Consider the following 115343-nt stretch of genomic DNA (forward strand, 5'->3'; position numbering starts at 1 on the left):
AAAAAAGATATTCGCTGGTTTCAGTGATGAGCAGGTAAGAAAAGTAGCTGCACTGGCTAAAGATATAGTAGCAAGATATCAGATCCCGGCAACCAATGTGTTAGCCCATTCAGATATTGCGCCTACAAGAAAACAGGATCCGGGACCTATGTTTCCATGGAAGAAACTGTATGACCAATACCAGCTTGGAATGTGGTACGATGAAACGGCAAAACAGAATTTCCTTTCTCTGGCTCAGGAAGAAGTCCCTTTAAAATATAACGATCCGTCGTTTATCTTTGTGGTTCAGACGGCATTGCAGAAATTCGGTTATTATACTGATCTGAGTGGAAAGTGGGATGATGCAACAAAAAGAACCATTGAAGCCTTCCAGTATCATTTCCGTCCGTTGAATTACGATGGAATTATGGACGCCGAAACATGGGCGACTCTTCAGGCTTTAAATCAAAAATATCCAGCGAAATAACAACTAAAACGCATCGGTTCAGATGCGTTTTTGCTATATTTAAACAATAAAAAACAGTTAAAATATCTGTAATGGAAAATTTCAGAAAAGAGAGTGATCTGTTAGGCGAATTAAATGTGCCTGCAGACGCATATTACGGGGTACAGACGCAGAGAGCGATCGATAATTTCAAGATTTCAGGACAGCTTCTGTCTTCATATCCGGATTTTATCAAAGGTTTGGCTTTCGTGAAAAAAGCGGCGGCAAAAACCAATTATGAATTGGGTCTGCTTGATGAAAATCTTTATTTCAAAATTGCGGAAGCATGTGATGAAATTGTAGCAGGGAAGTACCACGAGCAGTTTCCTGTGGACATGATCCAGGGAGGAGCAGGAACTTCAATCAATATGAATGCGAATGAAGTAATTGCCAATATCGTTTTAGAAAAATTAGGAAAAAATAAAGGCGAGTACGAATTCTGTTCACCGAATGACCACATCAACCTATCCCAATCGACCAACGATGCTTATCCTACAGCGATCAAAATGGGATTATTGCACATGAATATCGGACTTGTGGAAAGACTGGAGAAAATCGTTGCCGCTTTCCGTGCCAAAGGAGAAGAGTTTCATGATGTGATCAAAATGGGTCGTACCCAGCTTCAGGATGCTGTTCCCATGACTTTGGGGCAGGAATTTGAAGCCTATGCTGCCACTTTAGAAGAAGATATTTCTAAATTAAATAACAATGCCGATTTATTTGTAGAAGTAAATATGGGCGCTACAGCTATCGGTACAGGACTGAATGCTCCTGTAGGTTACGCTACACTTTGTGCCAAAAATCTGGCTCAGATTACGGGGTTCCCGGTTATTTCCGCACCCAATCTTGTTGAAGCAACACCGGATACAGGTTCTTACGTAATCTATTCTTCCGCTACAAAACGTCTTGCTGTAAAGCTTTCAAAAATCTGTAATGATCTGAGACTTCTTTCTTCAGGACCTAGAGCAGGATTATTTGAAATCAATCTTCCGCCCATGCAGCCGGGATCATCCATTATGCCTGGAAAAGTAAACCCTGTTATTCCGGAAGTAGTGAATCAGGTATGTTTTAAAGTATTTGGAAACGATCTTACCGTGACTTTTGCGGCAGAAGCAGGACAGTTGCAGCTTAACGTAATGGAGCCGGTGCTTTCTCATGCGATCATGGAAAACATCAATTTCCTTTGTAATGCTTTGGATACGCTTCGTGAAAAGTGTGTGGTAGGAATTACAGCCAACAAAGAGATCTGCCTGAACATGGTAAAACACAGCATCGGTATCGTAACGGCTCTTAACCCTTACATTGGGTACAAAAAGTCCACGGAGATCGCTAAAGAAGCTCTGGAGACCGGAAACAGCGTTTACAATCTGGTTCTGCAGAAGGGAGTTCTTTCCCAGGAAAAATTAGATGAAATTCTTGATCCTAAAAACATGTTGAAACCACACAACAAATAAATTACTTAACGGGTAATGATAAGTGATGAATTATGACGTAACTCAATTCATCACTTGTCCTTACTCATCACTCATAACTCATCACTCATAACTAAATACGTGAGGTTTTTAATCATCATTCCTGCCCACAACGAAGAAGAAAATCTTCCTTTCACACTGGATTCTTTACAGCAGCAAAGTTTTAAAGATTTCAGAACGGTGATTGTTAATGACGGTTCTACAGACAGAACGACGGAAGTCATCAGGAAATATACGGATCATGATTCCCGTTTTGAAACCGTAAATCTTCAGAAATCAGCACATCAACCGGGTTCTAAAGTGGTAAACGCTTTTAAAAACGGACTGAAAACTCAAAATACAGACGAATTTGATATCATCTGTAAATTTGATGCAGACATTATTCTTCCTGACAATTATCTTGAAACAGTGGCCAATGCCTTTAAAAATAATCCGGAATACGGACTTGTAGGAGGATTGCTGTATGTAGAAAAAGACGGAAGCTGGGTATATGAGGGGAATTCCAATAAACACCACGTGAGAGGCCCTATGAAAGCTTATCGTAAGGAGTGTTTTGTACAGATCGGAGGCTTGAGAGAAACGCTAGGCTGGGATAATATTGATTCTATTTTGCTGGAAAATCTGGGCTGGAAAGAAGTTGTTCTTCCTGAACTTCAGGTGAAACTGATCAAGGTGAAAGGAGCGGATTATACCATCAGACCGGCAGATTATTACGGCAGGTATTTTTATTTTTTAGGACTGAACCGATTTCTGGCTTATATTGCGTCTTCAAAAGAAGCTGCGAAAAGCAAATCCGTATCTTTTTTCTTTAATATCATCAAAGCTTACGAAGCCTGCAAAACAGCAAAACTGGAACTGAAAATCTCAAAAGATGAGCAGAAAGCCATCAACGACAAACGCTGGAAAACACTCAAGAAAAAATGGCTAAAAATATAATAAAGGCAGACTGAGATCCAGTCAAACACTTTACCTTTGCTAATCCCTAATCCCTAATCCCTAATTGAAAAAAATCGCCTACATAGAAATAGACACCCACGCAGAAATTGCACAGGCCTTCATAAATATCATGAAGGATTCTTCTGATTTTAATGTAGATTATTATTTTTCAAAGAAGATCAAGGATCTGGTGGAGAAGAATGATGAAACGGTATTTTTATCCGACGGTTCTATGATTTTGGAGCAACTGAAGTTAAAAAAATACGATCTTATCATTATTGGAACGGTTCACAGGTATTTCAATACTTTCCATGCATTGGTTCAAAAATATAATGCAGCGGTGATTGTTCATAATATCAATTTTTCAACAGCTTCCAAAGGGGCATTGATGAAGAGTATTTTCAAAGGAGATCTCATTTACAGGCTTAAACTCTGGTGGAAAGAAGGTTTATTTTATACCGGAAAAACGTATCGCAATGCTAAAGGTTTACTGGTACTAGATGAAGAACTTTCATCAGATATCTATGAATTTTTGCCTGTTTTTTACAGCGAAAACTTTGAAAGGCAGGAAAATGAAGCCCTGACTGTTGTGATTCCGGGAGGCGTTTCTCAGAAGAGGAGGGACTATGATCATGTTTTTAAAACCATCCAGAATTTTAAAACCGAAGAAAAATATGCGTTTGTATTTCTAGGAAAAGCTAAAGATGATGAACTGAAAAAGCTTGAAAAATTAGCAAAAAAACTTCCCAAAAATATCTCTATACAATATTTTTCAGACAGAGTTTCCAATCATGATTTCGAAGAAGGGATGCAGAAAGCAGATGTTTTGTGGTGTCCGATTCAGCAGAAAACTGAATTTTTCAGCAGAGAAGAAATTTATGGCCTTACCAAAATGACCGGAAACCTTGGAGATGCCATTAAATATGGCAAAACAGCTGTTTTTCCTAAGGATTATCCTTCGAGACTGGAATTTATCATTCCTGAGGCGGAAAATATTTTAGAGCAGTTTAAAGGGCTTAAAAACGCCCGCTTCGATTTCCAGAAAGAGTACAACAAAAAGTCTGTACTGAAAAGGCTTGAAGATGTTCTTTTGGGCTTGATTTAGAAGATTTCAGACGTCAGATTTCAGACATGAGACTTTAGGTTAAGACTGGGATTGAAAAACGTCAATGGTGAATTTTGCTTCGCAAGTGAATGGTGAGTGGTAGATTTAGGAAACAAGAGCTAGGCAACAAGACTTAATATGTCAGAATTCAGACATGAGACATTACTATCAATCAGCAACTGTCAACTAGCAACCTTCTACACTCATAAACCCTAAAACACTCAAACTCTCCAACCCCGCATCCTGTCCTTATTTAAATTTAAAAATACTCTTGATAAAATTTACATTCAGATAATTCTCGAGTGGGAATACTTTGGTGAAATAATTTCCGATGTAGATCAGGATCAAAACGACAGCCGGTTTGTAAACCAGATTGATGAAATTATTATTGAAAGTAGGCAAAACAATCGCTACTGTAATCGCTAATGTACAAATGATGGAAACAAAAATCATCTCAATGGTTAATGGAGAAACTTTGAAGACAAAGTAATTGAACGCGATCTTGATGACATTATAAGTCGTGAGTGAAATAGCGGTAGATAAAGCGATTCCGATCAGTTTAAGATCTGTATTTTTAATGAAATAATAGTTCAGTCCTATAGTAAGCCCTGCCAGAAGAATCATGACAATGATGTTGAATCTGTAGTATTTTGAAAGTGAAATAATATTTCCGTTAAAGCCTGTTGCCAGATCAATTAAAACAGCAGAACCCCAGATCCATACTACGGGCTCATATTCTCTAAGCAAAGTTCCGTTTTTAGGCATAAATTCCGTCAGATATGGAAAGCCAACCATAATGCATGAAAACAGGACGGCACCTAAAAAATATAAAGATAAAGATGTCTTTTTGTGAAACCTGTCAAGTTCCTCCATATCGCCGTCTGCCAGTGTTTTGCTGATAATCGGAGCTGAGATATTAAAAAGTCCCAGCTGAGGAATAGAAATTAACGAAATCAGAGCGTACAATACAGAGTAAATTCCAACTTCCTCCATTCCCATAAACTCACCAATCATGAAATTGTTGATCGCGAGATAATTACCGAAAGTTCCTAAGAATCCAAAAAAGCTGTAAGCCGCAAATTCTTTATAAAAATTGTCTTTTTTAAAATAGTCTGTACTGAAATCAAGGGTAATTTTTTCCAGCTTATTGGTATAAAAAACATATCCGATAAACATTAGGAAAAACATTCCGAAGAAAAAGAACAATGCCGTTTTCTCGGGTATTGATGAGGCTTCTGTGTATTGGGAAACCAGATAGATGAAGATCAGAAAGGCTCCAAGGTTGGCAATTTTCGGGAAGAGATTGTCGAAAATATTTGAAACAACAATTCTTTTATAATTTGAAATGTATTTATTGAAAATAGCACAAAACGAAAGCATTAAGGTAAGAGGAAGGATGATTTCTTTGATTTTCCAGGCTTTCGTATTCTTAAATCCCGGGAAAAAATAGGGGAGCAGGAAAAAAACACATAAAAATATAATGAAATTGATCAAAACAGCTGCTAATGAAAGCGAAAGCATATTTTGCTTTTTTCCGTCTTTATCTACCTTATTAAAAAATTTTACGTTGGAATAAGAAATCCCGAAAACAACAAAAGGCACGAGTATTTCAGCGGTTGGCATGATGTATCTTAACGTCCCGTAGAACTCAAGATTATTCATGAAAATAAAAATGGAACCGGTACCCAGCAGAAAGCCAATATAACCTATGATGGAATACTTGAACCCCTGTCTCGCTACTACACTCATACTGTTCTTTTAATGGTTTTTTGGCGTAAAAATAATGTTGTTGATATAGCTGGTCTTGTTTTTTTCATCGTTCGTGTTGTGTAGTAAAATCTCTTCCGTCAGGAGTTCCAGCTTAAAACTGTCACGGTTAAGATAGTTGGCTTCATATCCCCAGGTTTTTACTTCAGAAATATCATTCCAGATGGGGTTTTCGTGGTGCCTCTGTTCCATTTCTACCATTAACGTTGGAAGAAACCTTTTGATGATTTCTTTAGCGCCGGATAAGGTCTTCATTTCATTGCCTTCCACATCTATTTTAATGAAATCCAGTCTGTCAAAATGTTCTATAGCAGCCCATTCATCCAGCTTGATTACTTTTACCTTTTCGGTATAGCTTTTCTCTTCGCCTTTTTCTTTGTATGAGGTGTTTAAAGTCCCACGGGAAGCGATTTGCCTGCCATTGATGATCGGAACCTTAAATTCAGCGGTCGTGTTTTCGTCAGAAAGTGCTAAAGGGAATATTCTCATCCTGGGAAAAAGCCTTTTCAGACGTCGGTAAAGCTTTTTGTTGGGTTCAAAACCATAAACATGCTCATGGTTCAGTTTGTTTTCCAGTTGATAAAGAAAAGTTCCAACATTGGCTCCGATGTCCAGTATTACAGCATTTTTGGGAAGGTATTCCTTGATCCATACCAGTTCCGGTTCTACATTCCGCGCCGAAAAATTACTTTTTGTAAGATTGTTTAAATTCTTAAAATATCTTTTCTTGTAAAAACTCGGACTTATATATTGTAGTTTTTCTGCAATTGTTTGGTATAAAGACATCCTTAGTTGTTTGACGAAAAGCAAAGATAAGCAAAAATGTTAAACTGATGTTAAAAAATAATAAATATAACCAATTGATTATCAATTTATAACTTTTAAGTTGTATTTTATAAAAAATTGAATTTTAGAAGATTGACGGTTTGCCGTAAAGACGATTCCTGAATAAGATATTCTGAAATACGATTTCGTGTGATTAATGATAAAATTAAGGCTTGTTTAAATTTATTATCACGATAATGACAGGCTCATAGGTTTACAGAAATGCTTTTTTAACCACAAAAGCCACAAAAGTTTTTAACACTTAAGTTATTTTAAGTTTAAATGCTTTGCGAAAAGAAGCTCACATAAGTTTAATAAAATCAAAGATTTTTATTCAGTATTCTATCCATAAACATCTGTGAAAATCTGTGGAATCTGTGGTTAAAATATCAACCACAAAAGCCACAAAAGTCACAAAAGCTTTACACTTAAGTTACTAGAAGTTTAAATGCTTGCGCATAAAAAGTTCACATAAGTTCTGTAAAAATCAAGATTTTTATACTGAATACTATCCATAAACATCTGTGAAAATCTGTGGAATCAGTGGTTAAAAAATTTAACTGCAAAAGTCGCAAAATCAAAATTCCCACAGCTCACAACTTCAAAAACAACAAATCACTCTTGAAATCCATGTCCCTGCGGGAACTTTAAAAATAAAACTCCTTATTTAATTTTGAGAATATTTAGCATAAGCCTTGGCTAGTTTTTCATCATATTTATTTTGCTTGTAACCGGCTCCGTTATAAAGTTTGGCAAAACCTGCCCAGTTTTTATTTCTGAGATGAACCAGACAATTATTTTTCTCCAGAAACTTTCCAAAAGCTTTCAGATGCTCACCTTCATTGATTTCCATTTGCGAAACGAAATGCTGGACATTCGTGTAGCCTAAGTTTTTAGCATGATAACCCATAATCTGAAAACTTCCCCACGACGCAGAAGATAATGCAGCTTCTTCAAAGCTTGGACTGTTGTCTAGGCTGATCGCCTCATTGAGTCGGTCATATTCTTTCACGCCTCCCTGATAATAGGCTCTCGTCCATTTTGGATAAAGAACATTCTGGCTGTTTGAATTGTAATAGGAATTCGGATCAATGCCTCTTTTCTTGAGTTCGCTCCAGAACACATGGCCTTCAAACAGGATTTTGGGCTTATTGTTGATTAAAAAACCTTTTCCGCTGCTTTCAATTTCATTTACCGCTTTTACGGCAGCTAATTCCAGATCGTATTCTTGAGCAAAATTGATAAGGTCACTTTCTTTTAAGAATTTATCAGTTTGGCTGACTGGTCTTTCATCTTTTTCAAGGAGAACGGCCCAGGTTTTTACCCCAACGATTCCGTCTACGACCAAACCGTTTTTGCTTTGAAAATCCTTTACCGCTTCATCGACTTCCAAAGTGAATGAATCTGAAATCTTAATGCTGTATCCCAGTTGATAAAGAATCTCGCATAGTGTTTGTACTTCCTGTGCTTTTGTGTAATATTTTAAAAGTTTCATGACAATAGTTTTTATTAAATAGTGAATTGTGAATTGTGAATTGTGAATTGTGAATTTTTTTATGATAGGCTTCAATAATTTCATCCTCATCCTTAGTCTTAATCTTAACCTCAGTCTGACATCTGATATCTGAAGTCTGCCATCTAATTAACCGGTATCTTCGGCATCTTCTCACAAATCATCCCGATCAGGAAAAAAGATTTAAATTTCACTTCCTCTCTTTGAAGTTTGTATTCCAAATTGAGAGGCATGGCGCTGGTTACGCTGAAGTTCTGATTTAAAATCGCATAATCATCGATTCTCAGTTCGATACTGTATTCCCCGAGAGGAATCAATTGGTTGATCATCCCTGTTTCATTGCTTTCGATCTCAAAAATCCGGTTGTTATTGGTTCCTTTGATAGAAATGCCACATTTATAGATCGGTTCATTATTGATCTTATCTAAAATCCTGAACTGTACAACAGCTCCGGCAGGCGGTAGCGGAACAGGGATGGGAATTGGTATCGGTGTAGGAATCGGCGTAGGAGTTGGTGTTGGTATTGTTGGGAATTTCGGTCCCCATGAACCCCAGGGTACTTTGATGGGGTTGGCTGGCTGGGGAGTAGGTTGTACCGGACTGGCTCCGTGAGGAACAGGATTGAGGGGGTGTAAGTTTTTAATATTATTGATGATATTTCCCATATTAGTCTTGCCCGCGAAAGATGCATTGACCGTTGTTTTCATGGCTTCTACAGGTTCCGGTTCTACAGCTGTTTTAGCGTTGAAACTATTTATAACTGTTGCTTTTTGGGTTCCTGCAATAGCCGTCTTTCTGGCCATATAATTTAACTGATCAGATTTGATGGTTTTTACATTAGTGATCGCTTTCAGGAACTTCTGATTATTATTTTTATTCACAAAAACCTGCTGCTTCATCACCATCGGCCCGAAATAAACCAGCTGTTCCGAATTGCTTACACTGGCGTTGATTATTGACGGATCTAAAATCACTTTCAGATTTTTAATCAGAATCATGGTTTTTGGATAGGCGGGAAGTTTGAAATCGTTGGAAATGGTCTGCCCGTCTGATATTTTTTTAGGTTCTTTCCATTCAAAATAATCGGAGAGCATGAAATTTTTATTGAACCAGTTTCTTTTTAGATGCACAAAAGAATAGTCTACTTCCACCGCCTGAATCATACTTTCGTCATAATCTATGGATAATATTTCGGAAGGAATATTTTCATTGCTGTTTTTCGCCTCGGAATGAAGTCCCTCCAGTTCAGATTTTTCAATACGCATGCTGTTCCACCCGGATTCATTCTCCATAAAATCATAGGGAATGAAATTAATATCATGAATCGACGAGTTACTGATCACATCTGTCTTCTCAGCAGCTTCAAAGGTATGTTTTGCATTCTGTGCCATGGCGAGATAGAGATCGGCATCAGATGATTTGTTAATTCTTGTCAATTCCTTTTCAATCGTGTCTTTGCTACCTTTTACTTTCCATTCAGAAAAAGCGAGTTCTTTTAAATTGTTCAGGGTTATGAGCCTGTCGTTCCAGTTACTTTTTTCTTCTTCGGTATCAAGTCCATCAAATAGCAGAAGATGATCAGTCACTTTATTAACGGTGTCTTCAAATAATGTTCTGTATTTTTTGTAAGCTTTAAATTCCTTGGTGTCACTGTTTTTAGCATCAAATAAAACGGTGCTCTTGTTGTCGAGAACTTTATCCAGGTTTTCTTCCAGGTTTTTCAGATTGTTTTTGTCCAGAATATCTCTGTAAATATCAAACAGAGAATTGTTCGGGTTCAGATCCCAGAAGTTGGGCGAGATAGGAATGGAATTAAGTTCATAGGCGACATTCTGCTTTTTAATAATCGAAAGCGCTTTTTTCTGTTCATCGTTCAGCAGACTCTGAGGTTTCAGAAGTTCCAGTTCCTCATTATCATAAATTCTAAGTGATGGACAAATCATTGGCAGATCATTCTCCATCGAACTTTGGGACATATAAATGTTCTTAAGCTTCTGGTAGACGGCTACAAAATATTTCATGGTTATAGTTTTTAGTTTAGGTGAATAACCGGCAGAAAAAACTTCTGCCGGCTATTCTTATTGAGAAGGATATATGAAGTTATAAGATAGGAAGAGGGAAAAAGGAGGCTGGAAGTCAGTATTGTACATTCATCCTTTAATGGTTTTTAAAACTAAACCGTGATTGAATCTTGTACTCAATAACTTCCTTCTTCCAGCTTCAGACTTCCTTTCTGCTTATGATTTCCCGTCTGCCCATTTCTTGATCTCCGGATTCGGGTTGGGAGATTTTGGAACGATGTGGCATTTGTAACCGATAATGTAAATTCCTGTAGAAGTAAGCTTTTTGCCTTCCCATTCATAGCTGGATTTTACATTTTGGTTGTCGTAGCTGTAGTTTCCTCCGATCACGAAAGGCCCAATTCCCACAGCGCCACCTGCTGAAACTGATTTTTTAGCTTCCGTATATGCAGAACTGCTGTCCTTGAAGTTGAATGAAACATCTTTTGCGATAATCAGTTCGGTAATGATGGATGGCATTAATCCTTTACCTTTTCCGTCACTGATCATATCGCCGTTCAACGTTTGTGGAGACTGCTCGTGAAGTTTCCAGTATTTGGATTCAATAAACTGTTGATTGAACCAGCCTCTTTCCACTCTTACCTTTCCGATTTTGAAAGAGATATCCATGCTGGTATAATCAGAGTTGATCTGTGTTTTCTCATCTTTCCCTCCGGCTTTTGCCCCGATGGAGAAAAGTCCCATGCTGAAACCGCCTGCAGCTCCCCAGTTGTGAATGGTTTTAGAATAGTCGTAATTGGCTTTCCCTTGTGAGATAGAGATTTCAGGCCATCCTTTTGATTCTCTTAAGGCATTCGCTGCTACGGGAATACATGGAGAATAATTCGTGTAATCTAAAATTCTGGTTCTTTGGCTGTTTCTGAATTCTGCCTGGATTCTTTTCTTAATCACAAGCATATGTTTTTCTTCAATTTCGCTCAGATAATTTTGAATTCTTTCTACAGCTTCCTTGTATCCTAAGGACTGCCATGCTTTTAAAGAGGCGTCTTCACGTTTTTTCATGTTTTTTCCGTCGATGGAAACTTTAGCCATTGCATCAGGATCACCGTTGTCAGCGGCTGTTCTGATTTCGTTGTTGGCATCTACAATATCATAATACTTCATCTGGTACTCTACATATTTAGCATAAGTAGGCGCTACAAAAGTGTGGATCAGTTCTGGCTTGTTAAAGTCGTCTACCGGAGCATTCTCATCAAAATCTGGGTTTTTTACCTTTTTGATTTTGAATAGTTTATCTCTCAGAGAATCCAGTTTTTTTTCTGTTTTTTTGTCAAAATCGGTGTCTACCACGACAGACCATTGTAATAGATCCTCGTATACTTTCGAAACTCTTTTTTGAGAATCATTCATAATGGTAATTGCTCTTCCTTTTCCGTCTGAAGTAAGTGGTGGAAGCTGAGAAGGAATGGCATCGGTCATTGCAGCGAACTGCTCCATCTGAAGATATTTTTTGAATTTGCTGTTGGATAATGCAGTCTGATAAGCTTCCATATCCACTTTCGGATTTCCGTTCGCGTCAAGGATTGGCTTTCCTGTTCCGTCCAGCATGGGTTTCGGTGAAGGTGCATCTCCGAAAAGTCCGTTCAGGGCATAATCGAAAGTATCTTCAGAAAGTGTAATCCCTACCGGATCAAAGGCGATGAAATCATCAGTTCCTAAATGTTCAGGATTTCCTCCGTTGGTTACCGTGTCATAAACCTGCTTTAAAAGCATGCTCATTAATGAATTTGTTTTGGCTTCTTGAGTTAAAGTTGGCATAATTATAAGTTTTTAAATTTTTCTTTGCTTACTCTTTTTGGTTTTCAGCATCCCCTTATTTTCTATGGTACAAATGTATTTCAGTCCTGGAATAAATTCAACAGTGGTTTTCCTGTTTTTTAATGTGGTTTTTACTGTTTTTCAATTTATGTTGTGTATTTTATAAATAACAGTGATTTTTCTGAGGATAATAAAATGTCGGAAGAATAGGTTTTGAATATTTCCCATGAAGAAGAATGTTAAAGTTTACATATTGTTATAATATTTTTTAAAATATTGATGTTTTGATAAAATTTTGGCAGATGTTTTGATATCGAAACAATACTTATCGATAAGAACACCTAAAACTAATAATCACTGATTTTAACAGTTTAAATATTTAATAGTGATGAAACACCTAAACCAAAACCAGGAATTTCGTTTCAACGAAGTTCTGTTCGAGCACCGAAACAAAGAGTACGGTGCCTATGCATTAAGAAATGAATCAGATAGAATATTGACCAAAGCACTTTTTGTGGGGGTAAGTTTATTGGCTGCTATTTCAGTGACTCCTTTTGTAATTTCAGCATTTCAGACTCATGAAGTTGTAAACGATGGAGGGTTTATACTTCCGCCGCCAGTGTACATTGAACCTGATCTACCGAAAGAGCAACCTGCAGAAATTGTAAAACCACAGGTTATACCTGAAAAAGTTAAAACCTATGTTGAAACAGTGCCGGAACCTATAGCAAATGTTACCAATGAACATATTGTAAAAAAAGTAGAAGGAGCCATTGCAGGACCAGTAAACTCTACAGAAGGAGCTATTGCAACAACAAGTTATCATCCTGTGCTTCCTCAAGCTGGAACAGGGCCGGCAGTACCTTATATTCCACCAACTCCACCAGCTCCAAAAGTGGATGACAATCATGTTGCCACTAATGGAGAACTAAGTGCTGAAGCCGTATTTTCAGGAGGGATTGATTCATTCAGAAATAAAGTGATCAATAAATTTGACGGTTCAGGATTTGACGGAACCGGAGAAACAATGAGAACCGTAATTACTTTTATCGTTGAAACAAACGGAACTATTTCCGGAATTAAAGCTGATGGTAAAGATGCTGATTTTAATAAAGAAGCCATCAGAACCATTAAAAGTATTGGAGGAACATGGAAGCCTGCTAAAAATAAGCAAGGAGAAACCGTTAGAAGTTATTTCAAATTTCCGATTTCGATGAACTTTGAATAGTTGATGAAAAACAAATCTTGATAGTTATCCACAAAGAATTTTTTTTGTGGATAATTTTTTTTATCGCTAAAGTGTTTATTAACAATATTTTAACTCAATTTTGAATTTCGCCACTCATCGAGAGCAAAGAAAAAAGTGTATTTTTGAAACCTAAAGTTCTAATAATGGCAAAAATCATAGGTATCGCTAATCAAAAAGGAGGAGTTGGAAAAACTACCACAGCTGTAAACTTGGCGGCAGCATTGGGGGTATTGGAAAAAAGAATATTGATCATTGATGCCGATCCGCAGGCTAATGCAACCTCGGGGCTTGGTGTGGAAGACGTTCAGTATTCTACCTATAATCTTCTGGAGCACAGCGCAGATACAAGAACCTGTATCAAAAGAACCGCAACTCCCAATCTGGATATTATCCCTTCGCATATTGACCTGGTAGCAGCAGAAATTGAGCTCGTGGACAAAGAAAACCGTGAGTACATGCTGAAAAAAGCATTGGCAGAAGTAAGAGATGATTATGACTATATCATCATCGATTGTGCACCGAGTTTAGGACTTATTACAGTAAATGCGCTTACGGCAGCAGATTCTGTGATCATCCCGATTCAGTGTGAGTATTTCGCATTGGAAGGGTTAGGAAAGCTTTTGAACACGATAAAAAATGTACAGAAGATCCACAACAAAGATCTTGGTATCGAAGGACTTCTTCTTACCATGTACGACAGCCGATTGAGATTATCCAATCAGGTAGTGGAAGAAGTGAATTCTCATTTCCCGGACATGGTTTTTGAAACCATTATCAGTAGAAATGTAAGATTAAGTGAGGCACCTAGTTTTGGTGAAAGTATCCTGAACTACGATGCAGAAAGTAAAGGTGCTATCCAGTACATTCAGCTTGCAGAAGAAGTTTTGCTGAAGAACGAAAATTTAGTAAAAAATTAATTTAATAATAAATGGATCCTAAGTGAATGCGCATCATCACTTATTAATTATCATTTATCAATTATATCTATGAAGGACAAAAAAAGAGCTATGGGACGTGGTTTGGGCGCTATTCTAAGTGCTGAATCCAAAGCGAGTATCAACTCCGCTACCGATGAAGGAGCAGATAAGTTTGTAGGAAATATCGTAGAGGTAGCCCTGGAAGATATTTATCCGAATCCGACCCAGCCGAGAACTTATTTTGATGAAAAAGCATTAAACGAACTTGCCCTGTCGATCACAAACTTAGGAGTAATCCAACCGGTTACTTTAAGAAAAGACGGCGAGAAATTCGAGATCATATCAGGGGAAAGACGTTACCGTGCCAGTAAAATTGCCGGACTTCCGACGATTCCTGCTTATATCCGTTTAGTGAATGACCAGGAGCTTCTGGAAATGGCTCTTGTTGAAAATATTCAGAGAGAAGATCTTGATGCTATCGAGATCGCTTTGACTTACCAGAGACTTTTGGATGAGATTGGTCTTACCCAGGAAAACCTGAGCCAGAGAGTAGGGAAGGACAGAAGTACCATTACCAACTCGATCAGACTCTTAAGATTGAATCCGGATATTCAGAACGCGATCAGAAGCGGTGAAATCTCTGCCGGACATGGAAGAGCTATCATCAGTCTCGAAAGTGAAGAACATCAGCAGATTCTATTTGACCTGATCATCAAAGAAAAACTCAATGTACGTCAGGCTGAACAGGCTGCGACCGCATTGAAAAACCCTAAATCACCGGCAGCGAAAAAAATAAATGCTGAGCTTTCCAACAACTTTAAGAGAGCCCAGAAAACAATCGCTGATATTTTAGACGTAAAAGTAGAGATCAAAACCTCCGGAAACGGTAAAAAAGGTAAAATAGTCCTGGACTTCAAAAATGAAGAAGAACTGGAGTATATTTTATCCCATATTAAATAATGAAGAAAATATTTTTCACATTTTTTTTGTGCACTTTTGCTTTCGCTTATTCGCAGGTAGTTCCTGGCGATACAGTTCGTATGGGACCTCTCGCTAAAGACAGTGTTGCGGTGATCACTAAGCCCTCAAAGCCGGCAAAACCTGTGAAAACAGAAGCTAAGATCATAGAAGATCTTGAAAATGCAAACGGACCCACAAAAAAAACAATTAAACTGAACCCAACAAGAGCCGGACTGTATTCTGCAGTGTTTCCGGGGCTTGGGCAGTTTTACAACAAACGATATATTAAAATCCCTATTGTATGGGGTGCTGTAGGTGCGGGAGTAGGTTATGCACTCTGGAGCAACAACCAATACAAAAAATATAGGGAATATTATGTGGCAAAACTTAATGGTACGCCTAATGAATTCGTAGACAGTCATCCGTGGCTGGATAAAAAAGCGTTAGGAAATGCTCAGGACAGATCAAAAAGACAGCGTGATTATGCCATTGCCATCACGGGTCTGATCTATATTCTGAACATTGTAGATGCCGTGGTAGATGCCCATCTTTACGAAAGCCGTCATGATCCGGATCTTAGTTTTACACCTACCGTGATTCAGGATCAGTATGGATTTTCTACTCCGAAAACAGGCTTAAGTTTAAGTTATAGATTTTAAAACAGAATTGTAATAAAATTGATACGAGCCATAAGGTTTGTACCATAATCATAAATAAGATATCACATGAGAATAGCATTAGTTGGATACGGTAAAATGGGGAAGATCATTGATGAAATCGCACAGAAGAGAGGTCACGAAATCGTTGCCCGCCTGAAAGAAACTCCAACCGCTGAAAATCTTAATAATCCGGACGTAGCTATTGAATTTTCATTGCCGGAAGTGGCTTATGATAATATCAAAGCATGTCTTGAACATAAAATTCCGGTAATCTGTGGAACCACAGGTTGGCTGGAGAAAAAAGAAGAAGTTGAAAAAATGGCTGTTGACAACGATAGCGCGTTCTTATATGGTTCCAATTTTAGTTTAGGTGTCAATCTTTTTTTTGCCCTGAATGAAAAAGTAGCGGATATCATGAAAAATGTGGATGAATACTCTTGCCAGCTGGAAGAAATTCACCACGTTCACAAAAAAGATGCTCCCAGCGGAACGGCAATTTCCATTGCTGAAGGTATCATCAAAAATAATCCTAAATTTAACGCCTGGAAACTGGAAGAAACGCAAGGAAAAGAATTGGGAATATTTGCCATTCGTGAAGATGAAGTTCCGGGAACCCACAGCGTTTATTATAAAAGTGAAGTAGACGAAATTGAAATCAAGCATACTGCCTTCAACAGAAACGGGTTTGCACTCGGAGCTGTAGTCGCTGCAGAATGGATTAAAGACAAAAAAGGAAACTTCACCATGAAAGACGTTTTGGGGCTTTAATTTGTAACAAATTCTTTAAATTGCAGACCAATACAAGGGAAATGATGGATAGTAAATTATAAATAGCAGAACGCTGGAATCATTTATTACTCATCATTTATCATTTATATATTTAGAATAGGCACAGAAAAAACTATGAATTATTTTTTAACTTACACAGTATATGTTCTCATTTTGTCTGTACTGATGGGGATTTCCACTTGGAAACTGTTCAAAAAAATGGGGCACAGTCCCTTATTTGCATTTATACCTTTCTATAATTATTTCATTATTTTAAAGGAAACAGAACATCCGAAATGGTGGGCAATCCTGTCTTATCTTCCGATAGTAGGGCCTATTATGATGTCTGTTTTCCATATTTATCTGATGAAAAAATTTGGAAAGACCCTGTTTCAGCACCAGCTTCTTACCGTGATTCTGCCATTTATCTATATGGCTACGGTGAACTATTCCAAAGATGCGGAAGTAGAAGATGAAAATGCTAACGACCTTTTCATTACCGATGAAGAGAAAAGTGCAAAAAAGAAAGATACTTTCATGGGGTCTATTACTTTTGCGGTTGTTTTTGCTACCATTATCCACGTTTTTGTAACGCAGCCGTTTGGAATTCCTACAGGATCCATGGAAAGAACACTTCTTGTAGGTGACTTCCTTTTTGTGAACAAATGGAGCTACGGATACAGAATGCCAATGCGTCCTGTGGCGATACCATTCCTTCAGGGAACCATTATGGATACAGGTCAGAAAGGAAACCCGAAAGATGATCCAAAATCATATGTTGATGGAATAAAACTTCCTTATACAAGAATTTTCGAGTTCGGAAAGCCTCAGAAAAATGATGTGGTTGTTTTTAACTATCCAAGAGACTCTGTGCATACAGCAATCGACAGAAAAGATCCTTACGTTAAAAGATGTGTAGCTGTAGCCGGTGATACGTTTGAAATGAGAGCCGGAAGACTTTTCGTCAACGGAAAACCAGAAACGGTTTTAGGTGATCAGGAAGTACAGCACAGATACATTGTGAATACAGGCAGTCAGCTTGATATTCCAGGACTATATAACACCTACGGATTCTTACCGGTACAGGAGATTCAGGGTGAGAAGGGATATATTTATGCTTTCCAGGGACTGACAGACAAAACGGCTAAAGAAATCAAACAGCTTCCTCAGGTTATTGACATGAAAGAAGATGTTACGCCAAAAGGTGAAGCAGCAGTATATTATAGAGACGAAGCCAAAACAAAAATAGATACCACACAATCTATCTTCCCGATCAACAAAGCCTGGAACCAGGATTGGTACGGACCTTTAAAGATTCCTAAAAAAGGAGATGTTGTCACCCTTAATCAGGAAACTTTACCGGAATACCAATGGATCATTTCCCAGTACGAGCACAACCGTCTGGAAAACAAAAACGGAAAGATTTTCATCAATGGAAAAGAAACTACACAATATACGATCCAACAGGATTATTATATGATGGTAGGGGATAACAGAGACGCTTCCTTGGATGCAAGATTCTTTGGTTTCGTTCCGGAAGAAAACATTGTAGGAAAACCGATGTTTACATGGATGAGTCTTCAGGGAGCTTTCTCAGACAACAGCTCTACGTATCAGGCTCCGTTCAAAGTGCGTTGGGACAGAATGTTTAAAGCAACCAATACAGGAGAGGCTAATAAAACTTCATACTGGTGGATTGCAGCTATGATCCTTATATTGTTCTTCGGATGGGAATATTTCATGAAATTATTCGGAAAGAAGAAAAAGGAAGAAGAGATATAATTGAATCTAAAACTTAAAGATAGAATGAAGTATTTGAAAAAATACTTCATTTTTTAATATGATGAATATGACAAATGTATTATTGCCGGTATTTTATATGCCCCCGATTTCATGGTTTTCAGTGTTTTTAAATCCTGAGAACGAGATTGTATTTGAACAGTTTGAAAATTTTCCGAAGCAGACCTACAGAAACAGAACCAACATCTATGGGGCCAATGGAAAGCTTTCTTTAATAATCCCTATTAATCATAACGGTAAAAGAGAATTCAAAGATACGGAGATCTCTTACAGGGAAGACTGGAGAAACCTGCACTGGAAATCCATCAAAACTGCTTATCAGAGCTCGCCTTACTTTGAATACTATGAAGATAAATTTGGGAAAATATATGATCTGAATGAAAAATTTCTTCTGGATTTCAATTTGAAAGCATTGGAAATTATACAGCAGATCCTTAAAACAGAAAAGGCACAGTCTTTGAATGAAGAATATATCAAAAATCCTGAAAGTATTAATTTCAGAGAAAAGTTCTCGGCTAAACATCCTTCTGAATTTCAGATGGAGGAATATTACCAGACCTTTTCAGATAAATTAGGATTTTTAGAAGATTTGTCAATTTTAGACCTTATTTGTAACAAAGGTCCTGAAACTCTGACTTATATAAAAAATATTAAACAATCATACTAAGATAAAATCGCCGTTAAAAGAATTCTCTGGAAAATAAACCAATGAAAATGGCGATCGTATATAACTTTAAAGTAAATATCAACATATGAAAAAGGTATTATTAGCAGCTGTTTTTCTGACAGGTTTTAGTTTCTCTTATGCTCAGGAAGCTCAGGCTAAAAGCATTGATCCCAAGGAAGATAAAGATCTGATGACTTGGTATCATAAAGATTTCTCAACATCAAAAGTATACGGAGTAAATACAGCAAACGCTTATAAATATTTAGAATCCAAAGGCCTTAAGCCTAAAACTGTGGTAGTAGGAGTTTTAGACAGTGGTGTTCAGGTAGATCACCCGGGTCTTGTGAAAAACGTATGGTCAAATCCTAACGAAGTTCCCGGAAACGGAAAAGATGACGATGGAAACGGATACATCGATGATGTGCACGGCTGGAACTTTATCGGTGGAAAAAACGGTGATATTGATATCGACAATATGGAGGTAACAAGAGTTGTTGCTAAATACAAACCGGTTTTCGAAGGCGATGATTCTGCAAAAAACAAAGCAAACCAGGCAAAAATGCCGGAAGAATTTGCGATGTACATGAAGTCTAAAGAACTTTTCAACAAAAAAAGTATTGAAGCAAAACAGAATCTTCAGACTTATACAATGATCAACAGTTTGATCCCTAATATGGTGAAATTGTTGGGAGGTAAGCCTGTAACTGCTGAAACCTTACAGGGAATTAAACCTCCTACGGACCAGAAAGATGCTATCGCGGTACAAGTTCTGGGGCAGGTTTCTCAAAGTCCTGAATTCAAAGGGAAATCTTCTGCAGATTTCGAAAAACTGATGAAAGAGCAGATGAAAGAAGCAATCGATCATTATGCACCACAATCCAAGCAGTACGATCTGAGCTATGATCCGAGAAAAGAAATTGTAGGTGATAACTATGACGACTATGTTGAAAAAATCTACGGAAACAATGACTACGAAGGACCTGACGCAGAACACGGAACACACGTTGCCGGTATTATTGCTGGTCTTCCTCAAGGCAAAGAAATACAGTATGGAGTAGCTTCTAAAGTAGCTAAAATTATGTCTGTAAGAACCGTTCCAAACGGAGACGAAAGAGATAAAGATGTGGCAAATGCGATCAGATATGCAGTAGATAATGGAGCTAAGGTGTTAAACATGAGCTTCGGAAAACCGGTTTCTCCAGGGAAAAATGTAGTTTGGGATGCTTTTAAATATGCTGAAGACAAAGGAGTTCTTTTGGTGAAAGCAGCAGGTAACGAAAATGAAGATGTTGCAGAACACCTTGCATTCCCTACGAACTTTAAAAATGTTACAGATGAAAAACCTTTCGTAACTAACGTATTGGTTGTAGGAGCCAGCACCAACAGAAATAACGAACTGAGAGCAGATTTCTCCAATTACAACAAGAAAATGGTTAACGTTTTCGCACCAGGAGAAGAAATCTATTCTACAGTACCTAAAAACGAATATAAATATCTTCAGGGAACTTCTATGGCTTCACCTGTAGTAGCAGGAGCAGCAGCCGTATTATTGGCTTATATGCCCAACCTTAAACCTGATCAGATCATTGAAGCACTTGTAAAGAGCAGCAACCTGAGCTCGGAGAACAAATTTCCGGAGTATTCTCAGGCCGGAGGGGTTATTGATCTTCAGAAAGCAGCTGAATATGCTTACACGAATTTCTACAACGGAAAATCTTCACCATCGAAGAAGCCTGCGAAATCCGTAAAAAAGGCTGTTAAAAAATAATATATCTCCCTGTATATAAGGAGAAACCATTTAAAGTCCGAAATTTTCGGACTTTTTTTATTTTTATTTTTCAATTTGGCACGGTTTTTTGTAACTTTATAAATAACAAAATAATAAACAACAAAATGAAAAAGTTACTACTTGCAGGGATGATTGGAACATCACTTTTTGCAGTGTCTTGTTCCTCAGTGAAAAAAGCAGAAACGTCACAAAACCAAAGAGTTGAATACCTTAAATTAAAAGGCGACTGGCAGATTGTCAGCGTTGATTATGAAAAAGGATTCAAAATCAAGCCTTTTGACGAAGGTGCAGATGCTCAGTGTTTTGTAGGAAGCCATTGGAGATTAATCCCAAATAATTACACCGGTGCCTACACTTTAAACGGAGGAGGAGCTTGCCCAAGCATTACTCAGCCAATCAAATTTGAAGTAAAAGACGGCAATACTTTCATGTTTAAAAAAATCGCTGAGGGAACTAAAGCTAAGCAAAATCTTGCAGGATATTCTTTAACGATTACCAACCAGTCTACAGATCAGTTCTCACTTGTACAAAGCGTTCCATTCGACGGAAACACAGTACAGGTGGTTTACAACTTCCAGAGAACAGGAATGAAATAATTTATCAACATAAAAGATCAAAAAAATGAAATTTACTAAAACATATATAGGAGCTCTTTTCTTATCATCAGCATTATTATTAACCAGCTGTGAAGCTGTTCAGAATTCTAACCATCAGCAGAGAGGTACAGCAGTAGGTGTTGCATCAGGAGCTGTGATCGGAGGTATTTTGGGGAATAATGTAGGAAGTGGTAAAAACTCAGCTTTAGGAGCAGTATTGGGAGGTATTATCGGTGGTGTTGCAGGTAACGTTATCGGTAACAAAATGGATAAACAAGCTAAGCAGATTAAGGAAACTTTACCAGGTGCTGAAGTAGAAAGAGTAGGTGACGGTATTAAGATTACCATGAACGAAAGCATCGTAAACTTTGCTTTTGACTCTTCAAATTTAACTTCCGTTGCACAGACCAACCTTAATAAATTAGCTCAGGTCCTTGCTGACAACCCGGATACGAACATCAATATCTACGGTCATACAGACAGCAAAGGTGCAGATTCTTATAACTTATCTCTTTCTCAAAGAAGAGCAGATGCAGTAAAAGCTTACTTATCTGGAAAAGGAATCGCTTCTGCAAGAATGATCACGAAAGGTGAAGGTGAATCTATGCCTGTGGCAAGCAACGATACTGAAGAAGGAAGAGCTAAAAACAGAAGAGTAGAATTCGCTATTACAGCTAATGAGAAAATGATTAATGACGCCAAGCAAGGGCAGTAATTAATTTAATATATAAATATTTTCGTAAAAGACCGCTCCGGCGGTTTTTTTTGTATTTTTATGCTATGAATTTTGAATTTGCTATTTTTGTAACTGAATTAACATAAATGAAGAAATATCTTAAACTCCTCCGGGTGGAGCAATGGGTGAAAAACCTGTTTGTTTTTGTTCCTCTGTTCTTTTCGGGAAACATTACAAACATAGACTTACTAAGCAAAAGTATCTTTGCATTTATTATTTTTTCCCTCGCAGCAAGTGTAGTCTATATTCTCAATGATTATAACGATATAGAGGCCGACAGTAAGCATCCCGAAAAAAGAAGAAGACCTCTTGCAAGCGGTGCTATTTCAAAACCGAAGGCCTTAAGCATTCTTGCAGCACTCGTTATTGTTGATGTGGCTCTGGTAGGTCTTGCTCAACTTTATTTTCACGAACCTTTATGGAAATTTGCCACGATCATAGGACTTTATATTGTGATCAATCTTGCCTATACTTTTAAACTGAAGCACGTTCCGATCATTGATATTTTCATCATCGCTACAGGTTTTGTACTGAGAGTTCTAGCAGGTGGATACATCACCGGAATAGGGATCTCACAGTGGGCGATCCTGCTGACTTTTGTGCTCGCTCTTGTTTTAGCCATCGGAAAAAGAAGAGGAGAGCTGATAAATGCACAGGTTTCAGGAAAGACAAGAAAGGCTTTGGACGGATACAATGTACAGTTTGCAGATATTGCCCTGTCTATTTCAGTAACGTTAGCCATTGTCTGCTATCTGATGTTTACCCTTTCACCTGAAGTTCAGGGAAGATTTCATCAGCGGGTTTTTTATACCGTCATATTTGTAGTCTTTGCTTTTTTAAGATATCTGCAGCAGACTTTAGTATACAACAGAACAGAATCTCCTACAAAAATTGTCTACAGAGACCGGTATATCCAGGTGACTTTGGTACTTTGGGTAGCCGCATTTTTAATCCAGATTTATTTTAAAAAATGAAGCCAAATTTCACACAGAAAGTTACTAACTGGGGCAATTTCCCGGTAGTAGAAAAAGAAATGAGATCTGAGGACAGCTTCAAAAGAATCAAGGAGTTTGTACTTAATCATAACGAAATCATTGCCAGAGGAAACGGAAGATGCTACGGCGACGCTTCCCTGGGAGAAACCATATTTTCTACCAAAAAATTAAATAAATTCATCAGTTTCGATCGTCTCAACGGGGTGATAGAATGTGAATCCGGGGTATTGCTTTCGGATGTACTTGAAATTTCAGTTCCGCAGGGATATTTTCTGTACGTAACACCGGGGACGAAATTTATTTCCGTGGGAGGAGCCATTGCTTCAGATGTTCACGGGAAAAATCATCATGCAGAAGGTTGCTTTTCAGAATATGTGATCGAGTTTAAGCTGATGACCGAAAGAGGAGAAATCATCACATGTTCCAGAGAAGAAAATTCGGATAAATTCTGGGCCACTATTGGCGGAATGGGGCTTACCGGAATTATTCTTACTGTAAAATTTAAGCTTAAAAATATAGAATCTGCCTACATCCGCCAGGAAAGCATTAAAGCAGAGAATCTGGACGAAATTTTCAGGCTCTTTGAAGAAAGTGAAAACTGGACGTACACTGTAGCGTGGATAGACTGTCTGCAAAAAGGAAAAGATCTTGGAAGAAGTATTCTGATGAGAGGAGAACACGCCTTTCAGCATGAGCTTCCTCAAAATCTGACCAAACAACCTTTAAGACTGAAGAAAAAATTTCAGCCTACGGTTCCGTTTTATTTTCCGGGATTTGTTCTGAATGCACTCACCGTAAAAATATTCAATCTGCTGTATTACAAAAAGCAGACTAAGAAAGAAGTGAAGTCTTTTATCGACTATGAAACCTTTTTCTATCCGCTGGATGCCATCACCGACTGGAATAAGATTTATGGAAAATCAGGATTTATCCAATACCAGATGGTGATTCCGAAAGAAGCAGGGAAAGAAGGGATGAAACAGATTCTTGAAACCATTGCAGCAAGCGGAAACGGATCGTTTTTAGCGGTTTTAAAACTCTTCGGGAAAAACAATCCGGAGGCTTACAATTCATTTCCTTTTGAAGGCTATACGCTAGCCCTCGACTTTAAAGTGAATTCAAAACTGAAGAAACTGGTAGAGAAATTAGATGATACCGTTCAGCAGTTCGGAGGTAGGATTTATCTTACCAAGGACAGCATGAGCAGGTCTTCACTCACGAATTACCTTAAAAATATTCAAAGTTCAAAATTTGTGTCTTTACAGCACAAAAGAATCATAAATAACAATTCATAATGATAGTTCTGGGAAGTACGTCTGAAGTGGCGCAGGCTTTTGTGGAAAAGGCTCTTCAGGAAGGAGAACAGTTTGAAAAAATATACCTTTTCACTTCAAATAAAGAGACAACGGAAAGATTTGCGAGACACATTGATGTCAAATTTCTGCAGCAGTCCGAAGTCATCGAAATTGATCTGATGAAAGAAATTGATTACACTACATTTGATCATGTCAGTTCAAATGTATTATTTTGTGCCGTAGGATATTTGGGAGATGGGACTGAGGAAGGTCTTTATGACAACAGGAATACAGAAAGGATTATTAGTATCAATTATTCAAAACTGATTCCTGTGATGAACTATTTTGCACAGAAGTTTGAAAGCAGAAGATCCGGAACCATTATCGGGCTATCATCGGTAGCCGGAGATCGCGGAAGACAGAGCAATTTTATCTATGGTAGTGCAAAAGCGGCTTTTACGGCTTATCTTAGTGGTCTTAGAAATTATCTTTTTGAGAAAAAAGTACATGTTCTTACGATCAAACCGGGCTTTATGGCAACGAAAATGACGGAAGGACTGCCTTTAAATCCTAAACTGACTGCAACTCCCAAACAGGCGGCTGCATGCATTTATAAAGCATTCAAAAAGCAGAAAAATGTGGCATATGTTTTGCCGGTTTGGAGTATTATCATGATGATTATCAGGAATATACCTGAATTTATATTCAAAAAATTAAAGCTTTAATAAAATGAAAAAACTGTATTGTTTTGATTTTGACGGAACCCTGACGTATAAGGATACAATGTTTATGTACCTTAAATTCTACGATTCTACCAAATTCCGGATACAGTTTTTGAGACACGTTCCTCTTTTCATTTTGCTGAAACTAAAACTTGCCGAAACGGAAAAAGTAAAGAAAAGCTTTATCGGTTCTATTCTGAAAGGACAGACCCAGGAAAAGATCGAATTGAAATCTAAGCAGTTTTTTGAACATCATTATCCCAAAATCGTAAGGGAAAACGCCCTCGACTTTATACAAAATATCGATAGGAATAATACACAGAGTTTATTGGTAACCGCGTCGCTGGATATCTGGGTAAAACCTTTTGCAGAAGAACTGAAGATGCAGCTGGTATCCACACGTGCGGAGTTTAAGAATGGTATTTTTACAGGAAACTTCATAGGCAAAAACTGCAACGGAAAAGAGAAACTGGTGAGAATAAAAGCTGAAATTCACGACTCTAAATACGATAAAATAATCGCTTTCGGAGATACTTCCGGAGATCGCCAGATGCTTAAATGGGCAAATGAAGGTCATTACCAATTTTTTCACTAATTTTGGATGGTAAAAATGTAAAAATGAAAAGACTGCTTGTGATAGGTACTGCAATCTTAATGAGCTGTACAGCTACGCCATCTCAAACATCATCAGATATGCAGAAAAATGCAGAACTTCTGGTGTCTGAGTCGCAGGGCGGTAAAGATGAAGCCGGATTTACCATTATTAAGAATGAACAGGAATTCCGTAACGCTATTAAAGGCAGTTTCGGTCTTATCGATTTGAAAAAAGAGCCATCCGTTAACTATCCGAAATTTCCAAAAAACAAAAAAGTGGTTTTGTATCATATGGGACTTTTCAGATCGGGTAGCCACAGAATTACCAGCATTAAAAACACATCCGTAAAAAATAATATCCTGTATGTGGAAGTTCCCGCTACAGCTTCAGGCGGAATGGAAATTCAGGTACTTTCAAATCCCTGGTTTATTTTTGCTGTTCCTTCAGATTATCAGTTTACCTCAGTAGAATTAAAATATTCCAATTAAAAATGAACAAAATATATTTAGATAACGCTGCAACGACGCCTCTTGCGGAAGAAGTCATAGACGCAATGGTGGGGACCATGAAAATGAATTTCGGAAACCCTTCTTCTACCCACAGCTTCGGTCAGGAAGCGAAAATTCTTATCGAAAATGTAAGAAGACAGGTTGCAGACTATCTTCATGTAACTCCTGCGGAGATTATCTTTACTTCGTGCGGAACAGAATCGAACAATATGATCATCAAATCAAGTGTAGAACACCTTGGAGTGGAAAGGATCATCAGCTCTCCTCTGGAACATAAATGTGTTTCTGAGAGCATTTTAGATATGAAAAACAGAAGGGGAGTAGAAGTAGTCTACATTCGCCCTAATGAAAAAGGAGATATTGATCTTAACAAGCTGGAAGAGCTTTTAAAATCTTCAGATAAAAAGACTTTAGTAAGCTTAATGCATGCCAATAATGAAATTGGAAACATTGTAGACATTAAAAAAATTGCAGAATTATGCAAAGCCAACAATGCTCTTTACCATTCTGATACGGTGAAGACCATGGCTCACATGGCATTTGACTTTTCAGAGATTCCTGTAGATTTTGCATCATGCAGTGCACATAAATTTCACGGTCCGAAAGGAATAGGGTTTGCTTTTATCAGAAAGGCTACAGGAATGAAAGGAATTATCACTGGCGGGCCTCAGGAAAGAAGTCTGAGAGCTGGAACTGAAAACGTTTCCGGTATCGTTGGATTAGGTAAGGCTTTGGAGCTGTGTGTTAATAATATGGAGGCGTATGCCGGTCATATCAGAGAAATTAAAGAATACGCGATTGAAAGATTATCTGCAGAGGTTCCGAATATTAAATTCAATGGACGAAGTGGTGAAATGGAAAATAGTGTAGACAGTGTTTTAAGCGCCTTACTTCCATATAAAAATCCATTGATAGGACTTCAGCTGGATATGAAGGGAATTGCGATCTCTCAGGGCAGCGCATGCTCTTCAGGAGCGTCCAAACCTTCGATGGTGATGATGATGGTGCTTTCTGAGGATGAAATGGACCATTGTACGCCATTACGTATCTCATTCAGCCATATGACGACAAAAGCAGATATCGATGCTCTGGCAGATGCTTTGAAGGAAATTTCAAAAGATTTTGCTATAGAAAAAACAAATGTTGAGCATAGATAGTCTTATTGCTTAAAAATCGTAATTTTGAATATCCAATTACGGATTGAAATAAGAATATAAATATTAATTTAAATAAAAGAAACAAAATGGCTTTAGAAATTACGGACAGCTCATTTCAGGAAACGGTTTTAAAATCAGATAAGCCGGTATTGGTAGACTTTTGGGCAGTATGGTGCGGACCATGCAGAACTTTGGGACCAATCATCGAAGAAGTAGCATCAGATTTTGAAGGAAAAGCAGTGGTAGGAAAAGTTGATGTAGACAACAATCAGGAAATTTCAATGCAGTATGGCATCAGAAATATCCCTACAGTTCTGATTTTTAAGAACGGTGAAGTGGTTGATAAATTGGTAGGCGTGACTCCAAAGGAGATCATTGCTGAGAAATTAAGCGCGCACTTGTAAAAAAATAACTTTGATAATGAAGGCCTTCCGTTTTTGGAAGGCTTTTTATTTAGAAATAATTTGCAGGTAATAAAAAAAGTCGTAGTTTTGCAATCACAAAAAAGAAACAACGTTCTTTATAACAACAGAAAATGATCCGGTAGTTCAGCTGGTTAGAATGCCGCCCTGTCACGGCGGAGGTCGCGGGTTCGAGTCCCGTCCGGATCGCAAAAGTTTTTCAATTTACTTTTAAAAAAAATTAGATCCGGTAGTTCAGCTGGTTAGAATGCCGCCCTGTCACGGCGGAGGTCGCGGGTTCGAGTCCCGTCCGGATCGCAAAAGTTTTTATTCAATTTCTTTTAAAAAAATTGATCCGGTAGTTCAGCTGGTTAGAATGCCGCCCTGTCACGGCGGAGGTCGCGGGTTCGAGTCCCGTCCGGATCGCAGAAGTTTTCATCAATTTACTTTAAAAAAATTGATCCGGTAGTTCAGCTGGTTAGAATGCCGCCCTGTCACGGCGGAGGTCGCGGGTTCGAGTCCCGTCCGGATCGCAAGATCTTTAAAACCCCTTTAAGTAATTGAAGGGGTTTTTTGTTTTTATAATATATGAATTTCTTAGAATGAAGGTTTATTGTTTTCAGGAAATAGTATCAGAAATACTTTCTATCATTCATCTTCTTCTTTTATGTTAAGCTTCATATATTTTGCGGGACTTATTCCTTCAAACTGCTTAAATACCCTGTTAAAAGTAGATTGGCTTGTGAACCCTGCTTCCGTGTAAATGTATACTAATGTAAAATGTTTTGATTTCTCTTCTTTCATCAGTTCTTTAACATATTTTATTCTGTACGAGTTGAGATAGTTATTAAAATTAGCGTAGCCCTTAAGTTTGATGGCTTTTGATATATAGGTATTATTTGAATTTATTTGTGTAGCTAAATTGGATATAGTTAAATCACTATTTTTAAAAGGTTTATTAGTCTCCATGAATACTGAAATATCATTAAATAAGTCTTTATACTTTTTCAGGTCTTTTTGGAGAGGTTTATTTATTATCCTATCTCTGTCTTTATTCTGTTTTTCGGCAGGGAAGAATAAAGGTGTTTTCAGTTTATCAAGATAGTAAAGTAATAGTACAAATACAGATATATTACAAATTACTACAAGAATATCAGATGTCAAAAGTTGTTTTCTGGTCATGTACACTTCCTGATAATTTATTTTTTCTGCTAAAACAATAATGATAATGACATATAGAAAAAGACCGATTGTGTATCTAATCATCATTCTTACTGAAAAGAATATATATACAACAAAAGGAATCGGTAATATCCATATGTAGGAAATGAAGGAATAGTGCCAGAAAATAATAAAATAGGGTGAAATATACAAGGGTGCAAGTATAAGCCAACAATGCACTGCAGTTTCTACATTATAATTTCTGCTGGTTATCAGTATACTGTAAAAAATACAAAATAGTCCTGCTGCTATATAACAAATGATAAATTTGTTGAGATTGATTGATAAATAAAAACATGCGAATATCAAACAAAACAGCACTATGAGATATAAGTACTTTCTTATTAGCTCTCTTTTTATCAAATCATGTTCCATATTTTGCGCTTACTGTATAGTAGTTAAATGCAAATATAGTTTACTTAACTAATTTTTTTTTAATAGATGTTTACCATTTTCGATATTTTTTACTAATGTTGAATATGACTAGTTTAAATTACTGATTGTTAGGTTTTTATTAAATGTTAATCATATGTAGGATGTGGCTTATTTTTGAAAATTCTGGATATAGTATTCCTCTACCTTTGACATTATTCAAACAACGCTTAACAGCTATTTAAATGTCAACTTATGAAAAAAAAATTATTTTTCCCATTTTTGATGGTATGTTCGAATTTATTTTTCGGACAGGTGGGTATTAATACCAGTACACCGAAAGCAACTTTAGATATAGTGGCTAATACCAATAATAGCCCTATAGGAGTTCTTCCTCCTCGCTTGTCGGGAGATCAGCTGCAGGGAATGGATTCTTATTACAATGATGATCAAAAAGGAGCTATTGTATTTGTTACTGATGCAGTAAGCTCTCCATCTCCAAAAACTAAAAATATATCCACCGCAGGATACTATTATTATGATGCTATTCTATCCCAGTGGATAGCTTTGGGAAGTGGTTCGGAGCCTTGGAAAAATACGGATGGGCAAGGAGCTGTTTCAAATACAGAGCCTATCTACCATATGGGACAGGTATCTATCGGGTCATCTTTAGCAGATACCAATGCCGTATTGGATATCAGCTCCAATGCAAAAGGTATACTCTTACCAAGGATGTCAAGTTCAAACAGGAATGCTATTTCAACTCCGGCAGCTAACGGGCTGCTAATCTACAATACAACGACTAACTGTCTGAATTATTTTGACGGAAATGCTAGTAAATGGCTCAGTTTATGCGGTTCTTTTGAGCCCGCAACCTTTGGGCTGCTGGATTGTAGTAGTCCGACCGGACCGTCAGGTACCTATACGCAGGGAACGATATTAGACGCCGTAAACAATACCTATACCATAAAAGTAAACGTTACAAGTGTCGGTAATTATCAGATCCTAGCCACCACAGGAAATGGATACTCCTTCAGTAAATCAGGGACCTTTACAGAAACAGGTATTTTTGATGTAGTATTGGCTGGACAAGGGAGCCCTATAACAGGTCCTTCAAATAATAGCCCCTCAATCACCTTTAATGGTGTAAATGTAGCTCCTGCATGTACACTGCCGGTAATACATGTCAATGGTTCGACAACATTATTTTCTATCAACTGTTCAGGTAGCACTGTTCATGGAATCTACAGACAGGGAATCGCCTTGGATGCTACGAATTATATTGATATTCCTGTTACTGGTGTTACAACACCAGGTAATATTATAGTGGAAACCTCCTTAATCAATGGGGTGAAATTTTCATCAGGAACTATTGCAATACGAGCTTCCACAAACAGCATAAGACTTTATGGTCAGGGTACTCCTGCCATTGTAGCGAATAATAGCTCATATAGTTTTACTATCCCAGGATCTGCGACATGTACCTTTACTATCAATGTGATTACAAGTGTGGGAACGTTTGTTAATCCGGCAGACAGATGTTACCAGATTTTACAATTGAATCCGGCAGCAGCAGACGGAGAGTATTTTATTAAAGGTTTGAACGGAACAGCCACCAAGACTTATTGTGACATGACCAATGGAGGCTACACCTTAATTCAATCATATTCTGAAAAAGCAGCCTTTGTAGATGATACCAATTTTCTGATCAATAACTCTCAAAATCTGAATGTTAATGATAACAGAAATTATACTGCAGCAACAGGACTGTCCGGTATTGTAACTTATAAAAATTATTTGTTACCTGTTGCTGTACGACAAAATATAAGAAGTAATGCGACAAAAAATCAATACAGGGTAAGAATTGTGAATGATGTGGCTAATGTAGCTAATAATACAGACTCATGGGCTAATAATAACTATGCAGTAATTGATTTTAATATTCCTACTTCAGGTGCTTATGACATGATTGGGGGAATATTTGCTGATTTTCCTTATGTGAAAGTTTCAGGGAAGATTTTTGGAAAGAATTATAGTATGGATGGAACAATCAATGGTAACTATGTTTCATTTGATGGGCAGGCATGGAATTATGCAAGACTTTATAATGCAGGATATGCTAAAGTGATTAGTCATCAGAATGCCCCTCCAAGTTATGCTTTTTCTTATACAGCAAGTAATGGGGCAACCATCAATACAAATTTAACGGCACTTGATGATATTTGGGGGAACTATGGTGATAGTACTTTCAATCATCATATCGGAAAATGCGGAAATGCCGCATCTGATGATTATGCAGGGGTTACAGAATGTGTAGGAACTGGTAGAGCACCGCATTCGTTTAACAACGGTGAAGGAAGATATGTCCAGTGGTTTGTTAAATAAAAAATAATATTTGACGGCAATGCCTCTCAAGATTGTTCTTGTAACTTTTTCAGAATCATAGACTATTTTTAAGGAACAAAGATGCATTGCCGTTTTTTAATACTTCAATATCAGCCATGAATAATTTAAAATCTATCAATATCAGTCATTTAATAAAACAAAGGTTGGAAGAACTTGATATGGATATGGACAGAATTTGTAACTTTTTTAAATATGAAAGAGAAAAAGTTGAAGAGATTCTTCAGCAGGAGTCAATGGATACTGAGATTCTATTAAAATGGAGCAAACTCTTAGAATATGATTTTTTTCGCATTTATACACAACACCTAATACTTTATGCGCCTCAAAGCAAAATAAGTAGTGGGAAATTGACTAAAAACAGAAAAACTTTACTCCCTACATTCAGGAAAAATATTTATACCAAAGAAATAATAGATTTTATTCTGGAAGAAGTTGATAAAAAAGAAAAAACAAAGCAGCAAATTATTGATGAATACAGAATACCTAAAACGACTTTATTCAAATGGATCGCAAAACACAAAGAAAATTTCTGACCCCAGATTATAAAAAAATTTATAGTGATATGATCACGAAAAAATTTCCGGATAAAAAAAAAAGTTGCGAAAAGATATTAAGTAAGCAAGAATTATCTGTAATGGATGTCATCGTTCTTAACTCTCTGATATTTGGAACTGTAGGTAATCAAAATTATGATTTCAATCAAAAGTGCCGTTCGTACGATAAAAAGACAATATTTTTCATTTTAGATTATCAAAAAAAAAAAAAATTAAACAACACTCAGGTGGCTGCATACTTTAGATTAAGCAGAAATACCATAAGTGCATGGAAAAAATTATTTTATACAAATGAATAGTGTTTAATGTGTTGGTTTTTGAGTTGGATATGAAGATTCTACCATAGAGTAGATTCCAGCTGTATTTCATTTTTTTTAACCCGTTCAACTGTTTGAAGGGGTTTCTTGTTGATGTGAATTTTCTTTAAATTTTACGAAACAATATATTCCACAATAGCCTCGCAATGTATTTTTGTAGTATCAAAAACAGGTACGTTAAAATCACCTTGATTGATAAGCATAGGGATTTCCGTGCAACCCAGAATAATACATTCGGCGCCACGGCTGATCAGTTCTTCTGCAATGGAAATATAATTGGTTTTGGTTTCCGGATTAATGAATCCTACTCCCAGTTCATCCTTTACAGTATGTTGTATATAATCCCTTGTTTCCTGTTTTTCAGGAATCAGTACTTCCAGTCCGTGTTCTTTAAGTTTGTTTTGGTAGAAATCCATTTCCATAGTAAACTTTGTTCCGATTAAGCCGACTTTTGTAAGTCCGGCTTTCTGTATGGCTTTTGCGGTTTCTGTACCTAAATGAATAATCGGAAGTTGTACGGAGGCCTGAAGCTCATCTGCGAAGAGATGGGCGGTATTGGCACAGAGCACAATGCCGTCTGCTCCGGTGTTTTTAAGGTGATTACAGGCGTTTAATAGTAATTCGAAGGAATTGACCCATCCTTTAGCCTGAAGGTCTCCAAAATTCAGGGAATAGATCATGCATTCCGCTGCGTTTAGTCCTCCCAGTCTGGCATTGACCCCTTCATTGATGAATTGATAATAATCCAATGTGGATACCCAGCTTATTCCGCCTACCAGTCCTACTTTTTTCATACATTTTATTATTTGCTGCTAAAGACAAATCTAGATAAAAGTTTCCATTGTATCCCGTATATTTTATCGGAATATTAAAGGGTTCAATTATAGATAAGTGATAGAAACTCTTAAATCGATAAGTCTATAAACTTAGATAGATCCGGTGTCCATATTCATTGAGTAGGAATTTTGGTTAAACACGGGTTCAGTTTTTCACAGGTATATGTTCGTTAAAAGAAGTATATTGTATGGTTATTTTTGTTCAGATAGTTCGGACGAATGATTTATTCAAGGTTTATTGCTACATTAGTGAAATTCATAAACAAGTTCAATGTCACAGAGAAAATTTATTCTGCTTTCCATTCTTAAAACATGGTTTATTGCTACAGTAATTTCGACGGTTATTCTGATTATCTACATGATGATCACCGAAGTTCCACGTGATTATGAGCATCCCAGAAACTGTGATATGAGTGGCATTGCCTATGGTCTTCTGATTATTTGGATTCTGTCTTTGTCGATGGTTTCTTTCAGCAGCCTTTTTTCTTTGTTAAACACATTTCAGGGGAAAATAAAAAGATGGCTGTGCTGGTTTCTGCTTCCGATATTGATCACCGGATACTTTTTCATTGAAATTTCCGGCGGAAAGATTGATGGGCAAGGAGCTGTGTTTTTGTTGATCTCCAATCTTCCCTGGTTTATTCTGTGGGGAGTTTATTATTCCAGGTTTAATTCTCAATTTAAATAATCATTAATAACCTATAAGCCGATAAAGACAGACTATGAAAAAACTTTTTCTACTCTTTGTAATTGCTATTTTCGGGACTTTTCTGCACGCCCAGCCGATCACTTTAAAATATGTTACTGACATGAAAGAACTCAGGCTAAAGCTGTATTATGGGAATGGCGGGAAAGGAGCTTTTATACAGTATGAAGGGAAGAAAGAAATTATTCCGTTGAAAGTCAAGAGTTACAAGCTGGATACCATTTCGCAAGGCCCCGGTCAGCCTGCCCATCATTATTTTGTATGGGATGAAATGGTTAACGGAAAACTTAACGGAACCTATAAAATGATGCAAATGAAGAATGTTATTGTAGATCCTTCTTACGTCAGAATACGCGATTTCACACATTTTGACCTTGAACTTTTAGAAGAAGAGGGAGAACCGGACGGCGAGGATAAATACCTGCTGCATGGCGCCATAATTTCTTTTAATCATTTTTATAATAACAACCTGCTGATCGAATATCCTGACGGGAAAAAGATGACCGCAGAACTTCCTTTTCCGGACAGTCCGGATCCAGCCCAGCAAAGCATTATTGAAGATTATAATTTTGACGGATATGATGATCTAGCGTTCACCATTCCGGATGCAGGAATGGGTGTTTACAGTACGTTTACCATTTATCTTTATAACCCGAAAACGAAGCGTTTTGATCTGTTCAAAGAACCGGATTATTCCAAGTCAGCCTGTTCGTGCCTTTGTGATGTATCGGTAGACAAAAAAAATAAACTGCTGTACACCGGATGCAGAGGAGGAGCTTCGTGGCATCAGGATGCTTACCGTTTTGATAAAAATGGAGCTTTGAAGTGGGTTGGGACGAGGTAGCAGGTACTAGGGATTAGGGATTAGGGATTAGGGATTAGGGATTAGGCCGAAGGTTGAACCTATGGTCTTTAGGTTTTAGTCAAGAGATAAGACGTAAGATTCCAGATATCAGACATACCAACAAACAACTATAACTCTCAAACCCTCAAACTCTCCAACCTATCACTCCAAAAAAAATTACTGCCCAAAAAGACAGTAATAGATGAGGATCAGCTGATATGATGTTTCAAACAGTTTGTGGTTTTTTTTACAGAAAATGAATTCTGTTATAAGGGTAGCTGATCTCTAAGGGCTGCTTTAATTCGGCCGGCGTTATTTATTATTTTCAGTCTGAACAAGCCCTCATGGGCTGAATTATTTACGATAAAAACTTCACGGGCGAAATCTACTCTAACTTTGACCGAATCATTCTTGGGCAGCTCCTTTATTTCATGGTTATTGATTGCATATTGAAGGTTGTCTTTCTGTGAAGGGTTGTATAAAACCACTTCAAGAATCTCTTTCGACGAATTTTTGATTTTCAGATTTTTGTGAGCAGGAATTTTCCACTGATTGCGGTAAAGATGTCTGCCTTTGGTGATCTGGAAAGAGGACAGTAGAATAACAAGTGCTGCAGAAAAAATAAATAGAGGATAAAAACAGATACTTTTCATCTTTGGGCTATTAATTTGTTTTAGGTACAGAACTGAGGTTATTTTCAGCAAAATTAGATCACAGTATTTTGATAAGCACTACACTTTTGTGTAGATTTGTATAAATGATGTAAATACTACACTTTTGGGTAGTAATTGTGCCAATTTATTAAGGGTGTATGGAAGAAATTAATAGATTTTTTAACGAAAAAAATGAGGTCAGCAATAATGCTGAAATAGATCGCAGCCAGGTGGGAAACTATCTGGAAGCTATAAAGGCTTTTTCCAGGCTCACGTATCAGAGTTTATATGTGATCGATTATCAGACCAGAGCTTTTGATTATGTCTCTGAAAATCCGCTGTTCCTGTGTGGAAAATCATCGGAAGAGGTGAAAGCTTTAGGCTATGCTTTTTATTTTCAGAATGTAAAACCTGAAGATGTGGAGCTTTTAATAAAGATCAACGAAGCAGGATTTGAATTCTATGAGAATATTCCTGTAGATGAGCGAAAGCTATATTCTATCTCGTACGATTTTTACCTGATCAATGGCAAAAAGAATAAGGTTCTTGTCAATCATAAGCTCACACCCGTTTTTCTTACCGAAGGAGGACAGATCTGGAAAGCATTGTGTATCGTTTCACTTTCCAATAATACCTCTTCGGGGAATATTGTGATAAGCAAAGAGAGATCGGATGAATTCTGGAAGTATGATATTGTAGCCAAAAAATGGGAGAAAGAAGAAAAAATAAAGCTTTCCCAGAGAGAATATGAAATTCTGAGTTTATACGCCAGTGGACTGACGATCAATGAAATTGGAGAAAAACTGTTTATTTCTGCCGATACTGTAAAATTTCACCGGAAAAAGCTGTTTGATAAAATAGGTGTCAATAACATTGCTGAAGCCCTTGCTTACGCTAAAACGAATAAACTGCTGTAAAACAATAGAGTCCAATACCGTTTTTTTACGGTATTTTTTACAATGTCTTTTATGATTCAAATTTAGGTCTGATATTTGCAATGGGTAACCAAACTAAATGGCCTGTTTTATTTATGAAAAACATATCTGTGAAAAAAATATTTTTATATGCCTGCTTTAGCGCCGCAATGCTGGTTTCATGTAAAAAAGAAATTGAAAAAATAAGCGATACTCTTAAAGATACGGTTTCCTCATCAGAGACTCCTGCCGTAGAAAAAGATTCCATCAAAAAAGATTCTGTAGTACAGAAAGAATCCGTTCCGCCGGCAATGCAGGAAAACGGTTTCTATAATGCTTTTGTCCTTCCCAAGGATAAAAAGATGAGAGATTCTGTATACGCGGAATTCAGTAAAAAATACAGCGAAAAAGAACGTTATGCGATTTTAGCATTAAACAGACTTGATTCTAAAAACAGATTCAATACGGATACCTTGGTGGTTCCTGCTAAAATAGATACGACGCTGATGTCTTATTCACCATTCCCAATGCAGTTGGATGTATTGAGCGGAGTGAAAAAATTCGTCATATTTTCCTATCCGATTCAGGCTTACGGAGTATATTCTAACGGAAGTCTTGTAAAATGGGGACCAACCAGTATGGGAAAAAAAGCTGCACAGACAACGCGTGGACTTACTTTTGCCAACTGGAAAAAGAAACTGTCCATCTCAACGGTGAGTACTGAATGGAAACTTCCTTATAACTTCAATATCCATAATATCGGAGGAATAGGATGGCACCAGTATGATCTTCCGGGTTATCCTGCATCGCATTCGTGTCTTCGTTTGTTGATGAAAGATGCACAGTGGTTATATTCATACGCTGATACCTGGATACTGAATCCCGGAGGTGCCACTACCAAAGCAAAAGGTACGGCAGTAATGGTTTTCGGAGATTATAAATGGGGCGGAAGAAAGCCTTGGAAAAAGCTTTTGGATGATCCCAATGCCAATAATATTTCGGTAGAAGAAATGACCAAACTCCTGGAGCCTAACGTAGACAGAATGATAAAAGAACAGGATAACAGGGAAAAAGTCGCAGATTCCATTAAAACCGCTAAAGCCATGGCTCCGGTTCAAAGTGAAAAACCTGCAGAAGTTCCTGTTAATTAATTTTCTTTTCAAACTGTAAAGTAGATTCTTCAGCAAATCTTCTAAGCTTAAGCATCTCTTCCTTTCCTTTATGCTGCCCGAATCTGGCCGCCGCATAGGTAAGAAGAATACAGAATAACATTATAAATGAAGCGCTCAGTGCCCACGGGAACTCAGCGCTTTTTATCTGCTTTTCCACGTAGTACATCGTAAAGAAAGTCATCCACAGAATTGAAAAGGAAAAATAAAGAAACATAAAGAACGTCCACACTGCAGAACTGGGACCGAATACTCCGCGTATGGCAGTTTCATCGTCTTCAATTTCTATTCTTAAAGATAATCTGGGCTTTGAGTAATTATCATATTTCGTTTCTACCCAGATCGTGGCCACTTCCTTGTTGATGTTTCCGGAGAATTCATCTTTGTGATCGGCGAGGTATTTTTTTAAGTTTTCCGCATATTCTTCCTTGGTAAGATGGGTAAACATCTTAAATCTCGGGCGGGTTCTTATTTTATCTATTGTGCTTTCTTCTGTTTTCATAGGCTACTCCTGGTACGGGATAGGGTCTTCCAGGACAAAGTTAAAGGTCATTTCCATATTCTTTCTCTGGACCACCATGGTGATGTTTTTTCCTTCCTCAGATTTCATCAGCTCCATAATTTTTTCCATGGTCATTTCGGAGGTACGGCTTCCATTGATAATCAGTACACGGTCGTCTTTTTTCAAACCTGCTTTAAATCCGGGTGAGTCTTTTCTTATCCCTGCTATTGAAAATATAGGTTTTAAAGTAAATTTATACTGAAAATTATTAACAACAGAAATTTCAGTACTGGCTTCAGATATTTTTTTGGGTTCAATTTTTACCCGGTCTTCATGCCATTCCAGTCCATCCTGTTTAAAGTCTAATCCGCTCATGTTAAAATGAAAAGGATCGTCGAAGTTTTTATTTTTTTTCAGGTAAATTTTTCCTGCAGTATAATCGAAAATAGTGGTAAACCTTCTGATGATTTCCCCGCCTACAGATCCTTTCCGGTTGGCAACGAGATTCACATGCTGGATAGAGTATTCATCGGGCATTGCGGTAAGAGGCATCTCGAATTTAAAATCTCCCAGATAGAAATTGTGGATTCTGCTTCTTTTCCCATAAATATCTCCATTGAATCCGCGGCCCAGATAATCATCTATATTGGGTCTGTTGTATACAAAATCTTTGATCAGAGTAGGGAAGAGCCAGATAGCATCACTGTTGCCAAGGTCGATCAGAAGCTTTGAACTTTTCTTATCATTCGTCATCTCTACATCGGCATTGATGTAAGGTTTGTCCTTTTCTATGGTCATGGGAAGTTCCGTGAACTTTCTGAGCTTCCTTTTGAAAACATCAATATCCTCATAAACGGTTATTTTTTTAGAAATATAGTCTATCGATATCGGATGGTTTTTGAAAAAATGGGACCCAATCACTCCGTTCACAGGAATTCCGATATGAGATGATATATTGAATTCTTCATCAATAACGATAAAAAGAAGCATGGAGGTATTGATAAGATGATTTCCTATTTTAGCAATATTACGGTCAGATTTAAAACCGTCTATACTGACATTTCCACCCAAGCCTGAAAATTTTATTTTTTCGATATTTTCGAGTTTCACTTCCTTGTTGTCAAGACTGAAAAGAATGGTCTCAGCAACGCCGGTGTCCAGCATAAATGTAAGTTCTGCCCCATTAACATTAACCGGGATAAAGATGAGGTTGTTGATGAGCTTAAAAGGGATCACTGCTTTTTTGGCATTAATGAGCTCGAAAGAGTTCTGGGCACTAAGAAAAATGCTAAAGAATAATGCCAGTAAAAGAAGCTTAAGTTTCATTTACTGAATTTAGTGAAATTATCGTTACTAAGCATAAAAAAACATTCCAAAGACAGGAATGTTTATATAAACTGCATCAGACAGTGCGTATTGTTTAAATGTTTTCAAAATAACCTGAATTCGGGTTACGAAGATTTGGCGTCAGAGAGTTTGAGAGTGGGAGGGTTTTGAAAAGTGATGAGTTATAAATTATGAGTGATGAGTTATTTAAAGCGGGATGCCGGGTTGGAGGCTTTCACTTTACTTAATCTCAATATAGAAATCTGATGTCTAACATCATCTAACATCTTGCTTCTTAGCTCTTAACCAAAATAAAAAGACTATAGCTTCAACATCAGGGACAACCCCTAATCCCTACAACCTAATATCTGCCACCTGCTACCTAATCCCTGCTACCTAAAATCCTATTTTGAGTAAAATTCCATCAGATCCATATAGTTTTTCTGATTGACGCCATGTCCGCTCATATATTCTCTGAACGAAAAATAACAGCTCAGGTCATACAGAAGATCTGCTGCCTTTCTTCCCCATTCAAGAGGGATAACCGCATCATCTGTTCCGTGGGAGATGAAAAAACGAAGTCTTTCCAGTTTCTTTTTGTCCTTAACGATACCGTCCAGAAGTTTTTCTTCAGGGTAACTGCTCAGACAAGCCACATAATTAAATAGTTCCGGATGTTTTAAAGCCAAAGCATAGCATAATATTCCACCCTGGCTGAAGCCGCACAAATGTACCTTCCCTTGAGTAATTCCATAATGATTGACAATCTTCAGGATGTTTTCCAGTACGCTGTCCAGTGATTCCTTCGCTTGGGCAAGATCAATGAAATTTTCAGCATTATTGAAATCTATATCAAACCATGAATACCCTTCAAACTGAGTATCTCTGGGTGCTCTGAAACTTACGATAAGCCAGTCTGCAGGAAGCGTTTCCCTGAAGCTGAAAAGATCCTGTTCATTACTGCCATAACCATGGAGCATGAAAAGTACAGTAGTATCTGGGGTAATATGTTCCGGTTCTCTTACTATATAATCTAAATTCATACGGCAAATATAATTAATAAATCACATTGTCGACTTCAAAACCGGAACGCGTATATCTATATTTAATATTGACCGGATGAAAGGCGCAAATACGGGCCGATCCTGAAATTATGCTTTTTGCTGATTTGATATTATTTGGAAATCTTTATTGGAAATTTTTCATAAAAGTTATTTTTATATTAATAAAAAACTTATATTTGAAACATTAAAAATCTATTTGGAGAAATGAAGCAATTTTACAAATCAAAAAGTTTACTAAGACTTTCTTTTTTATTCGTTTTATTATTTTCTGTAATTACTGTGGTGAATTCTTGTAAAAAGGATAATGATGACGAAGAGTTTGCAGATCACGTTGTTCAGTTTGAAGTGAAAACAACAACCGGTGGTGTTATCAGAGCAATTGTAACACAGGTAGGAACCGTAAAAACTGATATTTTCGACCCTGTAGGGACGACATGGACGAGCGGAGAGTTTTTCGTAAATTCAAGCCAGGCACAGTTGAACCTTGATGCTAAAGCAGATCTTCCTGACGCTACTTCCGAACTGGTCGTTAACCTTTGGATAGACGGGGAAATTGTAAAAACCAAAAAGATGGTTGGAGCAGGTCCTTTGGTAGCTTCTATAGACTACAGCTTCTTAGAATTATAAAATATATTTCTTATATATAATAAAAACCGCTTTTTTAAAGCGGTTTTTTGTTTTTATTCCTCAATCATATGATGTTGGGTAGCCCGGTTGATGAGCTCTGTAGAATTTCTGGCCTGAAATTTTTGCAGCAGATTCTTACGGTGTGTATCTACAGTAAGCGGGCTGAGAAAAAGTTCTTCCGCAATCATAGCACTTGTTTTTCCCTGTGCAACCATTTGCAGAATCTGTTTTTCACGTTTCGTGAGTCTTGGAACCGGTAAGTCGTTTTGAGAAGGCCGGCTGATGATCTGTTTGGTTTCATTACAGAAAACAATATTTCCTGAAAGTGCCCCTTTGATACAGACTACAAGCTCATCTATTGAAATGTTTTTCAGAAGATAACCGCTGGCTCCGTTCTGTATAGACTGCATGATAATGCTTCGCTCCGAACGGTTACTGAACATGATCACAGAAGTCTCCGGTGATATTTTCTTAATTTCCCTGCACAGTTCTGTTCCGTTGGCATCAGGTAATGTGATATCCAGAAGAATAATATCCACCTGATGAGAACGGATAAAACTGATGATTTCCGATCCGGAAGTAAAACTTTCTGAGATATTGAAAAAAGGCTGACTTTTCAGCATCATTTTGAGTCCTTCTATGACGATAGGATGATCGTCTACAATGACAATATTTATTTTTTCATTCACCATGGATATTGAGTTCGATGTTAATTGTTGTGCCCTGGTTATCTGAGCTTACTTCCATTTTTCCTTTAAAATAATTAACCCGGTTTTTCAGATTGTGAAAGCCCATGCTTTTCGATGGTTTTTCGATGTCTTTATCAAATCCTTTCCCGTTGTCTTCTATGGTGATCATGAAGTTTTCGCCGGACTGGGAGCACTGAAGAAGAATATTGCTGGCTCCGGAATGTTTCACCGCATTAGCCAGAAGTTCCTGTACAATCCTGTAAATATTAAGCTGGATCGTAAGCGGAAGATCTTTTTCTATATTGATAGGCTGGAAATAAATATCCAGATCTTTCCGGATATAAAATTCACAGAGGTCATTCAAAGCAGTTTCAAGGCCAAAATTAAGTAAAGATTCCGGCATCAGGTTTCTGGCCACATGTCTGAGTTCAGATATGGAAAGGTCAAGACGATCCAAAATCTTATAAAAATCTTTGTGTTGCTCAACTTCAAGATGCCCTGCAGACCAGGTGGAGAAATTTATTTTAACGCCTGCCAGCATTCCGCCCAGACCATCATGGAGATCTTTTGCAATACGTTCTCTTTCTCTTTCTTCGCCTTCCAGAATGGCTTTCGTTAATGCCAACTCTTCTTTCTGATTAATATCTTCAATTTTCTGCCGGAGGTTGATCTCTTTCTGCTCAGACAGTTTTTTATTGTTCCTGTAAATGATGAATAAAAACACCAGAACGATCATAATAAACAGCAGGAAAAGGCTCAATACCCACAGATAATAATTCTTTTTATTGACCTCCATTTCCTTCTGATTTTTTTCAGCATCGAGGAAAGCGATTCTTCTTTCCTTTTCAGAAGTATTGTATTTGGTTTCCAGTTTATTGATCTCCAGTTTAATGTTTTCCGCATTGATACTGTCGTTCAGTTTTGAATATTTTTTCTCCCAAGCCAGAGCCTGAGTAGGATTTCCCATGATCTCATTGATATTCGATAAATGGCTGTAGAGTGTTTTCTTGTTGTTAAGATCTGTAGCAAGGGTTTTCTCTGCAAGAATTTCCTCCAGAAGATCTTTGGCTTCCACATATTTTTTTTCCTTTTTTAAAATGTCATATTTATGAAAATAGAACATCTGCATCAGCAGCTTCTGATTGAACTTTTTAGTGTAAAACAATCCTTTTTCTATGGCTGCCAATGCCTGATCATGCCCTTGCTTGCTGACATAATACAATGTTTTGCTGTAATAAAATAAAGCGTTGGAAGAGGAATCAGGATAGGGTGATATCATTTTCTCTGCCTTGTCCAGATATTTTTTTCCGATATCGGCTTTGACCTGATAACAATAATTGGTGGAGATATTCAGGTAATTGTAAAATAACTCCGTAGAATGAGGAGCTTTTTTCTCAAGAATATCGAGCGCTTTTGTGTTATAATTACCAGCCTTTTCAAATTCCGCGTTGTAGGTGAGCATTAACCCAAGCTGCGTGTACAAAAATCCTGTAATCTTGCTGTCACCATATTTTTCAGCTGTAGGAATACTCTTTTCAAGTATCACTTTAATTAAATAAGGATAGCCTTCCTTATTCTTTTGGGTAATACCGTAGCCATACCAACATAAAGACTTGTAGAGGTCAGCTTTTCTGTCCTTTAATTTTGAAAAAGCTTCTATGGCTTTATGATAAGATTGCGCTGCTTTATCTTTATCCTGATCCAGAAAATACTGTCCCTCATAATAATGGTATTTGGCCACGGTAAATGCATCTTTTCCACCTAATGCTTTTCCATTATTTAAATACTTACGGCTTGAAATGGTATCGGTATTTCTGTAATAATTGGATAGCAGAAAACAGGCATCAGCCTTTGAAAGGGCATCTTTATTATTTTTAACCACCCATTCTAAGCTGTCTGTGAATTTTTTCTCATTAAGCGGAAACAGCAGTTGAGCCTGCAGTATCAGGCCTATTAGTAAGTAAAAAAAAAGTAATATTCGCTTTGTCATTCAATTTCAGACTAAAGGTTGAATCTAATCAAAAAACCATGGAATAAAAATACCTAAAAACCAGTAGAAAAAATTACTTTTTTTTAAGGATTGTTTTCAGTTCTCCAGGCATATAGTTTTGCAGAAGTCATGTAACAGACAGTAACACTAAACATTGAAATTGATAAATATATAATGAAAAAAAAGATCTTTTTACTGAGCTTAATTTCCTTTTTCGGAAGCATGAATGCCCAGAGAGTACAAAAGGGAGACGCTCAGATCAACGCGGGAATTGGTCTTGCCAATGGATGGGGAATGCCCGTTTACGCAGGAGTTGATTATGGAATCCACAAAGACATCACAGTAGGTGCCGAAGGAAGTTTTGCCACTGAAAAATACTCAGGAGATGTAAAAGGCAGATGGATGTCGATAGGATTGAATGGGAATTACCATTTCAATACGCTGTTGAAAATTCCTAATAAGTTTGATGTATATGCAGGCGTAACCCTGGCTTACAACTCTTTTTCTTACCGTTATAATGGTTCAGACTATGATTATTTCGGAGGAGAGAGTTCAGGAGTAGGTTTTGCAGGACAGGCAGGAGCCCGTTATTATTTTACAGACCATTTTGCGGTGAATGTAGAAGTAGGAGGGGGAAGTATAGCATCAGGCGGAAAAGCCGGAATTTCGTACAAATTTTAAACACAAATTAATACATTAAATCAAATGAAAAAATCAAAAATCCACCAGACCATCCAATATACATTGGTTGTTTTAGTAACGGCAATACTTTTAGGATTTACAGCTTCATGCAAAGGTGATGACGATGATGATACACCGGCAAGAAAATCACATAAAGTGGTTTTTAAGGCAATAGCTTCTGCAGGGAGTAATATTAAAACAGCTGTTTATGGATATGACAGTACCAACACCACTGCAACAAGCCTTAGCGGAACTACATGGACAAGCCCTGAAATCACTTCTCCTGCAGGTGCGATTAACGTAAATGTTGGGGTGAACGCAACAGGTTCGTCTTCAGCATCAACATTAAAAGTACAGATCTTTGTGGATGGAGAGTTGAAAAAAGAGGGAACTTCCAGTGGAGAAATACTTTCTGCTACGGCCAATTATACATTTTAAAAACAGAACTTCAAAAAAGAATTAAAAAAAATCACCAGACACTTAACATATCTTTTTTATAATAGTTTTTTCATGGCTCTTCAGAATTAACAACAAGAGCTTTTTAAAGGTGGTAACTTTCTCTACGAAGGCCGTGAACTCCTTTCACGGCCTTTATTTTTTTATAACTTGTTTTCTTTATATTTAATAAAAAAGAGACTGTCTCAGACGGTCTCTTTTGATTTGTTATATGCTTTTATTTTTATTGAGCTTTTACAATAAAGTAGCTTTTTTTACCCTTTTGAAGCAGTAAGAATGTACCGTCAATAAGGTCGCTTTCATTAGCGGTATAGGTATCGTTTACTTTTTCTTTGTTGACAGAAATAGCATTTCCTTTGATCTCTCTCTGGGCCTCACTTTTAGACTTTAAGAATCCTGATTTTTCAGAAAGAAGATCTATAATATTTACTCCGATCACGTCAGCTTTTGGAAGCTCTTTTTGTGGAACACCATCAAAAACTTCAAGGAAAGTTTCTTCATCAAGACTTACCAGGTCTTCAGCCGTAGAGCGTCCGAAAAGAATTTCTGAAGCCTTCAGAGCTTTTTCATATTCTTCTCTTCCATGTACCCAAACCGTTACTTCCTCAGCCAGTTTCTTTTGAAGTTTTCTTTCGTGAGGAGCCGTTTTATGTTCCTCTACTAAAGCTTCAATTTCCTCTTTTGATAGGAAAGTATAGAATTTAATGAATCTTTCGGCATCATCATCGGTAGCATTCAGCCAGAACTGGTAGAATTTGTAGGGTGAAGTCTTCTTTTTGTCCAGCCAGTAATTTTCTCCGCTTTCAGACTTTCCGAATTTAGCACCGTCAGCTTTCGTGATCAAAGGAACCGTTAATGCAAACGCTTCTCCCTGAGCCTTTCTGCGGATTAGTTCAGTTCCCGTCGTGATATTTCCCCACTGGTCAGAACCTCCCATCTGAAGCTTCACATTATTATTTTGGTACAGGTGAAGGAAATCGTATCCCTGGATCAGCTGGTACGTGAATTCCGTAAAACTCATCCCGTCTGCTCCGCCATCGCCAGAAAATCTCTTTTTTACAGAGTCTTTCGCCATCATATAATTTACGGTGATATTCTTACCGACATTTTTAGCAAAATCAAGGAAAGAGATGTTCTTCATCCAGTCGTAATTGTTCACCAATTCAGCTTTATTGGCACCTTCACCTTCGAAATCTAAAAATCTTGAAAGCTGGTTTTTCAAACAATCTACATAGTGAAGAAGAGTCGCTTCATCCAGCAGATTTCTTTCTGCAGATTTCCCTGACGGATCTCCGATCATTCCTGTAGCACCTCCTACCAAAGCAATTGGCTTGTGCCCATGCTGCTGGAAATGCGCTAAAATTTTGATCTGGATAAGGCTTCCGATATGCAAAGAATCAGCAGTCGGGTCGAAACCAATATATGCAGTAGTTACCTCTTTATTCAGCTGTTCATCGGTTCCTGGCATCATATCGGCAAAAAGACCACGCCATTTTAGTTCTTCTATAAAGGAATTCATCTATACTTTTCTTTAAAATTTTATGGTGCAAAGATAGTAAATTCAGGAGTATAGAGAATAGGTGCCGGAAGGTAAAAAAATCAAAGGATAAAAAGGCTTGTTTGGCCCTTTGCTCTTTCATTTAAAAAAATTATATTTGTTAATAATGAACGACGAACAGCTATTCCTGCTTATTCAAAAGGCCAAAGAAAAGGACCAGAAAGCCCAGACCAAACTCATCAATGTTTTTTGGGTGGATGTTTTCTCTTTTGTCATGAAGAAAGTAAAAGATGAAAATGATGCAGATGAAATCACGGTGAATGTTTTTTCAAAAGTGCTGTCAAAACTGGATATGTACGACCCACATTTTCAGTTTAAAACCTGGATATTAACCATTGCTCAAAATACAGTCATTGATTTCTGGAGAAAAAGAGCCCGTGAAAACCAGGATCCGACTGAGAATCTTGATGAGGTTAAAAACCAGTTCGCAAAATCTCCGGAAGAGCTCATGATTTCTAATGAAGAGCAGAAAAAGATCATCAAAACCATTGAATCGCTGGATGCCAATTATCAGGATATTATCAAATTAAGATTCTTCGAAGAAAAAAGCATCAAAGAAATCGCAGAAGAACTGGGGATTTCCGTTGCCAATACCAAAGTAAGGGTGATGCGTGCCAAAAAAGTCCTGGCAGAACTATTGAAGAATAATGAATTTGATGATAATTAACCTGAATTCGGGATGCGGGTTTCGTGGTTCAAACCGACAACTAGCAACCAGCAACCTATATTAACGGTTCAAAATTTTCACAGATACACTTCCTCCTTCGTTTTTGGAAGAACAATCTTTCTCTGATCCTTTTGATTTCTGTTCTGCAGATCGATTTTTAGTCCCTTTTTGATATAGGTTTCCTGTTTGGATTTTCCATATTCTTTAGTGTTTTCCACATCTTTTTTGTAGTTGAGCTGCCCTGTGGAAAGATTAAAATCTACCTCCGCCCAATAATCTCCGGGTCTGCCGGATTCTGAAGAATAACCGATCAGTTCAAAATGTCCGTTCTGAAACCTGTATTTATCTGTATAGCCCCATTTCCAGCTGCTTCCGCCTGCCTGGGTAATGCTTAGAATTCCTTTTGAAATACTTGTACTCTGATAAGGGTCGCCCATCATGCCACCGCCGGCACTTTCCAGAATCGCATTCCTTGATTTACTTAAGACCATCCATGTTCCGCCGCTCTTTTTCTGAATCTGAATTTCACGGATTTTGCCCAGTTCACCTTCATCTTTAGTATTGTAGATGACCACTCTTTCCGGAATCTGATCTCCGTCCAGATCTCCCTCTACAGTTTCAATAATTTCTGAACCTGCTGGCTGAAGTTCTTTCTGAGCAAAGGAAAATGTACTTGTTAGAATGGATAGGGTAAAAAGGATCTTCTTCATAGTTTAAATTTGGTCATTTAAAATTACAATTATATTCTGAATTAAGATTAATGAGGAGGAAGCCGAAAGATACTGCTTAATCAAACTTGGAAAAACAGTATTAAATTTGATAAAGAAGACTTAAAATATTAATTAAACTGTGCTATAGTTGTGCTTGAGACCTTAATAACCTCCCTCTTCCAGCTTCAAACTTCCTGACCTCATTTAAGATTATCTGTTCCATCAATTTTTCCGGTAGATGGTTTCCATGAAAAATTCCTTAACTTTGAACTTCAATTTTAGAGATGGAAAATTTAGTTCAAGATACTACCGTTCAAAAACCAAAGTGGATCCGTGTAAAACTTCCTACCGGAAAAAACTACAGGGAGCTTAGGACTTTGGTCGACAAATATAAATTAAATACCATATGCCAGAGCGGAAGCTGTCCGAATATGGGTGAATGCTGGGGAGAAGGAACGGCAACGTTCATGATCTTAGGAAATATCTGTACCAGAAGCTGCGGATTTTGTGGGGTAAAAACAGGAAAACCGCTTGATGTGAATTGGGATGAGCCTGAAAAAGTGGCCCGTTCTATCAAATTAATGAAGATCAAGCATGCTGTTCTTACGTCTGTAGACCGCGATGACCTGAAAGATATGGGTTCAATCCTTTGGGGTGAAACTGTAAATGCTGTAAGAAGAATTTCTCCGGGAACCACGATGGAAACACTTATTCCGGACTTTCAGGGGCTTACCAAGCACCTTGACAGGCTGGTAGATGTAGCTCCTGAAGTGATTTCTCATAATATGGAAACCGTAAAACGTTTAACAAGAGAAGTAAGAATTCAGGCTAAATACGAACGAAGCTTAGAAGTATTGAGATACTTGAAAGAAGCAGGCCAGAGAAGAACAAAAACCGGAGTAATGCTAGGTTTGGGCGAAACTAAAGATGAAGTTTTCCAAACCATTGAAGACATCAGAAACGCAAACGTTGATGTCATTACACTTGGGCAGTATCTTCAACCAACCAAAAAACATTTACCGGTGAAAAAATTCATTACGCCGGAAGAGTTTGATGAGTTGGGAGACTTTGCAAGAAGCTTAGGTTTCAGACACGTGGAAAGCTCACCTTTAGTAAGAAGTTCTTACCACGCTGAAAAGCATATTCATTAAAAATAGAGCCGCTTCATTTTTGGAGCGGTTTTTTTGTTTAAAAAAATTAAGGAATTAGGAGATTAAGAAATTTATATAAAATGGTTGTGGAGCTCTCGAAGCCCCCACTTAAATTTTTCAACCACAAAAGCTTTTTAACACTTAAGTTATTTGGAGCTAAAATACTTTGCGAATAAGAAGATCACATAAGTTTAAAAAAATCAAAGACTTTTATTCAGAATATTATCCATAAACATCTGTGAAAATCTGTGTAATCTGTGGTTAAAAAAATAACCACAAAAGTCACAAAAACTTTTTTAACACTTAAGTTATTTGGAGCTAAAATACTTTGCGAATAAGAAGATCACATAAGTTTAAAAAAATCAAAGACTTTTATTCAGAATATTATCCATAAACATCTGTGAAAATCTGTGTAATCTGTGGTTAAAAAAATAACCACAAAAGTCACAAAAACTTTTTTAACACTTAAGTTATTTTAAGTTTAAATACTTTGCGAATAAGAAGATCGCATAAGTTTAAAAAAAATCAAAGACTTTTATTCAGAACACTATGTATAAACATCTGTGAAAATCTGTGTAATCTGTGGTTTAAAAAATAACCACAAAAGTCACAAAAGCTTTTTTAACACTTAAGTTATTTTAAGTTTAATTACTTTGCGAATAAGAAGATCACATTAGTTTTAAGAAAAAATCAAAGACTTTTATTCAGAATATTATCCATAAACATCTGTGAAAATCTGTGTAATCTGTGGTTAAAAAAATAACCACAAAAGTTACAAAAGCTTTTTAACACTTAAGTTATTTTAAGTTTAATTACTTCATAAATAACAAGAACACATTAGTTTTAAGAAAAAATCAAAGATTTTTATTAATGATATTATCCATAAACATCTGTGTCAATCTGTGCAATTTGTGGTGAAAAAATACTAACCAGAAACTAACCTCCCATCTCAATATTCTTCAAATACTTTTTCCGGAATTCCGATGGCGTTTCACCCGTATGCTGTTTGAACAGTTTATTGAAATAGGACAAACTCTCAAAACCCACCTGAAAACAAACCTCCGTCACAGAATAATCCTTCAGCAGAAATATCTTAGCCTGATTGATTCTGTAGTTATTGACAAACTCCGTGAAGGTCATATTCGTCTGCTTTTTAAAATAGCGGCAGAAAGCGGGCGTACTTAGACTGACGATCTTTGCAATTTCGTTGACATTCGGTTTTTTATCATAGTTTTCATGGATATAATCGTAGATGGTTCCCATTCTGATCTTGTCATTCAGGAACCACTTTATTCTCGTATCTTCTTTATTCAGCTCCTTTACTTCGTCTGTGGCGGCGAGGATTTGCAGAATTTCAATCAGCCCTATGAGAGAATCAAATGAGTTTTTCTCTTTCATCTCATTGAGCTTTTCAACAACCATTTTCTTGGTTTCTCCTGAGAACGAAAGTCCCAGATAGGATCTTTCCAGAAGTTTTTTGATGTTGTCAAACTCAGGAACGGGGAAAATGATATCCTGAAGGAAGTTCTCTCTCATTTGCAAAACGAGCTGTCTGCACTCCGTCTGGATGCCATAATCGAAATTAAGATGCGGAACATTGGAACCAATCAGCAACAGATCGCTTTCTGTAAAACCTGAAATATCACGGCCTACATGGCGGATTCCATTGACGGCTTCCACATAGACCAGTTCGATTTCGGGATGATGGTGCCAGAAAAAACAGTTCTTTAAGGACGGCGAAAAAAGCTTAAAAGACTTTCCTTTTTCAAATTCTATCACTTCTTTCTGGATTTTCATTTTGTTCTCATTTGATTGATTCTGATTTTAAAATTACATAAAAAGGTTAATATGGAGCAAATTTTTATCATCTCAGGAGAAGTAAAAGCCAATATTTCTTGCGATTTTTGCACTTTCAAAATAAAGGTGGGAAACTGTTTTTATTTTTCAGAAAAAATCACTTAAAATTTAATTCGAAAAAGAAGTTTACTCACAATGAAGATTGATAAAAGAATAATACCGCTGGCCATAGGCGGACTGGGAATCGGAACTACGGAATTTACCGTCATGGGACTGCTTCCTGATATTGCGAATACCCTCAAAATTTCCATTCCTGAAGCAGGACACCTGATCTCGGCTTATGCGATGGGAGTGGTGATCGGAGCACCCATACTGATTGGATATTCTGTGAAATTTCCCCCTAAAAAGGTGCTGATGGTTTTAATGATCCTCTTCACCTTATTCAACGGACTTTCTGCAGTGATGCCGGATTACACGAGCATGCTGATCATGAGATTCATGTCCGGACTTCCTCACGGAGCATTTTTCGGAGTAGGAACGGTGGTGGCATCGAGGATGGCAGGAAAAGGGAAGGAGGCATTTTATATATCCCTAATGTTTACCGGGCTTACGGTGGCCAACCTGATTATGGTTCCGCTTGTTACCTACATAGGACATGCGTATCACTGGAAACTCTACTTTGCGATTGTAGCACTGATCGGTCTTTTTGCGATATTATTCCTGAAATTATGGCTTCCTGCCATAGAATCGAATCAGGATACGCATTTCCTGGAAGAACTGAAATTCCTTAAAAATAAACAGTCGTGGCTGGTATTGGGAATTACAGCCATTGGATTCGGTGGACTTTTCACCTGGTTCAGTTATATCACACCTTTAATGACCATCGTTGCCGGAATCCAAAGCAATCAGATGGCGTATGTCATGATTCTTGCCGGCGCAGGAATGGTGGTGGGGAACCTTGCCGGAGGATTTATTTCCGACCGTCTCGGACCTGAAAAAACATGTGCATTACTGATCTTCCTGATGATGATCTCTCTGGGAGGGGTATTTTTATTTGCCGAACATCAGAATATAGCATTAATCCTGACATTTATCTGCGGAGCACTGTCAATGTCGGTTGCCGCACCCATTAATATTATGATGATGAAAGCGGCCCCAAAAAGTGAAATGATGGCTGCCGCGTTTATGCAGGCTGCTTTTAATATTGCCAATGCGATGGGTGCCTTTTTAGGAGGAATTCCATTAGAATATGGCTTTTCATTCAAGTACCCTTCATTGGTAGGAGTGGGGATGACGTTCATAGGTCTTGCCATAAGCTTAAGATACAGATACCTGTATGGCAAAGAAACTCCGGATAATGACGACACAGCTGTAGAATGCGTGCCTTGTGATAAATAAAGAAATAAGTGAAAGGAGATACATGGAATAATGGGATCAATTTCAAAAATTGGAAAGCGGATATGTTTTTTTAACGCAAAGAAATTGATTATCCTATTGATAAAGGGAAGCAAAGGCAGAATCAATTTCATTGATTCGATTAAGCAGACGTTATATCTGGAAGCTTCATCAGCGACGAAGTCGAACTCTTTGCCTCCTTCAACTCAAAAGCATTTTTCATAGAACTTTGCGTAAAAAAAACCATCTATCTCCAAGTTTTGTACATGATCCGAATAATGTAGTATTTAACATCACTGACACATACAAAAAGAGACTTTGCACATTCATTTGAGCAAAGTCTCTTTTTTATTATCATATGGCTGAGATGAGAAGACGTCAATGGTGAATTTTGCTTTGCAAGTGAATGGTGAATTTCTGAGTAAATGTAAGACATCAGACATCAGATTTGTATGTTGAGATTAAGGAAAGTGAAAACCTCCAACTCGAAGACCGCTTTAAATAACTCATAATTTATAACTCATCACTTTTCAAAACCCTCATACTCTCAAACACAAATCACACCTCCACTTCATCTCCGTTTTTACACCAATAAAGCGCGTTATATAAATTTTCTTTAGGAAAAGATTTAAATTCTCCCGGCATCAGGACACTGAAAATATCGGTAAAGTTCTGTACAGCTTCTTTGTCTGTAACAATGGCTGCCCGATTCCATTTTGAAAGGTTTTTTAATCCTAAAAGAGCATCCTGAAGCCATGCTCCCATGGTAAACTTATCCAGATCTGTGTCCAGATATAAGAGATAGTTGAGCTCGCCAAACTGGTCTACTTTATCTTTTACATGAGGAATGACAAGGTTTTCAAAATCTTCTCTGGTTATTTCTCCGGTTGCACTGAATGCAGCAACATTTTCCGGAGCTTCTGGAATAATCGTTATCATATAATTTATTTTTAATGTGGTTGGATTTTAAACTGGGTACAATAATTGCACCATAATTTGATAATAAATCGTTAAAATACTTATAAATATTAGTGTTTTTAATACAATATTCAATTATGGATTTAAAATCGAACGAACCTTTCTGGCTGATAAAGAACGGACTTATAGAGTCTTATCCTTCCCTGAAATCAAATGAAAACTGCGATGTTTTAATTATCGGTGGCGGTATTACCGGAAGCCTTATTGCCCATCAGATGATCAGTGACGGATACAAAACAATCCTGATTGATAAACGCGAAATCTGTAATGGAAGCACTTCTGCCACTACATCTATGCTGCAATATGAAATAGACGTTCCTCTTTATGAACTGATTGAAAAGATAGGTGAAAAAGGAGCTGTAGCAAGTTATAAAGCCTGTTCTGATGCAATAGACAACCTTGAAAAGATCACAAAGCAGATCAAGTCTGATGCAGGTTTTAAACGAAAAAAATCGCTGTATTTTGCTTCAAAAAAGAAAGATGTAAAGTGGCTTCAGGAAGAATGTAAAGCCAGAAAAAATGCCGGATTCAATGTCAAATGGCTCGAAGCAGAACAAATTGTAGAACAGTTCGGATTTGAAAATACCTATGGCGGTATTCTTTCAAAACAGGGAGCCAGCATTGATGCGTTTAAATTTGCCCATGAACTACTGGAGCATAATGCAAGAAAAGGCTTAAAAATCTTTGATAAAACCGAAATGAAGAAAGTAGAATATCACAAAGGTTTTAATCTGGTAACTGTTGAAAGCGGCTTTCAAATCAAGGCTAAAAAAGTGATCTACTGCATTGGTTATGAAAGTAAAAATCTATTGAAGGAAAACTTTGTGGATTTAAAAAGTACTTTCGCCATCGTTTCAGAAATTGATGATGATAAATTCAAAAACATCAGCAGTACATTAGTCTGGAATACCGATGATCCTTACATCTACATGAGAACCACGGATGATGGAAGACTTCTGATTGGTGGAGGAGATGAAGATTTCTATGATGCCGAAAAACGGGATGCTCTTCTCGGTAAAAAAGAGAAAGAAATTCTCAAAAACCTCAAAAAAATAAATCCCGATTATCATTTCTATACCGATTTTGTCTGGGCCGGAACTTTCGGGGAAACCAAAGACGGATTGCCCTATATCGGAGAGCATAAAAAATTTAAAAACTCATACTTTGTTCTGGGCTTCGGAGGAAACGGAATCACTTTTTCAGTGACGGGAATGGAGATGGTTTCTCAGTTTATGAAAAACAAAAAGCATCTGTTGTCTGACTATTTTCAATTCGGAAGATAAAAAAACTGGTGACCTCGGAAAACTCGGCCACCAGAAGTATGAAAAATAAAATTGAGATTAAGGCTATGATATGAACTGGTGGCTTCGAGTGCCTCAGCCGCCAGTATCAAAACTATTTCGAAGTATATCCACTCGTTTTTGCCTGTTCCAGAATAGACCTTTCAATCGCTTTTCCAAGGTCGTCAGAATCTGCATTGCCCCGTTTTTTCATTTCGGCATCAATATATTCCTGACGTTTTCTGGACAGCTCTTCAATCTCCTTCTGAATTTTCCCGCGCTCCGAGGATTTTACAGCAACGGCTTTTTTAATTTCTTCCTTGCTTTTACCTTTCAGTTCGGCAGGAAGCGCATCGTCTTTTACAGTAGCGATAAAGCCTGCATCTTTTTCTGCTTTGTCCACAAGATCCCAGTGATCATTTTTATAGGCATTCTTCTTAGACTTGGCAACGGTTCTTTCAACATAATTGGAAACCGACTGTACCTCAGCATTCCTGTCTTGAGCTGCCTGCTTAAGTTTATATTCAGAGCCGTGATTTCCGTAGAAAATATAGGTGTCATTCAGTCTGGTGTTACATTCTGAAATTCTTACATCATAAGGCGTTTCAATATAAATGACCTTTCTGTCGCTGTCGATATTGAAGTATTTCCCGCCGCCTACAACCGCTCCGTTCTGCCAGAAGGTTTGGGTACCTTCCTCTCTGCTTCCGCAAAAAATGGTATTCGTGTAGATATTTTTGCTTTTTGCTTTGGAGATGACTTCTTTGTAATTTACTTTCCCCTGATCGAATGGTTCATTACCGGCAATATAGATCAGTTTCATGCTTTTTTCATTGCCATCCCAGTTCAGATTCATCGAGGCGTCACGGATCACTGCACCGCAGTATTCATTACCGCCGTTGGTTCTCAGGGCAAATAATTTCTCGGAAACCAGATCCAGATCCTGGGTAAGCGGAGTAACCTGGCGGATGTAATTTTCATCACGAATACCGTCATTTCCGTATTCATAAAGGGCAATTTCTACCTGAGGAGCCTTTCCGTTGTACTTCAGTGTGGTCAATGTGTTCACAATATTCCAAAGCCTGGATTTAGCCTGATCAATCAACCCGTCCATACTGTTGGAAGTGTCCAGAAGAAGGGCAACCTGGATTTTATTATCCTTTGATGGCGTTGGAGTCTCAGGTACGGTGGCATTGTGTACCAATGCTGCTCTGTCTGTTGTCGTGCTGTTTGAACAGCGGATGTCTGAAAAACTGCCGGAGCTTAAAAAAGCGGTAACGGCTGTCATTGCTAAGATTTTTAAAGTTGTCATACTGTTATTTTTTTATTGGTTATCTGCTGTAATACTGAATCTGCATTTCTTTCGGATACTTCACTTCATAAGAGAAATTGATTTTGTCCGAACTTCCGCTGCCGATGTTTCTGTTCCAAAGAATACTTCCTGTTTTCTCATCAAAACTTCCGTTTCCAATCTCTAAGGCTTTAACCTGAATCTTCGAATTTTCGCTGATCGGAAGCTGATCCAGGATTTCCAGCTCAATGCTTTCTTTGGTATTGTTTCTGATGCTGATCTGGAAGGATTCTGTTTCCCACTTATTGCTGTTGAAGTTTTTCTGAGACGTTTTATCCTCCAGTTTGATTCTTTTTACGGTAATTCTCTCATCCACACCCAGAGAAATAGGGAATTCATCTTTTACATAATTGCTTGCAATGCTGGTTTTGCCGATATAATTATCTTCAAAATAGATATTGGCTTCTCCGGAGATCAGATTAAGATTCTGCCAGTTTTTAATGAATGCCATCAGGAATACCTGGTTGTTCAGTTTCGGAACGGTGTGGTATTTATAGGTAGCATCGATTTGTTTTTTATCAAGGATGACATATTGTTCTTTTTCCTGGCTTAAGATCGTCTGGTTATAATTAAGTTCATAGATGACGTTCATCTGGCTGTCCGAAACAGTGGCTACAGGGATTTGACGTGGTGTAACCAGCACTTCATCTCTCATCTGATAAGAATTTACTTCTTTTGCAGCAGCTTTCAGCCTGTAATTGGCGGTTTCAGCCTGTGCATTGTGTGGCGTATATTCAGCGACATACAACGGAGAAAGAATCGGTCTGTCCTGATTGTAAGATGGTCTGTAGGTCGAAACAAATAATTTTACATTTTTCCAGTCCTGTCCGGTTTTCTGGTAGATTTTTCCCTTATAAACCATTTCAAGAGGCTTCTTCACCGATTCTGCGCGAAGATCATAAGATGGAACCCAGCCTGCATCAGAAACGATATAGCTTACGCCTAAGTTCAGATTCGTTTCATGGTCTGCAAGAATTTCCAGAAGAAGCTCTTTTCTGTTGGTGTTTTTGTTCGTCTGTTCTTCTGCGAACTGATTGCTGATCTTAGCAATACCTTCGTCCAAAACCGTTTTCTGCTCATTCAAAACAAAAACCTGATTGTCGATTTCCAGCATTCTTTTTCTGTAGAATTCAGTCAGTTTGATCAGTTGTTCCTGCGGAGTAGATTTATCGTTGGTAGAGACCTTTAAATTGTCATTGATGATATTCTGCTCACCCGTGAGGTTCTTAATCTGAATATTCAGCAGATTGACCTGTCTTTGTAATTTTTTTCTTTCATCATCCAGTTTCTTTTCTCCTGCAGAGAAATCTTCATCTTTCAGAAAGTTGCTCTGTGGCGTGATGGAAAGTAGTGTTGTATTTTTTTCAAGATTGATCTTGTAGGTATTTTCGTCCAGATTGTTGGGAAGGTTGATGATTCTTACCATATTTCTTCCTTTCTGTAGGGTAACGGACGTACTTCCGAAAACTTTGGCGCCCTGAAGGAAAACAGTAGCCTGTTTCACTTCAATTTCCTTCTTGATTTCCTGTCCTTTTAAGAATGAAACAGAAAATGCGATGAGTAGTAATAAATAGCGTTTCATAGTGTATTATTTTAATTCCTGTAGTAAAATTATCTCTATTTAAAGCTGAAAATGGGGAGACTTGGTGAAACCTGACTTTCACTTGGTGAGCTTAAATATCAGCCTGAAAAAAGAAAAACAGCCCTTTCGGACTGTCTTTTTAAATCTGTTAATTCTAAAGGATTTCGTATCTTGTTTTGATGCTGTATTTCAGCTTGATGTTTTCGATATTGTCAAAAGAAAAATCTATCGTAGCGTCTGCTGCCTCCATCTGCATATTTCTCACACTGCTTTTATAAGCTACAGGAAGAACCATATCGCTGGTGTAATCTTCAATTTCGATGATCTCAAGCGGAGCTCCTGTTTTTTTACCCATACTTTCCAGCAGGTAATCTGCTTTTTCTTTGGCTGCCTTTAAAGCATTGATCTTAACCGTTTTTCTGAAGTCGGCTATCTTAGTGCTCTTCACTTCGGCAACATTCAGGTTGCTTACCCATTTCTGGTTCAGGTCTTCAAATATTTTGCTGATGTTCGCTTTCGTATTCACTTTGAACTGGTAGCTCTTCGTGAACTTTCCGTTTTTAGCATATATATTCTGGTACATGGATTTGAATTTGATGTCTTCGTTTTTTACACCTCCATTCTTCAGCGTTTCAAACAGTTTCTTTTCATTATCCGCCAGATCGTTTTTGTTATCAGCCTTAATGCCTACGCTAAAGATGATTTCATCCGGTTCCACTTCCAGTTCTGCAATCCCTGTAACTTCAATTGCATTTTTCTTTACTTCCTGTGCATTTACAAAACTTCCCAGGGTAAAGATTCCGATCAATAAAAAATGTCTCAATTTCATAATTTCTTGTTTTAAATTCTGATGTAAAATTACTGCGATCCGAAACCCGAAATAAAGAGACTTGGTGAAATGAGGTTTTCACTTGGTGGATGCCCATAAAAAAGGCGATCCCCGTGAGAATCGCCTTTTCAAGCTTTTTAAAATTTGATTTTAAACCATTAAGATCAATGAAGGATGTAAGGTTAGTTAAGAAAAAATCAAATGATTTTTTAAGCTATATGTCTTAAAGCGAAGCTAAAACTTATTATTCTTAAAGGCTTAACAAGAATCTTAATGGTTCAAAAAATAAGTTTAATAAATAAAATAAACCTTTGAAATTTTATCATTTTTAATCTCATAAATAGCGGTTGCCTCGGTCTTTACGCCGGGTCTCAGCCCTGTAACACTTTCTTTATCAATAACAGAATTAAGATTGACAATTCTCTGTTTGATCTCACAGTGCAGATCCGGATATTTTTCAAACATAGCGGAATAGGTCTTTCTCATAGCTTCTTTTCCTTTACTGATCAGCTTTCCGGGGAACTGATAAAGCTCCACATCATCAGCATAAGGTTCCAGAAAAGCATCAATATTTCTTGCATTATAAGCATTGAGCTGCTGCTGAGCCAGGGATTCCGGTGTCACTTTAACAATTTTTGCAAGATCTACAGGCAACCCGTTTTTCATGACCACATCAATTTTCGTGAGATTATCCAGATGATCTATCGGATTGGCATTCAGTAAAACAAAATCGGCGGTTTTGCCTGCTTCTATGCTGCCGTATTCATTGTCTTTATTGAGGATCTTCGCCGGAATGATAGTGGCCGACTGAAGGATCTGCCATTCATTCATACCGCTTTCTTTCATCGCTTTAAGTTCTGCGAGAAAGGATGATGCATGTTGTGTCCCTATATTTCCGGCATCGGTACCGGCAGCAAGCATTACGCCTCCATCAGCCAGTTTTTTGAGATTGACTTTTCGGATGGAGTCTGTTTTTGAAATGTAGGCTTTTATCTTAGGGTCACTGAACCGGACTTTACGTTTATTGAGCATCGCAGAATCTGAAGTTTGCGTAAGATGCTTTAGATCATACATAGAGCCAATGCTTTGAGGATTGGAGTTTTCCAGTTCATAGGTATTGTAAACTTTCTTTTGTCCGTAGGTGTCATAATAATTATCCATGACCGTAAGGGTAGGGCTTAGAATGACTTTTTTTGATTTTAAAAGTTTTACAAAATCATCAGAAACAATTTCGTCTTCTATATTATGAACCAGAAAATCAGCACCGTTGAGTACTGCTGTTTCCGCGGTTAAGCGTTCTGTAGCGTGAATGGCAACCTTTAAATTATTTCTGTGTGCCTCATCAATCACCGCTTTTATAGTCGGTTCCAGCTTCTTCGTCTGCTCTTTCTTTTTATCAGCATCTCCTGTGACGATATACCATATTTTGATGAAGTCTGGTTTATAAGGAATCTGTTCCTGCACGAGTTTTTTAGCATCATCAATGGATGTAAGCAGCCTGAAAGGTTCATTTTTATTGAGGTTTTTATACACTTCAGGTTCATAGGTCGTAATCAGTGGTCCGGACATATAGACTGAAGGAAGACGCTCATTGACTTTTAAAGAATCTCTAAGTTTCAATAAATTATAAGTCGCGCCCGGATCTATAACCGAAGTGATCCCCATTTTAAGATATCGCTGCATAAGATCTTCCATATGACTATGGCTCCAGCTGATCTCTTTTTCATAGGGAACATGTTTTCTAAGATCAATGACATCCGGTCTTGTGTACAAACCTCCGCTCTGGAAAAAGTGAACGTGTGAATCTGTCATTCCGGGGATCAGAAATTTTCCCTCACCATTGATGACGTGGGAATTCTGAGGAATTTTGATCTGCTTGCTGGGTTTTACGGCGGTAATGGTTTTTCCTGTCATGATAACAGTCTGGCCCGGAATCATCTTTTTATGGACTACATCGGCAACCGTTACATTCTGAATGTAGATCTGTGCATGGAAACTGCCTGCACAAAATAAAGCTACAAGTATAATCCGGAGTTTTTTATTCATAATTTTAGTATAAAGTGGTCCTACAAATATAGAGAAAGACTCACGCTTCTGGGGTATATTATTTTGGAACCATTTAAAAAATGAAAGGATGGATTGTTTGAAGGAGCAGACTTGGTGAATCGAAGTTTTGACTTGGTAAAGAATAGAAAAGGATACATAAAGTTTTAGTTACTTTGCATTAAAGATCTGAAATCCGTGAAATTAATTTTTAAAATACTTATTGTCTTCATTCTTGCTGCAGGAAATTTCTGTACAGCACAGGATTCTACACGGGTTACCCAGGCTTATAAATCTGCGGCAAGACTTAAAAAAGCAGTAGATAATAATGATAATAAAGGCGTGGCTGATTCTTATGTAGGCATTGCCAACGACTATTACAACCAGGGAAATTATGCCAAAAGTGAAGAGTTTCTGGTGAAAGCCCGAACCATCTATAAAAACCTTAACGACAAAAAAAATCTTGAATCCGTTACGAGGAAAATTGCCCAGTCACAGGAAAAGCAGAACAAAATAACACCGGCTATCAGCAATTACAGTAAGGCCGCCGAGATCAGCTACAGTGAAAATAACAGAATGGTGAATGCCAATGATGCTGCAAGGCTTTCTTCTCCTACCAATGAGCAGAAAGTGGAAGCCATTCAGGATAATATCAATCTGGGCCTTAGAACAAAAGACAAAGGTGATCTGGCCGCAAGTTACAGCCAGATGGCAGATGTGAATATACAGCAGAAAGATATTCCCAGAGCGGAAGAAAACCTGAACAGTGCCTACGCGATTTCCAAAAAAGAAGCACCACAGCAGGCATTGGAAATCAATCAGAAACTGACCAATTTCTATGTTGAAAACAGGAATTTTGACAAAGCCATTGAAGCCAAAAAGAAAGTCCTGAAAGAAGATTTTGTCAAAGAAAATTCTCAGGAAAAAGTCAACCAGATTCAGGAACTGGCCGATATTTATATTAAGAAAAATGATCCGGAAGAAGCTGTGGTATTATTAAAAAATGCTTACGGAATCGCTTTGGAAAAAGGGCACACGCTGGAAGCCCAGAAAAGTGTAAAAAGGCTGGACAGTCTCTACAGTATAACAGGAAATACGGAGGCTTCAGTTTCGCTGTACCGTGATTTCCTGGGGAAACTTCCGGATATTGTGTCCAAAGACCGAAGTCTTGTTGATAATAAAATTCTTGAAGATACTGAACAGAGAATTTCCCAGCTTGAAAAGGAAAAGGAACTGAAAGACCAGCTTATCCGTAAGAAGAATGTTTTCAATTACTATCTGATCGGGGTTCTGGTAGTACTGACCGGACTGATTATCTTTATTTTCAGAATGCTGAAGAAAGTTCAGATTAAAAATAAAAAAATCGCTCTGCAGTCGCTGCGCCGTGAAATGAATCCGCATTTTATCTTTAACAGCTTAAACAGTGTCAATCATTTTATCGCAACGAATAATGAATTGGAAGCCAATCAATATTTAACGAAATTCTCAAAACTGATGCGCGGGGTCATGGAAAATTCAGCCGAAGATTTCATTCCGTTTCAACAAGAGCTTGATCTGCTTCAGAATTATCTTGCCTTAGAGAAAACCCGTTTTGCCGATAAATTTGATTACGAAATTGATGTAGACGAAAGCCTGAATATGCAGAGTCTGAAAGTTCCCGGAATGCTTGTTCAGCCGTTCCTTGAAAATGCGGTATGGCACGGACTGCGTTATAGAAGCGACAAAGGATTTTTGAAATTAAGTTTTGAAAAAGAAGACCAGCATTTAAAAATCACGATCGAAGACAACGGAATTGGGATTGAAGAAAGCAAAAAACAAAAGACCGAACATCAGAAGACCAGAGAGGGACGCGGGATGAAAAATACGTTGGAAAGAATCAAGCTGCTGAATGATCTTTATAAAAAAGAAATCATCTGCTCCATAAAAGACAAGGACAGCAGCAGCGGTGTTTTGGTGAATATAAAAATAAATCTTGCTTAAAGAACGACAGATGAAAAAACATTTACTGATAGGGATTCTCATATTCTCATTCGCAGGAATCTTACACGGACAGGAGATCAACAGCAATCGGTTTGATAAGGTTGTGAAAAGCTTAAAGCTCGATAAAACCACCATCAAAGAGGAATTCTGTACCGAAAAGAAAATACCGAATGAAGAAGACTCTTATATCGCTGTTCTGCCCATTCTGCAGGGTAAAGAAGAAGAGGACTTTTTTGTGGTCCGGAATTATATTGTGATCACCAATGAAAATGGTGAAATCAAAAATCAGTATTTTGATCCGACTGAAATTACTTCAGATGCTATCATGTTAAGAAGTATTGTGATAGATACAGGTCTGTACACTATCAGCAATGGAATCCGTGCTTTTGGGGTCAAAGTGAGTGCTCAGAATGGCAGCCAGCCCAATCCCTATTCTACAGAAACAATTTCCCTGTATTATCCGACGGGGCAGACGCTTAAAAAGGTTTTAAATGAATTTGAATTAAACAGGTACGGTGCAGAATGGGATACCCGATGTACCGGAGAAGCTGATGAAGACCAATCTGTGATCATGATGGATAAAACGAAAACGAATCATTTCACCGACCTTAAAATCAAAACCATCTCAATTCACAGAAAAACCAAAGAAGTAAACGGAGACTGCAAAGAAAACGAAACCTCAAAAACCTCCTACCGCATTTTAAAATTTAAAAACGGAAAATACCAATAAATCCTACTCATTACCTTAATCCGCGATACCTGCAACCTATAATCTGCCACCTATTACCTGAAAAAAATGAAAATACAATCCGTAATCGTAGACGATGAGCTTATTGCAAGAGAAGTTCTCAGAAATTATATCACAAAATACTGTCCACAGATCGAAATTGTGGGCGAAGCGGAAAATATCAAAGAAGCCGTTCCGTTGATTGCTGAAAAGCGACCGCAGCTTGTCTTTCTGGATGTGGAAATGCCTTTCGGAAATGCTTTTGATGTGTTGGAAGCCACCAAAGAGTTTTCCTACGAAACCATCTTTATCACGGCTTTTTCTCAATATTCACTGCAGGCGCTTAATAAATCGGCCAGTTATTATATTTTAAAACCGATTGATATCCAGGAATTAATTTTAGCTGTAAATAAAGTCGCAGAAAGTCTTGAAAAGAAAGAAGAGCTTAACCGTAATAAAATCCTCCTGGAAAATTTAAAATTAAAACCTGAAAAGCAACAGCTGATCCTGCCTACACTTCAGGGGTTTGATGTCGTAAAAACTGAAGATATTCTAAGATTGCAGGCAGACGGAAATTTTACACAGGTATATCTGACCGACGGTTCTAAAAAAATGGTCTGCCGCTTTTTGAAACATTTCGATGATCTGCTGGAAAACCCTTTTGTAAGAGTTCACCGGTCCCATATCATCAATGCAGGATTTGTAAAATCTTACCATAAAAGCGGAACAGTAATGCTTTCCGATGATACGGAAATTGAGGTTTCAGGCAGTTTTAAAGACAATTTCCTGAAGGTCTTTTCCTAGAATTTATCGTTCATTAACAGCTTAAAGGCATTATTTTTGAAGTTTTCAGGGCAATCACACAAAATATTCCCATTATGAAAACTCTTCAGAAAATTGCTGTTCCGGTTACATTAGGTGTTCTAGGACTGATTATTTACCATTCGTGTTCTGCGGGAATTCCGAAAGGAGCGGTAGCGGTCAGTAGTTTTAATGCAAAAAAATACCTCGGAAGATGGTATGAGATTGCCCGTTTCGACTACAGATTTGAAAAAGACATGGATAATGTTACCGCCGAATATTCTGAAAATCCAGACGGCTCCATCCGTGTCAGCAACAAAGGCTATAATTACGTTAAAAAAGAATGGAAAGAAGCCATAGGAGAAGCCAGGTTTGTCAAAGATAAAACTGATGCGCGTCTTAAAGTTTCCTTTTTTAAACCAATCTGGGCAGGCTACAATGTCATTGATATCGATGAAGATTATCAATATGCACTGGTAGCAGGAAACAGCCTGAAATATCTGTGGATCCTGTCCAGAACAACTTCTATTCCTGAAAGCATCAGACTGCGTTTTATAGAGAAAGCGAGAAAAATTGGGTATAATACGGATGAATTGATTTGGGTGAAGCATAATTAGGGGCAGGAGATTTAAGAGCCAAGATTTTAGATGTCAGATTTTAGATATCAGATTTCAGACGTCAGATAGTATGACTGATGCAGGAATTTGTCGTTTATTCAATAGTACTCACTCCCCGAAACCCGCAACAACTCTCCAACACTCCGACTCTCCAACACTCAAACTCTCCGACACTCAAACCCCTGCAAACTCCCTCCACTCCTCAAAACGCTGATCAATCACAGGTTTTATCAGATCATAATTTTCGCAGGTATCTTCTACGTGGTAGAACGACTCATATTCGAAGTCGTTTTCTTCCGCTTTCCGGTCGAATATTTCTGAATAATCATCAGTAAATGAGTTGAATTTTTTCCCGAAAGCGGTATCATCATTGTAATAGGCCTGCGCAAAGCTGTTGCCCAGATCGTTGAGGTCGTGTTGGTTGAACTTTTCATCGCAAAGCTCGATCAGGAATTCTGCTCCGGTCATTTCGTGTCTTTTTACGCTTTGGATCTCATCTTTGGCATCTTCTTCCAGTTCTTCAGATAATAAATTGTTGTTGATACACCACGTCAGAAACATACCGATATGGGTCGCTGCATTTTCATTGGATAAATTTTCCGGATATTCTCCGCCATAGTGCCAGGAAGCATCATCATATTTTGCCATCGCCGAATAATTATAGTTTTAAACAGTATCAGCCAAAGATAGAAAAAATCATTTTATGTTGTCGCAGCCGTAGATTTTTACGTCATTTGCAGGACATTTTCTTTCAAGAATTTATATATGGAAAAAGCTGTTCTGATTACGATCGGGGATGAAATCCTTTCCGGAAATACCGTTGATACCAATTCTAATTTTATTGCCACGGAACTTAAAAATATTGGCATACAGGTGACACAGATCTTCACCATATCCGATGAGATCGATATTATTAAAAATACTCTAAAAACTGCTTTTGAGCTGGGTGATCTGATCATAACGACAGGAGGTTTAGGCCCGACAAGGGATGATAAAACCAAAAAAGCACTGGCTGACTATTTCAATGATGAAATTGCTTTGGATGAGGTGACTTTCAACCATCTTAAAAACTATATGGAAAGACGCGGCCGCGCGGATATCCTTGAAAGAAACAGAGAACAGGCCTTTGTTCCTACGAAATCTGTTGTTTTTCAGAATCATTTTGGAACGGCACCATGCATGATGATGGAGCAGGACGGTAAATTATGTTTCAGCCTTCCGGGTGTTCCTTATGAAGTGAAACCATTGATCAGAGATCAGATCGTTCCTTATTTAAAAGAAAAATTCAATCTGTATTATATTCATACCAGAATTGTTTCCGTGGTGGGAATTCCTGAGAGCATTCTTGCGGATACCATTGAAGATTGGGAACTGGCGCTTCCTGAAAACCTGGCGCTGTCTTATCTTCCGGTAGGAACCCGTGTCAAATTAAGACTAACTGCTTCAGGAGACAATGAAACAGCCCTGAAACAACAGGCAGAAGAGGAGATCCAGAAACTTCTTCCTTTGGTCAAAGATCATGTGATTGCAGTCACCGAAGATAAAATTGAAAAGATTCTGGCAGAAATTCTTACGGAAAGACAATTGACGATTTCCACGGCAGAAAGCTGTACGGGCGGTGAACTGGCTAAAATGATTACATCCATTTCCGGAAGTTCAAAGTATTTCCTGGGCGGAATTGTTCCTTATGCTACAGAAAAGAAAATTGAGATTTTAAAGGTTTCCAAAAGGACGGTGGATGAGTTCACTGTGGTAAGCGAGCAGGTAGCAAGTGAAATGGCGGAAGGTTGTCAGAAACTGTTTGGAACGGATATTTCCCTTTCTACCACAGGGGTTGCAGGTCCGGGAAAAGGAGAGGACGGTAAAGAAATAGGAACCGTTTTTTACACGATTAGAATTAATGATCAGGAAGTTACTTCAAAATTATATATGCCTCATTTAGACCGGCTTGATTTTATGAATTTTGTTTCCCAGAAGATTATTCAGGATCTGGTAGGGTTGCTTATAAACCCTTAGAAATCAGTTGACTTTTTTAATTTTATTTTAATAAAAATAATTGAGTTTTTCACGCTTTTTGGAATCCATCATATAAATTTCATTACGTGGAAAACTCAAAACAGATTTTTCAGACTGATAATAAAAAACGCTGGAGAAGCGTACAGTGGGGAAGTCGTATCTTTATTTTCGTGGCCGTATTACTCATCTTGGCTTTAGGGCTGATGATGAAGCTGGAAAAAAGCCCGAAAATTCCTTTCAAAGAAGATTATAAAGCAGTTATTACAGCCAGTAAGCCTTATCTTCAGGAAAATAAAATATCAAAAGAATACAAAGGTTTCAGGAATTTTATTTCTGAAAAAACCATGCATACCAGCCTTGCGAAAATTCAACAGGCAAGAGCGGAAAGACTTAAAAATCAAAACCGAAGCTGGTCCATGTTTCCCGGCGGGATCCGTTCTGCGTTCTATGTGGCTTGGGATCCGCAGTCGTTGATGTCTCTGAAAAGAAATATCAGACACATCAACCTCGTTTTCCCGGAATGGTTTTTCCTCGATCCGAAAACAGGGGATTTAAAGACCAATATAGATACGGAAGGCTATAAAATCATCAAAAGAACGGGAGTGGCTGCGATGCCGATTTTAAGTAATAATTCCGATCGTGAGTTCCGTTCAGAAGGACTTGGAAAGGTTTTAAAAGATCCACAGAGAAGAACGAAACTGATTCAAAAGCTTACACAGCAGTGTCAGAAATTTCACTTTAAAGGAATCAATATTGACTTTGAAGATATGAACCTTGATTCTGATGAATACCTGATTGCCTTTATGAAGGAACTTTCAGATACATTCAAACAGAATAAATTGCTGGTGACCATGGATATCATGACGGATAATGACGACTACAATATCCAGAAACTGAATCCATATGTGGATTACTTCATCCTGATGGCTTATGATGAATATGCCGTAGATAGCGATGCCGGGCCGGTTTCTTCACAGAAATGGATCGAAGCTCAGACTGAGAAAATCCTTAAAAAAACAACACCTGAAAAAATAATTCTGGGATTGGGAGCATATGGCTACGACTGGAGTACCAACAAAGAAGATAATACCTCCGTTACCTATATGCAGGCTATTACAAAGGCCAGTGCGAGCAAAGCGGTCATTAATTATGATGACAATACGTTCAACTTAAATTACTCCTACACAGATTCTAAAAAAAATACCCACACGGTATTCTTCAACGATGCAGCTTCCATTTTCAACACGATGCGTTTTTCTTCCGAATATCCACTGGCGGGAACTGCGGTGTGGAGACTGGGAAGTGAAGACAGCAGAATCTGGAATTTCTATGATAAGGATATGACCACTGCCGGTATGTCTAAGCTTAATTTAAAAATGTTGGAGAATGTAAAAGGACAAACGATGGTCGATTACATCGGGGACGGGGAAGTTCTGGATGTTTTGAATACACCTCATGACGGAAAAATAGCTTTGGAAATAGATCCCAAAGAAAAAATAATTACCGATGAGAACTATATCACCTATCCAAGTTCTTATGAAGTGAAAAAATATGGCGAAGCTCCGCAAAAAGAGCTGGTCCTGACTTTTGATGATGGTCCGGATGAAACGTATACGCCTCAGATTTTAGATATTCTTTCAAAATATCACGTTCCTGCGGCATTTTTTCTTGTTGGATTGAATGCTGAAAGAAACCTTCCGCTGGTGAAAAGAATTTACCGGGAAGGTCACGAGATCGGAAACCACACGTTTACCCATGAAAATGTAGCGAAAGTAAGCCCTGAAAGAGCTTTAATGGAAATGAAACTGACAAGGCTGCTGATCGAATGTATCACAGGACACAGCACCATTCTCTTCAGAGCACCTTACAACGCAGATTCGGAACCGACTACTTCTGAGGAAATTATTCCGGTAGCACTGGCGAGACAGCAAAATTATCTCGACATTGGAGAAAGCATTGACCCGGAAGACTGGCAGCCGGGAATTAAATCAGATGAAATTATCAAACGTGTTATGGCAGGCATCAAACTGCAACGGGGAAATATTATCCTTCTGCACGATGCAGGCGGAGATACCAGAGAAGAAACAGTAAAGGCGCTTAAAATCCTGATCCCGACTCTTCAGAAACAAGGCTATCATTTTACGAATCTTGCCAGTATTCTGCATAAAAGCAAAAGCGTGCTGATGCCGGAAGTACCGAAAACAAGATCCTATTATATCATGCAGCTCAATCTGGTGCTGGCAACCGTGATTTATGGAATCAGCCATTTTCTGGTAGCGCTTTTCACCCTATTTATCGGACTAGGACTGATAAGACTGATATTGATGATGTACTGGGCTTTTAAAGAAAGAAAAAAAGAAAAACGATTAGGTGAGCTTCCGGTTTTGGAAACATACCCGAAAGTGTCCATCATCGTTCCTGCTTATAATGAAGAGGTGAATATTATTTCTTCCCTGAATAATTTATTAAAACAGAGCTATCCCAACTTCGATATCATTATGGTGGATGACGGAAGTAAGGATTCAACCTATAAAAAAGCCAGTGAAGCATTTCCCAATCACCCGAAACTGAAAATTTTCACAAAATCAAATGGTGGAAAAGCGACTGCACTGAACTTCGGAATTTCCCAGACCGATGCAGAATATGTTGTGTGTATTGACGCAGATACTCAGCTTGAGTATAACGCTGTAAAATATCTGATCGCAAGATTTTTAAACTCAGATCCGGAGGAAAAGATTGCTGCCGTAGCAGGGAATGTGAAAGTAGGAAACACGGTGAACTGGCTGACCAGATGGCAGTCTATAGAATATACTACGAGTCAGAATTTTGATAGATTGGCCTATGCTTACATTAATGCTGTAACGGTAATTCCCGGGGCAATCGGGGCATTTAAAAAGTCTGTGATCACCGAAGCAGGAGGATATTCTACTGATACGCTGGCAGAAGACTGTGATATTACTGTGAAGATTTTAAGAGCAGGATATACAGTGGCCAATGAAAACAGAGCCGTTGCTGTGACCGAAGCTCCCGAAAGTGTAAAACAGTTTTTAAAACAACGTTTCCGCTGGACTTACGGAATCATGCAGATGTTCTGGAAACAGCGTCAGACTTTCCTGAATCCAAAATACAAAGGTCTCGGACTTTGGGCGATGCCGAATATTTTACTGTTCCAGTATATCATTCCGTTCTTTTCTCCATTGGCAGATCTGATTATGTTTTTTGGAATTTTATCCGGAAACGGCGGAAAAATATTCACGTATTACCTCATCTTCCTGTTAGTGGATGCTTCCTTGGTTCTTGCCGCATTTATCATGCAGAGGGAAAAACTCACCGGTTTGTTCTATGTGATTCCGCAGCGTTTCGGCTACAGATGGCTGATGTATATTGTATTATTCAGAAGTTTAAGAAAAGCATTGAAAGGGGAAATGCAGTCCTGGGGATTTTTAAAAAGAACAGGAAATGTAAAAGAGATCGTGACTTCTTAATATTTGTTTAAATTTGTTCGTAACAAAACTTAAAAAAAACAGACTTATCATCTAAAATTTGCTATCATAATGAAAAAATTAACGCTTTCTTTGTTTTTATTGGCAGGTGTTTGCTCACTTAATACAGTGAACGGACAGGCAAAAGCCGTAAAAACAGCAGTTAACAGCACAGATAAAGGCTTGGATATTAGCCTTATGGATACTTCAGTACGTCCTCAGGATGATTTTTATAACTACGTAAGCGGAACTTGGATGAAAACAGCCAAAATTCCGTCCGATAAACCAACTTGGGGTAGTTTCAATAAACTAGCTGAAGATACAGACAACAACTCAATGACTATTTTGAACTCTCTTCTGAAAGACAAATTTGCAGACGGAAGCGAGGGTAAAAAAATTCAGGATCTGTATGCTTCTTACATGAATATGCAGAAGAGAAATGCAGACGGAATCAAGCCTATTCAGGATAATCTGAATAAAATTGACGCGATCAAAAACCTTACTGACCTTCAGAACTATCTGATCTCTGTAACTAAAGACGGCGAAAATACATTGTACGGATGGGGTGTAGATGCAGATCTTAAAGACTCTAAAATGAATGCCGTTTACTTAGGAGATGCTTCTCTGGGATTAGGAAGAGATTACTATCAGAAAGTAAACGAAAAAAATACAGAAGCTATCGCTGAATATCAGAAATATGTAGCTTCTATGCTTAAAGAATTAGGCTACAAAAATGCTGATGCAGCTGCAAAAGGTATCGTAGACTATGAAAAAAGCATTGCACAGACTTACCTTACCAACGAGCAGAGCCGTGACAACACGCTTCAGTACAACCCAAGAACAATGGCTGAGCTTTCAACATTGGTAAAAGGAGTTGATATTCCTGCTTACCTTAAAAAAGTTGGAGTAAATACAGATAAAGTAATCATCGGGGAAATCGGGTATTATAAGAACTTTGATAAATTGGTGAATGCTCAGAACCTTCCTGTGATCAAGGATTATTTAAAATTCCACATGATTCATGGAAGCGCTTCTTACCTAAGTGAAAAGTTAGGGGATATGAGATTCGGTTTCTATGGTAAATACTTAAGAGGCCAGCAGGAGCAGAGAGCATTGAACAAAAGAGGATTTGAGTTAATCAACGGTTCTCTTGGTGAAGCTTTCGGTAAATTATATGTTGAAAAATATTTCCCGGCTGAAGCAAAAGCTCAGATGGTGGAATTGATCGATTATCTAAAGAAAAGCTTCGCAGTCCACATCAACAACCTGGCGTGGATGTCTTCTACAACGAAGGAAAAAGCAATGACCAAACTGAACAAGTTTACAGTGAAAGTGGCTTATCCGGACAAATGGAAAGATTATTCAAAATTAGAAATTCTTCCCGAAGCTAAAGGCGGAACTTTATACAAAAACCTTCAGAATGTAGCTGAATGGCAATACAACAAAGATTTAGCAAAAATCGGTAAAGCTGTTGACAAAACAGAATGGGGTATGACGCCACAAACGGTGAATGCTTACTACAACCCGGTAAACAACGAAATCGTATTCCCTGCTGCCATCCTTCAGCCTCCTTTCTTCAATCCTAAAGCTGATGCTGCCGTGAATTTCGGAGGAATCGGTGCGGTTATCGGTCACGAAATGAGCCACGGATTTGATGATTCAGGTGCTCAGTTTGATGCAGACGGAAATCTTGTAGACTGGTGGACTCCTGAAGATAAAGCCAACTTCGAGAAAGCAACAAAAGCGCTTGCTGCTCAGTATGACAAATACGAGCCGGTAAAAGGAACTTTCGTGAACGGTACTTTCACAAACGGTGAAAATATCGCTGACTTAGGTGGAGTAAACATCGCTTACGATGCGCTTCAGATGTATTTAAAAGATAAAGGAAATCCAGGGAAAATCAGTGGATTCTCTCAGGATCAGAGATTCTTCCTAAGCTGGGCAACGGTTTGGAGAACGCTATCCAGTGAAAAATATATGGTAAACCAGGTGAAAACTGACCCGCACTCTCCGGGATATTTCAGAAGCTTTGGTCCGCTTATCAACGTTGACGCTTTCTACAAAGCATTCGATGTGAAGAAAGGAGACAAACTATACAAAACGCCGGAAGAAAGAATCAAAATCTGGTAACAATAAACAAACCGTTCAGCAATGAGCGGTTTTTGTTTTTTTAGGGAGTAGGTGGCAGGTGTTAGGTAGCAGGTAGCAGGTAGCAGGTGCGGGATATTGAGTTCCGGGTTGCCAGTATCCAACAGCTAACTCATATACGTATTTCTTTTTACCCTCAAACTCTCAAACTCTCAAACCCTCCAACCCTCACACTCTCCAACCCCACAAATCACTACAAATTCTTCATCATTTCTCAATTATCATTAATCACTTATTACCAAAGTTCGTATATTTGGTAAGTTTGTATACAATCAAAATTTTTTTTAATGAAAAAGCTAAATATTGGAATACTTGCCCTTTCCGGCATTGTATTTTTAAACTCATGCGGAACGGCTAAAACTGCTGGTACAGAAAAGAAAACTGAAACTACGGTTGCCGTTGCAGAACCTGTGAAAGAAGAAGTAAAAGAAGAGGGGATCAATTTATCTTATATGGATAAAAGCGTTCGCCCGCAGGATGACTTTTTTAGCTATGTGAACGGAAATTGGGTGAAAACTACTCAGATTCCTTCAGATAAAGCGAGCTGGGGTTCTTTCAATGCGTTGAGAGAAAATGTGGATGATGCTTCTTTGGATATTCTGAACAAGATTTTATCCGAAACGTATGCTGAAGGATCAGAAGGACAGAAGATCCAGAATCTGTATGCATCTTTCATGGATGTGAATAAAAGAAATGCAGATGGACTGGCTCCTATCAAGGGAGATCTGTCAAAAATTGACGCGATCAAAAACCTTAATGATCTGCAGAAATACCTTCTTGAAGCGACTAAGTTAGGCGACAATTCTTTCTACGGATGGAGAGTAGGTGCAGATATGAAGAATTCTAAAATGAATGCGGTATATCTGGGCGGCCCAGACCTTGGATTGGGAAGAGACTACTATCAGAAAGTAAATGAAGCCAATACCAAAACTTTAGCGGAATACCAGACTTATGTAGGGAAGCTGTTCGGAGTTTTAGGAAATAAAAATGCAGGACAGGCTGCGCAGAATGTAGTAACATTTGAAAAGCAACTAGCCAACTATCTTCTGACTCTTGAGCAGAACAGAGATGCCAATTTAAGATACAATCCAAAAAATGTAACTGAACTTTCAGGATTGGTTAAAAATGTTAATCTGGCTAAATACCTTAAAGAGGCAGGAGTGAATACGGATAAAGTAATCATCGGAGAACTGAAATATTACCAGAATATGGATCAGTTCATCACGGAAAAGAATCTTCCGCTTCTGAAAGATTATCTGAAATATCATTTGATTAACGGTAACGCCAGCAACCTGAATGACAGTCTGGAGGCGATCAGATTTGATTTCTATTCCAAATACCTTCAGGGACAGAAAGAGCAGCGTCCGATGGACAAAAGAGGACTTGCCCTTGTAAATGGAGTTTTGGGTGAAGCTTTCGGTAAATTATATGTTGAGAAATATTTCACACCTGAAGCAAAAGCCCAGATGGAGACCTACATTGATTATCTTTTAAAATCATTCAAAACCCACATCAATGATATGGATTGGATGTCTCCGGCTACCAAGGTGAAAGCTCAGGAAAAGCTGTCTAAGTTCACAGTGAAAATAGCTTATCCGGACAAATGGAAAGATTACAGCCAGCTAAAAGTGGGATCTCCAAAACAGGGATCAACATTATATTCCAATCTTCAGAATGTGTCTGCGTGGCAGTATCAGAGAAGTCTTGATAAAGTAGGAAAACCGGTAGACAAAACAGAATGGGGAATGTCTCCACAGACTGTCAATGCGTATTACAACGGTTCAAACAACGAAATCGTTTTCCCTGCAGCTATCCTTCAGCCTCCTTTCTACAACCCTAAAGCTGATGCAGCTGTTAACTTCGGAGGTATCGGGGCCGTTATCGGTCACGAGATTTCTCACGGATTTGATGACAGCGGTTCACGTTTTGACGGTGATGGAAATCTGAACAACTGGTGGACAGACGAAGACCGTAAGAATTTTGATGCCAAAGTAGGACAGCTGGCTGCTCAATACAGCGCTTACGAACCGGTAAAAGGAAGTTTTGTCAACGGTAAATTTACAAGCGGTGAAAACATCGGTGACCTTGGTGGAGTAGCGGTGGCTTATGACGCGCTTCAGATGTATTTAAAAGATAAAGGAAATCCGGGGGAAATCAGTGGATTTACTCAGGACCAAAGATTCTTTATGAGCTGGGCAACGGTTTGGAGAACCAAAGCTACGGACCAGTATATGATCAACCAGGTGAAGACAGATCCGCACTCTCCGGGAGTATTCAGAGCATTTGGTCCATTGGTGAATCAGGATGCATTCAGCAAAGCATTTGATATAAAACCTGGAGACAAAATGTATAAAGCTCCTCAGGACAGAATAAAAATTTGGTAAAACAACCAAAAATTGTTAGAAAAGAAAGAATCCGTCTCCACTTAGTGTGAGACGGATTCTCTTTTTAATACGCTTTCTTATAATTCCGGAGAACAAACTTGATTCCAGTTTCTATAACATCTCCCATAGTTTTGCAATACTTGAAATTGACATCATAGGTAAGTTTCTGCAAGGCGGTTTTCAGTTCTGTTACATTGGCTTCCGGTGCAATATTGTCTTTTTTCATAATAGAAATGAGTTCATCGAATCTGTTCTGGCTGCTGGTCACTCTTTTTACGATTTGTGAACGCACTTCTTTACGGTATTGTTCTATAGAATTGGGTTTCAGTTTTTCCAGGACCATATTCACCATGATGCTGTTTTCTTTGAAATACTGGGGAAGATAGACTTTCAGATTCCCTTCATAACTCTGCTGATCAAAATCAATGGGGCGGATTCTGTAAATCACCTGATCGAAATCGTGGATAGGAATAATAACATAATTGTAAGAACGCATATCCCCAAGCAGCCCGATAAGGCAACGTTCATTGAATTTTACAAATTCCTTGGAAATCTGCGCCTTTTCCGGTTCTGAACAATTGTGTAAATGTTTCTGAATAAAAACATCTCCGGGAATTCCTAAGATATGCTCTTCTATCAGAGTGTTTTTGTAAATCAGAAAGTTGATACGGTTGGGAGAAAGCAGGTCTTCTATTTCAAGTCCGTAGATCCGTGAAGCATCAGCCTGTTTAATATAAAAATTGGTATAATTGTCATTCAGGATATTCCTTACCCGAATTCGGAAAGGTTTAGAGTTTCCGAAGGTACAGAAGTCGATGGTATCCACTTTCAGATAGGGTAAAGTAGCCTCATCTCCATCGGAATGCAGAAGGGTGTATATCTTATTTAAATTAGCTTCTATTTCTTTAAACTCATGTTCAGGATACAGGACACCGAGCCACAAAGTATCCTTACCTTCCTTATCCAGAATATTCACACTATCGCTGAATCTTAGCAGATCTTCATACAGAAACTGAATCTGAGTTGTTCTGTTATGTTTTTCCAGATACTGCTGTAATGCTTCCGAAACAGGATATATGGGTTTTCTAAACGCGATCTTTACATCTTTCATGACTCTGTTTACTTTAATTAAATATAAAGAATATTTTTTCCTCACATTGGAAGAATTCCGATTTTAACATGTGTTCCATGCTTTTTTATACGTTCAAAATGCACAAGGATTTTATTTTATCCGTCTTTCATTTTTTTTATTTATTTTTTCATAGTTTAGTGATATCGTAAAGCGATGATTTTACGGTAAATATATTATGGGTTAAATTAAATATTTCAAGAAAAATCTTGACAAAATTTTGTATGTTACAGTTTTTTTTTAAATTTAAACATTGGATTGGTAATTTATTTGATTCATCGGTAAATTACTCAAAGACAGATCCAAACCAAAATCAAAAATCTCAAAATAATAATAATATGGCAATGTTTAATTATGGTGTTGGCGGTAACGAAGTAAAAGTAGACGCTAATGAAGCTATTCAGGAAATACAGGAAAATAAATCACTGATAGTAAGCCAGCTTACAACTGACGAATCTTACACCCCTGAAATCGTAACAGGACTAAAGACAGTGGATGACGTCTTCAGACATTTTCAACCTTCCGTAGCAGTACAACACGAAACAGAAGAAGGAAGTGTCGTAGAAGAGGAATTCCGTTTTCAGAATCTTGCAGACTTCACACCCAAAAATCTTACTCAGAAATCCGACTATTTACAACAGCTTAGCATGGAACAGGAGCAGTACAATAAAATCGTACGCCAGCTGAAAACAAATAAAATTCTGCGTAATATGCTTGAGAATGAGCAGACCAGAGCTGCATTCATCGAAGTATTGAAAGATGTGGCACAAGAACTTGAAAAATAATTATTTACACTAAATCAAATCATGGATAGCAAATTACAGGCACAAGAAAGCCAACAGCAGGGTCAGCAGCAACACTCAGGTCAGCCGAAAGGCAACCCGCTTGCAGAGCTTAATAAAATAGGAGGGTTTGGCTTTGTTGAATCCGTTGTAGACGGTATCGCCAATATGAACCCTACAAGAAAAGCCAGGAAAGAAATTTTCCTGACAGACAGCAATAAAACCGACGAAAGAAAAGAGTTGGCTCAAAAATTAAACCTTTGGGTAAGTCTTTTAGAAGGTAACGAATCTGCAGATAAAATGGCAGATACCTGCAAATCTAAAGCACAGGCGGCAGACCAAAACTTAAAAACAAACTTAAAAAATACACTTGACGCAGTACGTCTGTTGGAAACCAACTACAGAACTGTAGCCCAATTCTACAAAAACACGGAACTGGATAAAGTGGACAACGTAAGCATCGTAAACGCAAGTCTTGAACAGGTTTCAGATCTTGATAATCCTTTATTTATCGATGCTATTTCCAACGAATTCAAAAACTATTACGACCGTTTAGATCTTAGAGACAACTATTCTATCCTGGCAATTCCCGGATATTTAGGCTCTAACAAAGTCATTGAAAAATGGGCAAAGATCTGTAACGAAAACAAAGTAATGATGGTAACCGACTTCGCCAATCTGGATAAGCCGGATGACGTAGTAGACTTATTCCATTCTGCCAATCTTACCGGTGGTGAGCTTCACAGAAGTAACGTTATTATGACGTGTAACTGGCTTGTGGGTAGAGGAAGAGCTGAAGAAGTAGGTGAAGAAGACAACGTAGAACTTCCACCTTCCACTTCATTGGCAGGAAAAATCCATAAAACACTGATGTCTCAGGTAGCAGCAGGTAAAAAACATGGTAACATCAACGAAGTAGACGCTGTAAAATTCGAATTGAAGAAAAGTGAAATTTCTCAGTTGGAAAAAATGGGTCTGGTTCCAATGGTAAACGAATATGGGAAGATCATGGCATTCTCTGCTAAAACATTGTTTACAGGAGATAACATCGGTCTTCAGACCTATTCCGTAGTGCGTGTATTCGACTATGTAACTAAAGTTTTACTTGACTTCCTGAACAGAAGAGCGTTCGAAAACTGGAATGCTAAGAATGAGGACGATTTGAGAAGACAGATCGTAACGTTCCTTGACAATATCAAAGGTCCGGATAAATTGATTGAGAAGTTCAAAATTGTTCGTTTCGAGCAGGACAGAGTCAATAAAGACAGAGTATGGCTGGATATTCGTATGACACCTTATTTCCCTACCAAAAGTTTCGTTATTAAACTGGACGGACACAAAGGAGATGATGGCAACGAATGGGATGCACAGTATACTCAGGAATAAGTAAGAACCCAATTTAAAATAATAAAACCGATGCATGAGTACATCGGTTTTTTACTGCCAATTCATATGAAAATTAATGTGATCAAAAAAAGTTTAAGCTTCATTTTGCCAGTACTCCTGCTCATTGTATTGTCGGGATGTGAAAAAAAATACCAGCGGCCGGATCATTACGAGGTAGATCTTTTTAAAGACGAACGCCAGCAGGGGACAGCTTATATAATGGACCGTGAAGAATGCTTTGACGGCAGCGAACTCGTTATTACAAGTTCAGATGTAAAACTTGCCGACAGCTCAAAAGGAAGAGGTAAGACATTTTTTCTCTATAAAGTAAAATCCGGAAAAACAATGAAAACGATACGGGATTCCAGCGTGGATTATCCTTTCATGTTTCTTTCCCATCAAAGGCTGAAACTGGAAAATGACTCCATTTATCTTTATCTTAAAAAACTGGATGGCTACCGCTTTATCGCTGCCGACAGAAACCTTAAATATGAATGGCTGAAAGCAGCTCCGGTATACACCGTTAAAAAGGATAATTAATTTTATCTTTGCAGAGAAGAATTACAAGTCTGTAAATTCAGATGCTTCGACTCCGTTCAACATGATGTTTCTAACACTTTAGGGTACAATGTCATGCTGAACGGAGTCGAAGCATCTATAATGAAGAAGAAACCTTTGGAAAAAATAGAAAACGACAACTTCAGACACATAGGAAACAAGCTCCTCAGCTGGTACGGAAAAAATGCACGGGATCTGCCTTTCAGACAGACAAAAGACCCTTATAAAATCTGGATTTGCGAAATTGTTTTTCAGCAGACCAGGATCAGTCAGGGGTTGAATCATTATAATAATTTCATCAAAAGATTTCCGGATGTAAAAACTTTGGCGGATGCTGAGGAAAATGAGGTTTTGCTTTATTGGAAAGGACTCGGGTATTATTCCAGGGCCATCAATATTCATAAAGCGTCTCAGCAGATCATGAATGATTATCAGGGGTCTTTCCCTGCAGATTATGATGAAATTCTGAAACTGAAAGGAGTAGGGAAGTACACTGCTGCTGCCGTATCCAGTATCTGCTTTGGAGGTAAGATGCCGGCTGTGGATGGTAATTTTTACCGCGTTTTAAGTCGTATTTTTGCTGATGACTTCGATATTTCCAATTCCAGAGCTTTTTCTTATTTCTCTCAACTTGCGGAATTGGTGATGCCCGACAATATAGGTGATTTTAACCAGGCGATGATGGATCTAGGCTCGGAAATCTGTAAGCCCAAAAATCCATTGTGTGGAGAATGTCCTGTCAATGATGACTGTCTTGCTTTTTCTCTTGATAAAATCTCGGATTATCCCGTTAAAACAAAGAAAGTTAAAACAGAAGACCTGGCTCTGACCTATTATTTTGTACACAGAAACGGTCAGTTTTTAATCCAGCAGAGAAAAGATGATTTTATCTGGAAGAAATTATTTGAGTTTCCACCCACCATTTCTGAGGATCTGGAATCATTTATTAAAAATGTAAAAACAGTTACCCATAAACTTACCCATAAGAATCTGACTATTGAAATTTCAAACGTTGAGGTAGATTCTGAGGCCGTTTGGAACAGCTTTATCGCAGAAAATCAGTACATCATTACAGATTTTGAAGCTTCTCATGATAAATCTTTTCCCAAGCCTTTGGAAAACTACATCCAAAACTCACTGAAAGACTGAAATTTGTCTCCCAAAATCTGAAATCTAATTTGTACTTTTGCAAAATGATAAAAAACGTCATTTTTATTTTTGTATCACTGCTTTTAATTTCGTGCGGAAAAGATCATGTTCCGAAACCTTACGGGGAGCTTCGTCTGGAGTATCCGGCACCGAAATACCATAAGTTTGAAAATAACTGTGCTTATACCTTTGAATACTCAGATTTTGCATCTATAGCTGATGCCAAAAAGCCTTGCTGGTATTACATCAATTACCCGAAAATGAAAGCCAAGCTTTTTGTGACGTATTATCCCATACAGAATGATCTGGCAGACCATCTCAAAGAAACGGAGAAAATGGTCTACGAGCATACCATCAAAGCAAGCTCTATTGAAACCAAATCATTTGAATACCCTGACAAAAAGGTGTACGGGAATTTCTATGAACTGAAAGGGCAGAGCGCTTCCAATCTTCAATTTTACATTACAGACAGCACGAAACACTTCGTAACTGCTTATTTATACTTTAACACAAGACCGAAACCGGATTCCTTGGCACCGGCGGTGAACTATATCAAAAACGATATGAAACACCTGCTGGACACATTTGAATGGAAAAATTAATAGACTTTAAAATACATTGAAAAATATATGAAACTTTTAGTTGTAGGAAGCGTTGCATTTGATGCAATCGAAACACCATTTGGTAAAACTGATAAAATTTTAGGAGGTGCAGCCACTTATATCAGCATCACTTCTTCTATTTTAGGCGTTAAATCTGGTATTGTTTCTGTTGTTGGAGGAGATTTCCCACAGGAGCACCTTGATATGTTCACAGACAGAAATGTAAATATTGAAGGTATTGAGATCGTAAAAGAAGGAAAAACATTCTTCTGGTCCGGAAAATACCACAATGATTTGAATACCAGAGATACTTTGGTTACAGAAGTGAACGTTTTGGAGAACTTCGATCCTAAAATTCCTGATTCTATGCAGGATTCAGAGATCCTTTTATTGGGGAACCTACACCCTGGAGTTCAGTTGTCCGTATTGGAAAAAATGAACAAGCGTCCTAAACTTGTCATCCTTGATACCATGAACTTCTGGATGGATTCTGCCTGGGATATCTTAATGGATATGATCGCTAAAACAGACGTTATTACGATCAATGATGAAGAGGCAAGACAGCTTTCAGGAGAATATTCTCTGGTAAAAGCAGCTAAAAAGATTCACACGATGGGTCCTGACTATGTGATCATCAAGAAAGGAGAGCACGGTGCTTTACTTTTCCACGACAATAAAGTATTTGCTATCCCTGCACTTCCACTGGAAGACGTTTTCGATCCTACCGGAGCAGGAGATACTTTTGCAGGAGGTTTTGCAGCTTATCTTGCTAAAAAAGGAAAGGTAGATTTCGAAACCATGAAGTCTGCTTTGATCGTAGGTTCAGCGATGGCTTCATTCACTGTTGAGAAATTCGGGACAGAAAGAATTGAGGAAGTTACCGAATCTGATATGTTCGAGAGATTGAGACAATTTAAAGAATTAACGACATTCGATGTCGAACTGCAATAAATAAGTCTTTTTAAGAAATATTTATAATAAAAAATTTAGACTAATTCGTTAAGAATTCTAAATTTGCAACTTGTTTAAAATAGTAAAATGACAAATAAACTAAAAATCACTTTTCTTCTTGGGATTTTCATGATGATATTCTCTTCAAACATGAATGCTCAGCTTAAACCGGGAGAATTAGTGGATGGTATTGCTGCTGTTATCGGTGATGAAATTGTTTTGGAATCGGATGTGAATGAGCAGATGAATTATGCCAAACAGCAGGGAGCTTCTGACACAGACAAGTGTGAGTTCCTTGAAAACCTGATCAGCAACAAGCTTCTTGTATACGAAGCAAAAAAAGATACATTAATTGAAAACCGTTCTGCTGCTATTAAGGAGCAGGCCAACGCAAAATACCGTCAGTTACTTTCTCAGTTCCCCGATGAAAAAACAATGCTTACCGCATATAAATTCAGAAACGGATTTGAAATGAAAAATGCTATCGAAAAGATAGACATCGATCAGTATTACGGACAGGCTAAATATCAGCGTATTACTGAAAAAGCAGACGTAACACCAAATGAGGTGACAGACTTCTATAACCTGTATAAAATGCAGCTTCCGGAAGTGAAGGATGAAATTTCTTTAGCTCAGATCATGATGTACCCTAAGCTTACAGAAGTTCACAAGGAAGATCTTATCAAAAGATTAAAGAAAATCAAGCAGGATATTGCCGGTGGAGAAACGTTTGAAAGCCAGGCAAGAATCTATTCTGAAGATGAAGGATCTGCTGCCAACGGAGGATTGTACAAGAACATCTATAAAGGGCAGATGGTAAAGCCATTTGAAGCGGCTGCCTTAAACCTTCAGGAAAATGAGATCTCAGATCCTATTGAATCTGAATTCGGGTATCATATTGTACAGCTGATCAAAAAATCAGGGAAAGTATATGATGCAAGACATATCCTTTTAAAGGCTACGCCTACAGACGAAGAGATTAAAACAGCAAAAGCAAAACTGGACAGTATCAAAGGTCTTATCCTTGAAGGAAAGATGACATTTAAAGATGCTGCTTATAGGTTTTCAGACGATAAGAAAACGAAGTTCAATGCAGGAATTATTGCAGGAGCAGACGGTTCTGATAAAATTGAGAGAGAAAGTATTCCGGGATCTATCAGCTACGAACTGGCTGGTCTGAACAAAGGAGACATTACTGCTGCTTTCGAGGATGAAGACAACAAAAGAAAAGTGGTAAAGATGATCAAACAGGAAGATGTGATTCCTGCCCACCAGATCACACTGGAAACGGATTATAACAGAATCAAGCAGATGGCGCTGAACAAAAAGCGTAATGAAATGATTGAAAAGTTTGTCAACGCTCAGCTGCCGACAACCTTTATATCGATTGACGGACGCTATGATAACTGTAAATTCAAAGCCAACTGGAAAAAAGAATCAATCAAAAAATAAATACTAAACCTTCAGAATTTCTGAAGGTTTTTTTATGTTGAAAAGTCAAAGATATTTCCTCTGAAACCGAGGGTTTTTATTATTTTTACGCATGAGCAATTTTATAGATTTCAATTCAGCAAAAAAACTTCAGGAAATGCAGACAAGTCAAAATAGAATTACAGAGCTTTTTAATATACAATATCCTATTATCCAGGCCGGTATGATCTGGCACTCGGGATGGAAGCTTGCTTCGGCGGTTTCAAACTGTGGCGGACTGGGACTTATCGGGGCAGGAAGTATGTACCCTGATATCTTAAGAGAAAACATTAAGAAATGTAAACTGGCTACAGATAAGCCTTTCGGAGTGAATGTGCCGATGTTATACCCCAATCTTGAAGAGATCATCCAGATCATTCTTGAAGAAGGTGTGAAGATTGTTTTTACTTCTGCCGGAAATCCGAAAACTTATACAGAAACCCTTCAGAAAGAAGGAATAAAAGTAGCACACGTGGTATCTTCCACCAAATTTGCCGTAAAATGTGAAGAAGCCGGAGTAGATGCTGTGGTAGCAGAAGGTTTTGAAGCAGGTGGACACAATGGAAGAGATGAGACTACTACATTCTGTCTTATTCCCAATGTAAAACAACATATTTCCAAACCGTTGATTGCAGCCGGAGGAATTGCTTTGGGCTCACAAATGAAAGCCGCCATGATCTTAGGAGCAGACGGTGTACAGGTCGGTTCGCGTTTCGCAGCTACTGTGGAAGCAAGCGCTCATGATAACTGGAAAAAGAAAATTACGGAACTTAATGAAGGAGATACCCACCTTACTTTAAAAGAACTGGCACCTGTAAGGATGGTCAAAAACAAGTTCTTTGGGGAACTGGAAGACATCTATCAGTCAGGAAGAGATAAAGAGGCTTTAATCGCATCGCTAGGTCGTGCAAGAGCAAAGCGCGGAATGTTTGAAGGCGATATGGAAGACGGCGAGCTGGAAATAGGGCAGGTTTCTGCTTTAATCAATGATATTCTCCCGGTAGAAACTGTTTTCAGGAATCTTTTGAAGGAATTTGAAGAAGCGAAAACACCCGGTTTATAAAATTTTAAACCCTAAAAAATGTTTTTTAGGGTTTTTTATTTGAAAATTAAGTACAATCCGAAGTTGAATTTATGAGAACTGTAAATTTTACATATCATTGTTATTATATATTGATCTTGGTTTCATTTTATTGTATTTATAGATCATTTTTAAGCTTTAATGTACGCTTGGGTTTAAAATAATACCATAAAATCAGTAAGATTTAAAGTTAACACTTTTGTGGATTTATATCTTTGATATATAGTATTTTATATTTTAAGTTATTAACATTTTTGTTTCATTTTTTTATCTTTGACTAACAAATTATTAACAAAATAATTCACCATTACTATATAAAAATTATTTCCTTTGACCAGAATTTTATAACTCTAAACATCAAGGAAATGAAAAAATTATTATTACTTACTGGTATTTTACCGGGTTTTGTATTTTCTCAGGTTGGAATTAATACAGCATCTCCACAATCTTCACTGGATGTGGTCGCAAAAAAAGGAGCTACCGATAAAGATGGTTTCATCGCACCAAGACTAACAAGAACTGAACTTACCAATAAAGGAGATGCTTTGTATGGGACAGCTCAAAATGGTGCAATCATTTTTATTACCGACATTAGTGGTGGAAATGTGAATACCCAACGAATTAACATGACAGAGACCGGCTATTATTATTTTGATAGTGTGGCCAACGTTTGGAGAAAAATACTCAATAAGAATGAAACTACTGCCTTAGAACCATGGCAGGTTACGGGAGGAACTACCAATGCTACCACCAATACCCAGAATATATATCAAAACGGGAATGTTTCCATAGGTGATTATAGTACTACTGTACCTACAGAAAAGTTAGATATCAATGGAAACCTACGTATCAGGCAATTATCTAATGGAAGTAATCTGACTGACTATAGCTATAATGTAGTGGCTAAAACAGATGGTACTTTGGGATATAGAACGGTCACTTCCCCTACTCCGTTGACTGGTAATACAAGAGTATCAGATCCCCCACTTTCAACAGGAGTTTCATTTACTAATTTTATTCCAATTATCATTCGGAATCAGAAGTCAGGAGGGGATGCAGCTTCCTACCAAATGTCTTCCAGTGGGGGAAGCAATCCAACCTGGTTAATAGATTTTACTGACACTACAAATTCTAATTCACTTGTTACTTATAGTATTATTTTTCTACCGAGATAAATGGATCAATTGACTTTTAATTATAGAATATATAGATGTAATTTTTTGTGACGGCAGTGTTGATTATTAAATCTTTATTTTCTGTTCTACCATGCCAATCAGCATTCACTTACAGTTTAATGGAAATAATGTAATGTTGTTGTATTAAACAGGTTAATTCTTTGTAGGAAAGACCTGTTTAATCATTTTATCTGATTCGGGTATTCATCTTTTTTCAGGATTCAGTTTTTTATATATTTCACAATTCAGTACATTTGTTGTGGTCTATAATGACTTAGGGAAATAAATGAAAGAGAGTTTTTTTTTAGAAGTCGATCAGGATAAAATTTATATTGAACATCATCATGAATCGAAGGATAAACCGGTTATTGTTTTTCTTCACGATTCTTTAGGCTGCACCGAACTTTGGAGAGATTTTCCGGCAAAACTGTCTGAAGCTACAGGTTGCAATATTCTGATGTATGACAGGCTGGGGTACGGAAAATCCGGGCCCATGCTTACTCACGAAAGACCGGTCAATTATATGGAACTGGAGGCAGATTTGTTGAATGATTTGCTTGTTGAACTCAATATCAGCAATGCCATTTTATTCGGTCACAGTGATGGTGGAACTATTGCTTTGATTACAGCGGCAAAATATCCGGAAAAGATACATTCCGTGATTTGTGAAGCAGGACATATTTTTGTAGAAGAAGTTACCCTGAAAGGAGTCTATGACGCCTGGAATGCTTACAAAACCACCAACCTCGCTGAACGTCTGCAGAAATACCACGGTGATAAAGTAGAAATGCTTTTCAAAGCATGGACAGAAACCTGGACCCGCGAAGACTACAGAAGCTGGAATATAGAATACCTTTTGAAAGACATTCACTGCCCTTTGCTTTTCATTCAGGGAGAAGATGATGAGTATGGAACTCTGGATCAGGTGAAGAAAACCGTTTCTCAGGTAAGCGGAAAAGCGGAACAATATATTATTCCAGAAGTAGGGCATACACCCCATAAGCAAGTTCCTGAATTAGTTCTCAATAAAGCTGCGGATTTTATTAAGCGCAACAGCTGATTACAAAATACGATTCCTAATGAAAGCATCCTGATCACCAGGGTGCTTTTATGTTTTTATGTGTACATATTTTAAACTGTTTTTGACAATTTGTATAAAACATACATATGACAAAAACGATCTGGCTCATTTTTTATGGTCATCTGATCCGGATGTAAAGAATCAGTGTATTCTTATTTGTACAGATTTTAGTGAAAATCAAAAGTTCAAAAAAATATTCTGGAGATAAATTTTACAGTTATTTTGATTGAATTTTTAAAATATTAAACTATAGCTAAAATCTTTGTAAGTGCCTGTTAACGGCTGTTTTAAATCAAAATTCCTGTTTGGAATTTACACAAAATAAACAATTAAAATCACGTATAAGTGATATGCTAATCTTTATTTTTACAACATCAGACAATTGATAAACAGTCATCGAAGATTGGTTTAGTGAATGTGTAAAAGTTGTGTTTGAAATGGATGCTTTTCATGTTGGGGATGCGGTTTTGCTGCATCTCCTTTTTTGTTTGTAAAAATATAACAAGGCTCAGCTCTGATAATGCAGCTCTGATTCATACTTTTCAAAACATTAAGATCAATGAAGAAGGTAAGGTTAGTTAAAAAAAAATCAAATGATTTTTTAAGCGGTACCTCTTAAAGCGAAGCTAAAACTTAATATTCTTAAAACCTTAACAGAATCTTAATGGTTTGAATTTTTGCTCTCGCAGATGATACGGATAAAGCAGATAGAAAAAGTAACATCTGCATCATCTCCATCATCTGCGTGAAATTTTAAAATCAACTGATCTGTATCCACTCCCTGCATTAGAATTAACTACATCATCTGTGTAAATCCGTGCAATCTGTGGTTAATTTCTACAATGTACCTATGCGTGGTAAAATAAGCTTTATTTGCTACTCAAGTTTTATAGATGTTCCTACAGAAGCTGAAGTTCTGCAGCTATATTTTCTCTGGCCTGCTGCTCATATCGATCCCTGAAATCTGTGGTTTTGAAAATGCTTTCAAGTTCCAGAAAATGGTTGAGCACTTTTCTTCTTCCCGGTTTATACAGAAGATCCGGATAAATGGAATATTCCTTTCGGATTTTCCGGGTATAGTCCAAATAAACTTCAAAATCTTTTCCCAGAATAGAAAGATCAGCATCAAGAAGGTAATTGGTATCAGAATCGTCAGAAAGTTGATGTGATTTTGTAGCTAAAATCTGCGATGATATTTTGGAAATCATCTCTGAATTTAAACCCAGCTGTTGAAGCCTTTCGGCGGCACGCCATGCACTTTTTTCTTCATTCGATTTTGAAGAGGCATCATAAATAATATCATGGTAGAACACAGAAAATGAAATAGCAACAGGATCTTTAAGATGTTCTTTTACCGTTTCCAGTTCCAGAAACATATTCTCAAGATGAAAAAGATCATGATAATACCGGCCTTTTTCAGAATATTTTTTTTCAATTTCCTGCCAAAAGCGGTTGATAAGATCCTGATCTTTTGAGAAAAGAAGACAGAGATCTGTGAATTTTTCTTTCAGATTCATCATGAATGAAGATAAAAAAAGGAACTTAAAAAGTTCCTTGATTTGCTTCCAACGCAGCTTTCAGTTCAGCCCAGCCTCCGCCGTTGTGACCGTCCTTCAAGCCTTGTCCGTTAAGATATTCCAATGCTTTTCCGCTTCTGTTTCCACTTCTGCAGAATAAAATCACTGGTTTTTCAATAGATAAGATTTCTTCTTTTCTGTCTTCTACTTCACCCAGAGGAATATTCTTGGCTCCGTCTATATTTCCGTCCATTTCAAGCTCCATGGGCTCACGAACGTCTATTAATTCATAATTTCCTGATTGTATTACTTCTATTAAAGACATAACTGTTTAATTTTAGATTAAAAAATAAGAACGAAAATACGCAATTTTTTTCTGAAATAAATCTTAAACTTTTAGAAAAGAGTATAGCCTAAAATCAGGGATGATGTAGTATATTTTTCATTCATGATGGTTTGATCCCGCTTAAGGTTTCTGGCCGTTGTTATTCTGAACTCTGCGCTGTATCTGTTTTTATATTTGTACCCAACTCCAAAAGCAGCATTGCTGCCGGATGTGATGTCTACAGTTTTAAAGCCGTTATTGATCGTTGAATTCATACTGAAATCGAAGACATAGGCAGCATTGATAAAGATTTTAGACTGATCATTAATGAAAAGATAATGTCTTATTCCGATTGGAAGTTCTATAGATTTATAATCAACAGTTTTTTTAACCTGCGTCTCAAAATAAGTACCTGGACTTACCACTACATCAGCTTCTCCTTTGAAATATTGATAAGTGGGTTCAATAAAAAGAGCCCATTTGTTTTTATTAAACGGAAGAACGTATTCCGCCTCTAAACCGATTCTGAAACTTGTTTTGCTGATTTTTGTTTCTTCGGCCGTACTGCCATAGAAATCGGTGGTGGTTACAGAAGAAAAATTAACTCCGGGTCTGATATTCAGATGGAAAAAATGCTTCCCTGCATTGGCTGGAGTATAATTGGTAACCGCTCCGCCAGAACATTGATTATAAGCGGTAAATATTTTTGTAAGCTCTTTCTCTGTGTATTTTGTATTCTGAATCACTTTGGTTTCTAAACCGCAGTTTAGATTTTCATAGATATGTTTTTTATATTCCTCATTATAATTTACGGTATTATAATCACTGTAGTAGGGCTTATAAACAAGCTGCTTGGCTTCAGAACCTTCTAGGGTGTAAAAAAATCTTTCAACTTTATTATTCTCATAATACAATAGACCGGCTTTTCCGTCCACCACATATTTTAAGAATACTGTTTTTTCTGTAAAATCCGGGTTTTTATGCTCAGACATTTGGTTGAGCTCTTTTGAAGACTGGTCCAGCATCACTGTTTTTCTTACATATCTGCTGCCTGCTTCGATACCAAATTCCTGTATATTTTTTATCCCTTCATTTTTAATAGCAGATGTTCCGTCTTGTTTATATTCAAATTCTTCAGGATTATTCTTCCAGTCAAGGTTTTTTATAAGAACCTCCTTTTTTTCACCTGAATTGGTGATCATATACCCCTTTTCAAATTTGATCTGGGCATAAGATATAGAGACTGCAAAAACTCCAACCAGCGTAATAATTTTTTTCATAATAGATTATTAGTTTCTGTAAATAAGCATCTACTGCCTGTTTACATATTATTTTTTTAAAGCCCACAAATTTATAAATTAATCTTAATTTTGCAAGGTGAAAATCCTGAATTCCAGTGCCGAAAAACATGCGCAGTTGATTAAGTCCAAAGCCGAACGTTTTGGGTTTCAGAGCTGCGGTATTTCGAAAGCGGATTTTTTAGAAGAAGACGCTCCGAATCTGGAAAAATGGCTTAAAAATAATTACCATGGCGAAATGAAGTACATGGAAAATAATTTTGATAAAAGATTAGATCCAAGGCTGCTTGTAGAAGGTTCAAAATCTGTTATTTCACTTTCCTATAATTATTTTCCAAAAGAAAAAATTTCAGCCTTAGAGAATTATAAAATCTCAAAATATGCCTACGCAGAAGATTATCATGAAGTGGTAAAAGAAATCCTCCGGGAAATGGTGGCAGAACTTCAGGAAGAAATAGGAGAGTTCGGATTCCGGGTTTTTGTGGATTCTGCACCCATTCTGGAACGAAGCTGGGCCAAAAAGTCCGGAATAGGCTGGGTAGGAAAAAATGCCAATCTCATCACAAAGCAAAACGGTTCATTTTACTTTCTGGCGGAAATCATCTGTGATCTGGAGCTGGCTGCCGATCATGCTACGACTGATCATTGTGGGACCTGCAGAAAATGTATTGATGCGTGCCCTACGGATGCCATTGTATCGGAGAAGATTGTTGATGGAAGCAGATGCATCTCTTATGCTACGATAGAACTTAAAAACGAGATTCCTGATCATTTCAAAAATAAAATGGAAGACTGGATGTTTGGCTGTGATATCTGCCAGGATGTTTGCCCGTGGAACAGGTTTTCAGCACCAAATCTTCAGAGCAGATTTGAGCCTAATGAATCGCTGAAAAATTTTAAAAAAGAAGAGTGGAAGGAAATTACTCAGGAAATATTCTCTGAGATCTTCAGGAAATCTCCCGTAAAGAGAACCAAATTTGCTGGTTTGAAGCGGAATATAGAATTTTTGGAACGTTCTTCGGACAAGCTTTAGGATAAATTTTTGGTGACGAATCCTTATCTGGAATTTTTCGGTTCCAAAACTTAGGAGGATAAATCGCCATCCCTTAAGCAGTGCGCCTTAAGGAGGATAAGATTTAATTCAGTAAGAATCTTCGGAAAACTTTTCCTAAAAAGAAAAATTGACCTTCAGGAGACCAATGTCCCACCGAAAATCAACGTTTTTTCTGTACTCTTTTTGGAGCTGTTTTCACTCTTACTTTAAATCTCTTCTGTGATTTTGTATTTTTAAGCATATTTGTGAATATTTCGTAACTAAATTTAATCATTTTTTCGATTAAAACAAATACTTTTACGGAAAATTGAAGATTAAATTTTATTAAAACATGAGCGTGAAAATTGTATTATTATATGTCCTGAAAACAATAGGTGTTATTTTGGGAATTGTGGTCCTTTACGTTATTTTAGGGCTGGTGCTGCCACTTATAGAAGTTTCAGGAGAGGATGACGGGCAGCCAAAGGAAATACCGATCTATATTTACACCAACGGAGTACATACAGACATCGTGATGCCTGTAAAAAACGACCTTCAGGATTGGGGAGCAAAAGTTCCGTTCGCCAATACAAAATCAAAAAGTCCGGATTATAACTATATAGGAATAGGCTGGGGTGATAAAGGTTTTTATCTGGATACCCCTACCTGGGCCGATCTGAAATTTTCTACAGCCATCAAAGCCGCATTTTGGTTAAGCGATTCAGCCATGCATTGCTCCTATTACAAAACCATGAAAGAAGGGGAAGACTGCAAAATGATCATGATTAGTAAAGATCAATATAAGAATCTGGTGAAATTTGTAGAAGATAAATTCGACAGAGATCAGAACGGGAATTTCATCGTCATTCCTACGGATGCTGTATATGATGTGAACGATGCATTTTATGATGCTAAAGGCACGTACAGCTTCCTTTATACCTGTAATACCTGGGCAAACGATGCTCTGAAGGCTGCCGGACAGAAAGCCGCTCTTTGGACACCTTCCGATTTCGGGATATTCAGACATTATAAATAATTTCTGATGAAAATTTTTGCCGTACTTCTGGCCATTCATCTTATAGGGTCATGCAGCAATGAATCGAAAGGAAATCGTCCCGTTGTAGTAAATCCCACTGTTAAAACAGAAAAAAGACCAGAAGCAGACTTATCTGAAATGAAAGCAAAAGCTGATGAAGCCTTGAAATTCTGTGTTTCCAAAAAACTCAGTACAGATTTCTGTATTCTGATTGATATGAGTCTTCATTCCGGAATTAAAAGGTTTTTTGTCTGGGATTTTAAAACGAATTCAGTGGTTAAAAAATACCTTGTCGGTCATGGTTGCGGTTTAAACCCATGGAGTTTAGACGGATCAAAAGACAATCCGAAGTTCAGTAATGAAGACGGAAGCCATCTTTCAGCTTTGGGCAAATATAAGCTGCAGGGAAGAGGTCGCAGCGACTGGGGTATTAATATCAAATATCTGATGCATGGTCTGGAAGAAACCAACAGCAATGCTTTGAAAAGATATATCGTTTTTCATTCCTGGGACCAGATGAGTGATGAGGAAGTTTTTCCAAAAGGTTCTCCGGAAGGATGGGGCTGTCCCACCGTTTCCAACAATGCGATGAAAGAAATTGATCCTATGATTCAGAAAGCCGGGAAACCGGTTCTGATGTGGATATATCAATAATGTACAGAAAATTATGAAACACCGTCTTTTCCGTGAGCAGCAGCTCAACTGCAGTATAGAAACCGCCTGGAAATTTTTTTCCTCTGCCAATAATCTTTCCGAGATCACCCCGAAAGACATGAATTTTATCGTACTCACCCCGATGGAAGACGATGAAATTTATGAAGGAATGCTCATTGATTATTACGTTTCACCAATCCTTGGAATAAAGATGAAATGGCAGACAGAGATCCTTAAAGTAGATTTTCAAAAGAGTTTTGTAGATCTTCAGAGAAAAGGCCCCTACAAATTATGGCATCACCACCATGAATTCATTCCCAATGAAAAAGGTGTCCTCATGAAAGATACCATTGATTATGAGCTTCCCATGGGATTTTTGGGTGAAATAGCCCATCCGCTTTTTGTTAAGAAGAAACTGGAGCATATTTTCGATTACCGTTATAACGTGTTGGAGAAAATGTTCAATACAAAATAAGTCTAAAATGAAATAAGGTCTTTGAAACACTTCAAAGACCTTATTTTTTGATGATATAAAGCAGTATTTAAGTTTTTTTAACATTCAGTATACCTTGGAACCCGTCTAAAATCCATAGTTTCGCGGGACTATCGTTTTTACTAAAGAACCAAAGTTTTTCTTATTGACATGGCAGGTCTCAGGTCCCTTATCTTTTTTTATTTCATATTGGTTTTTACCCTTTTCAATTCGAAATGGGCAGAAAAATCAATGGGAAATATTCCCTGTGTCCCGAATGTAGGAAATGTTCTTATTCTCGATTTCTACGAGGAAGCGGATATGAACACCCACGCGCTGCCTGCTGCCTCAAAAATAGTAAAATACTCAGTCCGTAAAGACGGTTATACCCCGGCAGATTTCTCGGCCATTACTAAAATAACGTCCAGAATCAGCCTTCCTGTTATCGCCATATCTATTATCTGTGGCGTAAAATCTTTTCTCCATCTCCTCCAGTTGTATTAATTTAAGTTATTGATAACCAGTTTATTTTAACGAAATTCTCATAACTTAAATACTTTAAGATGTATTCTAAAAACGTAATAATTTGCATTTTTGCAATATTATTCGCTGTGTCATGCAGTAAAGACAACCAAAAAAATAAAGCGAAGGACAAAGAAGTTCCTGTGCTTGAAATCAAAGAAAAAGATACGCTCGTCAACAACCAGTTCGTCACCGATATCCAGGCAAAGAAAAATGTCGATATCCGTTCACGGATTGGTGGTATCATTGAACACATATACGTCAATGAAGGGCAGTTTGTTCACCACGGTCAGACCCTCTTTAAAATCAGTGATGCTGAGCTCCGGATGGAACTTTTAAAAGCTGATGCTACTTTAAAGCAAACCGATGCCGACGTACGCGTTGCAGAAGTGGAGCTGAAACAGATCCAGAGTCTGCATACCAAAAAATTTGTAGCGAATAACGAGCTGGAAATGGTCAAAGCCAAACTTTCATCCGCCAAAGCCAAACATGCCTTTGCCGATGCCGAAAGGAAAACAGTGTTGCAGAAGATAAGCTTCACAAGAGTCACAGCACCTTTTGACGGCGTGATCGATGTGATTCCCCATAAAGAAGGAAGTCTTGTTGAAAACGGAACCCTGCTGACGACTTTATCCCAGCTGAATGAGGTGTACGCCTATTTTTCCATTCCTGAAAACCTGTACTTTGAACTTTTGGCCAATGATAAAATCGGAAACCATCAGAAAATAGAACTTACCCTCCCGAACGGAGTCAATTATCAGTTTAACGGTGCCCTGAAAACGGCTGAAGGAGAAATAGACAGAACCACCGGCTCCATCAGATATAAGGTGCTTTTCCCGAACCCTGACCGCCTCATCAAACACGGAACTTCAGGAAAACTGATTATTTCCGAGCATCAGGCCAATGCCATTCTGATTCCTCAGAAATCTACATTCTCTATTCAGGATAAAACCTATGTATTTGTCGTAGATAAGCAGAACAAGGTGAAAATGACCGGCATTAAGATCGGAACTACCCTGAGAGATTCTTATGTGGTGGAAGGCGGTCTTAAAAAAGGAGACGTAATCATCTATGAAGGAACGCAGTCTTTAAAAGATGGCGATGTGATTAAAATTAAAAAGAAGTATTAACCTTTCATCATCTTTAAATCAACTGACATGGTAGAAATGTTTATAAGACGAAAGGTGCTTTCGTTGGTGATTTCCATTGTATTTGTACTGCTGGGAATTATGGCATTAATGAAGATGCCCATCACCCAGTTTCCGGATATCGTACCGCCTTCGGTAACCGTAACCGCAAAATACACCGGAGCCAATGCCGAAGTGTCTGCCAATGCGGTAGCGCTTCCTTTGGAACGTGCCATTAACGGAGTTCCCGGAATGACGTATATGTCTACGGTAACCTCCAATGACGGACTTACCTTAATTCAGGTATTCTTCGAAGTAGGAACGGATCCCGATGTGGCTGCAGTAAACGTTCAGAACAGGGTGACGACGATCCTTGATGAACTTCCGGAAGAAGTAATCAGAGCCGGAGTAACCACAGAAAAAGAGGTGAACAGTATGCTGATGTATCTCAATATCACGAGTGCAGATCCGGGCCAGGACGAACAGTTCATCTACAATTTTACAGATATCAACGTTCTTCAAGAGCTGAAGCGTATCGATGGAGTGGGGCGTGCCGAGATTATGGGGCAGAAAGAATATTCTATGAGGATATGGCTGGATCCGCAGAAAATGGCAGCTTACAGTATTTCGGCAGATGAAGTGATCAGTTCCCTGCAGAAACAGAATATCTCAGCGGCACCCGGAAAAGTGGGCGAGACATCGGGAAAAACCTCCAGCCAGCTGCAATATGTAATTAAATATAAAGGTAAATTCTATGAACCCAAACAGTATGAGGAAGTTCCAATCCGATCTGATGTGAACGGAACCATCCTGAAGCTGAAAGATATTGCTAAAGTGGAATTCGGAGCCATGAACTATGGTATGGTTTCCAAAACGGATGGACGACCTTCAGCATCCATTATGATGAAGCAGCGGCCGGGTTCCAACGCCTCCGAGGTTATTGAAAACGTAAAGGCGAAAATGGAAGAATTAAAAGTCACATCATTTCCTCCCGGAATGGAGTATAATATGGCCTACGATGTTTCCAGATTCCTTGATGCCTCTATCAGTGCGGTATTGGTAACGCTTATCGAGGCTTTTGTTTTGGTGGGAATTGTGGTTTTTATTTTCCTTCAGGACTGGCGTTCCACTTTGATTCCTGTGCTTGCTGTTCCGGTAGCATTGGTAGGGACATTTGCTTTTATGGATATGCTGGATTTCTCGGTGAATCTTTTAACCCTGTTTGCTTTGGTTCTCGCCATTGGAATTGTGGTGGATAACGCGATTGTCGTCGTCGAGGCTGTCCATGTAAAAATGGAGGAAGGCATGAAACCTCTTGAAGCGACCATTAGTGCTACCAAAGAAATAGCAGGAGCCGTTGTAGCAATTACCATTGTGATGTCGGCTGTATTTATTCCGGTAGCGTTTCTGGAAGGTCCTGTTGGTGTTTTTTACCGCCAGTTCTCATTGACATTGGCGATAAGTATTGTCATCTCGGGAGTGAATGCACTGACGCTGACTCCGGCCCTTTGCGCGATTATTTTAAAGCCACATCATCATGACAAAAAGAAAACCATTGTCGACCGATTTTTCCAGAGCTTCAATAAAGGTTTTGAAAGGCTGACTGAAAGTTATGTAGGGATTTTGTCAAAATTTGCAACAAGAACGGTAGTCACCTTTGGAATTCTGTTTCTGTTTATTGTATTAACTGTCGTCACCAGCAGATTCCTTCCAACCGGATTTATCCCGATGGAAGATCAGGGAATGGTATACGTAAGTGTTACCACACCACAGGGAGCTACGGTGGAAAGAACAGAAAAAGTACTGGATGAGGTGACTGTCATTGCGAAGAAAATAAAAGGCGTGGAAAATGTAACCACCCTTGCCGGATACAGCATTGTAACAGAAATTGCGGGCTCTTCTTACGGAATGGCGATGATTAACCTTAAAGACTGGAAAGAAAGAGATCTGTCTGTAAATGATCTGATTGCTGAACTTTCCGATAAGACAAAAAGCATTGCCGATGCGCAGATTGAGATCTTTGCTCCGCCTACCGTTCCCGGATTTGGTAATACCAGCGGCTTTGAGCTTCGTCTCCTTGACAGAACAGGTGGAACAATTGAAAATACAGATAAGATCACAAAAGATTTCGTTAAAAAACTGAATGAATCTCCTGAGCTTCAGAACAGTTTTACCAGCTTCGATGCTACTTTCCCGCAGTATATGATCCATATGGATTATGATATGGCAGCGAAAAAAGGAATCTCCGTAGATAATGCGATGTCTACGCTTCAAACGATGTTAGGATCTTATTACGCTACCAATTTTATCCGTTTCAGCCAGATGTATAAAGTAATGGTGCAGGCGGATCCGGAACACAGAGATACTCCCGAAAGTATTCTGAATCTGTATTTAAAGAATGACAAAGGCGAGATGGTTCCCTTCTCAACCTTTATTACCATTGAAAAAGTATACGGGCCTGAAGTTTTAACGAGGTATAATATGTATATGTCTGCAATGATCAACGGAGAACCGGCGGACGGGTACAGTTCAGGGGATGCCATTGCTGCAGTAGAACGTGTAGCGAAAGAAACCCTTCCGAGAGGTTTTGATATAGAATGGTCCGGGATGACCAGGGAAGAGATTTTATCAGGAAATCAAACGGTCTATATTTTTATGATCTGTCTTTTGTTTGTGTACCTTTTATTGGCGGCACAGTATGAAAGTTTCCTTCTTCCGATGCCTGTACTGCTGAGTCTTCCGACCGGAATTTTCGGATCTTATATAGCCCTCGTGCTTACAGGGCTGGATAACAACATCTATGCACAGGTAGCCCTCGTCATGCTGATCGGGCTTTTAGCGAAAAATGCAATTCTTATTGTAGAATTTGCCGTAGCCAGAAACAAACAAGGGTATGATATTGTTCCGGCAGCGATAGAAGGGGCAAGACAGCGTCTCCGTCCTATCCTGATGACCTCCTTTGCTTTTATAGCGGGACTTATTCCGCTGTGTATAGCTTCAGGAGCCGGAGCGATAGGAAACCGTTCTATTGGGACTGCGGCTGCAGGGGGAATGCTTATCGGTACTGTTTTCGGACTGGTAGTGATTCCGGGTCTGTATATATTCTTTGCAAAACTTGAAAATAAAAAGAAAAATGGAGAGATCAAATCTTAGAAATATAGGGTATGGAATGGCGGTATTGAGCTTAGTGTCATGCACCGTTCCAAAAATGACGGAACTGAAAAAAGCGCAGACACTTCCGGATGAAGTGATAAAAACTGAAAACACTTCAGATGCAGACCGTTTTCAGCAGATTAATCTCAAAGCCTATTTTACAGATCCATATCTGCTGGATCTTTTTGAGAAGGTGGTAAAAGCCAATCCCGATTTCCAGATTGCGCAGCAGCGGGTTGAAATTGCCAACAGTTTTCTGCAGCGTTCAAAGATGGATTTGCTGCCCTCTCTTGAAATAGGAGCTTCGGCTTCAGGTGACCGATATGGGAAATATACGATGGAAGGTGTGGGAAATTATGATACGAATCTTTCGCCCAACATTACAGAAGATCAGAAGATTAACCGTGATTTCACCCCGAATTACTGGCTGGGAGCAAGAAGCAGCTGGGAAATAGATGCCTGGGGAAGACTTAAGAATAAAAAACTGGCAGCTCAGAAAAAATATCTGGCATCTACGGAAGGACTTCTGCTGCTACAGGTAGAGCTGTTTACAGATATTGCTAACCTCTATTATCAGTTGGTTGCACTGGACAATCGGCTGGCGATTTATCAGAAAAACTATAATCTTCAGCAGAGAGCTTTCGAAATTGTACTGGCTCAAAGAGAAGTTGGAAAAGCAACAGAGTTGGCCGTTCAGCAGTTTAAAGCACAGAATAATAACTGGCTGGCTGAAATTGAACATATAAAAGTGGAGATTGTAACAGTGGAACAGGCTATCACAACATTGACAGGCAGTTACGGCGGTGGAGTCAAACGCGGAAACTTACTGATGCCTACCAATATGGACATTCTGAATACAACCATTAATGTAGAATCCGTAATTCATTCAAGGCCTGATGTCGCCGCGAATTATTATGTACTGGAAGCTTCTCAGGCTGATGCTAAGGCGGCAAGAGCTGCTTTTTATCCGAAGATCGATCTTGGGGCCAGTTTTGGGCTGAATTCTTTTTCGGCCGGAAATTTCTTCAGGCCCAGTTCTCTGGCGGGGCAGCTGCTGGGTGGATTAATGGTGCCTGTTTTTAATAAAGGACAGTTGAAACATGATTTTAAAGTCGCGGGAAAAGAGCAGGAGATTGCTTTTCTCAATTATCAGAAGAGCATTACCACGGCATTTAATGAACTTCAGTCTATTCTGAAACAGACGAAGATCTATGAAAGGATGCTCCAGCTGAAATCTGAAGAAGTAGGTTTTCTGGACCGAGGTGTGGAAGTTTCCAATGATCTGTACCTGACGGGATATGCCAATTATTTTGAACTGATTAATTCTCAGAAAAGCAAACTGACCGCTGAGCTGGATCTTCTCCAGTTTCAGCATCAGAATACCAGGAATAATGTCTTGCTGTTTAAAGCATTAGGCGGAAAACTGGATTAATTTTTACTTTTTTTTACGATGAAAGCCGCCCCCTGAGGGCGGCTTTCTTTATTGTTTCACAAAATCCGTCATTCAACAGATTTGTTATAGTAAAGCTAAACTAAAGCTTTGATTATTTAACCAACTCGATGTTAACTGCAGAGAAGCCTTTCGGAGATTTTTCTTTCTCGAAAGATACTTTATTCCCCTTTTTTACAGGGTGTGCACAACTGTTGTTGTGGAAGAAAACATTTTCCTTACTGTTATCTTCAGTAATGAAACCGTATCCTTTTTCACTGTGGAAAGTAATGATACCTGTCTTTCTGATGTCTTCCGCAATAATCGGAGCTGCACCAAGCTGAATCTCATCAATGTTTACTTCCAGTCTTTCTCTGTCTTCAGGAGGTGTAGAAGTCAATCTTCCGAATTCATCTACATACATAAAAACGTCTTCCGCTCCTTTGTTGTTGTTCGTTTTACGATCTTCGCGTCTCAGCGCTTTTTCTTTTTGCTTTTGAATTTTTTTCTTGAAATTTTCTTTTTTAGAAAAAGAGTCTGCCATAAATTATTCTAGTATTTAATTTTATATTGTAATATTTGTCTACCTGATCTGCCATATGCTATGAGAGCCTGCAGTCGTCCGTCTGTACTTCTTTGTGAAACGAAACGTCGAAAGCAGTTTTGTTTTGGCCGTTCATCAGTAAAAGAAGTGATTTTTTAAAAAATGAGGCGTCTGAAAAAGCGGGAACTGAAAAGAAAGAATTTCTATACTATAACAGAGGGCAAAGGCAGCGGCCTATTAATTAATATACAAATATACGACAATTAACTGAATAAACCTATTTTAAATCATTGATTATCAAAAATGTATTTTGGCTGCCATAGCTGGATATCATTCACTTCATCCTATTATATATAGAATAAAAGTAAGTTTGGGTGGGAATTAATAAGATTAATAGCATGAGACACAGATATTGCTATTGTACCGTGATTTTTAATAACTTCTTCATTCAGCGTTCAGATTAAAATCAAAAAATCCCCAGCAAGCCGGGGATTATGAAAAATAATATATTATAAAAATGAAGTGGTGTATAATACGGTTAACAGAGCTGCAAATGCTGTGCCTAAAAATCACTTATTTTGGATTTTTATTGAAAAAATGTTGAATTTCAGGGCTTTTGAAAGGTGTATCCTGTTGGTACGTAATGTGATATATCCTTAGCGTGGTATCTAAAAAAATAATGATTTTTAAAATTAATTCACATTTTATCACTGCTTATGTACGAAATTCTGAATTTATTACAGCTTCCGAAAGATTCACCATGATGAATTGAATGCTATTGTCCATCTTTGTTTGATAACATTTAAAAAAAAATACAATGTCAACACAAGATGTCAAAGGAAAAGTCGTATTAATTGCCGGAGGTGGCAAAAATTTAGGAGGACTGCTGAGCAGAGGTTTTGCGGCAAAAGGCGCAAAGCTGGCCATTCATTATAACAGCGAAAGTTCCAGAGCAGACAGTGAGAAAACGCTGGCAGAGGTTCAGGCTCTTGGAGCAGAAGCTTTTTTGTTTCAGGGAGACCTAACGAAAGTAGATAATATAACCAAGCTTTTTGATGAAGCGGTTTCAAAATTCGGAGGAATTGATATTGCGATCAATACCGTAGGAATGGTATTGAAAAAGCCTTTTGCAGAAACAACGGAAGAGGAATATGATACCATGTTCAACGTCAATTCAAAATCAGCCTATTTCTTTCTTCAGGAAGCCGGTAAAAAACTGAATGACAACGGTAAAATCTGTACCATTGTTACTTCTCTGTTAGCAGCTTACACAGGTTTATATTCTACCTATGCTGGCGCAAAAGCTCCGGTAGAACATTTCACAAGAGCAGCTTCTAAAGAATTTGGAGAAAGAGGAATTTCTGTAACGGCAGTAGCGCCAGGCCCGATGGATACACCTTTCTTTTACGGACAGGAATCTGAGGATGCAGTAGCCTATCACAAATCTGCTTCTGCATTGGGAGGACTTACTGATATTAAAGATATCGCTCCGCTGGTTGAATTTCTGGTAACAGAAGGCTGGTGGATCACAGGTCAGACGATCTTTGCAAATGGTGGCTATACAACAAGATAATTAAGTTGGGAAGCTGGGAGAGGGAAGATAGAAGTTATGAAAGCCGACTCTTATAAGTGTAAGGCCCACCAGTAACTTTCATCCTCCCTCCTCCGGCTTCCTTTCCTTTATATACACTTTTAAGCCGTTGATACGCAGCGATTCCCATTCTTTTCAGTGATTTTTTAACTTGGATTCATGAAAAAGAACTTCTATATCCGTTCCGCTTTATCGGTTATTTTACTGATGCACAGCGTGGTCTCTATTTTCAGTGGTGACGTCAATGATTTTGGGCGCCTTTATCTGGATGCTATAGGTTTCAGTCCTTTCGGGATTTATCTGGCCTGGGCTGTTAAACTCATTCATCTTTTTTCTGTATTTCTGATCTGGTCAGACCGATGGGTAAAAGTAGTGTCTATCCTTAATATGTTCATTTTAACCTTAGGAATTTATTTTTTACACTGGCAAAATGGCTGGTATGTGGTAGGTGGTGGAGCCAACGGAATAGAGTTCAATGTACTACTGATATGCTGCTTTTTACAGCTGTTTTTCACAGAGTATCATTCTGGAAAAATACAGAAACGCAGTTCGTAGACCGTTGCTTCGGGTTAACCCGGTCATATTTTTATTTTCCATGGAAAGATGGTATTTTGCATAGTAAAACCTACTACGCCTGATGCCTGACAGAAAATCAAAATTATATGTCCATCTGCTTTTTTGGATCCTGTATTATATGCTGGAAGTTTATCTGGACTTTTACTGGTCGAGATATCAGTTTCCTGATGCAGAATGGCAGACCAGACTTCAGAATACCATTCTTCTGGAACTGGGGTATCTTATGATTAAAATGCCCCTGGCGTATGCGTTGCTGTATGTGTATGAGAAAACGGGAATTAAGAAATTCCTCAGTTATATCCTCTATGGTCTTATTATCGTTGCTGCTGTTCTGGTTCACAGATTTTTCACCCATTATATTATTTACCCCCAGATTTATGGGGTTGCAGAAACGTTGGATGGAAAGAAGAAGTCCGGATTTATCAACGGATTGGTGGCATTCAATTCTTTTATGGACCTGATTTTCATGGCGGGCCTGATCTTTGGGGTAGAAATTACCCGGCAGAAAAACCTTCTGAAAGAACAAATCTCAAAGCTGAAATCCGAAAAACTGGATCAGGAACTGACCATGCTGAAAGCCCAGATCAATCCTCATTTTCTGTTCAATACCCTCAACAATATCTATGGAATGGCCCTTAAAAAAGCAGATGAGACACCTGATGTGATTTTGCAGCTTTCCAAGGTGATGCGGTATAATATTTATGAAGCAGCCGAACGCTATATTTCGATTGATAAAGATGTAGAAAATATCAAAGATTTCCTCCAGATTCAGCAAATCCGGCATCATGATTTAATGATCCGTTTTAATGAAGAGATTGATCATCCTTCGCAGGAAATTTCGCCTCTTATTTTGATCCAGTTTGTAGAAAATGCCTTTAAACATGGGGTTTCTGAAACTTTGGGTGAAAGTTTTATTCATATTGATATTCAGCTTAAAAATGGAGTGCTCCATTACCATATTGAGAATTCAAAAGAAGAAAAACCTCACGGAAATTCCACAAAAATAGGACTGAAAAATATCCGCAGACAGCTTGAACTGCTTTATCCAAAGCATATTCTTACCGTTGAAAGTACCAATGACCGTTATATTGTAACCTTAATTATTGATCTCAATGACACATCCCGTTTCTAAAAAATACAACTGCATCATCGTAGAAGATGAACCGATAGCCGCAGAGATCCTGGAAAATTTTGTTTCAAGGGATGAAGAGCTTCATTTGGTGGCCAAATGTTCCGATGCCGTCTATGCCGGAAGTCTTTTAAACAGACATGAAATTGACCTGATGTTTCTGGATCTGCACCTTCCGGTGGTCAAAGGTTTTGATTTCCTTAAAAAACTGAAGAATCCGCCTCTTGTCATTGTAACGACCGCCTATCACCAGTATGCTGTGGAAGGATATGAGCTTGATATTGTGGATTATCTGATGAAACCTATACCGTACGACAGGTTTGTAAAGGCCGTTGAAAAGTTCAAATACCTGATGAATGCTGAAGAAGCTCTTTTGGAAGCTGCAGACCGCGAGCATATTTTCATCAGCAGCGGAAAAAAACAGATTAAGATCATCCTTCATGATATTTTCTTTATTGAAAGTTTACGCGAATACATTCATATCCATACCAAAGCGGGAACAATTACCGTTAAAATGCCCATCAGTAGGATAGAAGAAAACCTGGATCCGAAAATGTTCATCAGAATCCATAAATCTTATATTATCTCCAGATCCAAAATTGAAGTATGCTCTGCAAGCATGATACAGGTGAATGGCAAAAAGCTTCCGATTGGCAGGACCTATAAGCCTTCTATAGAGTTTTAGGCTGTTAGGTGAGAGGTAGCAGATGTTAGGCGGCAGGGTGTAGGGATTAGGGAATGTGTCGAATGTTGAAACTAGGGAGAAAGAATGTCAATGGTGAATTTTGCTTCGCAAGTGAATAGTCAGTTTATGGTGGATAATACGATTCAAAATCCAGAATCCAGAATATTTCTACGCTCTCAATTGTCAATAGTGAATTTTTAAGTAGATGTAAAATATCAGAAATCAGATTTCTATATTGAGATTAAGGAAAGTGAAAGCCTCCCATTCGAAGACTGCATTAATTAACTCATCACTCATAATTTATGACTCATCACTTTTCAAAATCCTCAAACTCTACCACTAATAGACCTCAATCCTTATTTGATAGCTGTTTCTTTTATTCTTCGCTTGTTTTGTGCAATTTTAAACTGTTAAATAAATCAGATGAACTCACAGGAGTGAACAGGGATCTGAAGAAGAAAATGACCGATTGCAATAATTAGAATATATGTATGTGGATGTAGTATTCTCACTGAAGAATGCGGATTGGCTTAATGACCTTAAGCCAATTTTTTTATGGGTCATAGGTAAAAAACACCTCCGGAATCCATGGATTCCGGAGGCGTTTTAATTATATGTTTTTAGGATTAATCCGAGTTCCGGACACATCAATTTCCTGAGTAAGGTCGATTAAGAAACTTTTATTTCTCTTCTCTCTTTGATGCTTTTAATAATAAAAAACAGTCCCAGAAACAGGAAAGGGATACTTAAAATCTGTCCCATATTCAGGCTCATTCCTCTTTCAAAATCCACCTGATCTACTTTTATAAATTCTACGAAGAATCTAACAATAAAAATAAGCAGGGTAGTGATTCCGAAATAGAAACCTTTTCCTACTTTAAAGATGTTTTTTGTATAAATGAAATACACGACAAGGAAGATGGTAAGGTAAGAAATCGCCTCATACAGCTGCGCAGGATGTCTCGGGATATTATCTACATGTCTGAATATAAACGCCCAGGGAGCATCAGAAGGGGTTCCAATAATCTCAGAATTCATCAGATTTCCAAGCCTGATAAATGCCCCGGCCAGAGGAGTTGCAATAGCTATGACATCCAGAACGGTCATGAACTTAATCGAGAATTTTCTGGCATAAACCAGAAGCATAATGATCAGCCCGATTCCGCCACCATGGCTTGCCAGTCCGGCATATCCTGAAAAATGATACGCTCCGTCAGCTCCTTGTTGGATCGGAAGAAAAATTTCGATCGGATGTTGAGAATAATAATCGAAATCATAAAACAGGCAGTGTCCTAATCTGGCGCCTACTAAAATGCCTATAAATGCATAAGAGAAAAGGGCTTCATGAGCCGGCTGGCTTAGATTTTCTTTTTTATAGATGGTTTTTAAGATCGTGTAGCATAAAACGAGCCCGGCAAGAAATAACATCCCGTAATATTTCAGAGGAAACCCGCCGATATTGAAAATTTCGGGACTTACATCCCAGTTAACGTATAATAAATTCATTGATGATAATTGTAGAATTACTTTTTCGGGGACAAATATAGCAGGATATAGCCGTTTTTAAGGAATGGAAGCCAAACTTTAGGATATTTTGGGGGAATATATCATGTTTTGCGGCAAGAAAGACGTAAATTTTTAATGTGAATTTAAGCAGAGATTCTGTTACAACTTATCTCAATTGAGATACAGTTTCATGAGTTGGATTGCAGAACTTTGTCATAGCAAAATCTTCCTGTAACAACTGGAAATAACAAAAAATTATGCAAACAATATTAGGAGCCAACGGACAGATTGGTGAAGAATTAGCAAGAGAACTGAAACGAAATTATACCTCAGATATCAGAATCGTGAGCAGAAAACCCGTTAAAGTAAATGATACGGATATCCTGTTTGCGGCAGACCTTTCAAAGCGCGAAGAAGCTATCGAAGCTGTAAAAGGAAGTGAAATTGCCTATTTTACGCTAGGAATGCCAATGAATACGGATTTATGGGAGAAACAGTTTGCAGTGATATTGAGAAATGTAATTGATGCCTGTAAGATCAACGGGACAAAACTGGTGTTTTTTGATAATACGTATATGTATCCTCAGGACAGCAGGGTTTTGACAGAGCAAACTCCTTTTGCACCTGTAGGAAAAAAGGGGAGAGTGAGACAGCAGATGGCTGAAATGCTTCTGAAAGAAATGGAAACCGGACAAATAGATGCCGTCATTTGCCGTGCTCCCGAATTTTATGGCCCCGGAAAAACGCAGAGCATTACCAATACTTTGGTTTTTAATAATATCAAGGAGGACAAAAAACTGAAAGTTCCATTAAAAGACAATACTCTAAGAAGCCTGATCTGGACACCGGATGCCAGCAGAGCAACGGCCCTGATAGGAAATACACCGGACGCATTCGGGCAGACGTGGCATCTTCCGGTAGATGAAAATAAGCTTACCTATAAGCAGTTTATAGCCTTAGCCTCACAGGTTTATGGGAAGGAATTAAAATACGCTGTCATTCCGAAGTTTGTGTTTAAAATAGGTGCTGTTTTTAATGAAAATATGAAAGAACTTCAGGAACTCCTTCCAAGATATGGGTACGACAATTTATTTGATGACTCAAAATTCAGACAACGATTCCCGGATTTTAAAGTGACTTCTTACCGACAGGGAATAGAACAGATCAAAGAAGAACAGAAAAAATAGTAATTTTAAGGATGGAAACTAGATTTGAAAAGTACCGGCTACCAAATTTAAAAGTAGGAATTGAAAAAAACGCCTACAGTAACTTCCCTCTTCCAGCTCCCATCTTCCTTACTCATTAATTGAAAACCTCATGAAAACACCGGAAAAAATATCTTCTATCAGCTTGTTGCATCGGTATTTGAAGCTTAAAAAACCTTCCCATCCACTGATCAGTGTTTTTGATTTTGCAGATGTTTGTGTAGATCCTGCTACTCTGTTGAGTGCTGTGACGACGGATTTTTATGTTGTGGCGCTTAAAAAAGACTGTGCAGGAAAATTTAAATACGGACAGCAGTATTATGATTTTGATAATGGAATTATGTATTTCACGGCACCGCAGCAGGTGATGCAGTTTGAAGATATATTGCTTTCCGAAGTGGAAGGCAGTGTTCTCGTGGTTCATCCTGATTTTTTGCAGGGCTATCCTTTAGCCGGTGAGATCAAAAATTATGGATATTTTTCCTATTCCAGCAATGAAGCCCTTCACCTTTCCGAAAGAGAGGAGAAGTCTGTGATGGATATTATTGACAATATCCGAAAAGAAACGGAGAATAATATGGATTCCTTCACGCAGGATCTTTTGGTGTCGAATATAGATCTTCTGCTGAAATACTGCGACCGCTTTTACAGCCGTCAGTTCCTGACCCGTAAAAAATTGAATAATGATCTTCTGACCAGGCTTGAGAATCTGCTTGATCATTATTTTAAAAGTGATCAGTTGATTATTAACGGAATTCCCACGGTTCACTTCATGGCAACAGAACTTGGGGTAAGTCCCAATTATCTGAGTGATATGCTTCGGATTCAGACCGGTCAGAGTACACAGCAGCATATTCAGAACAGGCTGATTGAAAAGGCGAAGGAATTGTTATCTACCACCTCATTATCGGTTTCTGAGATCGCTTATCAGCTTGGTTTTGAGCACCCTCAGTCTTTTCATCGTTTATTTAAAAACAGGATATCTGTCTCGCCTCTGGAATTCAGGGATTCCTTTAATTAACCTGAGTTTGAGTTTGAGAGTTTGAGCGTCGGAGAGTTTTGAAGAGTGATGAGTTATAAATTGTGAGTGATGAGTTATTTAAACGGTCTTCAAGTGGGAGGCTTTCACTTTCCTAAATCTCAACATTGAAATCTGATGTCTGATGTCTGAAATCTTACATCTACTCAAAAATTCACCATTGACCTTTTTACTCCCGGTTGAAATTCTGAAGTCTGATATCTAAAAAATGTTTAAAACAAAAAAAACCTCTCACATCAAGTAAGAGGTTTTGAACGGACATCGAATGAAAAGTATTGCTACTGATCAGCCAATGTTCGCCTAAACGTTATATTCAAACTATGCTAACTTTACGTTAACTGCATTTAAACCTTTATCGCTTTTTTGTACTTCGAAAACTACTTTATCGTTTTCACGGATAGATCTAGTGTCTAATCCTGAAGAGTGTACAAAAATGTCTTTGCTCCCGTCTGCTGGAGAAATGAATCCGAAACCTTTTGCTTCGTTGAAAAATTTTACTGTGCCTTCTTGCATTGTAATTGTATTAAAAATTGTTGTATTAATTATTTTGTGGACCATTTCTGAAACGTCTCAGAAATGTCCGGGTATTATATTATTGTGATTTAGTGTATATATTGGAGTTTTCCTACAGGCATGATAAATCCTATCAGCTTTTGGATATTCGTTAAGTCAGAACGTTCTCCTTCATCACAGAAAGAAACCGCTGTTCCTTTTCCTGTTCTTCCTGCCCTTTTGATCCTGTGAATATAAGTTTCAGGAACATCGGGAAGTTCATAATTGACTACATAAGGAAGTTCCTCAATATCAATCCCTCTGGCTGCAATATCGGTAGCTACCAGGACGCGGATCTTACTGTTTTTGAAATCTTCCACGGCCTGCTGTCTTGCAGTCTGGGATTTATTTCCATGAATAGCGGCTGCAAAAATTCCTGTACGTTCCAATTGTTTAACCAGTTTGTCTGCGCCTTGCTTAGTGCGGGTAAAAACCAGTGAACGTAAAATGGATACATCCTGCAGGATATTGATCAGCAGATCTGTTTTCTTGGTCTTTTCAACAAAAAAAACGGACTGATTAATCGTCTGAACCGGTGATGAAACCGAATCTACCGTAATTTCTGCCGGGTTATTCAACATACTGTCCCCAAATTTGCGGACATCCGACGGCATGGTGGCGGAAAAAAATAAAGTCTGTCTTTTTTGAGAGATGAGCTTAAGAATCTTTTTCACATCGTCTGCAAATCCCATATCAAGCATCCTGTCTGCTTCATCCAGAACCAGTATTTCGATTTTAGAAAGATCGATATGTCTCTGGCTTACCAGATTGAGTAGTCTTTCGGGAGTTGCAATAAGGATATCCACTCTTTTTCTCAGAGCGGCCAATTGGCTTCCTGATAAAACACCTCCAAAGATGGAAAGCTGGGATAAGGGTAAATATTTGCTGTATACTTTAAAACTTTCTTCCAGTTGCAGGACCAGTTCCCGGGTTGGCGTTAAAATTAAAGTACGTATTTCTTTATGATCGGGGGTATTTCTTTTTAACAGCTGCAGAATAGGCATGGCAAATGCCGCAGTTTTTCCTGAACCGGTTTGAGCATATCCTATAACATCCCTTCCCGCTAAAATGTGTGGAACAGCCATGTACTGTATCTCTGTGGGCTTGGAATATCCGGCTTCTGTAACGGCGCGGACTATAGGATTTATTAAATTTAAATTTTTAAAACTCATTGTAATCTACCGGACATCCGGTTCTGAGTGGCCAAATCGGTTAAGATCTGAATTGTTGTCTTGTTTAAAAATAATGGCTATCCAACGGATAAGCATTATCTTTATTTATTATTTTACTTTGCATTAACTTTGACAATAAATTCATTTTTGGGAATATATTTGCAGAGCTTTGCAATATCGTATCGTTCTCATTCTTAAAGCAGGATTTGATGAATCCGTACTGTTCTGAATTTTATAACTACTTTTTTTTAACCTGAAAACCAAGGAAGCAGTATTAAAAATTATTTCAAAAAATAAGTTTTAATTGGGCAGCTGAAAAAGCAAAACTGAAAGAGAAAAATGAAGATTTTAAACTATTACAGAATAGCAAAAGGCAGAGGCCTGTTTTTATAAATGCTTTGCAAAACTACAATAAAGAAACTGAATAATAATTAGTTTAAATAATTGATTATCAAAAATTTATTCGTAGCTTCCGCACGTTAACTGAATTGTTTGCACCCGCGGATGATTTTAAATCCGTAGCTATGCAGACTTCCGTTCCTACACCCAGCCCCCGGCCTCAAGTTCTGGAATCCCTCTCAGACCAGCATGTGAGAATTGCCTACTTTATTATGGTTCATCATAAGCCGGAAGTTTTCAAAACCATGTTTCAGAAGATTTATACGAGAGATCAGTTTTACCTGATTCATATCGACCGGAAGGCTAAGGAAGAAATCACCGATGAGATTCAGATGTACCTTGTTCAATTTCCTAACGTCTATATTCTGGAGAGTATCAACATCGTTTCCGGCGGATTCAGTATGATTCAGGCTGAGCTTGATGCCATGGAGTTTTTGCTTAATGTAAGCCAGGAATGGGACTATTTCGTTAACCTGAGCGGTGAAGACTATCCTTTAAAATCACAGAATATCATCAGGAGATTCCTTACTGCGAACAAAGGAAGAAATTATCTTTTCTATTATGATCAGAAGTTTTACCGTCCTGATACGCTGCAGAGGATTCAGAATCATTTTACAGAACTGTCTTATAAAATCTCATCTCTTATGTACAAAAGAGAATTTATGAAGGGAGTGACGCCTTACATAGGAGGGAAGTGGGTGATTTTCACCAGAGATACCTGCGCTTTTCTCGCCAATAATAAAAGAGTGATGAACTTTGAGGATTATTATCTTCATACATTTCTCCCGGCAGAATCATTTTTCCAGACCGTTCTGATGAATACTACGTTCAACGATCTCATTGTGAATGATGACAAAAGAGCTGTCATTGAAAAATCGATATTTGGAAGGAAACAGACCGCAAATGAACTCATTGTCTATTTGAAAGCCACGAATCATCTTTTTATCAGAAAAATCAATGATAAAACGGAAGAAGAAGTGCTGAAATACATTGCAGAAAGCTATGATTTTCCTTTACCAAATGTGAATGAAGTGGAAAGAGAGCTGAAAATAGACCGAAGACAGGATAATTAATACGGTATCTACTTAAAATATTCCCCGATTTCCTTGCCGATGGCTTTAAACAAAACCTCCTGCTATTAACAAGAGGCTAATGAACATATAAACTGTTCCAACTTAAATGTTCTTTACTCGTACATCAAGACCTTGAATATCATTAATTGAAATAATTTCATTAAAATCCCCATGACGGGGATAGTAGAAATATAAAGTATTGTGTTTTTTTATAAGTCCTATTTCTGTATTAAATGTAGGGGATTCAAAATGAATACTATCACAAAAAATCATTTATTTTCAGTGAGTTATGGCTTTGAAGTGTCGTAGAACAGAATGCAGATGATTCTTTTTAAACCGACATTTCTAGAGAATGATGAAAAAAAAAGGGTATTATTTGAATCAATGCACCATCCATGATACTATTCAAAGTAGAGGATCTATGGGGATTCGGTGAAAAAGTAGTAGAGTAGGTCTAGATTCCGCCCATCACATACATATTCTCCATGGTAGGAACTGCGCTGCCACCCTCTTTTTCAAGGGTAATAGCGAATGCCTGGGCCTTCGGAATATTCGCGAGAGCTATTTTGCTGTCTTTCTCTTCGGTATACATTCCTGCGCTTACAGGTTTGCCATCCGCGATCGCCCACAGCTGATACTGCATCCCTTCGGGAGCTTTAGGCAGACTTTCGGCGTTGAGATAGACTTGTTTCGTCTTTTTGTCCCAGAAAACCATGGCTTTGGAGTCCGTATGCTTTTCTACACCTTTCAGCATAACCATCTGCATATCAGGATTGGAAACCATATCCATTTTCTGATTCATTTTTTGCATAGCGAGATCCTGAGTTTTTTTCTCGGTCTGCATTTTAGCTATTTCTGCTCTGGTTTCAGACTGGCTGTTCATCCAGAAAAGATTTCCTGCCGCACTGATCAGGAATAGTACCGAGGCGGCCACTGCATATGTTTTCCAGCTGCTTTTACCCTGAGGCTTAATATCCTGTTGAGGAATAACATTCTCCTGAGGTCTCACAGTTGGAATATCTCTAATAACCGCAGTCTGTACTTCTTCCGTAGTCGTAGTCTGTTCCTGCTGGATCTTATTCCATATCTTAGATTTTAAATCGGCTGGCGGTGCCACGGCCTGGCTTGTCGCCAAATCTTCCAAAGTTTGTTGCGCTTCTTCAAAAGCCGCTTTTACTTCAGCATTGTTTTTCATCACACACTCCAAAATCCCTGCCTCCTCAGGAGAAGCAAGACCTAGAATATAAGATTCTATAATTCCGGATGATATGTATTCTTTAGTGTTCAATTTATTGATAATCTTTTAACAAATCCTTTAATTTCATCAGCGCGTTCCGCATTTTGGTTTTCACCGTTCCAAGGGGTATCTTCAGCTTTTCAGATATTTCGTTCTGAGTATAACCCTGGTAGTACGCCAGGTCGATAAGTTCTTGTTTATCAACCTCCAGACCTTTCAGTACATTATTAAATCCAATAAAATCGGATGAATTGTTAGACGTTGAAAGTTCTGCAGAATTATATACGAAATCTGGAAGCGGTTGGTTTTTTAGTTCGTTTTGGAAACCTTTTGATTTTAAATAATCTATCGCCGTATTTCGGGCAATATTGATCATCCAGGTGTAGAATTTGCCTTTTGATGAATCATACTGATGGATGGCATTCCAGATCTTGACGAAAACATCCTGAATAATTTCTTCAGTGTATTCTTTAGACTGGACGATTCGGAGAACCACCCCATACAGTGCTCCTGCATAGTGGTCGTACAAATAGTGAAAGCCGGACTCGTTTTTTTCTTTTAATAAAACGATAAGCTCTTCTTCCGAATAGGTTGTTTTAATAGCGTATGATTTTCCTTCCAAATGTAATAAAATAAAAGATATAATAAACAACATCCGAAAAAACTTTTGCATCGTAAATGATTTTAAGTAATCGTTTAAAATTATCGAATATGAAAAGTATAATCGTAAAAACAGCCCTCGTCTTCTTTTTGGCAGTCACCGCAGAAAGAAGTTTTGCCCAGTCTGGTAATTTTAAAGCAAAGAATCCTTACTACTCCCGTACGGTAACCACTCCTTTGAAAGTGAGCAATGCAGAATGGAAGAAGATCCTGAAGCCGGAACTGTATCAGGTGGCCAGAGAAGGAGCTACCGAAACGGCCTTCACCGGAAAATATTATGAATTCGATGAGAAAGGAACCTATTTCTGTGCAGTATGTGGAAATCCTCTGTTTTTTTCCACTTCAAAATTTGCAACAACCTGCGGCTGGCCGTCTTTTTATGAGCCACTTCGTAAAAACAGTGTGGTCTACAGAAAAGATACTTCCCATAATATGACAAGAACTGAGGTACTGTGCGGAAGATGTGATTCCCACCTCGGACATATTTTCGATGATGGCCCGAATCCTACCGGTAAAAGATTTTGTATGAATTCTGTCTGCCTTGATTTCGTCCCGGATGCTAAAAAGAAATAAAGGATTTTGAAATTTTTAATAAAAAATCAAATTTTTTAAATCCAAAACAAAAACCACCTCGTAAATGATTCTAAGAACACAACTTAAATAGATATTAACTTAAAAAATCAACAAAATGAACACAAGCTCAAAAATCGCAGTTTTAGGAATGGTCGCTTTATCATTCGCTTTCAGTGGGAAGGTAACTGCACAAACGATGAAAGAAAAAACAGTTATGGTAGGCGGTGCGCCGATGTATCCATCTAAAAATATCATTGAAAATGCTGTAAACTCTAAAGATCACAAGACTTTGGTAGCAGCAGTAAAAGCGGCAGGTCTGGTAGAGACATTGCAGGGAGCAGGACCTTTCACGGTATTAGCTCCTACAGATGCAGCCTTCGCTAAACTTCCGAAAGGAACGGTGGAAACTCTGGTAAAACCTGAAAACAAAGAAATGCTTACCAAAATCTTAACGTATCATGTGCTTGCAGGGAAATACAGTGCTAAAGATATCTGGGCAGCTGTGAAAGCCGGAAACGGTAAAAGTATGATGAAAACGGTAGAAGGTGAAGGATTGACTTTCTGGACAAAAGGAAAAGACCTTTATGTACAGGATGCAAAAGGAAATAGTGCAAAAGTGACGATCGCTGATGTAAATCAGTCAAACGGTGTGATCCACGTGATCGATACGGTGTTGATGCCGTAATGTTTTAGTTTTCAAACAGCATAATTTATTATGCTGTTTTTTTCTCCTCTTTTGAGAATTTAATAACACTCAAACCTATAATATTATGAAAAAAACTATTAATGTTTCTAACCAGGGAGCTACTCTGGATACAGGCAGAAGAAACTTTTTGAAACTGGGCGGTATAGGACTGGCTATGGCAGGACTTACACTGATCGGTTGTGATGATGACAATGATTTCGGAATGATGGACGACAGCAAGGTTTTTGACCTTGGAAGTGGTGATGTCGGCGTTCTGAATTACGCCTACGCGCTGGAACAGCTGGAAGCTGATTTTTATACCAAAGTAGTGAACAATTTTTACTCCGGAATTTCAAGCGTTGAAAAAGACCTTTTTACAGATCTTTATCACCATGAAGTTATTCACCGCGATTTCTTTAAAGCGGCTATCAGTGGGGTAACTGCGAATGTTTTACCTACGCTTCAGTTCCAGTATGCGAATGTGAATTTTAACGACAGGAATTCTGTTCTGGCCACAGCAAAAGCTTTGGAAGATACAGGAGTGGCAGCATACAACGGGGCTGGAAAATATATTACCAACCCGGCGTATCTGGTGATTGCCGGAAAGATCGTTTCTGTAGAGGCAAGACATGCTTCCGCGATCAGGAATATTATTAATCCCGGATCTGCGGATTTCTCAGGTGATGATGTGATTGATGCCAATGGACTTGACCTTTCCAAAGAACCTAAAGATATCGTCATGGCGGCAGGAGGATTTATAAAAACTCCTTTCACATGGAAAGAAAGAGGAATCAGCTAATTATTCATTTTCAAAATCTACTATTATGAACATTCTTAAATTACTAGATAAGCTTTCTAACGATAAATTTTTTACCACAGAAGCTACAAGATTAGAAACAATTACCAATATGTCAACATTTGGTAAAAAAGCAGCGGTAGCAGCCGTTCCATTGGGATTGGGAGCATTAATTTCTACTCCTGCTAAAGCGGAAACTGTAGATCAGTCAACATCCGCAACTTTTTTCAAAAGTGCTTTGACGGATGCCTTACAGCTGGCATTGGTCCTGGAATATCTTGAAAATGAATATTACGCCATAGGTCTGGCAGCAGCCGGATTGATCCCCAATTCAGACCGACCTGTTTTTATGCAGATCTCAAAGCATGAATCAGCACACGTAGGTTTTCTTAAAAGTACCCTGACTTCTCTTGGAGAAGCTCCAAAACCAAAACCTACTTTTGATTTTACAGCTGGCGGAAATTTTACGCCTTTCACAGATTATAACCAATTCCTGGTTTTAGCTCAGGCTTTTGAAGACACCGGAGTTCGTGCGTATAAAGGACAGGCTGGAAATGTAATGTCTAATAAAGCTGTATTGCAGGCAGCACTTCAGATCCATTCCGTGGAGGCAAGACATGCTTCACAGGTGAGAAGAATGCGTGCCAATAAAGGCTGGATAGAACTGGCCAACGGAGGAAATATGCCTGCTGCTACAAACGCTGTGTATGCAGGAGAAGATAACACAAATCAGGCAGGATTCAATACAGCCACAGCTTTCGGAGCGGCGGCGGGATCTGCAGCTTATGATGAAGTTCTTACAACAAGCGAGGCGCAGACTATTGCAGGTCTGTTCATTGTGGTCTGATACAATTTTTATTATTTAGGTGAGAGTCCTGTCCTTAGAAAATATCTGGGGATGGGATTTTTTTTGGCTTACATCTGTCAAAACAAAACCTGAAGTAAAAGATTTTTCAAAACTCTCGCCACTGGTAAGAGAAATTCTGATTCAATCTTAAAACTTTGGGAGTAAAATAAATAATAAATATAATCAAACCTTATAGGTTTCGCTACCTAAAATAATAAAATGCTCTCCGAAGCAGCATACTATTAACAATGTCACACTGAGCGGAGTCGAAGTGTGAGATATTAAAACTACGGATGCTTTACAAAGTCGAAGCCCTGTACACCAACACCGCATCCATCAATACCGTCCTGCTTGGTGCTGAGTTGTCTTTGATCTTCTCAAGCATCAGTTCTGCGGCGGTTTCTCCCATTTTCACTAAAGGCTGCTGAACGCTGGTCAGCTGCGGATAGACAATGGTAGATAATTCGGTTCCTGAAAAACTGGCTACTGCTACATCGCCGGGGATTTTAATATTGTTTTCAAGGAGAAAATTCATTGCTCCTATCGCCAAAGTATCACTGAATGC

105 protein-coding genes and 4 tRNA genes (2 of these 109 only partly in view) are annotated in these 115343 nt (G+C 38.1%); 76 read left to right on the forward strand and 33 right to left on the reverse strand.

What is annotated here, in order from left to right:
• The 4 genes from BM143_RS08215 to BM143_RS08230 form a co-directional block, all read left to right on the forward strand.
• On the forward strand, nucleotides 1–466 hold the end of the coding sequence (locus BM143_RS08215) for an N-acetylmuramoyl-L-alanine amidase (RefSeq protein ID WP_090024067.1). 560 nt of this gene lie to the left of the window's left edge; 466 of the gene's 1026 nt are visible here — the last part of the coding sequence; the start codon falls outside the window, past its left edge; the stop codon is at nucleotides 464–466.
• Nucleotides 467–537: 71 nt separating this feature from the next.
• Entirely contained in the window at nucleotides 538–1938 is a 1401-nt protein-coding gene (aspA, locus tag BM143_RS08220) for an aspartate ammonia-lyase (protein ID WP_072922640.1), read from the forward strand.
• A 99-nt stretch (nucleotides 1939–2037) separates the two neighbouring features.
• Nucleotides 2038–2892: a glycosyltransferase family 2 protein gene (locus tag BM143_RS08225; protein ID WP_090024068.1), complete on the forward strand. Its 855-nt coding sequence runs from the start codon at nucleotides 2038–2040 to the stop codon at nucleotides 2890–2892.
• Nucleotides 2893–2956: 64 nt separating this feature from the next.
• Complete coding sequence (locus BM143_RS08230; protein WP_090024069.1) at nucleotides 2957–3997, forward strand: hypothetical protein; 1041 nt, start codon at nucleotides 2957–2959, stop codon at nucleotides 3995–3997.
• A gap of 249 nt (nucleotides 3998–4246) precedes the next feature.
• Here the strand turns inward: BM143_RS08230 and BM143_RS08235 are convergent, their stop codons facing one another.
• From BM143_RS08235 to BM143_RS08255, 5 genes are all read right to left on the reverse strand, one after another.
• Nucleotides 4247–5746, reverse strand: coding sequence for a lipopolysaccharide biosynthesis protein (locus BM143_RS08235; protein WP_090024070.1), 1500 nt, complete (start codon nucleotides 5744–5746; stop codon nucleotides 4247–4249).
• Nucleotides 5747–5755: 9 nt separating this feature from the next.
• Nucleotides 5756–6550: an FkbM family methyltransferase gene (locus BM143_RS08240; protein ID WP_034730107.1), complete on the reverse strand. Its 795-nt coding sequence runs from the start codon at nucleotides 6548–6550 to the stop codon at nucleotides 5756–5758.
• Nucleotides 6551–7256: 706 nt separating this feature from the next.
• Nucleotides 7257–8084: an N-acetylmuramidase domain-containing protein gene (locus tag BM143_RS08245; protein ID WP_090024071.1), complete on the reverse strand. Its 828-nt coding sequence runs from the start codon at nucleotides 8082–8084 to the stop codon at nucleotides 7257–7259.
• A gap of 143 nt (nucleotides 8085–8227) precedes the next feature.
• Nucleotides 8228–10123 carry a hypothetical protein gene (locus BM143_RS08250; protein ID WP_090024072.1) on the reverse strand — a complete coding sequence of 632 codons (1896 nt, stop codon included), beginning with the start codon at nucleotides 10121–10123 and terminating at the stop codon, nucleotides 8228–8230.
• Nucleotides 10124–10339: 216 nt separating this feature from the next.
• On the reverse strand, nucleotides 10340–11941 hold the full coding sequence (locus tag BM143_RS08255) for a hypothetical protein (RefSeq protein ID WP_090024073.1): 1602 nt from the start codon (nucleotides 11939–11941) through the stop codon (nucleotides 10340–10342).
• Nucleotides 11942–12329: 388 nt separating this feature from the next.
• Between BM143_RS08255 and BM143_RS08260 the strand changes: the two genes are divergently transcribed.
• The 21 genes from BM143_RS08260 to BM143_RS08360 all read left to right on the forward strand — a co-directional run bounded on the left by BM143_RS08260 (nucleotide 12330) and on the right by BM143_RS08360 (nucleotide 28289).
• Nucleotides 12330–13169, forward strand: a complete 840-nt coding sequence (locus tag BM143_RS08260) for an energy transducer TonB (RefSeq protein WP_090024074.1) — start codon at nucleotides 12330–12332, stop codon at nucleotides 13167–13169.
• A gap of 164 nt (nucleotides 13170–13333) precedes the next feature.
• Entirely contained in the window at nucleotides 13334–14107 is a 774-nt protein-coding gene (locus BM143_RS08265) for a ParA family protein (RefSeq protein WP_090024075.1), read from the forward strand.
• Between the two features lie 69 nt (nucleotides 14108–14176).
• Nucleotides 14177–15067 carry a ParB/RepB/Spo0J family partition protein gene (locus tag BM143_RS08270; protein WP_034730087.1) on the forward strand — a complete coding sequence of 297 codons (891 nt, stop codon included), beginning with the start codon at nucleotides 14177–14179 and terminating at the stop codon, nucleotides 15065–15067.
• Complete coding sequence (locus BM143_RS08275; protein WP_090024076.1) at nucleotides 15067–15726, forward strand: DUF5683 domain-containing protein; 660 nt, start codon at nucleotides 15067–15069, stop codon at nucleotides 15724–15726. The genes BM143_RS08270 and BM143_RS08275 overlap by 1 nt, the downstream gene beginning before the upstream one ends.
• 66 nt (nucleotides 15727–15792) lie before the next feature.
• Nucleotides 15793–16494 carry a 4-hydroxy-tetrahydrodipicolinate reductase gene (dapB, locus tag BM143_RS08280; RefSeq protein WP_090024077.1) on the forward strand — a complete coding sequence of 234 codons (702 nt, stop codon included), beginning with the start codon at nucleotides 15793–15795 and terminating at the stop codon, nucleotides 16492–16494.
• Nucleotides 16495–16629: 135 nt separating this feature from the next.
• Nucleotides 16630–18276, forward strand: coding sequence for a signal peptidase I (lepB, locus tag BM143_RS08285; protein ID WP_090024078.1), 1647 nt, complete (start codon nucleotides 16630–16632; stop codon nucleotides 18274–18276).
• Nucleotides 18277–18337: 61 nt separating this feature from the next.
• Nucleotides 18338–18961, forward strand: a complete 624-nt coding sequence (locus tag BM143_RS08290; RefSeq protein ID WP_185116542.1) for a WbqC family protein — start codon at nucleotides 18338–18340, stop codon at nucleotides 18959–18961.
• A gap of 85 nt (nucleotides 18962–19046) precedes the next feature.
• Nucleotides 19047–20729, forward strand: a complete 1683-nt coding sequence (locus tag BM143_RS08295) for a S8 family serine peptidase (protein WP_090024079.1) — start codon at nucleotides 19047–19049, stop codon at nucleotides 20727–20729.
• Between the two features lie 125 nt (nucleotides 20730–20854).
• The gene (locus BM143_RS08300) at nucleotides 20855–21346 is read left to right on the forward strand and encodes a lipocalin family protein (RefSeq protein ID WP_090024080.1); all 492 of its coding nucleotides are present in this window, start codon (nucleotides 20855–20857) and stop codon (nucleotides 21344–21346) included.
• Nucleotides 21347–21371: 25 nt separating this feature from the next.
• Nucleotides 21372–22061 carry a YiaD family glycine zipper/OmpA-like lipoprotein gene (locus tag BM143_RS08305; protein ID WP_034730071.1) on the forward strand — a complete coding sequence of 230 codons (690 nt, stop codon included), beginning with the start codon at nucleotides 21372–21374 and terminating at the stop codon, nucleotides 22059–22061.
• A gap of 107 nt (nucleotides 22062–22168) precedes the next feature.
• Nucleotides 22169–23056 carry a decaprenyl-phosphate phosphoribosyltransferase gene (locus tag BM143_RS08310; protein ID WP_034730069.1) on the forward strand — a complete coding sequence of 296 codons (888 nt, stop codon included), beginning with the start codon at nucleotides 22169–22171 and terminating at the stop codon, nucleotides 23054–23056.
• On the forward strand, nucleotides 23053–24372 hold the full coding sequence (locus BM143_RS08315) for an FAD-binding oxidoreductase (RefSeq protein ID WP_072922652.1): 1320 nt from the start codon (nucleotides 23053–23055) through the stop codon (nucleotides 24370–24372). Before BM143_RS08310 ends, BM143_RS08315 begins: the two co-directional genes overlap by 4 nt.
• Complete coding sequence (locus BM143_RS08320; RefSeq protein ID WP_090024081.1) at nucleotides 24372–25097, forward strand: SDR family NAD(P)-dependent oxidoreductase; 726 nt, start codon at nucleotides 24372–24374, stop codon at nucleotides 25095–25097. Before BM143_RS08315 ends, BM143_RS08320 begins: the two co-directional genes overlap by 1 nt.
• A 4-nt stretch (nucleotides 25098–25101) precedes the next feature.
• Nucleotides 25102–25689 carry an HAD family hydrolase gene (locus tag BM143_RS08325; RefSeq protein ID WP_090024082.1) on the forward strand — a complete coding sequence of 196 codons (588 nt, stop codon included), beginning with the start codon at nucleotides 25102–25104 and terminating at the stop codon, nucleotides 25687–25689.
• A gap of 23 nt (nucleotides 25690–25712) precedes the next feature.
• Nucleotides 25713–26177: a hypothetical protein gene (locus tag BM143_RS08330; protein WP_090024444.1), complete on the forward strand. Its 465-nt coding sequence runs from the start codon at nucleotides 25713–25715 to the stop codon at nucleotides 26175–26177.
• Between the two features lie 2 nt (nucleotides 26178–26179).
• Nucleotides 26180–27355, forward strand: coding sequence for a cysteine desulfurase family protein (locus tag BM143_RS08335; RefSeq protein ID WP_090024083.1), 1176 nt, complete (start codon nucleotides 26180–26182; stop codon nucleotides 27353–27355).
• Between the two features lie 86 nt (nucleotides 27356–27441).
• Nucleotides 27442–27759, forward strand: a complete 318-nt coding sequence (trxA, locus tag BM143_RS08340; RefSeq protein WP_034730057.1) for a thioredoxin — start codon at nucleotides 27442–27444, stop codon at nucleotides 27757–27759.
• Nucleotides 27760–27892: 133 nt separating this feature from the next.
• Nucleotides 27893–27966 (forward strand) — tRNA-Asp (locus BM143_RS08345).
• Between the two features lie 34 nt (nucleotides 27967–28000).
• Nucleotides 28001–28074, forward strand: a tRNA-Asp gene (locus BM143_RS08350).
• Between the two features lie 34 nt (nucleotides 28075–28108).
• Nucleotides 28109–28182 (forward strand) — tRNA-Asp (locus BM143_RS08355).
• 33 nt (nucleotides 28183–28215) lie between these two features.
• Nucleotides 28216–28289 (forward strand) — tRNA-Asp (locus BM143_RS08360).
• A 115-nt stretch (nucleotides 28290–28404) separates the two neighbouring features.
• Here BM143_RS08360 and BM143_RS23955 read toward each other — a convergent pair.
• Nucleotides 28405–28938, reverse strand: a complete 534-nt coding sequence (locus tag BM143_RS23955; RefSeq protein WP_167375260.1) for a helix-turn-helix domain-containing protein — start codon at nucleotides 28936–28938, stop codon at nucleotides 28405–28407.
• A 666-nt stretch (nucleotides 28939–29604) separates the two neighbouring features.
• On the opposite strand from BM143_RS23955, the gene BM143_RS08370 reads away from it, so the two are divergent.
• The 3 genes from BM143_RS08370 (at nucleotide 29605) to BM143_RS08380 (ending at nucleotide 32608) form a co-directional block, all read left to right on the forward strand.
• Nucleotides 29605–31734, forward strand: coding sequence for a fibrinogen-like YCDxxxxGGGW domain-containing protein (locus tag BM143_RS08370; protein WP_090024085.1), 2130 nt, complete (start codon nucleotides 29605–29607; stop codon nucleotides 31732–31734).
• Nucleotides 31735–31850: 116 nt separating this feature from the next.
• Nucleotides 31851–32288, forward strand: coding sequence for a hypothetical protein (locus BM143_RS08375; protein WP_047456272.1), 438 nt, complete (start codon nucleotides 31851–31853; stop codon nucleotides 32286–32288).
• A complete protein-coding gene (locus BM143_RS08380) occupies nucleotides 32258–32608 on the forward strand; it encodes a transposase (RefSeq protein ID WP_047456273.1) in 351 nt (116 codons plus the stop codon). The genes BM143_RS08375 and BM143_RS08380 overlap by 31 nt, the downstream gene beginning before the upstream one ends.
• Nucleotides 32609–32739: 131 nt before the next feature.
• On the opposite strand, the gene BM143_RS08385 is transcribed toward BM143_RS08380, so the two are convergent.
• Complete coding sequence (locus tag BM143_RS08385) at nucleotides 32740–33420, reverse strand: aspartate/glutamate racemase family protein (protein WP_090024086.1); 681 nt, start codon at nucleotides 33418–33420, stop codon at nucleotides 32740–32742.
• Between the two features lie 313 nt (nucleotides 33421–33733).
• Here BM143_RS08385 and BM143_RS08390 point away from each other — a divergent pair, with 313 nt between their 5' ends.
• Together BM143_RS08390 and BM143_RS08395 are read left to right on the forward strand one after the other, a co-directional pair.
• A complete protein-coding gene (locus BM143_RS08390) occupies nucleotides 33734–34150 on the forward strand; it encodes a hypothetical protein (protein WP_090024087.1) in 417 nt (138 codons plus the stop codon).
• Between the two features lie 34 nt (nucleotides 34151–34184).
• Nucleotides 34185–35012: an XAC2610-related protein gene (locus BM143_RS08395; RefSeq protein ID WP_090024088.1), complete on the forward strand. Its 828-nt coding sequence runs from the start codon at nucleotides 34185–34187 to the stop codon at nucleotides 35010–35012.
• A 266-nt stretch (nucleotides 35013–35278) separates the two neighbouring features.
• On the opposite strand, the gene BM143_RS08400 is transcribed toward BM143_RS08395, so the two are convergent.
• Entirely contained in the window at nucleotides 35279–35665 is a 387-nt protein-coding gene (locus tag BM143_RS08400; RefSeq protein ID WP_090024089.1) for a hypothetical protein, read from the reverse strand.
• 158 nt (nucleotides 35666–35823) lie between these two features.
• Between BM143_RS08400 and BM143_RS08405 the strand changes: the two genes are divergently transcribed.
• Both BM143_RS08405 and BM143_RS08410 read left to right on the forward strand, forming a co-directional pair.
• Nucleotides 35824–36582 (forward strand): response regulator transcription factor, encoded by a 759-nt coding sequence (locus BM143_RS08405; protein WP_090024090.1) that lies wholly within the window; start codon nucleotides 35824–35826, stop codon nucleotides 36580–36582.
• Nucleotides 36583–36710: 128 nt separating this feature from the next.
• Entirely contained in the window at nucleotides 36711–37730 is a 1020-nt protein-coding gene (locus BM143_RS08410; protein ID WP_228430727.1) for a L,D-transpeptidase, read from the forward strand.
• On the opposite strand, the gene BM143_RS08415 is transcribed toward BM143_RS08410, so the two are convergent.
• The 3 genes from BM143_RS08415 to BM143_RS08425 all read right to left on the reverse strand — a co-directional run bounded on the left by BM143_RS08415 (nucleotide 37723) and on the right by BM143_RS08425 (nucleotide 40619).
• Nucleotides 37723–38250, reverse strand: a complete 528-nt coding sequence (locus BM143_RS08415) for a hypothetical protein (protein ID WP_090024092.1) — start codon at nucleotides 38248–38250, stop codon at nucleotides 37723–37725. The genes BM143_RS08410 and BM143_RS08415 overlap by 8 nt on opposite strands.
• A gap of 3 nt (nucleotides 38251–38253) precedes the next feature.
• Nucleotides 38254–39576 carry an aspartyl protease family protein gene (locus tag BM143_RS08420; RefSeq protein ID WP_090024093.1) on the reverse strand — a complete coding sequence of 441 codons (1323 nt, stop codon included), beginning with the start codon at nucleotides 39574–39576 and terminating at the stop codon, nucleotides 38254–38256.
• A gap of 404 nt (nucleotides 39577–39980) precedes the next feature.
• On the reverse strand, nucleotides 39981–40619 hold the full coding sequence (locus BM143_RS08425; RefSeq protein WP_090024094.1) for an alpha/beta hydrolase: 639 nt from the start codon (nucleotides 40617–40619) through the stop codon (nucleotides 39981–39983).
• 225 nt (nucleotides 40620–40844) lie between these two features.
• Between BM143_RS08425 and BM143_RS08430 the strand changes: the two genes are divergently transcribed.
• Nucleotides 40845–41267 carry a hypothetical protein gene (locus BM143_RS08430; protein WP_034730009.1) on the forward strand — a complete coding sequence of 141 codons (423 nt, stop codon included), beginning with the start codon at nucleotides 40845–40847 and terminating at the stop codon, nucleotides 41265–41267.
• 53 nt (nucleotides 41268–41320) lie between these two features.
• On the opposite strand, the gene BM143_RS08435 is transcribed toward BM143_RS08430, so the two are convergent.
• Together BM143_RS08435 and BM143_RS08440 are read right to left on the reverse strand one after the other, a co-directional pair.
• Nucleotides 41321–41959 carry a response regulator transcription factor gene (locus BM143_RS08435; RefSeq protein ID WP_090024095.1) on the reverse strand — a complete coding sequence of 213 codons (639 nt, stop codon included), beginning with the start codon at nucleotides 41957–41959 and terminating at the stop codon, nucleotides 41321–41323.
• Entirely contained in the window at nucleotides 41949–43946 is a 1998-nt protein-coding gene (locus tag BM143_RS08440) for an ATP-binding protein (RefSeq protein WP_090024096.1), read from the reverse strand. The genes BM143_RS08435 and BM143_RS08440 overlap by 11 nt, the downstream gene beginning before the upstream one ends.
• Before the next feature lie 174 nt (nucleotides 43947–44120).
• On the opposite strand from BM143_RS08440, the gene BM143_RS08445 reads away from it, so the two are divergent.
• The gene (locus tag BM143_RS08445; RefSeq protein ID WP_090024097.1) at nucleotides 44121–44627 is read left to right on the forward strand and encodes an outer membrane protein; all 507 of its coding nucleotides are present in this window, start codon (nucleotides 44121–44123) and stop codon (nucleotides 44625–44627) included.
• A 24-nt stretch (nucleotides 44628–44651) separates the two neighbouring features.
• Nucleotides 44652–45065: a hypothetical protein gene (locus BM143_RS08450; protein WP_090024098.1), complete on the forward strand. Its 414-nt coding sequence runs from the start codon at nucleotides 44652–44654 to the stop codon at nucleotides 45063–45065.
• 241 nt (nucleotides 45066–45306) lie between these two features.
• Here the strand turns inward: BM143_RS08450 and tyrS are convergent, their stop codons facing one another.
• Complete coding sequence (gene tyrS / locus BM143_RS08455) at nucleotides 45307–46602, reverse strand: tyrosine--tRNA ligase (protein ID WP_090024099.1); 1296 nt, start codon at nucleotides 46600–46602, stop codon at nucleotides 45307–45309.
• A 145-nt stretch (nucleotides 46603–46747) separates the two neighbouring features.
• Between tyrS and BM143_RS08460 the strand changes: the two genes are divergently transcribed.
• Nucleotides 46748–47308 carry an RNA polymerase sigma factor gene (locus BM143_RS08460; RefSeq protein WP_034729995.1) on the forward strand — a complete coding sequence of 187 codons (561 nt, stop codon included), beginning with the start codon at nucleotides 46748–46750 and terminating at the stop codon, nucleotides 47306–47308.
• Nucleotides 47309–47385: 77 nt separating this feature from the next.
• Here BM143_RS08460 and BM143_RS08465 read toward each other — a convergent pair whose 3' ends face one another.
• Nucleotides 47386–48018 (reverse strand): hypothetical protein, encoded by a 633-nt coding sequence (locus BM143_RS08465; protein WP_090024100.1) that lies wholly within the window; start codon nucleotides 48016–48018, stop codon nucleotides 47386–47388.
• Between the two features lie 284 nt (nucleotides 48019–48302).
• Here BM143_RS08465 and lipA point away from each other — a divergent pair, with 284 nt between their 5' ends.
• Nucleotides 48303–49169, forward strand: a complete 867-nt coding sequence (gene lipA / locus BM143_RS08470) for a lipoyl synthase (RefSeq protein ID WP_047456314.1) — start codon at nucleotides 48303–48305, stop codon at nucleotides 49167–49169.
• A 936-nt stretch (nucleotides 49170–50105) separates the two neighbouring features.
• Here lipA and BM143_RS08475 read toward each other — a convergent pair.
• Complete coding sequence (locus tag BM143_RS08475; RefSeq protein ID WP_090024101.1) at nucleotides 50106–50966, reverse strand: AraC family transcriptional regulator; 861 nt, start codon at nucleotides 50964–50966, stop codon at nucleotides 50106–50108.
• Between the two features lie 195 nt (nucleotides 50967–51161).
• On the opposite strand from BM143_RS08475, the gene BM143_RS08480 reads away from it, so the two are divergent.
• A complete protein-coding gene (locus tag BM143_RS08480; RefSeq protein WP_175548877.1) occupies nucleotides 51162–52364 on the forward strand; it encodes an MFS transporter in 1203 nt (400 codons plus the stop codon).
• Between the two features lie 555 nt (nucleotides 52365–52919).
• Here the strand turns inward: BM143_RS08480 and BM143_RS08485 are convergent.
• A complete protein-coding gene (locus BM143_RS08485) occupies nucleotides 52920–53300 on the reverse strand; it encodes a SpoIIAA family protein (protein WP_090024102.1) in 381 nt (126 codons plus the stop codon).
• A 116-nt stretch (nucleotides 53301–53416) separates the two neighbouring features.
• Between BM143_RS08485 and BM143_RS08490 the strand changes: the two genes are divergently transcribed.
• Complete coding sequence (locus tag BM143_RS08490) at nucleotides 53417–54622, forward strand: NAD(P)/FAD-dependent oxidoreductase (protein WP_090024103.1); 1206 nt, start codon at nucleotides 53417–53419, stop codon at nucleotides 54620–54622.
• A 112-nt stretch (nucleotides 54623–54734) separates the two neighbouring features.
• Here BM143_RS08490 and BM143_RS08495 read toward each other — a convergent pair whose 3' ends face one another.
• From BM143_RS08495 to BM143_RS08510, 4 genes are all read right to left on the reverse strand, one after another.
• A complete protein-coding gene (locus tag BM143_RS08495; protein ID WP_090024104.1) occupies nucleotides 54735–55931 on the reverse strand; it encodes a vWA domain-containing protein in 1197 nt (398 codons plus the stop codon).
• A gap of 19 nt (nucleotides 55932–55950) precedes the next feature.
• Complete coding sequence (locus tag BM143_RS08500) at nucleotides 55951–57552, reverse strand: DUF4139 domain-containing protein (RefSeq protein ID WP_090024105.1); 1602 nt, start codon at nucleotides 57550–57552, stop codon at nucleotides 55951–55953.
• 154 nt (nucleotides 57553–57706) lie between these two features.
• On the reverse strand, nucleotides 57707–58381 hold the full coding sequence (locus BM143_RS08505; protein ID WP_090024106.1) for an SIMPL domain-containing protein: 675 nt from the start codon (nucleotides 58379–58381) through the stop codon (nucleotides 57707–57709).
• A gap of 291 nt (nucleotides 58382–58672) precedes the next feature.
• A complete protein-coding gene (locus BM143_RS08510) occupies nucleotides 58673–60427 on the reverse strand; it encodes an amidohydrolase family protein (RefSeq protein ID WP_090024107.1) in 1755 nt (584 codons plus the stop codon).
• Between the two features lie 195 nt (nucleotides 60428–60622).
• Here BM143_RS08510 and BM143_RS08515 point away from each other — a divergent pair, with 195 nt between their 5' ends.
• The 4 genes from BM143_RS08515 (at nucleotide 60623) to BM143_RS08530 (ending at nucleotide 64549) form a co-directional block, all read left to right on the forward strand.
• The gene (locus BM143_RS08515) at nucleotides 60623–62404 is read left to right on the forward strand and encodes a histidine kinase (protein ID WP_228430729.1); all 1782 of its coding nucleotides are present in this window, start codon (nucleotides 60623–60625) and stop codon (nucleotides 62402–62404) included.
• A 10-nt stretch (nucleotides 62405–62414) separates the two neighbouring features.
• Nucleotides 62415–63134, forward strand: a complete 720-nt coding sequence (locus tag BM143_RS08520; RefSeq protein ID WP_139222012.1) for a PA3715 family protein — start codon at nucleotides 62415–62417, stop codon at nucleotides 63132–63134.
• 66 nt (nucleotides 63135–63200) lie between these two features.
• Nucleotides 63201–63935 carry a LytR/AlgR family response regulator transcription factor gene (locus BM143_RS08525; RefSeq protein WP_090024109.1) on the forward strand — a complete coding sequence of 245 codons (735 nt, stop codon included), beginning with the start codon at nucleotides 63201–63203 and terminating at the stop codon, nucleotides 63933–63935.
• Between the two features lie 74 nt (nucleotides 63936–64009).
• Entirely contained in the window at nucleotides 64010–64549 is a 540-nt protein-coding gene (locus BM143_RS08530; RefSeq protein WP_090024110.1) for a lipocalin family protein, read from the forward strand.
• A gap of 174 nt (nucleotides 64550–64723) precedes the next feature.
• Here the strand turns inward: BM143_RS08530 and BM143_RS08535 are convergent, their stop codons facing one another.
• Entirely contained in the window at nucleotides 64724–65197 is a 474-nt protein-coding gene (locus BM143_RS08535; protein WP_090024111.1) for a DUF7832 domain-containing protein, read from the reverse strand.
• 117 nt (nucleotides 65198–65314) lie between these two features.
• Between BM143_RS08535 and BM143_RS08540 the strand changes: the two genes are divergently transcribed.
• The 4 genes from BM143_RS08540 (at nucleotide 65315) to BM143_RS08555 (ending at nucleotide 74579) form a co-directional block, all read left to right on the forward strand.
• Nucleotides 65315–66565 carry a CinA family nicotinamide mononucleotide deamidase-related protein gene (locus BM143_RS08540; RefSeq protein ID WP_090024112.1) on the forward strand — a complete coding sequence of 417 codons (1251 nt, stop codon included), beginning with the start codon at nucleotides 65315–65317 and terminating at the stop codon, nucleotides 66563–66565.
• An 86-nt stretch (nucleotides 66566–66651) separates the two neighbouring features.
• Nucleotides 66652–70050, forward strand: coding sequence for a polysaccharide deacetylase family protein (locus tag BM143_RS08545; RefSeq protein ID WP_090024113.1), 3399 nt, complete (start codon nucleotides 66652–66654; stop codon nucleotides 70048–70050).
• Between the two features lie 69 nt (nucleotides 70051–70119).
• Nucleotides 70120–72177 carry a M13 family metallopeptidase gene (locus BM143_RS08550; protein ID WP_090024114.1) on the forward strand — a complete coding sequence of 686 codons (2058 nt, stop codon included), beginning with the start codon at nucleotides 70120–70122 and terminating at the stop codon, nucleotides 72175–72177.
• A gap of 305 nt (nucleotides 72178–72482) precedes the next feature.
• Complete coding sequence (locus tag BM143_RS08555; protein WP_090024115.1) at nucleotides 72483–74579, forward strand: M13 family metallopeptidase; 2097 nt, start codon at nucleotides 72483–72485, stop codon at nucleotides 74577–74579.
• 64 nt (nucleotides 74580–74643) lie between these two features.
• On the opposite strand, the gene BM143_RS08560 is transcribed toward BM143_RS08555, so the two are convergent.
• On the reverse strand, nucleotides 74644–75690 hold the full coding sequence (locus tag BM143_RS08560; RefSeq protein ID WP_090024116.1) for a hypothetical protein: 1047 nt from the start codon (nucleotides 75688–75690) through the stop codon (nucleotides 74644–74646).
• A 356-nt stretch (nucleotides 75691–76046) separates the two neighbouring features.
• Here BM143_RS08560 and BM143_RS08565 point away from each other — a divergent pair, with 356 nt between their 5' ends.
• The 10 genes from BM143_RS08565 (at nucleotide 76047) to BM143_RS08610 (ending at nucleotide 85922) form a co-directional block, all read left to right on the forward strand.
• Nucleotides 76047–76493 (forward strand): type VI secretion system contractile sheath small subunit, encoded by a 447-nt coding sequence (locus BM143_RS08565; RefSeq protein ID WP_034730993.1) that lies wholly within the window; start codon nucleotides 76047–76049, stop codon nucleotides 76491–76493.
• Nucleotides 76494–76514: 21 nt separating this feature from the next.
• Entirely contained in the window at nucleotides 76515–77876 is a 1362-nt protein-coding gene (locus BM143_RS08570; protein ID WP_034730895.1) for a DUF5458 family protein, read from the forward strand.
• A 105-nt stretch (nucleotides 77877–77981) separates the two neighbouring features.
• The gene (locus BM143_RS08575; protein WP_228430731.1) at nucleotides 77982–78416 is read left to right on the forward strand and encodes a hypothetical protein; all 435 of its coding nucleotides are present in this window, start codon (nucleotides 77982–77984) and stop codon (nucleotides 78414–78416) included.
• A gap of 120 nt (nucleotides 78417–78536) precedes the next feature.
• On the forward strand, nucleotides 78537–79583 hold the full coding sequence (mutY, locus tag BM143_RS08580) for an A/G-specific adenine glycosylase (protein ID WP_090024446.1): 1047 nt from the start codon (nucleotides 78537–78539) through the stop codon (nucleotides 79581–79583).
• Between the two features lie 44 nt (nucleotides 79584–79627).
• Nucleotides 79628–80185: a gliding motility lipoprotein GldD gene (gene gldD, locus BM143_RS08585; protein ID WP_034730888.1), complete on the forward strand. Its 558-nt coding sequence runs from the start codon at nucleotides 79628–79630 to the stop codon at nucleotides 80183–80185.
• Between the two features lie 27 nt (nucleotides 80186–80212).
• Nucleotides 80213–81136, forward strand: coding sequence for a PfkB family carbohydrate kinase (locus BM143_RS08590; RefSeq protein WP_090024117.1), 924 nt, complete (start codon nucleotides 80213–80215; stop codon nucleotides 81134–81136).
• Nucleotides 81137–81223: 87 nt separating this feature from the next.
• Nucleotides 81224–82588, forward strand: coding sequence for a peptidylprolyl isomerase (locus BM143_RS08595; RefSeq protein WP_090024118.1), 1365 nt, complete (start codon nucleotides 81224–81226; stop codon nucleotides 82586–82588).
• A gap of 136 nt (nucleotides 82589–82724) precedes the next feature.
• A complete protein-coding gene (locus tag BM143_RS08600; protein ID WP_090024447.1) occupies nucleotides 82725–83669 on the forward strand; it encodes an NAD(P)H-dependent flavin oxidoreductase in 945 nt (314 codons plus the stop codon).
• 476 nt (nucleotides 83670–84145) lie between these two features.
• A complete protein-coding gene (locus BM143_RS08605; RefSeq protein ID WP_139222013.1) occupies nucleotides 84146–84862 on the forward strand; it encodes a hypothetical protein in 717 nt (238 codons plus the stop codon).
• A 286-nt stretch (nucleotides 84863–85148) separates the two neighbouring features.
• Nucleotides 85149–85922, forward strand: coding sequence for an alpha/beta fold hydrolase (locus BM143_RS08610; protein ID WP_090024120.1), 774 nt, complete (start codon nucleotides 85149–85151; stop codon nucleotides 85920–85922).
• Between the two features lie 920 nt (nucleotides 85923–86842).
• Here BM143_RS08610 and BM143_RS08615 read toward each other — a convergent pair.
• The 3 genes from BM143_RS08615 to BM143_RS08625 all read right to left on the reverse strand — a co-directional run bounded on the left by BM143_RS08615 (nucleotide 86843) and on the right by BM143_RS08625 (nucleotide 89065).
• The gene (locus BM143_RS08615) at nucleotides 86843–87463 is read right to left on the reverse strand and encodes an HD domain-containing protein (RefSeq protein WP_228430733.1); all 621 of its coding nucleotides are present in this window, start codon (nucleotides 87461–87463) and stop codon (nucleotides 86843–86845) included.
• 22 nt (nucleotides 87464–87485) lie between these two features.
• Nucleotides 87486–87785: a rhodanese-like domain-containing protein gene (locus BM143_RS08620; protein ID WP_034730870.1), complete on the reverse strand. Its 300-nt coding sequence runs from the start codon at nucleotides 87783–87785 to the stop codon at nucleotides 87486–87488.
• Between the two features lie 71 nt (nucleotides 87786–87856).
• On the reverse strand, nucleotides 87857–89065 hold the full coding sequence (locus BM143_RS08625) for a porin family protein (protein ID WP_090024121.1): 1209 nt from the start codon (nucleotides 89063–89065) through the stop codon (nucleotides 87857–87859).
• A gap of 106 nt (nucleotides 89066–89171) precedes the next feature.
• Here BM143_RS08625 and queG point away from each other — a divergent pair, with 106 nt between their 5' ends.
• The 8 genes from queG to BM143_RS08665 all read left to right on the forward strand — a co-directional run bounded on the left by queG (nucleotide 89172) and on the right by BM143_RS08665 (nucleotide 98512).
• On the forward strand, nucleotides 89172–90116 hold the full coding sequence (gene queG / locus BM143_RS08630) for a tRNA epoxyqueuosine(34) reductase QueG (protein ID WP_090024449.1): 945 nt from the start codon (nucleotides 89172–89174) through the stop codon (nucleotides 90114–90116).
• A gap of 358 nt (nucleotides 90117–90474) precedes the next feature.
• On the forward strand, nucleotides 90475–91152 hold the full coding sequence (locus tag BM143_RS08635; protein WP_394332566.1) for a TIGR02117 family protein: 678 nt from the start codon (nucleotides 90475–90477) through the stop codon (nucleotides 91150–91152).
• A 6-nt stretch (nucleotides 91153–91158) separates the two neighbouring features.
• Nucleotides 91159–91806: a murein L,D-transpeptidase catalytic domain-containing protein gene (locus tag BM143_RS08640; protein WP_090024123.1), complete on the forward strand. Its 648-nt coding sequence runs from the start codon at nucleotides 91159–91161 to the stop codon at nucleotides 91804–91806.
• Between the two features lie 13 nt (nucleotides 91807–91819).
• Entirely contained in the window at nucleotides 91820–92281 is a 462-nt protein-coding gene (locus tag BM143_RS08645) for an SRPBCC family protein (protein WP_090024124.1), read from the forward strand.
• A 249-nt stretch (nucleotides 92282–92530) separates the two neighbouring features.
• Nucleotides 92531–92782 (forward strand): hypothetical protein, encoded by a 252-nt coding sequence (locus tag BM143_RS08650; protein WP_139222014.1) that lies wholly within the window; start codon nucleotides 92531–92533, stop codon nucleotides 92780–92782.
• Nucleotides 92783–92889: 107 nt separating this feature from the next.
• Complete coding sequence (locus BM143_RS08655) at nucleotides 92890–93930, forward strand: efflux RND transporter periplasmic adaptor subunit (RefSeq protein ID WP_228384086.1); 1041 nt, start codon at nucleotides 92890–92892, stop codon at nucleotides 93928–93930.
• 27 nt (nucleotides 93931–93957) lie between these two features.
• Nucleotides 93958–97080 (forward strand): efflux RND transporter permease subunit, encoded by a 3123-nt coding sequence (locus BM143_RS08660; protein ID WP_090024126.1) that lies wholly within the window; start codon nucleotides 93958–93960, stop codon nucleotides 97078–97080.
• Nucleotides 97061–98512 (forward strand): TolC family protein, encoded by a 1452-nt coding sequence (locus tag BM143_RS08665; RefSeq protein ID WP_090024450.1) that lies wholly within the window; start codon nucleotides 97061–97063, stop codon nucleotides 98510–98512. Before BM143_RS08660 ends, BM143_RS08665 begins: the two co-directional genes overlap by 20 nt.
• Before the next feature lie 112 nt (nucleotides 98513–98624).
• Here the strand turns inward: BM143_RS08665 and BM143_RS08670 are convergent, their stop codons facing one another.
• Complete coding sequence (locus BM143_RS08670) at nucleotides 98625–99053, reverse strand: cold-shock protein (RefSeq protein ID WP_034730852.1); 429 nt, start codon at nucleotides 99051–99053, stop codon at nucleotides 98625–98627.
• Between the two features lie 817 nt (nucleotides 99054–99870).
• On the opposite strand from BM143_RS08670, the gene BM143_RS08675 reads away from it, so the two are divergent.
• The 4 genes from BM143_RS08675 to BM143_RS08690 all read left to right on the forward strand — a co-directional run bounded on the left by BM143_RS08675 (nucleotide 99871) and on the right by BM143_RS08690 (nucleotide 103034).
• Nucleotides 99871–100626 carry an SDR family oxidoreductase gene (locus tag BM143_RS08675; RefSeq protein ID WP_072922774.1) on the forward strand — a complete coding sequence of 252 codons (756 nt, stop codon included), beginning with the start codon at nucleotides 99871–99873 and terminating at the stop codon, nucleotides 100624–100626.
• 177 nt (nucleotides 100627–100803) lie between these two features.
• Nucleotides 100804–101199: a DoxX family protein gene (locus BM143_RS08680; RefSeq protein WP_090024127.1), complete on the forward strand. Its 396-nt coding sequence runs from the start codon at nucleotides 100804–100806 to the stop codon at nucleotides 101197–101199.
• An 82-nt stretch (nucleotides 101200–101281) separates the two neighbouring features.
• Nucleotides 101282–102352 carry a sensor histidine kinase gene (locus tag BM143_RS08685; RefSeq protein WP_228430735.1) on the forward strand — a complete coding sequence of 357 codons (1071 nt, stop codon included), beginning with the start codon at nucleotides 101282–101284 and terminating at the stop codon, nucleotides 102350–102352.
• Complete coding sequence (locus BM143_RS08690; RefSeq protein ID WP_090024129.1) at nucleotides 102333–103034, forward strand: LytR/AlgR family response regulator transcription factor; 702 nt, start codon at nucleotides 102333–102335, stop codon at nucleotides 103032–103034. The genes BM143_RS08685 and BM143_RS08690 overlap by 20 nt, the downstream gene beginning before the upstream one ends.
• A gap of 669 nt (nucleotides 103035–103703) precedes the next feature.
• Here BM143_RS08690 and lgt read toward each other — a convergent pair.
• A complete protein-coding gene (gene lgt / locus BM143_RS08695) occupies nucleotides 103704–104540 on the reverse strand; it encodes a prolipoprotein diacylglyceryl transferase (RefSeq protein ID WP_090024130.1) in 837 nt (278 codons plus the stop codon).
• A 257-nt stretch (nucleotides 104541–104797) separates the two neighbouring features.
• Here lgt and BM143_RS08700 point away from each other — a divergent pair, with 257 nt between their 5' ends.
• Entirely contained in the window at nucleotides 104798–105727 is a 930-nt protein-coding gene (locus tag BM143_RS08700) for an NAD-dependent epimerase/dehydratase family protein (RefSeq protein WP_090024131.1), read from the forward strand.
• A gap of 130 nt (nucleotides 105728–105857) precedes the next feature.
• Nucleotides 105858–106766: a helix-turn-helix domain-containing protein gene (locus tag BM143_RS08705; RefSeq protein ID WP_090024132.1), complete on the forward strand. Its 909-nt coding sequence runs from the start codon at nucleotides 105858–105860 to the stop codon at nucleotides 106764–106766.
• 336 nt (nucleotides 106767–107102) lie between these two features.
• On the opposite strand, the gene BM143_RS08710 is transcribed toward BM143_RS08705, so the two are convergent.
• Both BM143_RS08710 and BM143_RS08715 read right to left on the reverse strand, forming a co-directional pair.
• Nucleotides 107103–107297 carry a cold-shock protein gene (locus BM143_RS08710; protein WP_034730837.1) on the reverse strand — a complete coding sequence of 65 codons (195 nt, stop codon included), beginning with the start codon at nucleotides 107295–107297 and terminating at the stop codon, nucleotides 107103–107105.
• A gap of 89 nt (nucleotides 107298–107386) precedes the next feature.
• A complete protein-coding gene (locus tag BM143_RS08715) occupies nucleotides 107387–108508 on the reverse strand; it encodes a DEAD/DEAH box helicase (protein ID WP_090024133.1) in 1122 nt (373 codons plus the stop codon).
• A gap of 524 nt (nucleotides 108509–109032) precedes the next feature.
• Here BM143_RS08715 and BM143_RS08720 point away from each other — a divergent pair.
• Nucleotides 109033–109980 (forward strand): beta-1,6-N-acetylglucosaminyltransferase, encoded by a 948-nt coding sequence (locus tag BM143_RS08720; RefSeq protein ID WP_090024134.1) that lies wholly within the window; start codon nucleotides 109033–109035, stop codon nucleotides 109978–109980.
• 454 nt (nucleotides 109981–110434) lie between these two features.
• Here the strand turns inward: BM143_RS08720 and BM143_RS08725 are convergent, their stop codons facing one another.
• Entirely contained in the window at nucleotides 110435–111268 is an 834-nt protein-coding gene (locus BM143_RS08725) for an anti-sigma factor (RefSeq protein ID WP_090024135.1), read from the reverse strand.
• A gap of 1 nt (nucleotide 111269) precedes the next feature.
• The gene (locus tag BM143_RS08730; protein ID WP_228384085.1) at nucleotides 111270–111890 is read right to left on the reverse strand and encodes an RNA polymerase sigma factor; all 621 of its coding nucleotides are present in this window, start codon (nucleotides 111888–111890) and stop codon (nucleotides 111270–111272) included.
• Between the two features lie 38 nt (nucleotides 111891–111928).
• Between BM143_RS08730 and msrB the strand changes: the two genes are divergently transcribed.
• From msrB to BM143_RS08750, 4 genes are all read left to right on the forward strand, one after another.
• Nucleotides 111929–112450, forward strand: coding sequence for a peptide-methionine (R)-S-oxide reductase MsrB (gene msrB / locus BM143_RS08735; RefSeq protein WP_090024136.1), 522 nt, complete (start codon nucleotides 111929–111931; stop codon nucleotides 112448–112450).
• 115 nt (nucleotides 112451–112565) lie between these two features.
• Nucleotides 112566–113135 (forward strand): fasciclin domain-containing protein, encoded by a 570-nt coding sequence (locus BM143_RS08740; protein ID WP_034730815.1) that lies wholly within the window; start codon nucleotides 112566–112568, stop codon nucleotides 113133–113135.
• 85 nt (nucleotides 113136–113220) lie between these two features.
• Entirely contained in the window at nucleotides 113221–113934 is a 714-nt protein-coding gene (locus BM143_RS08745; protein WP_090024137.1) for a ferritin-like domain-containing protein, read from the forward strand.
• Between the two features lie 25 nt (nucleotides 113935–113959).
• Nucleotides 113960–114778 (forward strand): ferritin-like domain-containing protein, encoded by an 819-nt coding sequence (locus tag BM143_RS08750; RefSeq protein ID WP_090024138.1) that lies wholly within the window; start codon nucleotides 113960–113962, stop codon nucleotides 114776–114778.
• Between the two features lie 298 nt (nucleotides 114779–115076).
• Here BM143_RS08750 and BM143_RS08755 read toward each other — a convergent pair whose 3' ends face one another.
• A protein-coding gene (locus BM143_RS08755) for a LacI family DNA-binding transcriptional regulator (RefSeq protein WP_090024139.1) crosses the window boundary here: on the reverse strand, nucleotides 115077–115343 show its 3' end. Its footprint extends 741 nt past the window's final position; 267 of the gene's 1008 nt are visible here — the last part of the coding sequence; its start codon lies beyond the right edge, outside the window — the gene reads right to left on this strand; its stop codon occupies nucleotides 115077–115079.

The organism is Chryseobacterium oleae (assembly GCF_900115055.1).
Classification (GTDB): Bacteria; Bacteroidota; Bacteroidia; order Flavobacteriales; family Weeksellaceae; genus Chryseobacterium; species Chryseobacterium oleae.

Excerpts from the sequence above, each read along its gene's own strand:
- BM143_RS08290 (WP_185116542.1), top strand. The coding sequence starts at position 18,338 with ATGAATATGACAAATGTATTATTGCCGGTATTTTATATGCCCCCGATT.
- aspA (WP_072922640.1), top strand. The coding sequence starts at position 538 with ATGGAAAATTTCAGAAAAGAGAGTGATCTGTTAGGCGAATTAAATGTG.
- trxA (WP_034730057.1), top strand. The coding sequence starts at position 27,442 with ATGGCTTTAGAAATTACGGACAGCTCATTTCAGGAAACGGTTTTAAAA.
- BM143_RS08610 (WP_090024120.1), top strand. The coding sequence starts at position 85,149 with ATGAAAGAGAGTTTTTTTTTAGAAGTCGATCAGGATAAAATTTATATT.
- BM143_RS08680 (WP_090024127.1), top strand. The coding sequence starts at position 100,804 with ATGAAAAAGAACTTCTATATCCGTTCCGCTTTATCGGTTATTTTACTG.
- BM143_RS08505 (WP_090024106.1), bottom strand. The coding sequence starts at position 58,381 with ATGAAATTGAGACATTTTTTATTGATCGGAATCTTTACCCTGGGAAGT.
- BM143_RS08650 (WP_139222014.1), top strand. The coding sequence starts at position 92,531 with ATGGGAAATATTCCCTGTGTCCCGAATGTAGGAAATGTTCTTATTCTC.
- BM143_RS08450 (WP_090024098.1), top strand. The coding sequence starts at position 44,652 with ATGAAAAAATCAAAAATCCACCAGACCATCCAATATACATTGGTTGTT.
- BM143_RS08675 (WP_072922774.1), top strand. The coding sequence starts at position 99,871 with ATGTCAACACAAGATGTCAAAGGAAAAGTCGTATTAATTGCCGGAGGT.
- BM143_RS08710 (WP_034730837.1), bottom strand. The coding sequence starts at position 107,297 with ATGCAAGAAGGCACAGTAAAATTTTTCAACGAAGCAAAAGGTTTCGGA.
- BM143_RS08690 (WP_090024129.1), top strand. The coding sequence starts at position 102,333 with ATGACACATCCCGTTTCTAAAAAATACAACTGCATCATCGTAGAAGAT.
- lipA (WP_047456314.1), top strand. The coding sequence starts at position 48,303 with ATGGAAAATTTAGTTCAAGATACTACCGTTCAAAAACCAAAGTGGATC.
- BM143_RS08490 (WP_090024103.1), top strand. The coding sequence starts at position 53,417 with ATGGATTTAAAATCGAACGAACCTTTCTGGCTGATAAAGAACGGACTT.
- BM143_RS08600 (WP_090024447.1), top strand. The coding sequence starts at position 82,725 with ATGCAGACAAGTCAAAATAGAATTACAGAGCTTTTTAATATACAATAT.
- lgt (WP_090024130.1), bottom strand. The coding sequence starts at position 104,540 with ATGAATTTATTATACGTTAACTGGGATGTAAGTCCCGAAATTTTCAAT.
- BM143_RS08685 (WP_228430735.1), top strand. The coding sequence starts at position 101,282 with ATGCCTGACAGAAAATCAAAATTATATGTCCATCTGCTTTTTTGGATC.
- BM143_RS08620 (WP_034730870.1), bottom strand. The coding sequence starts at position 87,785 with ATGTCTTTAATAGAAGTAATACAATCAGGAAATTATGAATTAATAGAC.
- BM143_RS08645 (WP_090024124.1), top strand. The coding sequence starts at position 91,820 with ATGAAACACCGTCTTTTCCGTGAGCAGCAGCTCAACTGCAGTATAGAA.
- BM143_RS08245 (WP_090024071.1), bottom strand. The coding sequence starts at position 8,084 with ATGAAACTTTTAAAATATTACACAAAAGCACAGGAAGTACAAACACTA.
- BM143_RS08560 (WP_090024116.1), bottom strand. The coding sequence starts at position 75,690 with ATGAAAGATGTAAAGATCGCGTTTAGAAAACCCATATATCCTGTTTCG.
- BM143_RS08400 (WP_090024089.1), bottom strand. The coding sequence starts at position 35,665 with ATGAAAAGTATCTGTTTTTATCCTCTATTTATTTTTTCTGCAGCACTT.
- BM143_RS08250 (WP_090024072.1), bottom strand. The coding sequence starts at position 10,123 with ATGAAATATTTTGTAGCCGTCTACCAGAAGCTTAAGAACATTTATATG.
- BM143_RS08325 (WP_090024082.1), top strand. The coding sequence starts at position 25,102 with ATGAAAAAACTGTATTGTTTTGATTTTGACGGAACCCTGACGTATAAG.
- BM143_RS08435 (WP_090024095.1), bottom strand. The coding sequence starts at position 41,959 with ATGGTGAATGAAAAAATAAATATTGTCATTGTAGACGATCATCCTATC.
- BM143_RS08595 (WP_090024118.1), top strand. The coding sequence starts at position 81,224 with ATGACAAATAAACTAAAAATCACTTTTCTTCTTGGGATTTTCATGATG.
- BM143_RS08745 (WP_090024137.1), top strand. The coding sequence starts at position 113,221 with ATGAAAAAAACTATTAATGTTTCTAACCAGGGAGCTACTCTGGATACA.
- BM143_RS08240 (WP_034730107.1), bottom strand. The coding sequence starts at position 6,550 with ATGTCTTTATACCAAACAATTGCAGAAAAACTACAATATATAAGTCCG.
- BM143_RS08555 (WP_090024115.1), top strand. The coding sequence starts at position 72,483 with ATGAAAAAGCTAAATATTGGAATACTTGCCCTTTCCGGCATTGTATTT.
- BM143_RS08260 (WP_090024074.1), top strand. The coding sequence starts at position 12,330 with ATGAAACACCTAAACCAAAACCAGGAATTTCGTTTCAACGAAGTTCTG.
- BM143_RS08460 (WP_034729995.1), top strand. The coding sequence starts at position 46,748 with ATGAACGACGAACAGCTATTCCTGCTTATTCAAAAGGCCAAAGAAAAG.
- BM143_RS08520 (WP_139222012.1), top strand. The coding sequence starts at position 62,415 with ATGAAAAAACATTTACTGATAGGGATTCTCATATTCTCATTCGCAGGA.
- BM143_RS08380 (WP_047456273.1), top strand. The coding sequence starts at position 32,258 with ATGGATCGCAAAACACAAAGAAAATTTCTGACCCCAGATTATAAAAAA.
- BM143_RS08720 (WP_090024134.1), top strand. The coding sequence starts at position 109,033 with ATGCAGACTTCCGTTCCTACACCCAGCCCCCGGCCTCAAGTTCTGGAA.
- BM143_RS08540 (WP_090024112.1), top strand. The coding sequence starts at position 65,315 with ATGGAAAAAGCTGTTCTGATTACGATCGGGGATGAAATCCTTTCCGGA.
- BM143_RS08625 (WP_090024121.1), bottom strand. The coding sequence starts at position 89,065 with ATGAAAAAAATTATTACGCTGGTTGGAGTTTTTGCAGTCTCTATATCT.
- lepB (WP_090024078.1), top strand. The coding sequence starts at position 16,630 with ATGAATTATTTTTTAACTTACACAGTATATGTTCTCATTTTGTCTGTA.
- BM143_RS08275 (WP_090024076.1), top strand. The coding sequence starts at position 15,067 with ATGAAGAAAATATTTTTCACATTTTTTTTGTGCACTTTTGCTTTCGCT.
- BM143_RS08265 (WP_090024075.1), top strand. The coding sequence starts at position 13,334 with ATGGCAAAAATCATAGGTATCGCTAATCAAAAAGGAGGAGTTGGAAAA.
- BM143_RS08310 (WP_034730069.1), top strand. The coding sequence starts at position 22,169 with ATGAAGAAATATCTTAAACTCCTCCGGGTGGAGCAATGGGTGAAAAAC.
- BM143_RS08305 (WP_034730071.1), top strand. The coding sequence starts at position 21,372 with ATGAAATTTACTAAAACATATATAGGAGCTCTTTTCTTATCATCAGCA.
- BM143_RS08390 (WP_090024087.1), top strand. The coding sequence starts at position 33,734 with ATGTCACAGAGAAAATTTATTCTGCTTTCCATTCTTAAAACATGGTTT.
- BM143_RS08440 (WP_090024096.1), bottom strand. The coding sequence starts at position 43,946 with ATGACAAAGCGAATATTACTTTTTTTTTACTTACTAATAGGCCTGATA.
- BM143_RS08530 (WP_090024110.1), top strand. The coding sequence starts at position 64,010 with ATGAAAACTCTTCAGAAAATTGCTGTTCCGGTTACATTAGGTGTTCTA.
- tyrS (WP_090024099.1), bottom strand. The coding sequence starts at position 46,602 with ATGAATTCCTTTATAGAAGAACTAAAATGGCGTGGTCTTTTTGCCGAT.
- BM143_RS08375 (WP_047456272.1), top strand. The coding sequence starts at position 31,851 with ATGAATAATTTAAAATCTATCAATATCAGTCATTTAATAAAACAAAGG.
- BM143_RS08480 (WP_175548877.1), top strand. The coding sequence starts at position 51,162 with ATGAAGATTGATAAAAGAATAATACCGCTGGCCATAGGCGGACTGGGA.
- BM143_RS08550 (WP_090024114.1), top strand. The coding sequence starts at position 70,120 with ATGAAAAAATTAACGCTTTCTTTGTTTTTATTGGCAGGTGTTTGCTCA.
- BM143_RS08485 (WP_090024102.1), bottom strand. The coding sequence starts at position 53,300 with ATGATAACGATTATTCCAGAAGCTCCGGAAAATGTTGCTGCATTCAGT.
- BM143_RS08665 (WP_090024450.1), top strand. The coding sequence starts at position 97,061 with ATGGAGAGATCAAATCTTAGAAATATAGGGTATGGAATGGCGGTATTG.
- BM143_RS08715 (WP_090024133.1), bottom strand. The coding sequence starts at position 108,508 with ATGAGTTTTAAAAATTTAAATTTAATAAATCCTATAGTCCGCGCCGTT.
- BM143_RS08270 (WP_034730087.1), top strand. The coding sequence starts at position 14,177 with ATGAAGGACAAAAAAAGAGCTATGGGACGTGGTTTGGGCGCTATTCTA.
- BM143_RS08525 (WP_090024109.1), top strand. The coding sequence starts at position 63,201 with ATGAAAATACAATCCGTAATCGTAGACGATGAGCTTATTGCAAGAGAA.
- BM143_RS08395 (WP_090024088.1), top strand. The coding sequence starts at position 34,185 with ATGAAAAAACTTTTTCTACTCTTTGTAATTGCTATTTTCGGGACTTTT.
- BM143_RS08405 (WP_090024090.1), top strand. The coding sequence starts at position 35,824 with ATGGAAGAAATTAATAGATTTTTTAACGAAAAAAATGAGGTCAGCAAT.
- BM143_RS08510 (WP_090024107.1), bottom strand. The coding sequence starts at position 60,427 with ATGAATAAAAAACTCCGGATTATACTTGTAGCTTTATTTTGTGCAGGC.
- BM143_RS08445 (WP_090024097.1), top strand. The coding sequence starts at position 44,121 with ATGAAAAAAAAGATCTTTTTACTGAGCTTAATTTCCTTTTTCGGAAGC.
- BM143_RS23955 (WP_167375260.1), bottom strand. The coding sequence starts at position 28,938 with ATGACCAGAAAACAACTTTTGACATCTGATATTCTTGTAGTAATTTGT.
- BM143_RS08415 (WP_090024092.1), bottom strand. The coding sequence starts at position 38,250 with ATGAAAACAGAAGAAAGCACAATAGATAAAATAAGAACCCGCCCGAGA.
- BM143_RS08315 (WP_072922652.1), top strand. The coding sequence starts at position 23,053 with ATGAAGCCAAATTTCACACAGAAAGTTACTAACTGGGGCAATTTCCCG.
- BM143_RS08535 (WP_090024111.1), bottom strand. The coding sequence starts at position 65,197 with ATGGCAAAATATGATGATGCTTCCTGGCACTATGGCGGAGAATATCCG.
- gldD (WP_034730888.1), top strand. The coding sequence starts at position 79,628 with ATGATAAAAAACGTCATTTTTATTTTTGTATCACTGCTTTTAATTTCG.
- BM143_RS08615 (WP_228430733.1), bottom strand. The coding sequence starts at position 87,463 with ATGATGAATCTGAAAGAAAAATTCACAGATCTCTGTCTTCTTTTCTCA.
- BM143_RS08750 (WP_090024138.1), top strand. The coding sequence starts at position 113,960 with ATGAACATTCTTAAATTACTAGATAAGCTTTCTAACGATAAATTTTTT.
- BM143_RS08565 (WP_034730993.1), top strand. The coding sequence starts at position 76,047 with ATGGCAATGTTTAATTATGGTGTTGGCGGTAACGAAGTAAAAGTAGAC.
- dapB (WP_090024077.1), top strand. The coding sequence starts at position 15,793 with ATGAGAATAGCATTAGTTGGATACGGTAAAATGGGGAAGATCATTGAT.
- BM143_RS08300 (WP_090024080.1), top strand. The coding sequence starts at position 20,855 with ATGAAAAAGTTACTACTTGCAGGGATGATTGGAACATCACTTTTTGCA.
- msrB (WP_090024136.1), top strand. The coding sequence starts at position 111,929 with ATGAAAAGTATAATCGTAAAAACAGCCCTCGTCTTCTTTTTGGCAGTC.
- BM143_RS08475 (WP_090024101.1), bottom strand. The coding sequence starts at position 50,966 with ATGAAAATCCAGAAAGAAGTGATAGAATTTGAAAAAGGAAAGTCTTTT.
- BM143_RS08385 (WP_090024086.1), bottom strand. The coding sequence starts at position 33,420 with ATGAAAAAAGTAGGACTGGTAGGCGGAATAAGCTGGGTATCCACATTG.
- BM143_RS08320 (WP_090024081.1), top strand. The coding sequence starts at position 24,372 with ATGATAGTTCTGGGAAGTACGTCTGAAGTGGCGCAGGCTTTTGTGGAA.
- BM143_RS08570 (WP_034730895.1), top strand. The coding sequence starts at position 76,515 with ATGGATAGCAAATTACAGGCACAAGAAAGCCAACAGCAGGGTCAGCAG.
- BM143_RS08590 (WP_090024117.1), top strand. The coding sequence starts at position 80,213 with ATGAAACTTTTAGTTGTAGGAAGCGTTGCATTTGATGCAATCGAAACA.
- BM143_RS08730 (WP_228384085.1), bottom strand. The coding sequence starts at position 111,890 with ATGCAAAAGTTTTTTCGGATGTTGTTTATTATATCTTTTATTTTATTA.
- BM143_RS08425 (WP_090024094.1), bottom strand. The coding sequence starts at position 40,619 with ATGAATTTAGATTATATAGTAAGAGAACCGGAACATATTACCCCAGAT.
- BM143_RS08465 (WP_090024100.1), bottom strand. The coding sequence starts at position 48,018 with ATGAAGAAGATCCTTTTTACCCTATCCATTCTAACAAGTACATTTTCC.
- BM143_RS08255 (WP_090024073.1), bottom strand. The coding sequence starts at position 11,941 with ATGCCAACTTTAACTCAAGAAGCCAAAACAAATTCATTAATGAGCATG.
- BM143_RS08740 (WP_034730815.1), top strand. The coding sequence starts at position 112,566 with ATGAACACAAGCTCAAAAATCGCAGTTTTAGGAATGGTCGCTTTATCA.
- BM143_RS08295 (WP_090024079.1), top strand. The coding sequence starts at position 19,047 with ATGAAAAAGGTATTATTAGCAGCTGTTTTTCTGACAGGTTTTAGTTTC.
- BM143_RS08235 (WP_090024070.1), bottom strand. The coding sequence starts at position 5,746 with ATGAGTGTAGTAGCGAGACAGGGGTTCAAGTATTCCATCATAGGTTAT.
- BM143_RS08335 (WP_090024083.1), top strand. The coding sequence starts at position 26,180 with ATGAACAAAATATATTTAGATAACGCTGCAACGACGCCTCTTGCGGAA.
- BM143_RS08660 (WP_090024126.1), top strand. The coding sequence starts at position 93,958 with ATGGTAGAAATGTTTATAAGACGAAAGGTGCTTTCGTTGGTGATTTCC.
- BM143_RS08330 (WP_090024444.1), top strand. The coding sequence starts at position 25,713 with ATGAAAAGACTGCTTGTGATAGGTACTGCAATCTTAATGAGCTGTACA.
- BM143_RS08420 (WP_090024093.1), bottom strand. The coding sequence starts at position 39,576 with ATGAAACTTAAGCTTCTTTTACTGGCATTATTCTTTAGCATTTTTCTT.
- BM143_RS08640 (WP_090024123.1), top strand. The coding sequence starts at position 91,159 with ATGAAAATTTTTGCCGTACTTCTGGCCATTCATCTTATAGGGTCATGC.
- BM143_RS08670 (WP_034730852.1), bottom strand. The coding sequence starts at position 99,053 with ATGGCAGACTCTTTTTCTAAAAAAGAAAATTTCAAGAAAAAAATTCAA.
- mutY (WP_090024446.1), top strand. The coding sequence starts at position 78,537 with ATGAAGAAGAAACCTTTGGAAAAAATAGAAAACGACAACTTCAGACAC.
- BM143_RS08495 (WP_090024104.1), bottom strand. The coding sequence starts at position 55,931 with ATGACAACTTTAAAAATCTTAGCAATGACAGCCGTTACCGCTTTTTTA.
- BM143_RS08500 (WP_090024105.1), bottom strand. The coding sequence starts at position 57,552 with ATGAAACGCTATTTATTACTACTCATCGCATTTTCTGTTTCATTCTTA.
- BM143_RS08430 (WP_034730009.1), top strand. The coding sequence starts at position 40,845 with ATGAAGCAATTTTACAAATCAAAAAGTTTACTAAGACTTTCTTTTTTA.
- BM143_RS08370 (WP_090024085.1), top strand. The coding sequence starts at position 29,605 with ATGAAAAAAAAATTATTTTTCCCATTTTTGATGGTATGTTCGAATTTA.
- BM143_RS08705 (WP_090024132.1), top strand. The coding sequence starts at position 105,858 with ATGAAAACACCGGAAAAAATATCTTCTATCAGCTTGTTGCATCGGTAT.
- BM143_RS08700 (WP_090024131.1), top strand. The coding sequence starts at position 104,798 with ATGCAAACAATATTAGGAGCCAACGGACAGATTGGTGAAGAATTAGCA.